Origin of the sequence: Bradyrhizobium tropiciagri (genome assembly GCF_018130545.1) — a bacterium.
In the GTDB taxonomy this organism is placed as follows: domain Bacteria; phylum Pseudomonadota; class Alphaproteobacteria; order Rhizobiales; family Xanthobacteraceae; genus Bradyrhizobium; species Bradyrhizobium tropiciagri_A.
In genome coordinates this window covers 534,966-648,889 of record NZ_JAFCKF010000004.1, presented here as the reverse complement: position 1 = coordinate 648,889, position 113,924 = coordinate 534,966, and the positions used below count along the sequence as shown (strand labels likewise).

At 65.0% G+C, this 113,924-nt stretch carries 108 protein-coding genes (2 of these 108 cut by a window edge); 60 read left to right on the top strand and 48 right to left on the bottom strand.

Translation table 11 applies throughout. The annotated features are described in order from the left end of the window. From JQ616_RS20740 to JQ616_RS20730, 3 genes are all read left to right on the top strand, one after another. On the top strand, positions 1 to 1,159 hold the 3' portion of the coding sequence (locus tag JQ616_RS20740) for an aldehyde dehydrogenase family protein (RefSeq protein ID WP_212017441.1). The gene continues 290 nt to the left of window position 1, outside the view; only the last 1,159 of its 1,449 coding nucleotides appear in the window; its start codon lies off the left edge, out of view; the stop codon is at positions 1,157 to 1,159. Positions 1,160 to 1,266: 107 nt separating this feature from the next. Then, positions 1,267 to 2,808, top strand: a complete 1,542-nt coding sequence (gene garD, locus JQ616_RS20735) for a galactarate dehydratase (RefSeq protein WP_212017439.1) — start codon at positions 1,267 to 1,269, stop codon at positions 2,806 to 2,808. 99 nt (positions 2,809 to 2,907) lie between these two features. Next, positions 2,908 to 3,081 (top strand): hypothetical protein, encoded by a 174-nt coding sequence (locus JQ616_RS20730; RefSeq protein ID WP_249137021.1) that lies wholly within the window; start codon positions 2,908 to 2,910, stop codon positions 3,079 to 3,081. Positions 3,082 to 3,151: 70 nt separating this feature from the next. Here the strand turns inward: JQ616_RS20730 and JQ616_RS20725 are convergent, their stop codons facing one another. Further along, positions 3,152 to 3,409, bottom strand: a complete 258-nt coding sequence (locus tag JQ616_RS20725; RefSeq protein WP_212017435.1) for a hypothetical protein — start codon at positions 3,407 to 3,409, stop codon at positions 3,152 to 3,154. 216 nt (positions 3,410 to 3,625) lie between these two features. Here JQ616_RS20725 and JQ616_RS20720 point away from each other — a divergent pair, with 216 nt between their 5' ends. Beyond that, the gene (locus tag JQ616_RS20720; protein WP_212017433.1) at positions 3,626 to 3,802 is read left to right on the top strand and encodes a hypothetical protein; all 177 of its coding nucleotides are present in this window, start codon (positions 3,626 to 3,628) and stop codon (positions 3,800 to 3,802) included. 39 nt (positions 3,803 to 3,841) lie between these two features. Here the strand turns inward: JQ616_RS20720 and JQ616_RS20715 are convergent, their stop codons facing one another. The 9 genes from JQ616_RS20715 to leuC form a co-directional block, all read right to left on the bottom strand. Further along, entirely contained in the window at positions 3,842 to 6,001 is a 2,160-nt protein-coding gene (locus JQ616_RS20715) for a xanthine dehydrogenase family protein molybdopterin-binding subunit (RefSeq protein ID WP_212017431.1), read from the bottom strand. Further along, positions 5,998 to 6,459, bottom strand: coding sequence for a (2Fe-2S)-binding protein (locus JQ616_RS20710; protein ID WP_212017429.1), 462 nt, complete (start codon positions 6,457 to 6,459; stop codon positions 5,998 to 6,000). Before JQ616_RS20710 ends, JQ616_RS20715 begins: the two co-directional genes overlap by 4 nt. 125 nt (positions 6,460 to 6,584) lie before the next feature. Continuing rightward, entirely contained in the window at positions 6,585 to 7,454 is an 870-nt protein-coding gene (locus JQ616_RS20705; RefSeq protein WP_212017427.1) for a helix-turn-helix domain-containing protein, read from the bottom strand. Between the two features lie 123 nt (positions 7,455 to 7,577). Continuing rightward, positions 7,578 to 8,435, bottom strand: a complete 858-nt coding sequence (locus tag JQ616_RS20700; protein ID WP_433995982.1) for an ABC transporter permease — start codon at positions 8,433 to 8,435, stop codon at positions 7,578 to 7,580. Between the two features lie 11 nt (positions 8,436 to 8,446). Beyond that, positions 8,447 to 9,253 (bottom strand): ABC transporter ATP-binding protein, encoded by an 807-nt coding sequence (locus JQ616_RS20695; RefSeq protein ID WP_433995981.1) that lies wholly within the window; start codon positions 9,251 to 9,253, stop codon positions 8,447 to 8,449. A 23-nt stretch (positions 9,254 to 9,276) separates the two neighbouring features. Further along, a complete protein-coding gene (locus tag JQ616_RS20690; RefSeq protein WP_249137018.1) occupies positions 9,277 to 10,341 on the bottom strand; it encodes an ABC transporter substrate-binding protein in 1,065 nt (354 codons plus the stop codon). Further along, on the bottom strand, positions 10,338 to 11,471 hold the full coding sequence (gene leuB / locus JQ616_RS20685; protein WP_212017421.1) for a 3-isopropylmalate dehydrogenase: 1,134 nt from the start codon (positions 11,469 to 11,471) through the stop codon (positions 10,338 to 10,340). The genes JQ616_RS20690 and leuB overlap by 4 nt, the downstream gene beginning before the upstream one ends. After that, positions 11,468 to 12,103: a 3-isopropylmalate dehydratase small subunit gene (gene leuD / locus JQ616_RS20680; RefSeq protein WP_212017418.1), complete on the bottom strand. Its 636-nt coding sequence runs from the start codon at positions 12,101 to 12,103 to the stop codon at positions 11,468 to 11,470. The genes leuB and leuD overlap by 4 nt, the downstream gene beginning before the upstream one ends. A gap of 1 nt (position 12,104) precedes the next feature. Further along, positions 12,105 to 13,508 carry a 3-isopropylmalate dehydratase large subunit gene (gene leuC, locus JQ616_RS20675; RefSeq protein ID WP_212017416.1) on the bottom strand — a complete coding sequence of 468 codons (1,404 nt, stop codon included), beginning with the start codon at positions 13,506 to 13,508 and terminating at the stop codon, positions 12,105 to 12,107. A 141-nt stretch (positions 13,509 to 13,649) separates the two neighbouring features. Here leuC and JQ616_RS20670 point away from each other — a divergent pair, with 141 nt between their 5' ends. Then, positions 13,650 to 14,423, top strand: a complete 774-nt coding sequence (locus tag JQ616_RS20670; RefSeq protein ID WP_212017414.1) for an IclR family transcriptional regulator — start codon at positions 13,650 to 13,652, stop codon at positions 14,421 to 14,423. A 192-nt stretch (positions 14,424 to 14,615) separates the two neighbouring features. On the opposite strand, the gene ald is transcribed toward JQ616_RS20670, so the two are convergent. Next, complete coding sequence (gene ald, locus JQ616_RS20665; protein WP_212017413.1) at positions 14,616 to 15,731, bottom strand: alanine dehydrogenase; 1,116 nt, start codon at positions 15,729 to 15,731, stop codon at positions 14,616 to 14,618. Between the two features lie 123 nt (positions 15,732 to 15,854). Here ald and JQ616_RS20660 point away from each other — a divergent pair, with 123 nt between their 5' ends. Further along, a complete protein-coding gene (locus JQ616_RS20660; protein WP_212017410.1) occupies positions 15,855 to 16,340 on the top strand; it encodes an Lrp/AsnC family transcriptional regulator in 486 nt (161 codons plus the stop codon). A gap of 4 nt (positions 16,341 to 16,344) precedes the next feature. On the opposite strand, the gene JQ616_RS20655 is transcribed toward JQ616_RS20660, so the two are convergent. Then, positions 16,345 to 16,905, bottom strand: coding sequence for a cytochrome b (locus JQ616_RS20655; protein WP_212017409.1), 561 nt, complete (start codon positions 16,903 to 16,905; stop codon positions 16,345 to 16,347). Between the two features lie 390 nt (positions 16,906 to 17,295). Here JQ616_RS20655 and JQ616_RS20650 point away from each other — a divergent pair, with 390 nt between their 5' ends. Further along, a complete protein-coding gene (locus JQ616_RS20650; RefSeq protein ID WP_249137100.1) occupies positions 17,296 to 18,270 on the top strand; it encodes a hypothetical protein in 975 nt (324 codons plus the stop codon). An 85-nt stretch (positions 18,271 to 18,355) separates the two neighbouring features. After that, the gene (locus JQ616_RS20645) at positions 18,356 to 19,066 is read left to right on the top strand and encodes a type 1 glutamine amidotransferase (RefSeq protein ID WP_212017407.1); all 711 of its coding nucleotides are present in this window, start codon (positions 18,356 to 18,358) and stop codon (positions 19,064 to 19,066) included. On the opposite strand, the gene JQ616_RS20640 is transcribed toward JQ616_RS20645, so the two are convergent. Next, positions 19,063 to 19,941 (bottom strand): NmrA/HSCARG family protein, encoded by an 879-nt coding sequence (locus tag JQ616_RS20640; protein WP_212017405.1) that lies wholly within the window; start codon positions 19,939 to 19,941, stop codon positions 19,063 to 19,065. The two genes, JQ616_RS20645 and JQ616_RS20640, sit on opposite strands and share 4 nt — an antisense overlap. A 117-nt stretch (positions 19,942 to 20,058) precedes the next feature. On the opposite strand from JQ616_RS20640, the gene JQ616_RS20635 reads away from it, so the two are divergent. Next, positions 20,059 to 20,955, top strand: coding sequence for a LysR family transcriptional regulator (locus tag JQ616_RS20635; RefSeq protein ID WP_212017403.1), 897 nt, complete (start codon positions 20,059 to 20,061; stop codon positions 20,953 to 20,955). Between the two features lie 22 nt (positions 20,956 to 20,977). On the opposite strand, the gene JQ616_RS20630 is transcribed toward JQ616_RS20635, so the two are convergent. Both JQ616_RS20630 and JQ616_RS20625 read right to left on the bottom strand, forming a co-directional pair. After that, the gene (locus tag JQ616_RS20630; protein ID WP_212017401.1) at positions 20,978 to 21,328 is read right to left on the bottom strand and encodes a hypothetical protein; all 351 of its coding nucleotides are present in this window, start codon (positions 21,326 to 21,328) and stop codon (positions 20,978 to 20,980) included. 223 nt (positions 21,329 to 21,551) lie between these two features. Then, the gene (locus JQ616_RS20625; RefSeq protein ID WP_212017399.1) at positions 21,552 to 22,487 is read right to left on the bottom strand and encodes a LysR substrate-binding domain-containing protein; all 936 of its coding nucleotides are present in this window, start codon (positions 22,485 to 22,487) and stop codon (positions 21,552 to 21,554) included. Between the two features lie 185 nt (positions 22,488 to 22,672). Here JQ616_RS20625 and JQ616_RS20620 point away from each other — a divergent pair, with 185 nt between their 5' ends. The 5 genes from JQ616_RS20620 to JQ616_RS20600 are packed head-to-tail and all read left to right on the top strand — an operon-like array spanning position 22,673 to position 28,164. Further along, entirely contained in the window at positions 22,673 to 23,659 is a 987-nt protein-coding gene (locus JQ616_RS20620; RefSeq protein WP_212017397.1) for a hydroxyacid dehydrogenase, read from the top strand. Positions 23,660 to 23,711: 52 nt separating this feature from the next. After that, on the top strand, positions 23,712 to 25,040 hold the full coding sequence (locus JQ616_RS20615) for an MFS transporter (protein WP_212017395.1): 1,329 nt from the start codon (positions 23,712 to 23,714) through the stop codon (positions 25,038 to 25,040). Between the two features lie 29 nt (positions 25,041 to 25,069). Further along, positions 25,070 to 26,398: an MFS transporter gene (locus JQ616_RS20610; RefSeq protein ID WP_212017393.1), complete on the top strand. Its 1,329-nt coding sequence runs from the start codon at positions 25,070 to 25,072 to the stop codon at positions 26,396 to 26,398. Between the two features lie 33 nt (positions 26,399 to 26,431). Continuing rightward, positions 26,432 to 27,457: an amidohydrolase family protein gene (locus JQ616_RS20605; RefSeq protein ID WP_212017391.1), complete on the top strand. Its 1,026-nt coding sequence runs from the start codon at positions 26,432 to 26,434 to the stop codon at positions 27,455 to 27,457. A 32-nt stretch (positions 27,458 to 27,489) separates the two neighbouring features. Continuing rightward, the gene (locus tag JQ616_RS20600; protein ID WP_212017389.1) at positions 27,490 to 28,164 is read left to right on the top strand and encodes an RraA family protein; all 675 of its coding nucleotides are present in this window, start codon (positions 27,490 to 27,492) and stop codon (positions 28,162 to 28,164) included. Positions 28,165 to 28,262: 98 nt separating this feature from the next. Here the strand turns inward: JQ616_RS20600 and JQ616_RS20595 are convergent, their stop codons facing one another. The 3 genes from JQ616_RS20595 to JQ616_RS20585 all read right to left on the bottom strand — a co-directional run bounded on the left by JQ616_RS20595 (position 28,263) and on the right by JQ616_RS20585 (position 32,016). After that, entirely contained in the window at positions 28,263 to 28,622 is a 360-nt protein-coding gene (locus JQ616_RS20595; protein ID WP_433995989.1) for an EF-hand domain-containing protein, read from the bottom strand. A gap of 248 nt (positions 28,623 to 28,870) precedes the next feature. Further along, positions 28,871 to 31,042 carry a PQQ-dependent dehydrogenase, methanol/ethanol family gene (locus tag JQ616_RS20590; protein WP_212017387.1) on the bottom strand — a complete coding sequence of 724 codons (2,172 nt, stop codon included), beginning with the start codon at positions 31,040 to 31,042 and terminating at the stop codon, positions 28,871 to 28,873. A gap of 350 nt (positions 31,043 to 31,392) precedes the next feature. Next, positions 31,393 to 32,016: a response regulator transcription factor gene (locus JQ616_RS20585; protein ID WP_212017890.1), complete on the bottom strand. Its 624-nt coding sequence runs from the start codon at positions 32,014 to 32,016 to the stop codon at positions 31,393 to 31,395. 488 nt (positions 32,017 to 32,504) lie between these two features. Between JQ616_RS20585 and JQ616_RS20580 the strand changes: the two genes are divergently transcribed. Both JQ616_RS20580 and JQ616_RS20575 read left to right on the top strand, forming a co-directional pair. Then, positions 32,505 to 34,985, top strand: a complete 2,481-nt coding sequence (locus JQ616_RS20580; RefSeq protein WP_349630026.1) for a TonB-dependent receptor — start codon at positions 32,505 to 32,507, stop codon at positions 34,983 to 34,985. A 310-nt stretch (positions 34,986 to 35,295) separates the two neighbouring features. Beyond that, entirely contained in the window at positions 35,296 to 37,860 is a 2,565-nt protein-coding gene (locus tag JQ616_RS20575) for a TonB-dependent receptor (protein WP_283812652.1), read from the top strand. A gap of 198 nt (positions 37,861 to 38,058) precedes the next feature. On the opposite strand, the gene JQ616_RS20570 is transcribed toward JQ616_RS20575, so the two are convergent. Then, positions 38,059 to 38,832 (bottom strand): SDR family NAD(P)-dependent oxidoreductase, encoded by a 774-nt coding sequence (locus JQ616_RS20570; RefSeq protein WP_212017386.1) that lies wholly within the window; start codon positions 38,830 to 38,832, stop codon positions 38,059 to 38,061. 196 nt (positions 38,833 to 39,028) lie between these two features. After that, positions 39,029 to 39,643 (bottom strand): hypothetical protein, encoded by a 615-nt coding sequence (locus JQ616_RS20565; RefSeq protein WP_212017384.1) that lies wholly within the window; start codon positions 39,641 to 39,643, stop codon positions 39,029 to 39,031. 360 nt (positions 39,644 to 40,003) lie between these two features. On the opposite strand from JQ616_RS20565, the gene tuf reads away from it, so the two are divergent. The 4 genes from tuf (at position 40,004) to JQ616_RS20545 (ending at position 44,654) form a co-directional block, all read left to right on the top strand. After that, positions 40,004 to 41,209 carry an elongation factor Tu gene (tuf, locus tag JQ616_RS20560; protein ID WP_212017382.1) on the top strand — a complete coding sequence of 402 codons (1,206 nt, stop codon included), beginning with the start codon at positions 40,004 to 40,006 and terminating at the stop codon, positions 41,207 to 41,209. Positions 41,210 to 41,408: 199 nt separating this feature from the next. Next, positions 41,409 to 41,771: a hypothetical protein gene (locus tag JQ616_RS20555; RefSeq protein WP_212017380.1), complete on the top strand. Its 363-nt coding sequence runs from the start codon at positions 41,409 to 41,411 to the stop codon at positions 41,769 to 41,771. A 146-nt stretch (positions 41,772 to 41,917) separates the two neighbouring features. Beyond that, on the top strand, positions 41,918 to 44,191 hold the full coding sequence (locus JQ616_RS20550) for a TonB-dependent receptor (RefSeq protein WP_212017378.1): 2,274 nt from the start codon (positions 41,918 to 41,920) through the stop codon (positions 44,189 to 44,191). 310 nt (positions 44,192 to 44,501) lie between these two features. Beyond that, positions 44,502 to 44,654: a hypothetical protein gene (locus JQ616_RS20545; RefSeq protein ID WP_212017376.1), complete on the top strand. Its 153-nt coding sequence runs from the start codon at positions 44,502 to 44,504 to the stop codon at positions 44,652 to 44,654. Positions 44,655 to 44,708: 54 nt separating this feature from the next. Here the strand turns inward: JQ616_RS20545 and JQ616_RS20540 are convergent, their stop codons facing one another. Next, positions 44,709 to 45,617: a LysR family transcriptional regulator gene (locus JQ616_RS20540; protein WP_212017374.1), complete on the bottom strand. Its 909-nt coding sequence runs from the start codon at positions 45,615 to 45,617 to the stop codon at positions 44,709 to 44,711. 137 nt (positions 45,618 to 45,754) lie between these two features. On the opposite strand from JQ616_RS20540, the gene JQ616_RS20535 reads away from it, so the two are divergent. Both JQ616_RS20535 and JQ616_RS20530 read left to right on the top strand, forming a co-directional pair. Continuing rightward, the gene (locus tag JQ616_RS20535; protein ID WP_212017373.1) at positions 45,755 to 46,528 is read left to right on the top strand and encodes an SDR family oxidoreductase; all 774 of its coding nucleotides are present in this window, start codon (positions 45,755 to 45,757) and stop codon (positions 46,526 to 46,528) included. A 135-nt stretch (positions 46,529 to 46,663) separates the two neighbouring features. After that, positions 46,664 to 47,599, top strand: a complete 936-nt coding sequence (locus JQ616_RS20530) for a helix-turn-helix domain-containing protein (protein ID WP_212017371.1) — start codon at positions 46,664 to 46,666, stop codon at positions 47,597 to 47,599. 30 nt (positions 47,600 to 47,629) lie between these two features. On the opposite strand, the gene JQ616_RS20525 is transcribed toward JQ616_RS20530, so the two are convergent. Further along, positions 47,630 to 48,307: an L-2-amino-thiazoline-4-carboxylic acid hydrolase gene (locus JQ616_RS20525; protein ID WP_212017369.1), complete on the bottom strand. Its 678-nt coding sequence runs from the start codon at positions 48,305 to 48,307 to the stop codon at positions 47,630 to 47,632. Between the two features lie 186 nt (positions 48,308 to 48,493). Beyond that, a complete protein-coding gene (locus tag JQ616_RS20520; protein WP_212017367.1) occupies positions 48,494 to 48,874 on the bottom strand; it encodes a carboxymuconolactone decarboxylase family protein in 381 nt (126 codons plus the stop codon). 384 nt (positions 48,875 to 49,258) lie between these two features. Between JQ616_RS20520 and JQ616_RS20515 the strand changes: the two genes are divergently transcribed. The 24 genes from JQ616_RS20515 (at position 49,259) to JQ616_RS20400 (ending at position 75,311) form a co-directional block, all read left to right on the top strand. Beyond that, positions 49,259 to 50,503 (top strand): acyl-CoA dehydrogenase family protein, encoded by a 1,245-nt coding sequence (locus JQ616_RS20515; RefSeq protein ID WP_249137017.1) that lies wholly within the window; start codon positions 49,259 to 49,261, stop codon positions 50,501 to 50,503. Between the two features lie 25 nt (positions 50,504 to 50,528). Continuing rightward, positions 50,529 to 51,248 (top strand): SDR family NAD(P)-dependent oxidoreductase, encoded by a 720-nt coding sequence (locus tag JQ616_RS20510; RefSeq protein WP_212017365.1) that lies wholly within the window; start codon positions 50,529 to 50,531, stop codon positions 51,246 to 51,248. Positions 51,249 to 51,309: 61 nt separating this feature from the next. Beyond that, positions 51,310 to 51,573, top strand: a complete 264-nt coding sequence (locus tag JQ616_RS20505; protein WP_212017363.1) for a DUF6894 family protein — start codon at positions 51,310 to 51,312, stop codon at positions 51,571 to 51,573. 153 nt (positions 51,574 to 51,726) lie between these two features. Continuing rightward, entirely contained in the window at positions 51,727 to 51,924 is a 198-nt protein-coding gene (locus JQ616_RS20500) for a hypothetical protein (protein ID WP_212017360.1), read from the top strand. Positions 51,925 to 53,307: 1,383 nt separating this feature from the next. Beyond that, positions 53,308 to 54,558: an ABC transporter substrate-binding protein gene (locus tag JQ616_RS20495; protein WP_212017358.1), complete on the top strand. Its 1,251-nt coding sequence runs from the start codon at positions 53,308 to 53,310 to the stop codon at positions 54,556 to 54,558. A gap of 136 nt (positions 54,559 to 54,694) precedes the next feature. Next, the gene (locus JQ616_RS20490) at positions 54,695 to 55,513 is read left to right on the top strand and encodes a helix-turn-helix transcriptional regulator (protein WP_212017356.1); all 819 of its coding nucleotides are present in this window, start codon (positions 54,695 to 54,697) and stop codon (positions 55,511 to 55,513) included. Between the two features lie 120 nt (positions 55,514 to 55,633). Further along, positions 55,634 to 56,644, top strand: coding sequence for a branched-chain amino acid ABC transporter permease (locus JQ616_RS20485; protein WP_212017354.1), 1,011 nt, complete (start codon positions 55,634 to 55,636; stop codon positions 56,642 to 56,644). 1 nt (position 56,645) lies between these two features. Next, the gene (locus tag JQ616_RS20480; RefSeq protein ID WP_212017352.1) at positions 56,646 to 57,731 is read left to right on the top strand and encodes a branched-chain amino acid ABC transporter permease; all 1,086 of its coding nucleotides are present in this window, start codon (positions 56,646 to 56,648) and stop codon (positions 57,729 to 57,731) included. Then, positions 57,724 to 58,506, top strand: coding sequence for an ABC transporter ATP-binding protein (locus tag JQ616_RS20475; protein ID WP_212017350.1), 783 nt, complete (start codon positions 57,724 to 57,726; stop codon positions 58,504 to 58,506). The genes JQ616_RS20480 and JQ616_RS20475 overlap by 8 nt, the downstream gene beginning before the upstream one ends. Beyond that, on the top strand, positions 58,499 to 60,706 hold the full coding sequence (locus JQ616_RS20470) for an ABC transporter permease (protein ID WP_212017348.1): 2,208 nt from the start codon (positions 58,499 to 58,501) through the stop codon (positions 60,704 to 60,706). Before JQ616_RS20475 ends, JQ616_RS20470 begins: the two co-directional genes overlap by 8 nt. 3 nt (positions 60,707 to 60,709) lie before the next feature. Next, entirely contained in the window at positions 60,710 to 61,543 is an 834-nt protein-coding gene (locus JQ616_RS20465) for a phosphoenolpyruvate hydrolase family protein (protein WP_212017347.1), read from the top strand. Between the two features lie 26 nt (positions 61,544 to 61,569). Further along, positions 61,570 to 64,464 (top strand): flotillin family protein, encoded by a 2,895-nt coding sequence (locus JQ616_RS20460; RefSeq protein WP_212017345.1) that lies wholly within the window; start codon positions 61,570 to 61,572, stop codon positions 64,462 to 64,464. 8 nt (positions 64,465 to 64,472) lie between these two features. Then, positions 64,473 to 64,910: an SRPBCC family protein gene (locus JQ616_RS20455; RefSeq protein WP_212017342.1), complete on the top strand. Its 438-nt coding sequence runs from the start codon at positions 64,473 to 64,475 to the stop codon at positions 64,908 to 64,910. 3 nt (positions 64,911 to 64,913) lie between these two features. Continuing rightward, complete coding sequence (locus JQ616_RS20450) at positions 64,914 to 65,357, top strand: SRPBCC family protein (RefSeq protein WP_212017340.1); 444 nt, start codon at positions 64,914 to 64,916, stop codon at positions 65,355 to 65,357. A gap of 14 nt (positions 65,358 to 65,371) precedes the next feature. Further along, positions 65,372 to 66,190 (top strand): FAD binding domain-containing protein, encoded by an 819-nt coding sequence (locus tag JQ616_RS20445; protein ID WP_212017339.1) that lies wholly within the window; start codon positions 65,372 to 65,374, stop codon positions 66,188 to 66,190. Positions 66,191 to 66,195: 5 nt separating this feature from the next. Further along, positions 66,196 to 66,675, top strand: a complete 480-nt coding sequence (locus tag JQ616_RS20440) for a (2Fe-2S)-binding protein (protein WP_212017337.1) — start codon at positions 66,196 to 66,198, stop codon at positions 66,673 to 66,675. Between the two features lie 12 nt (positions 66,676 to 66,687). Further along, positions 66,688 to 68,274 (top strand): xanthine dehydrogenase family protein molybdopterin-binding subunit, encoded by a 1,587-nt coding sequence (locus JQ616_RS20435; RefSeq protein ID WP_212017335.1) that lies wholly within the window; start codon positions 66,688 to 66,690, stop codon positions 68,272 to 68,274. A 2-nt stretch (positions 68,275 to 68,276) separates the two neighbouring features. Continuing rightward, positions 68,277 to 69,299, top strand: a complete 1,023-nt coding sequence (locus JQ616_RS20430) for a xanthine dehydrogenase family protein molybdopterin-binding subunit (RefSeq protein ID WP_212017333.1) — start codon at positions 68,277 to 68,279, stop codon at positions 69,297 to 69,299. Between the two features lie 8 nt (positions 69,300 to 69,307). Beyond that, positions 69,308 to 70,189 carry an AAA family ATPase gene (locus JQ616_RS20425; RefSeq protein ID WP_212017331.1) on the top strand — a complete coding sequence of 294 codons (882 nt, stop codon included), beginning with the start codon at positions 69,308 to 69,310 and terminating at the stop codon, positions 70,187 to 70,189. Then, a complete protein-coding gene (locus JQ616_RS20420; RefSeq protein ID WP_212017329.1) occupies positions 70,186 to 71,304 on the top strand; it encodes a vWA domain-containing protein in 1,119 nt (372 codons plus the stop codon). Before JQ616_RS20425 ends, JQ616_RS20420 begins: the two co-directional genes overlap by 4 nt. Beyond that, positions 71,301 to 72,191, top strand: coding sequence for an amidohydrolase family protein (locus JQ616_RS20415; protein WP_212017327.1), 891 nt, complete (start codon positions 71,301 to 71,303; stop codon positions 72,189 to 72,191). The genes JQ616_RS20420 and JQ616_RS20415 overlap by 4 nt, the downstream gene beginning before the upstream one ends. Before the next feature lie 49 nt (positions 72,192 to 72,240). Continuing rightward, the gene (locus JQ616_RS20410) at positions 72,241 to 73,089 is read left to right on the top strand and encodes an MBL fold metallo-hydrolase (protein ID WP_212017325.1); all 849 of its coding nucleotides are present in this window, start codon (positions 72,241 to 72,243) and stop codon (positions 73,087 to 73,089) included. Positions 73,090 to 73,106: 17 nt separating this feature from the next. Continuing rightward, positions 73,107 to 74,675: an isochorismatase family protein gene (locus tag JQ616_RS20405; RefSeq protein ID WP_212017323.1), complete on the top strand. Its 1,569-nt coding sequence runs from the start codon at positions 73,107 to 73,109 to the stop codon at positions 74,673 to 74,675. A 9-nt stretch (positions 74,676 to 74,684) separates the two neighbouring features. Beyond that, on the top strand, positions 74,685 to 75,311 hold the full coding sequence (locus JQ616_RS20400; protein ID WP_212017321.1) for an FMN-dependent NADH-azoreductase: 627 nt from the start codon (positions 74,685 to 74,687) through the stop codon (positions 75,309 to 75,311). A gap of 177 nt (positions 75,312 to 75,488) precedes the next feature. Here the strand turns inward: JQ616_RS20400 and JQ616_RS20395 are convergent, their stop codons facing one another. The 3 genes from JQ616_RS20395 to JQ616_RS20385 form a co-directional block, all read right to left on the bottom strand. Then, positions 75,489 to 76,508 carry a sensor histidine kinase gene (locus JQ616_RS20395; protein WP_433995988.1) on the bottom strand — a complete coding sequence of 340 codons (1,020 nt, stop codon included), beginning with the start codon at positions 76,506 to 76,508 and terminating at the stop codon, positions 75,489 to 75,491. Between the two features lie 340 nt (positions 76,509 to 76,848). Continuing rightward, a complete protein-coding gene (locus JQ616_RS20390) occupies positions 76,849 to 77,541 on the bottom strand; it encodes a response regulator transcription factor (RefSeq protein WP_212017317.1) in 693 nt (230 codons plus the stop codon). 153 nt (positions 77,542 to 77,694) lie between these two features. Then, the gene (locus tag JQ616_RS20385; protein WP_212017315.1) at positions 77,695 to 78,219 is read right to left on the bottom strand and encodes a hypothetical protein; all 525 of its coding nucleotides are present in this window, start codon (positions 78,217 to 78,219) and stop codon (positions 77,695 to 77,697) included. 453 nt (positions 78,220 to 78,672) lie between these two features. Here JQ616_RS20385 and JQ616_RS20380 point away from each other — a divergent pair, with 453 nt between their 5' ends. Further along, positions 78,673 to 79,077: a DUF1127 domain-containing protein gene (locus JQ616_RS20380; RefSeq protein ID WP_212017313.1), complete on the top strand. Its 405-nt coding sequence runs from the start codon at positions 78,673 to 78,675 to the stop codon at positions 79,075 to 79,077. Between the two features lie 120 nt (positions 79,078 to 79,197). Here JQ616_RS20380 and JQ616_RS20375 read toward each other — a convergent pair whose 3' ends face one another. The 3 genes from JQ616_RS20375 to JQ616_RS20365 form a co-directional block, all read right to left on the bottom strand. Then, on the bottom strand, positions 79,198 to 81,537 hold the full coding sequence (locus tag JQ616_RS20375) for a Tex family protein (RefSeq protein ID WP_212017310.1): 2,340 nt from the start codon (positions 81,535 to 81,537) through the stop codon (positions 79,198 to 79,200). A gap of 119 nt (positions 81,538 to 81,656) precedes the next feature. Beyond that, positions 81,657 to 82,511 carry an amidohydrolase family protein gene (locus JQ616_RS20370; protein ID WP_212017307.1) on the bottom strand — a complete coding sequence of 285 codons (855 nt, stop codon included), beginning with the start codon at positions 82,509 to 82,511 and terminating at the stop codon, positions 81,657 to 81,659. Continuing rightward, positions 82,508 to 83,554, bottom strand: coding sequence for an aldo/keto reductase (locus tag JQ616_RS20365; protein WP_212017305.1), 1,047 nt, complete (start codon positions 83,552 to 83,554; stop codon positions 82,508 to 82,510). Before JQ616_RS20365 ends, JQ616_RS20370 begins: the two co-directional genes overlap by 4 nt. Before the next feature lie 355 nt (positions 83,555 to 83,909). On the opposite strand from JQ616_RS20365, the gene JQ616_RS20360 reads away from it, so the two are divergent. Next, complete coding sequence (locus tag JQ616_RS20360; RefSeq protein WP_212017303.1) at positions 83,910 to 85,040, top strand: hypothetical protein; 1,131 nt, start codon at positions 83,910 to 83,912, stop codon at positions 85,038 to 85,040. A 5-nt stretch (positions 85,041 to 85,045) separates the two neighbouring features. On the opposite strand, the gene JQ616_RS20355 is transcribed toward JQ616_RS20360, so the two are convergent. Then, complete coding sequence (locus tag JQ616_RS20355; RefSeq protein WP_212017301.1) at positions 85,046 to 85,360, bottom strand: monooxygenase; 315 nt, start codon at positions 85,358 to 85,360, stop codon at positions 85,046 to 85,048. A gap of 83 nt (positions 85,361 to 85,443) precedes the next feature. Between JQ616_RS20355 and JQ616_RS20350 the strand changes: the two genes are divergently transcribed. Next, the gene (locus JQ616_RS20350; protein ID WP_212017299.1) at positions 85,444 to 86,022 is read left to right on the top strand and encodes a TetR/AcrR family transcriptional regulator; all 579 of its coding nucleotides are present in this window, start codon (positions 85,444 to 85,446) and stop codon (positions 86,020 to 86,022) included. Positions 86,023 to 86,025: 3 nt separating this feature from the next. Here JQ616_RS20350 and JQ616_RS20345 read toward each other — a convergent pair whose 3' ends face one another. The 6 genes from JQ616_RS20345 to JQ616_RS20320 all read right to left on the bottom strand — a co-directional run bounded on the left by JQ616_RS20345 (position 86,026) and on the right by JQ616_RS20320 (position 90,707). After that, positions 86,026 to 86,865, bottom strand: a complete 840-nt coding sequence (locus tag JQ616_RS20345) for a class I SAM-dependent methyltransferase (protein ID WP_212017297.1) — start codon at positions 86,863 to 86,865, stop codon at positions 86,026 to 86,028. 61 nt (positions 86,866 to 86,926) lie between these two features. Then, positions 86,927 to 87,676 carry an alpha/beta fold hydrolase gene (locus JQ616_RS20340; RefSeq protein ID WP_212017295.1) on the bottom strand — a complete coding sequence of 250 codons (750 nt, stop codon included), beginning with the start codon at positions 87,674 to 87,676 and terminating at the stop codon, positions 86,927 to 86,929. A gap of 161 nt (positions 87,677 to 87,837) precedes the next feature. Next, positions 87,838 to 88,128 carry a hypothetical protein gene (locus tag JQ616_RS20335; protein WP_212017294.1) on the bottom strand — a complete coding sequence of 97 codons (291 nt, stop codon included), beginning with the start codon at positions 88,126 to 88,128 and terminating at the stop codon, positions 87,838 to 87,840. Between the two features lie 14 nt (positions 88,129 to 88,142). Further along, the gene (locus JQ616_RS20330; protein WP_212017292.1) at positions 88,143 to 88,874 is read right to left on the bottom strand and encodes a hypothetical protein; all 732 of its coding nucleotides are present in this window, start codon (positions 88,872 to 88,874) and stop codon (positions 88,143 to 88,145) included. 192 nt (positions 88,875 to 89,066) lie between these two features. After that, positions 89,067 to 90,188 (bottom strand): branched-chain amino acid ABC transporter substrate-binding protein, encoded by a 1,122-nt coding sequence (locus tag JQ616_RS20325; protein WP_212017290.1) that lies wholly within the window; start codon positions 90,186 to 90,188, stop codon positions 89,067 to 89,069. Positions 90,189 to 90,422: 234 nt separating this feature from the next. After that, a complete protein-coding gene (locus tag JQ616_RS20320) occupies positions 90,423 to 90,707 on the bottom strand; it encodes a hypothetical protein (protein WP_212017288.1) in 285 nt (94 codons plus the stop codon). On the opposite strand from JQ616_RS20320, the gene JQ616_RS20315 reads away from it, so the two are divergent. Next, positions 90,681 to 91,073 carry a hypothetical protein gene (locus tag JQ616_RS20315; RefSeq protein ID WP_212017286.1) on the top strand — a complete coding sequence of 131 codons (393 nt, stop codon included), beginning with the start codon at positions 90,681 to 90,683 and terminating at the stop codon, positions 91,071 to 91,073. The two genes, JQ616_RS20320 and JQ616_RS20315, sit on opposite strands and share 27 nt — an antisense overlap. A gap of 42 nt (positions 91,074 to 91,115) precedes the next feature. Here the strand turns inward: JQ616_RS20315 and JQ616_RS20310 are convergent, their stop codons facing one another. Then, the gene (locus JQ616_RS20310; RefSeq protein WP_212017285.1) at positions 91,116 to 92,096 is read right to left on the bottom strand and encodes an AraC family transcriptional regulator; all 981 of its coding nucleotides are present in this window, start codon (positions 92,094 to 92,096) and stop codon (positions 91,116 to 91,118) included. Positions 92,097 to 92,484: 388 nt separating this feature from the next. Here JQ616_RS20310 and paaG point away from each other — a divergent pair, with 388 nt between their 5' ends. Next, positions 92,485 to 93,276 carry a 2-(1,2-epoxy-1,2-dihydrophenyl)acetyl-CoA isomerase PaaG gene (gene paaG / locus JQ616_RS20305; protein WP_212017283.1) on the top strand — a complete coding sequence of 264 codons (792 nt, stop codon included), beginning with the start codon at positions 92,485 to 92,487 and terminating at the stop codon, positions 93,274 to 93,276. Between the two features lie 99 nt (positions 93,277 to 93,375). Next, positions 93,376 to 95,403, top strand: coding sequence for a phenylacetic acid degradation bifunctional protein PaaZ (paaZ, locus tag JQ616_RS20300; RefSeq protein WP_212017281.1), 2,028 nt, complete (start codon positions 93,376 to 93,378; stop codon positions 95,401 to 95,403). Between the two features lie 94 nt (positions 95,404 to 95,497). Here paaZ and JQ616_RS20295 read toward each other — a convergent pair whose 3' ends face one another. The 4 genes from JQ616_RS20295 to JQ616_RS20280 all read right to left on the bottom strand — a co-directional run bounded on the left by JQ616_RS20295 (position 95,498) and on the right by JQ616_RS20280 (position 98,966). Beyond that, positions 95,498 to 96,151 carry a TetR/AcrR family transcriptional regulator gene (locus JQ616_RS20295; RefSeq protein WP_212017279.1) on the bottom strand — a complete coding sequence of 218 codons (654 nt, stop codon included), beginning with the start codon at positions 96,149 to 96,151 and terminating at the stop codon, positions 95,498 to 95,500. Between the two features lie 274 nt (positions 96,152 to 96,425). After that, the gene (locus JQ616_RS20290) at positions 96,426 to 97,223 is read right to left on the bottom strand and encodes a MetQ/NlpA family ABC transporter substrate-binding protein (protein ID WP_212017277.1); all 798 of its coding nucleotides are present in this window, start codon (positions 97,221 to 97,223) and stop codon (positions 96,426 to 96,428) included. Positions 97,224 to 97,256: 33 nt separating this feature from the next. After that, on the bottom strand, positions 97,257 to 98,582 hold the full coding sequence (locus JQ616_RS20285) for an O-acetylhomoserine aminocarboxypropyltransferase/cysteine synthase family protein (RefSeq protein ID WP_212017274.1): 1,326 nt from the start codon (positions 98,580 to 98,582) through the stop codon (positions 97,257 to 97,259). 231 nt (positions 98,583 to 98,813) lie between these two features. Then, the gene (locus JQ616_RS20280; RefSeq protein WP_212017272.1) at positions 98,814 to 98,966 is read right to left on the bottom strand and encodes a hypothetical protein; all 153 of its coding nucleotides are present in this window, start codon (positions 98,964 to 98,966) and stop codon (positions 98,814 to 98,816) included. A gap of 31 nt (positions 98,967 to 98,997) precedes the next feature. On the opposite strand from JQ616_RS20280, the gene JQ616_RS20275 reads away from it, so the two are divergent. Further along, positions 98,998 to 100,398, top strand: a complete 1,401-nt coding sequence (locus tag JQ616_RS20275; RefSeq protein ID WP_212017270.1) for an LLM class flavin-dependent oxidoreductase — start codon at positions 98,998 to 99,000, stop codon at positions 100,396 to 100,398. 41 nt (positions 100,399 to 100,439) lie between these two features. Here the strand turns inward: JQ616_RS20275 and JQ616_RS20270 are convergent, their stop codons facing one another. The 6 genes from JQ616_RS20270 to JQ616_RS20245 are packed head-to-tail and all read right to left on the bottom strand — an operon-like array spanning position 100,440 to position 105,838. Then, entirely contained in the window at positions 100,440 to 101,216 is a 777-nt protein-coding gene (locus tag JQ616_RS20270; RefSeq protein ID WP_212017268.1) for a MetQ/NlpA family ABC transporter substrate-binding protein, read from the bottom strand. Between the two features lie 29 nt (positions 101,217 to 101,245). Then, entirely contained in the window at positions 101,246 to 102,040 is a 795-nt protein-coding gene (locus JQ616_RS20265) for a MetQ/NlpA family ABC transporter substrate-binding protein (RefSeq protein WP_212017266.1), read from the bottom strand. Between the two features lie 22 nt (positions 102,041 to 102,062). Further along, the gene (locus tag JQ616_RS20260) at positions 102,063 to 102,728 is read right to left on the bottom strand and encodes a methionine ABC transporter permease (RefSeq protein ID WP_212017264.1); all 666 of its coding nucleotides are present in this window, start codon (positions 102,726 to 102,728) and stop codon (positions 102,063 to 102,065) included. Next, positions 102,718 to 103,842 (bottom strand): methionine ABC transporter ATP-binding protein, encoded by a 1,125-nt coding sequence (locus JQ616_RS20255; RefSeq protein WP_212017262.1) that lies wholly within the window; start codon positions 103,840 to 103,842, stop codon positions 102,718 to 102,720. The genes JQ616_RS20260 and JQ616_RS20255 overlap by 11 nt, the downstream gene beginning before the upstream one ends. A gap of 50 nt (positions 103,843 to 103,892) precedes the next feature. Continuing rightward, positions 103,893 to 104,213, bottom strand: coding sequence for a 4Fe-4S dicluster domain-containing protein (locus tag JQ616_RS20250; RefSeq protein ID WP_212017260.1), 321 nt, complete (start codon positions 104,211 to 104,213; stop codon positions 103,893 to 103,895). Beyond that, positions 104,210 to 105,838: an FAD-dependent oxidoreductase gene (locus tag JQ616_RS20245; RefSeq protein ID WP_212017258.1), complete on the bottom strand. Its 1,629-nt coding sequence runs from the start codon at positions 105,836 to 105,838 to the stop codon at positions 104,210 to 104,212. Before JQ616_RS20245 ends, JQ616_RS20250 begins: the two co-directional genes overlap by 4 nt. A 314-nt stretch (positions 105,839 to 106,152) precedes the next feature. Here JQ616_RS20245 and JQ616_RS20240 point away from each other — a divergent pair, with 314 nt between their 5' ends. Further along, positions 106,153 to 107,493, top strand: coding sequence for an LLM class flavin-dependent oxidoreductase (locus JQ616_RS20240; RefSeq protein ID WP_212017257.1), 1,341 nt, complete (start codon positions 106,153 to 106,155; stop codon positions 107,491 to 107,493). Between the two features lie 5 nt (positions 107,494 to 107,498). On the opposite strand, the gene JQ616_RS20235 is transcribed toward JQ616_RS20240, so the two are convergent. Continuing rightward, complete coding sequence (locus JQ616_RS20235) at positions 107,499 to 108,593, bottom strand: LLM class flavin-dependent oxidoreductase (RefSeq protein WP_212017255.1); 1,095 nt, start codon at positions 108,591 to 108,593, stop codon at positions 107,499 to 107,501. A 413-nt stretch (positions 108,594 to 109,006) separates the two neighbouring features. On the opposite strand from JQ616_RS20235, the gene JQ616_RS20230 reads away from it, so the two are divergent. From JQ616_RS20230 to epsC, 6 genes are all read left to right on the top strand, one after another. Continuing rightward, positions 109,007 to 109,762 carry an ABC transporter permease subunit gene (locus JQ616_RS20230; RefSeq protein WP_249137087.1) on the top strand — a complete coding sequence of 252 codons (756 nt, stop codon included), beginning with the start codon at positions 109,007 to 109,009 and terminating at the stop codon, positions 109,760 to 109,762. After that, positions 109,759 to 110,484, top strand: a complete 726-nt coding sequence (locus JQ616_RS20225; protein ID WP_212017251.1) for an ABC transporter ATP-binding protein — start codon at positions 109,759 to 109,761, stop codon at positions 110,482 to 110,484. Before JQ616_RS20230 ends, JQ616_RS20225 begins: the two co-directional genes overlap by 4 nt. 10 nt (positions 110,485 to 110,494) lie before the next feature. After that, on the top strand, positions 110,495 to 111,499 hold the full coding sequence (locus JQ616_RS20220; protein ID WP_212017249.1) for an NrtA/SsuA/CpmA family ABC transporter substrate-binding protein: 1,005 nt from the start codon (positions 110,495 to 110,497) through the stop codon (positions 111,497 to 111,499). Between the two features lie 42 nt (positions 111,500 to 111,541). Next, positions 111,542 to 112,771, top strand: a complete 1,230-nt coding sequence (locus JQ616_RS20215) for an acyl-CoA dehydrogenase family protein (RefSeq protein ID WP_212017247.1) — start codon at positions 111,542 to 111,544, stop codon at positions 112,769 to 112,771. A 138-nt stretch (positions 112,772 to 112,909) separates the two neighbouring features. Next, positions 112,910 to 113,482, top strand: coding sequence for a flavin reductase family protein (locus JQ616_RS20210; protein ID WP_212017245.1), 573 nt, complete (start codon positions 112,910 to 112,912; stop codon positions 113,480 to 113,482). Positions 113,483 to 113,500: 18 nt separating this feature from the next. Continuing rightward, positions 113,501 to 113,924: the beginning of a serine O-acetyltransferase EpsC gene (gene epsC / locus JQ616_RS20205; protein WP_212017243.1), read on the top strand. It continues 530 nt past the right edge of the window; the window shows 424 of its 954 coding nt (coding positions 1-424); the start codon lies at positions 113,501 to 113,503; its stop codon lies off the right edge, out of view.

Here is a 113,924-nt window from a genome sequence, read left to right as displayed (position 1 = left end):
GGGCATCGGCGAGGTGGCCCGCGCCGGACAGATTTTTGCGTTCTTCGCCGGCGAGGCGCTGCGGCTGATGGGCGAGAAGGGCGCATCGGTGCGCCCCGGCCTCGACGTCGAGATCACCCGCGAGCCGTTCGGCGTCGTCGGCATGATCACGCCGTGGAATTTCCCGATCGCGATCCCGGCCTGGAAGATCGCCCCGGCGCTTTGCTACGGCAACGCTGTGGTGTTCAAGCCGGCCGAGCTGGTGCCGGGCTCCGCGCATGCGCTGTCCGAGATCATCGCGCGCTCGGGCATTCCGGCCGGGGTGTTCAACCTCGTGGTCGGTTCGGGCTCGGTGGTCGGCCAGACACTGCTGGATCATCCCGACGTCGCCGCGATCTCCTTCACCGGCTCGGTGCAGACCGGCCGCAAGATCGCGCAGGCCTGCGTGCTCTCCAATCCGATGAAGAAGTTCCAGCTCGAGATGGGCGGCAAGAATCCGCTCGTCGTGCTCGACGACGCCGACGTCAAGGTCGCGGTCGAGGTCGCCGTCAACGGCGCCTATTTCTCGACCGGCCAGCGCTGCACCGCCTCCTCGCGCCTGATCGTCACCGCAGGGATTCACGACCGCTTCGTCGATGCGATGACCGAGCGGATGAAGGGGCTTTCGGTGGACGACGCCCTGAAGAGCGGCGTGCATGTCGGCCCCGTCGTTGACCAGAGCCAGCTCGACCAGGACCTCCGCTACATCAAGCTCGGCCAGGACGAAGGCGCCCGCCTGCATTGGGGCGGCGAGCTGTTGAACCGCGAGACGCCCGGCTTCTACCTGCAGCCTGCGCTGTTCACCGGGGCGACCAACCAGATGCGCATCGCCCGCGAGGAGATTTTTGGCCCGGTCGCCTGCGTGATCCGCGCCAAGGATTATGAAGAGGCGTTGGCGATCTCCAACGACACCGAATTCGGCCTTGCGTCTGGCATCTGCACCACAAGCCTGAAATACGCCTCGCATTACAAGCGCAACAGCGAGGCCGGCATGGTGATGGTCAACCTGCCGACCGCCGGTGTCGACTACCACGTGCCGTTCGGCGGCCGTAAGGGCTCGAGCTATGGCGCGCGCGAACAGGGCGCCTATGCCCGCGAGTTCTACACCACGGTGAAGACGGCCTACACCTTCCCGGGTTGAGATGCGTAGGGTGGGTTAGCGTCAGCGTAACCCACCACGGCCACGACATACCAAGCATTGGTGGGTTACGCCTTCGGCTAACCCACCCTACAGATCGAGGAAGCTTCATGGACCAGTCGATCGGCGCGCAGGAGCAGCCGCGCTACATCAAGCTCAACGAACGCGACAATGTCGCGATCGTCGTGAATGATTTCGGCCTGCCCAAAGGCTCCCGCTTCGCGTGCGGCCTGACACTGCGCGCATTCGTGCCGCAGGGCCACAAGACGGCGCTGGACAACATCGCCGAGGGCGCACCGATCATCCGCTATGGCGAGGTGATCGGCCATGCACTGTCGCCGATCCTGGCCGGCGAATGGGTCGACGAGGCGCGCATCCGTATGCCCGACGCGCCACCGCTCGATCAGCTCGAGATATCGACCGCGGTGCCGCCGGCGCTGCCACCGCTCGAAGGTTTTACCTTCGAGGGCTTTCGCAATCCCGACGGTTCAGTGGGAACGAAGAACATCCTCGGCATCTCCTCGTCCGTGCAATGCGTCAAGGGCACGATGGAATATGCGGTGAAGCGGATCCGCGCCGAGCTGCTGCCGAAATATCCCAATGTCGACGACGTCGTGCCGCTGACCCACGCCTATGGCTGCGGCGTCGCGATCACGGCGCCCGACGCCGTGGTGCCGATCCGCACCCTGCAAAACCTCGCGCTCAATCCGAATTTCGGCGGCGAGATCCTGGTCATCGGCCTTGGCTGCGAGAAGCTCGCGCCGGAACGGCTCGTCCCGGAAGGCGTCAGCGATGCCATCGTGCGGATGCAGGACGAGGCCTTCGACGGTTTTGGTGCGATCGTCGAGGCGATCATGACCCAGGCCGAGGCGCGGCTGAAGGTGCTCAACACCCGCACGCGCGAGACCTGCCCGGCCGCCGATCTCGTGATCGGCCTGCAATGCGGCGGCAGCGATGCGTTCTCGGGCGTCACCGCCAACCCCGCAGTCGGCTTCGCCGCGGACCTGTTGGTCCGCGCCGGTGCGACCGTCATGTTCTCGGAAGTCACCGAGGTGCGCGACGCGATCCAGCTTCTCACCCGCCGCGCCGTCAACGAGGATGTCGGCCGCGCGCTGATCCGCGAGATGGCGTGGTACGATGCGTATCTGGCCCGCGGCGGCGCCGACCGCAGCGCCAACACCACGCCAGGCAACAAGAAGGGCGGGCTCGCCAACATCGTCGAAAAATCCCTCGGCTCGATCGTGAAGTCGGGCTCCGGCCCGATCGCCGGCGTGTTGTCCCCCGGTGAAAAGGCACGGCAGAAGGGCATGCTGTTTGCGGCGACGCCCGCGAGCGACTTCATCTGCGGCACCTTGCAGCTCGCCTCCGGCATGACTTTGCAAGTCTTCACCACCGGTCGCGGCACGCCCTATGGCCTCGCCGCCGCCCCCGTCATCAAGGTCGCGACGCGCAGCGAACTGGCGCGGCGCTGGAAGGATCTGATCGATTTCGACGCGGGCTGCATCGCGACCGGCGAGAAGACGATCGAGGAAACCGGCTGGGACCTGTTCCGCCTGATCCTCGACGTCGCCAGCGGGCGCACCAAACCATGGTCGGACAAGTGGGGCATCCACAACGATCTGACGCTGTTCAACCCGGCCCCGGTGACCTAGGCACCGCTCCGGCCCACGGGTTAACCGCCCGTTAGCCACCGGCCCAAGGGCCGGGGAACGTCGCAATTCGATTCAAATTGTCTGGGCATGGAGGCACACATGACCCGGACATCCCACGATCTCAAGGATCAGGCCGACCGTGCCGAGCGACTGGCGCGCACCGGCATGGACTCGCTAACCGTCGAGCGCTTGCGCGCCTACGCCCAAGAGTGCCGCAACCGGATCGCGACGGAGTCTCCGGATGCTCCCGCACCGGGTTCACCGACGAGCTAGGTATCACCCAAATACAAAGTCCGCCGTGACGGCGTCAGCGGCGGACTTCGCAACATCGCTTCGATCGGCATCAGTCGTCGTCGTGATGGATCACGGTCTTGCTGCGATTGCCGAACTCGTCCTGCTTCTTGATCACGGTGGTCCGGTCACTGCGCGGCTCACGCTCCCTGATCACGGTGGTACGGTCACGATCGCGGTCGCGATACTCGGGCGCCCGACCGACGGTTACGCCGGCGCCGACGGGACCGGCACGAACACCGATTTCATCGGCAAACGCAGGCGACGCGATCGCGGTCACCATGGCCGCGGCGAACAGGTATTTCCTCATGACGTCTCTCCTCCTCCAGTTGCGACGCGAGGAGGAACGTCGGCTGCGACATAGCGTTCCTATGTCGATCATGATGCAGATGCTCACGCGCTGACGCGGAACATCGCGCGGGAACTCGGCTGAACAGGCATTCACGTGTGTGGCGAAATGCTCATGTTCCACGCGTTGAATAGCCTGATTTGATGTCCCACGTCCTCAGCAACAGGAGGACGTTCCATGAAACAATCGCAGCAATTCCTCGACAATGCGGAGAACTGCGCCCAGCTTGCCGAGCGGGCCGACGACGACCCGACCTACAACCGCTTCAAGCGCATGGAGGCGGCGTGGCGCGCGCTGGCAATTGAGCAGGATTGGCTCGACGGCGAGACCTCGCCGGCGGAAACCGCAGCGTGAACTCTCGTCAATGCATCGCGGCCTCATCGGCCGCGATGCTCAGACCTCCTCGATCGGCAGCTTTCTGATCCGCCGTCCCGTCGCAGCAAAAATCGCATTGGTCACCGCCGGGGCGACGATCGCAGTGGCAGCCTCACCAAGGCCACCTGGATTTTCAGTGCTCGGAACGATGTGGGTCTCGATGCGCGGCACCTCGTCGATCCGCATCGGCGGATAGCTGTCGAAATTGGACTGCTCGACCCGGCCGTCCTTGATCGTGATCGCGCCACGCAGCGCCGCAGTGAGCCCGAAGATCGTCCCGCTCTGCACCTGCGCCTCGATCATGCTCGGGGTCACGGCGATGCCGCAGTCCACCGCGCACACGATGCGCTCGACCCTGACCTTGCCCTTGGTATCGACCGCGACCTCGGCGACCTGCGACAAATAGCTGCCGAACGCGAATTGCAGCGAGATGCCGCGCGCCTTTCCGGCCGGCATCGGCTGCCCCCAGCCGGCCTTCTCCGCGGCGAGGTTGAGCACTGCGAGCGCGCGCGGATTCTTCGACAACAAGCGACGCCGGTAGGCGACCGGATCCTGCTTCGCCGCGAAGGCCAGTTCGTCGATGAAGCTCTCGACGATGAACACGTTGTGGACCGGGCCGACGCCGCGCCAGAAGCCGGTGGTGATGCTGGCCGGCTCGACGCGAACGTAGTCGACCAGGATATTGGGCAACGCGTAAGGCGGCTCGGCGGCGCCTTCCACCGCATCGAAATCCAGCCCGTTCTTGAACAGCGGCGGCGCAAAGCGCGCCACCACTGACGAGCCGCACACCCGATGATGCCACGCCACCGGATTGCCGGCTTCGTCGACCGCGGCCGATATCCGGTCGTAGTAATAGGGCCGGTAAATGTCGTGCTGGATATCTTCCTCGCGGCTCCAGATCACTTTGACCGGACCATCGACATGCCTGGCGATCTTGACCGCGAGCAGCGTGCCGTCGGGCTCGAGCCGCCGCCCAAAACCGCCACCGAGAAACTGGTTGTGCAGAATGACCGCGTCCTTTTGCAGCCCGGTCAACGCCGCCACCCTGGTCTGCGTCACCGTCGGCACCTGGGTGCCGACCCAAATCTCGCAGGCATCCTTGCGGAGGTGAACCGTGCAGTTCATCGGCTCCATCGCTGCATGCGCCAGGAACGGCAGCTCGAACACCGCATCGAACCGTCGTGCCGCCTTGGCGAAGGCTTGCTCGACATTGCCCTCGTTCCGCGCGATGACACCCGATGTTTCCGACCCCGCTTTGAGCTGTGCCACGATGCTCTGGCTGTTGACCTGCGCGTTCGGGCCGTCGTCCCACTGGATCGCGGCGGCCTCCAGTCCCTTCTTCGCCGCACCGGTGTGGTCGGCAATGATCGCAACGGCTTCGTCGATCACGACGACCTGACGGACGCCCTTGATCGCCAGCGCTGCGGCCTGGTTCACCTGCTTTGGCTTGCCGCCGCCGACCGGCGAGATCGCGATCGCGGCAAACTTCATCCCGGGCTCGATCGCATCGATGCCGAACCGGGTGCGGCCGCTGACCTTGCCGGCGGCCTCAAGCCGCTTCGGCGAGGTGCCGATCAGCGAGAATTGACCGGGCGCCTTCAGCTTGATCTGGTCGAGCGCCGGCGGCCTGATCTGCGCCGCCGCCTGCACCACCTCGCGATAGGGCAGCGAACGCTTGCCCGAGGGATCGGTAATCACGCCAGCCTTGGCGGTGCATTTGGCCGGATCGGCTTTCCAGCGCTGCGCCGCTGCGGTCACCAGCATGATGCGCGCGGCGGCGCCCGCCTGGCGCAGCGGCAGCCAGAAGCCGCGGGTCGATGCCGACAGACCAGTCGACTGCTCATGCAGGATCGGGTTGGCATAGAGCGCGTCGTTTGGCGGCGCATGCTCGGGCACGATGCTGTCGAGCTTCACCTCGAGCTCCTCGGCAAGCAGCATCGCGAGCGATGTGTAGGTGCCCTGCCCCATCTCCACCATCGGGATGGTAAGATGGACGCGGCCGTCCGGCTCGATGCGGACGAAACCGTTCAGCGCTCCGTTCTCCGCACCCGCGGCTTCGGATCGGCCCGGCACGACGAAGGCCAGCGCCAGGCCACCCGCTGCGGTCGCGCTTGCTTTCAGGAACGTGCGACGCGAGAGCGCTGCGGCGTCCGCGCGACTTACTATGGTCAGCGTCATGGCTTTGCTCCGGCCGCCAGCTTGATCGCGTCGCGAATGCGGTTGTAGGTGCCGCAACGGCAGACATTGCCGGACATCGCATCATTGATATCGCCATCGGTCGGATGCGCGTTGGACATTAACAGCGCGGTCGCCGACATGATCTGGCCGGACTGGCAATAGCCGCATTGCACGACGTCGAGGTCGAGCCAGGCCCGCTGCACCTTGCGGCCGGCCTCGCTCTGGCCGATCGCCTCGATCGTCGTGATCGCGGCATCGCCGACGCTGTCGATCGTGGTGATGCATGACCGTGTCGCTGCGCCGTCGAGATGCACGGTACAGGCACCGCATAGCGCCATGCCGCAGCCGAACTTGGTGCCGGTCATCTGCAGCACGTCGCGCAACACCCACAACAGCGGCGTGTCACCATCCGCGTCGATCGTATGCGACGCGCCATTGATCTTGAGAACGAAGGACATTCTGCACCCTGCGAGATTCCGTCCGGCGGAACCGGATATGGCAGCGCTGGGCGCACTCGTCTCTCGCAGGATTGCCCTTGCGCCCGCGGAATTGCCACGTGCGCTCACATTCCGCTGAAGGAGAGTTATTGCCGGTAGGCGGCCGGCGATACTCCGACGACGCGCCTGAACGCGGTGGCGAAATGCGACGGGTTGTCGTAGCCGCACTTGGCCGCGATCGCCGTCACCGGCTCGTCGCCATGCGTCAGCAGCCGCTTCGCCTCCTCCATCCGCAGCTCGGTGAGGCGCTTCAGCGGCGTCTGTCCAAATTGCTTCTTGTAGAGCCTCAGCAGATGGAAGCGACTGACACCGGCCTCCTGTGCCAGCATCTCGAGGTTGACCGATGCAGCAAGGTTGTCGCGCATGAACGCATCGACCCGGCGCAGCCTTCCGCTGTTGCCGGGAGTCTGCGGTTGGGTGTCGAACCGACCGTGGCGGATCAGCAGATGCGCGGCCAGCATTTCCGCGGCGGTCTCGGCATAGAGATCGGGCGCTCCCTCCCTGAACGCCCGGTCGAGGCTGAGCATGACCTGGCTGACCAGCGGATCGACGGTGCCGATGCCGCTCGGCAAGACGGGGCCCGTCTGCCGCCGCTGCGGCAGGTCCTGCGCGACGCGGTCGAGCGTGGCCGCGGGCAGATGAAGCTGCAACGTGCTGTGGGTGGTGTCGCCGCGCCAGCGCAGCATCGCGGCCTCGCCCGGCGCGGTCATGCCGATATGGCCGACCTCGGAGCGAAACCGCTGCCAGCCGCCGCGATAGCGCACCTCGACATCGCAGGCACCGCCGGTCACCAGCACGATCAGATGGTCGCGCGTCGCAGGAGTCACGAACTCGTTAGCCTCGGCGGGATCGTCATAGGCCCGCAGCAGCAGCGAGCGCCAGCCGGCGTTCCAGCTGCACGCGGTCATCGATGCGCGCAGATATTTGTGGGCATCGAGGCTCGAAATCAGGGCCAAGAGAGGGCTCTCCATGGATCGGCCGGGGCTTACGGCGCCGGCCACCACGGCCTTTTACACCGCCGTCCCCCGCCCAGCCACGCGATGGCCGGCGGCCCCACATGCCAAAACGCCGTGCCGTAGCTATTCGGCGCTGCGCTGCCGCTGCCAGCGCAGCAGATAGGCCTGCAGCCGCCAGATGATCGTCGACAGCACGACGCCGACAAGCATCAGAACCACGACGGCAACCATCATGCCGGAGGCCTCGCCGCGCGCCTCGGATTCGATGATCAGCCGCCCGATGCCGCGCTCGGCGCCGATGAACTCGCCGACGATCACGCCGATCAGGGCGAAGGAGATCGCGGGCGTCAGCGAGGCGAACACCCAGGCCATGGTCGAAGGGATCACGACGGTGCGGGTGATCTGCCACTCGCTGGCGCCGAGCAGCCGCGCGGCGTTGGTGAAGCCCTCGTCGATCGAGCGCGCGCCCTCGAAGGTGTTGAAGAACACCAGGAAGACCACGACGATCCAGGAGGTCACGATCTTCGACATGTCGCCGATCCCGAACGCCAGCACGATGATCGGCGCCAGCGCGATCCGCGGGATCGAATTCACCGCGGTGATGAAGGGCTGGAAGATCGCGCTGAGCCGATCGGATCGTCCGAGGATCAGCCCGGCGACGAAGCCAGAGACCACGCCGGTGACGAAGCCGAAGAAGGTGTTCTTCAGCGTGATTGCAGTTGCCGCCCAGAGATTGTTCTCGTTGCGCGCCAGGCACTTTCCGAAATCGCCGTTGAACCAGCTGTTGAAGGCGCCGAGCTTCGAGGTCAGGCAGCTCTGGAGCAGGAAGTTGTCGAAGATCATCGACGGCTTCGAGATGAAGTAGGGATCGAGCAGGTCGGGCACCAGCCACGGCAGCCTGGCGCGGAGATCATAGCCCCACTGCCAGACCGACAGCACGACGGCGCAGATCAGGACCTGCCAACCGATCGTATTCATCATGCTGTACCGCTTCATGGGCTGCGGCCCTTGACGAATTCCTCGCCGAGCGAGTGCCAGATGTGCTGGAACAACTCGGCATAATGTGGGGTCTCGCGCACCTTCACCGCGTCGCGCGGGCGGGCGAAGTCGACCTCGAACATGTCCTTGATCCGGCCCGGCCGTGCCGAGAACAGGATGATGCGGTCGGCCAGTGTCAGCGCCTCGCCGAGATCGTGGGTCACGAACAGCACGGTCTGCTGCTCGCGCTCCCAGATCCGCAGCAGCACCTCGTGCATGTCGATCTTGGTGTGGGTGTCGAGCGCGCCGAACGGCTCGTCCATCAGCAGGATCTGCGGCTCGACGATCAGGGTCCGCATCAGCGCCGCGCGCTGCCGCATGCCGCCCGACAGCGCCGACGGATAGGCGTTCTCGAATCCCTTGAGCCCGGCCTGGGCGACGCATTCGGCGATGCGCTCTTTCCGTTCGTGCGCCGGGACGCCCGACAGCTCCAACCCGTAGCCGATATTGTCGCCGACGGTTCGCCACGGGAACAGCGTGTCGCGCTGGAAGACGTAGCCGACATTGGGTGTCGCCTTGCCGGCGACCACGCGCTTGCCGTCGATCAGGATCTCGCCGCCGGTGGGGCGGATCAGAGAGGCGATCATGTTGAGCACGGTGCTCTTGCCGGAGCCGGACGGCCCGAGCAGCGCGACGAACTCGCCGCGGCGGACATCAAACGTCACGTCGCGCACCGCCTCGATCGTGGTCTTGGCAAGCTGGAACGACTTGCTCAGAGCTTTGACCTCGACGCGGCGCTCGGCCGCGGCGCGCGGCAACACGGTTGCGCTCGTCTCGAGCGCGCTCAACCCGGATAGGCCTTTCGCGCCGCTTCGATCAGGTTCGAGTTGATCACATCGGCGATCTTGAGCGGCTTGATGCCGGTCATCTCGCGGAACCAGACCTTCTCGCCGCGCGCGAAGCTCGCCGCGTCGACAATGCCCTCATAGTCCGCGACCTTCTGGATTGCCGTGATCTCCAGCAGATTGGCATCGCGTGAGGTGCTGCCGACATAGGGCTCGATCGCGTCGTAGACCTCGGTCGGCTTGTGTGCCTTGATCCACTGCGAGGCGCGCCACAGCGCGGTCACGTAGGCCTGCATCTTGGCCGGGTCCTTGTCGATGGTGGCCTGCAGCGTAAAATGCGCGGTCACCGGCACCTTGCCGCCGATATGCTTGTTCCAGATCGCCTCGTCGGTGCCGTCGAACAGCAATTCGCCCCAGCCCTGCTGCTGCGCCTCGTTCAACAACGACAGCGAGCTGACGAGGATATCGACCTGCTTCGACTTCAGCGACCCCAGCATGGTGTCGACATTGCCGGTGCCGATCCAGGTCACCTTGTCGTCGAGCCCCATGGTTTCCATGTAGTAGGACGCCCACACATGGTTGGTGCCGCCGAGCGAGGAGACCGAGACGATCGGCTTGCGGCCGTCGGGCCGCTTCCATTGCGTGAACGCCTCCAGCGAGTTGATGCCCTGGTCCTTCAGGTCCTTGCGCAGGATGAACATCACCGAATTCGACCGCGTGTCGACCGGCAGCAGCACGCGCGCGGCGCGGCCGTGATTGGTCAGCTGCATCGGATGGGTGACGTCGCCGATGCCGATGTCGCCCTGCGACGAGGCGATGATCTCGCGGGTCTTCACGCCGCTGCCGCCCTGCACCAGCTTGCAGTCGAGCCCGGCGTCCTTGAAGTAGCCGATACGGTCGGCGACGAATTGCGTCTGATAGACCGGCACCGCGACCGGATAGATCGCGCGGCCAGTGGCCGCCTGCGCCCACGCCCGTCCGGTCGCCAGCGCCGCACCGCTCGCGGCGATCACCGTCAGGGCTGACCGCCGCGAAATGTAGGGCATGGCGACATCAGGCATCATGCGTGCTCCCTGGCCGAGATCTTGTCGAGCGCGCTCAGCACCGCGTCGCCCATCTGGACGGTCGATAGCTTCTTCGCACCCGCTTCCGCAATGTCGGCGGTCCGCGCGCCGGAAGCAAGCGCGGTCTGCACTGCCTGCTCCAGCAGGTCCGCATCCTCGGGGCGATTTAGCGTCAGGCGCAGCAGCATCGCGACGCTGAGGATCGAGCCGAGCGGATTGGCGATGCCCTTGCCGGCGATGTCGGGCGCGCTGCCGTGCACCGGCTCGTAGAGCGCCTTGCGCCGGCCGAAGCGGTCGACCGGGCCGAGCGAGGCCGACGGCAGCATGCCGAGCGAGCCCGAGGCCATCGCCGCGCAGTCGGACAGGATGTCGCCGAAGATGTTGCCGGTCACCATCACGTCGAACTGCCGCGGATCGCGCACGATCTGCATCGCGGCGTTGTCGACATAGAGGTGATTGAGCTCGACGTCGGAGAACTCCTCCTTGTGCAGCCTGATCACCTCCTCGCGCCAGACCACGCTGGTCTCCAGCACATTGGCCTTGTCGACCGAGCAAACCTTGTTGCGCCGGGTCCGCGCCAGCTCGAACGCCGAGCGCGCCACGCGCCGGATCTGGTTCGTGGTGTATTGCTCGGTGTTGAAGCCGCGGCGCTGGCCGTCGGGCAAGGTCTCGATGCCGCGCGGCTCGCCGAAATAGATGCCGCTGGTCAGTTCGCGGATGATGACGAAGTCGACGCCGTCGAGCACTTCGGGCTTCAGCGGAGCCGACGCCGACAGCGCCGGGCTCGCCATGATCGGCCGCAGATTGGCGTAGAGATCATATTTGCTGCGCAACCCCAGCAGACTGCCGGCCTTGCGCGCGGCCGCCGGTACTTCGGTGGTCTCGGGCCCGCCGGTCGCGCCCCACAGGATGGCGTCGGCCTCGTCCATCGCCTCCGCGGTATCCTCGGGCAACACCTTGCCGGTCGCCAGATACGGGATCAGGCCGTATTGCGCCTCGCGCAAGGTCATCGGTACGTTGCGCTTCGCCGCGAACCAGTCGAGCACGCGGCGCGACTGCGCGGTGACCTCGGGGCCGATGCCCTCGCCACCGACGACGGCGACCTTGACCATGTTGGATTGCGTGCTCATGCGGATATCCTTGTCGAATGAATCCAGGGCCGCGCGGTGCGGTCGGAAGCCTGGAAGGCGTGGATCTCGTTGTCGCGCTGCAATGTCAGCGCCACCTCATCGAGCCCCTTCAACAGCCCTTCGCGCCGCCGCGGGTCGATCTCGAACGCATGCCGCGCGCCCGACGGCGAGACGATGGTTTGCGCCTCGAGGTCAATCGAGACCTTGCCCGCGCCCTGGGTCGCCTCGATGTCGGCGGCAAGCTGATCGACCACCGCCTTGTCGACGAGGACGGGCAGAATCCCGTTCTGGAAGCAATTGGCGAAGAAGATGTCGCCGAAGCCGGAGCCGATGATGGCGCGGATGCCGCGCTCCTGCAGCGACCACACCGCGCCCTCGCGCGACGAGCCGCAGCCGAAGTTCGGCCCGGTGACGAGGATCTCCGCCTCGCGATACGGTTCGCGGTTCAGGATGAACTCCGGATTCTCGGAACCGTCGGGCAGATAGCGCAGCGAGCCGAACGCCCATTTGCCGAGCGTGCCGCGGATTCCATTGCCGACCAGGCGCTCGATGCGGATGATCACGTCGGTGTCGATATTGCCGCGCATGATCGGCGCAGCGGTTGCGGTGAGCTTGTCGAACGGTTTCGGCATCTTAGCGCCCCATCATCCTGACATCGGCGATCGCGCCGGCAATCGCCGACGCCGCCGCGCTCGCGGGGCTCGCCAGATGGGTCCGCGCCCGCGGCCCCTGCCGGCCGACGAAATTGCGGTTCGAGGTCGAGACCGAGCGCTGGCCGGGCGCCACCACCTCGCCATTGGCGGCAAGGCACATCGAGCAGCCGGGCTCGCGCCATTCGAAGCCGGCGTCGATGAATATCTTGTCGAGCCCTTCGGCGACCGCCTCGCGCTTGACGTTTTCCGAGCCTGGCACCACCCAGGCGCGGACCCCGGCCGCGACCTTGCGGCCGCGCGCGACCTCGGCCGCGGCGCGAAGATCGCTAAGGCGACTGTTGGTGCAGGAGCCGATGAACACCCAATCGACCGGCGTGCCGGCGATCGGTGCGCCGCCCTGCAGGCCCATATATTCAAGCGCGGTCTCGATCGCCGCGCGCCGTGCGGGATCGTCGACCGCCTTCGGATCGGGAATGATGCCGTCGACGCCGACGACGTGCTCAGGGCTGATGCCCCAAGTCACTTGCGGGATGATCTTCTCGACGTCGATCACCACTTCGCGATCGAACACCGCATCGGGATCGCTCGGCAGTTCGCGCCACGCCTTGACGGCGAGATCCCACATCTCGCCTTGCGGCGCATAAGGACGTCCGCGCAGGAATTCGAAGGTCTTCTCGTCAGGCGCCACCATGCCCATCTTGGCGCCGAGCTCGATCGAGAGGTTGCAGATCGTCAGCCTTCCCTCGATCGGCAGCGCGCTGATCGCACTCCCGGCATATTCGACCGCATAACCGGTGCCGCCGGCGGCGCCGACATGCCCGATCAGCGCCAGGATCATGTCCTTGGCGGTGACGCCGAGCGGCAGCTTGCCCTCGAAGCGCGCGCGCATCGTCTTCGGACGCTTCTGGATCAGCGCCTGCGTCGCCAGCACATGGGTGAGCTCGCTCGATCCGATGCCGAAGGCGAGCGCGCCAAGACCGCCATGGGTGCAGGTGTGGCTGTCGCCGCAGACGATGGTCGCGCCCGGCAGGCTGAGGCCGAGTTCGGGCCCGATGACATGGACGATGCCCTGGCCGGGCTGATCGACATCGAACAGCGTGATGCCGCTCGCCGCCGTCTCGACCCGCAGCGCGGCCAGCAATTCCATGCCGATCTTGCTGGTCCCGGCGCGCCCAGGCGCCGTCGAGAGCGCATGATCCGGCGTCGCAAACGTCAGTTCGGGATTGTGAACCTTGAGGCCACGGCTCTTGAGGTCGAGCAGGCCGCGCGAGCCGCCGAGATCGTGCAGCAAATGGCGATCGATATGAAGGAGGTCAGTGTCCTCGCTCAAACGGGCAATGACATGCTGGTCCCAGATCTTCTGGAGCAAACTTCGGCCGGGCATCCGCCTTCCCCTGCTCTCTGCGTTTCCATGCGTCTTGATCTTGTTGGCGCCAATCTGTGCCAAAGTTGTCGTCAAGTGAAGCTGTTTCGGCCTAACATCACATATGTGATGGAGGCGGTATGACCCGCCGCGGAGACAGCCATGCCGAACGCGAATAAGACGGCGATTGTCAAATCGGCCATGCGGGTGTTTGCGGTGCTGGAGTTCTTTCGGGAAACCAAGCGGGCTGCGTCCGTGACTGAAATAGCTTCCGCGCTGGAGATGCCGCAATCGAGCACGTCAATGTTGCTCCGCAGCCTCGTCGAATTGAACTACCTCGAATATGAGCGAAAGACCCGGCGTTTCATCCCGAGCTACCGGGTCAATCTGCTAGGCGACTGGATCCGTCGTTCTCCGTTCCGCGATAAAAAGCTCACCGATCTGATGGAGGAACTCTGGACCGCGACGGGCGGCGAAACCGTCATGCTTGGGCAACAGGCCGGCGCCGCCGGGATGCAATATCTGCACGTTGTCCCCGGCGGCTCTCAGCTGCAGTACACCGCACATGCCGGTCAAATACGACCGATGGTTCGCACCGCGCTCGGACACGTGCTGCTGAGCCAAATGCCGAACACCAAGATTCGCGGCATTATCCGGCGCAACAACGCCGAGGAGCCCAATCAGCCGGCGCGGGTTCGCGAAGCGGCCTTTCTCGAGGAGGTCGAGCGCATTCGCCGGCGCGGCTTTTCCGAGTCAGGCGGCCGCACGACGCCGGGCGCAAGTACAATCGGCATGCTTGTTCCCCTGCCAAAGCGACGCGCTCCACTGGCGATCGGCATCGGCGGCCCGATCGAACGGATCGCGGCAAAGCGCGCGCAGATCATTGAAGTCATGCAGAGCCGGCTGAAAGAACTGACGAAGCCGGGTCAAGATTGATCGAGAGGTGACCTCTCGGACGCTTGACGCGTCGAGCGGATGACAAAACCGTAGCCCGGATGGAGCGAAGCGAAATCCGGGGTCAGTTCCTCTGCGCAGAGGCCTGTCCCCGATTTCGCTACCTGCATCCGGGCTACGGAGTTTCACCTCCGGGAGGCGAGGTGTATCCGAACCGCTTCGATCCGAACTATCTCACGACGCCAGCGCTTCCTCCGGCATCACGGCCGCGAGATGCTGGCTCTCGGCGACGGCGCGGTTGGTGACGCGGCCGCGATGGACATTGAGGCCCGCACGCAGATGCGGATCCTCGACCAGCGCGCGCAGCCCCTTCGACGCCAGCGCCAGGCCGAACGGCAAGGTGGCGTGGTTGAGCGCATGGCTCGAGGTGACGGGCACAGCGCCGGGCATGTTGGCGACGCAATAATGCACGACCTCGTCGACCAGATAGGTTGGCGCCTGATGCGTGGTCGCCTTCGAGGTCTCGAAGCAGCCGCCCTGGTCGATCGCGACGTCGACCAGCACCGCGCGGCGCTTCATGCCGGCGAGTTGTGCGCGCGACACCAGCTTTGGTGCGGAGGCACCGGGCACCAGCACCGCGCCGATCACGACGTCAGCCGCAAAGACTTCCTGCTCGATCGCCTCCAGCGTGGCGTAGCGGGTGCGGACGCGGCCGATGAAGAGATCGTCGAGCGCGCGCAGTCGCGGAAGTGAACGGTCAAGAATGGTGACGTCGCTGCCGAGGCCTGCGGCCATCCGCGCGGCATGGGTGCCGACCACGCCGCCGCCGATGATCGCGACGCGCGCCGGCGGAACGCCGGGCACGCCGCCGAGCAGCTTGCCCATGCCGTCGGCGGATTTACGCAGCGCAGCGCCCGCAGCCTCGATCGCCAGCCGACCGGCGACTTCGCTCATCGGTGCGAGTAGCGGTAACCCGCCATGCGTATCGGTGACGGTCTCGTAGGCGACCGCGGTGCAGCCGGAAGCGATCAGCCCCGCGGTCTGCGGCACGTCGGGCGCGAGATGCAGATAGGTGAACAGGATCTGTCCCTCGCGCAGCCTGATCCATTCGGACGGTTGCGGCTCCTTCACCTTCACGATCATTTCGGCGACGGAGAACACCTCCTCGGCGGTATCGGCGATCCGTGCGCCAGCCTGGGTGTAGGCATCGTCGCCGGCACCGATGCCATCGCCGGCGCCGCGCTGGACCACGACCTCGTGGCCGTGGGCCACATATTCCCGCACCGAGGCGGGCGTCAGCCCGACCCGATATTCCTCGACCTTGATTTCCTTGGGCACGCCGACGCGCATGGTCCGCTCCTTGAAGATTCGTTTCCCAGCTTCAAGGCTATGCCCCGTCACACGGCGTTTCTCAGCGAATTCCGGCTTGCTTACAGCCAAATACGCTCATATCCTTCGCCATCGGCTCAGCTCTTGAAGGAAAACTGCGTGGACGGTCTCGATCGTATCGATCTCAGAATCCTCGCCGAGCTGGTCGCCGATGCCCGCGCCAGCCAGATCGAGCTTGCCGAGAAGGTCGGGCTGTCGCCGACCGCCTGCGCGCGGCGCATCCGCCATCTCGAGGAGATCGGCGTGATCCGCGGCTACCGTGTCGACCTCGAACCCTCAGCGCTCGGCCTGGTGACGACCGTCGTCGTCACCATCACGCTGGAGAAGCAGAGCGAGGATTATCTCGCGGCGTTCGAGGCCGCGATCGCGCGCTGTCCCGACGTGGTGTCCTGCCATCTGATGTCGGGCAGCGATGATTATCATCTGCAGGTCATCGCCCGCGACATCGCCGACTTCGAGCGCATCCACAAGCAACATCTGTCGCGAATGCCGGGTGTCGCCCGCATCCATTCCAGCTTCGCGATGCGCGAGGTGGTTCGTCGCACCATTCCGGAGACAGCGCTGCGCTAAGCGGTCAAGACGGATTGCGGCTGGCGCGCGGCCACATCCGCGTCAGCGTCTCATCCTTCTTCACGAGGACATGCCAGAGCGTCGCGGCGATATGCAGCGCGACCACGGCATAGACGACATAGGCGAGCGTGCCATGCGCAAGCTCGCCGGCCCGCTCAACCGCTTGATTGTGGGCAAACAGCCGCGGCCAGCTGAAGGTCCAGAAATAGCGCAGCGAATAGCCGCCGGCGGACGAGAACATGTAGCCGGTCACCGGCATCACGAAGAGGATGGCGTAGAGCGCCCAGTGATTGAGCCGTGCCGCGATCCTGACCAGCGGCGAATATGATCCCGGCTCCGGCGGCGCCGTGGTTGCGGCCCGCACCATCAGCCGCAGGATCGCCAGGAAGAACAGGGTGACGCCGAGCGACTTGTGCACCTCGAGCAGCTCGCGCCGCGGCGAGGTCCCCGCCGGCTGCAGCCCGCAATAGAGCCCGATCAGCATCGCCGCGATGAACAGCACTGCGGTCGCCCAGTGAATTTTCCGCAGCAGCGGATCGTAGCTGGCCGTGGTTTCCGTGGTCACGAGGCGCCTTCGCTTGAAGCCAGCCCGTGCGGGTTCGGCCCGAAAAAGGAAGGCCGTTCAATAGAGGATCGCGCCGGGCCTGCCTACCGGCGCGGGTGTCACATTCGATCACGATCGCGAAGGGGTGGGGCAGCCCGCCTCCCTCCGCCGTCATTTCGGGATGCGTGCGCAGCACGCAGGCCCGGAATGACGAGATGAGACTTCGTCGGCTCGCCCGCTCACTGTCACAAACCCCGAGCTCGCGCTCGCTGTCACAAACGACGGGCCGCGGCTCGCTGTCACAATCGGAGCCCGCGCCACACGCATTTTTTAGTCGTGATTCGCCACCTTCTATGACAGAATTACTACAGTTCAATATCAATTCGGTTACACGCGGAGCGGTGAATGAGCATGGAGTGGCGGGCGCGGCCGGTTGCGCTGGCTTGGTCAAATCCAGTGGTCCGGTGGTGGGGTTTCCTGAGCCTCGTCAGCGCCGCCAACATCGCGATCTGGTTCGCGCTGTACCGCCAGTTCCACGAGCAGGCCAATGGCAGCTTCAGCAACACCTCGGGCATTGGCCTGATGATGCTGCTGTGCGCAGCCTATGTGTTCGGCTGCGCCTTCCGTTCGGTGCTGCCGCGTGCCGACGTGCAGCGCATCTGCCTGTTCGACCACTGGCTGTCGAGCGTGATGGTGGGCCGCAGCGTCGCCACTGTCGCCGAGGTCTGCTTCGCCGCGCAATGGGCGATCATCCTGCATCAGCTCGGCACCATGACCGGCGCCGAGACCACGGTGAATATCGCCTGGATCATCGTGCCGCTGATCGTGATCGCGGAATGCTTCTCCTGGTATGCGGTGCTGACCACGCATTATCTCTGCAACGCGATCGAGAATTCGATCTGGGCCGTGGTGTTCTTCCTGGTCGGCATTGCGCTGTGCCGGCTGCTGCCGGAGTTTCATGGCCCGGTGCGCTGGGCCTTCATCGTCGCGATCGTCGGCATCGCCGCCTTCCTCGCCTTCCTGATGACCGTCGACGTTCCGATGTACCTGAACCGCTGGCGCGCCAATCTCGCTGCGGGCGGCACACTGCTGCATCCGCTGGACGGCCTGCGCGACGTCAGCCGGCGCTGGATCGTGACCCACGACATTGCCGAGTGGCGCGAGGAAATCGCCTGGATGTCGCTGTATTTCAGCATGGCGGTGTGGTCGAGCCTCGCGCTCTGCGTCGGCTATTCGCTCGAGGACCAACTGCCGCGCTACCGCACCGAGCCTGCGATCGTCGCGACGACGCCCGCGACCGTCAGCACGACGCCGGCGATCGCAAACACGACGCCGGCAGCACAACACACCGCAACGATCGACGCGGCGGCGCCGTCGCAGAATTGATCGGCGGCCGCCGGCGCGCGGCTTGTGGGCCTCAGCGCTTTCGGAGTAAAGGCTGGGGCATCCCACACATCCGTCACCGCATCCCATGCCCCGCATCACCATCATCGAAACCGGGCTCGTCAGCCCGCAGTTCCGCGAGCGCCACGGCAGCTATCCGCAGATGTTTCAGCGGATGGTGGCTGCAGCCGATCCGTCCATGACCTGCGACGTCGTCAGTGTCGCCAGGGGTGAGCCACTTCCCGATCCAGCCACACTGGATGCGATCCTGATCACGGGATCGGCCGCCGGCGTCTATGACGATGTCGCCTGGATCGCGCCGCTCGAAGCCTTCGTGCGGTCAGCCCATGACAAGCGCGTTCCGATGGTCGGGGTCTGCTTCGGTCATCAGCTGATCGCGCAGGCGCTCGGCGGCACCGTGCGCAAATCGGAAAAGGGTTGGGGCATCGGCCGCCACGTCTATCGGATAACACCGCACAACGGGCTGCTCGACGGCGAAACGCTCGCAGTCGCCGCCTCGCATCAGGATCAGGTGATCATCCCGCCCGCCTCCGCGCGCACCATCATGTCGTCCGAATTCACACCGCATGCCGGGCTGCTCTATGCCAACGGCACCACGCTGTCGGTGCAGCCGCATCCGGAATTCACCGCCGACTACGCCGATGCACTGTGCGACCTGCGCCGCGGCCTGGCGCCGGATGCCGTGGTCGATACCGCCAAGGCGTCGCTCACCAAGCCGCTCGACCACGCCGCGCTCGGCGGCGTGGTCACGCGCTTTCTCACGAAGCCTCGCAGCTAGCCCTTGCGCCACTGCGCGGCAGCATCGCGAGCGAAATCGCGATAGGCACGCGGGGCGCGGCCGAGCAGGCGCGTCAGGCGCGCCAAATCATCGGCTGTCGCGACCGCGCCATCGCTCTGATAGCGGCCGAGCATCAGCCGCATGTCGAGCGCGAGCCATGCCGGCATCGCCGCCTTGAGACGCTGCTCCATGACAGCGAGATCGTCGCCGCCATAATTGACTGCACGGCCAAGCTCATCACGCCAGATCGCGGCCGCGCCTTCGCCGGTGATCGCATCGGGGCCGACCAGTTCATAGATCTCGCGGCCAAGCGGTGCGGGTGCCCGCTCGCGGCGCACCAGTTCGATCGCAGCCGCCTCGCCGATGTCGCGAATATCGACCATCGAGATGCCCTTCGCGCCGATCGGCATGCCATAGGCACCGAAATTGAGCAGCGGCTCCTTCAGCCGAAGATCGTTCTGGATGAAATAGGCCGGACGCAGGATGGTCGCGGGAAGATCGAGCGCCTCGATCATCCGCTCGACCGTATGCTTGCCGGCGAAATGCGGCACGTCGGCATAGGCCTCGCCCTTGAACACCGAGAGATAGACGATGCCCTTGACCCCGGCCTCGCGCGCCACAGTCAACGTCAGCATCGCCTGGGTCAGTTCGTCGGCTGCGTTCGGCACCAGCAGGAACAGCGTGCTGACGCCGTCGAGCGCCGCGCGGACCGAATCCACATCTGCAAGATCGCCGCGAACCGCCGTCACATGCTGCGGGAACTGAGCCTTGCCGGGCGAGCGGGTCAGGGCACGAACCTCGACGCCGTGACCGGCGAGATGGTTGAGAACCTGGGTACCGATGGTGCCTGTGCTGCCTGTCACCAGAATAGCCATGTCGAATACTCCTTCTTTCGGGCAGACCGTCTGCCGTTGGGAAGAAGCTAGCCGTTCCAATTTTCCTTTGAAGATGCCAATATTTGGACAACTCGTCTCAAATATGGAACAGGCGCGATGGACCTTCAGGCGCTCACCGATTTCAACCTGGTTGCCGCGCATGGCGGGTTCGGCCGTGCCAGCCGCATCTCCGGCCGGGCCAAGGCCACGCTGTCCCGTCGCGTAGCCGAGCTCGAACAGTCGCTCGGCGTCCGCTTGATCGAGCGCGGTTCGCAAAGTCTCCGATTGACCGACGAAGGCCGCGCGCTGCACCAGCGCACCAGCGGTCCGCTGTCCGACATCGCCGAAGCCGGCGAAGCCGTGGTGCTCGGTGCATCGACGCCGCGTGGCCGGTTGCGGGTCAGCGCGCCGGTGTTGCTCGCACATGTCGCTTTCGGCCGGATCGCTGCGCGCTTTGCGCACGCCTATCCCGACGTCCAGCTCGAGATCGTCGCCGAGGACCGCCTGGTCGATCCGGTCGAGGACGGCTATGACCTGGTCATCCGCATCAATCCGTCGCCGGACGAACGTCTCGTCGGCCGCCGCTTCCTCAACGATGAGCTATTGGTCGTGGCGCATCCCGATCTGCAACAGCCGACAATCTCAGCGCATGATTCAGACGGCATCTCCGTCAATGCCGTCCTGATGTCGCAGACGCCACCAGATACGGTCTGGCGCATCCGCAATGAACACGGTGAGAGCATACTCAGGCCGCGGACCGTGTTGCGCCTCTCATCGATGTTGATGATGCGCGATGCCGTGCTGGCAGGCGCCGGCGCGGCCCTGCTGCCCAAGCTGCTGGTCGACGACGACATTGCCGCAGGCCGGCTCGCCTATTGGGGAACGGATGCCAGGCCTCCGGTCGAGATCTGGGCGCTACAAAGCTCGCGACGGCTGGTCGGCGCAAAGGTTCGCGCATTTCTCGACGTCGTCGAGAAGGCGTTCCCGAACCGCGTCTTCGTTCCGCCGGCCTGAGCCGCGGGGCGGACGAGACGTCTCAGGTCATGCTGCCCGGCATGAAGCAGCGGATGCGCGGGTGGCCGTCGATATAGTGCTTCCACACCATGGTTCGCCCGATCTTGTTCGGCTCGGTGATCACGGCCTGATCAGGCACGACAACCCATTCGCTGTCGATCAGCACGCGGTAGTGTCCGTGATCCGACTCCCAGTCGGGATCGGCGACCACATATCCGTCGGCATCCGAGCAGCACTGTCCGTAGCCGCTGTGCAGGCTTTCAAACCAGGGTTTCAATGGTGAGTTGGCGTAGCGGCCGTCGTCGCGCGCCAGGGTCGGCGATGTCAAACACACCGCCCCAAGCAGGACTGCCGCACGTGTGAGAACGTGCATCTTTTCGTCTCCGCAGATGTCAAATAGCTGCGGGCGCGCATCACCAATTATTCGTTCGCGACATTGCCGTCGCAGGCGAGACCACGACGAATCGGCGCCCCAGCACCTGAGATTCAGCTATGCAAGAGCAGCGCCAGACTGCATTCCGGGAGACTACTGCCAACGAAAGTATGGGGTGCGCCGATGGCCACTTGCCAGCCGCCGTTAACCGCGCGCGGCACGATCAGCGGCTGACTGCGGCGACCTCGGGCACCAGCGGCGGTGCGCTGCGCGACGCCGCCTGCAGCGCGCATTCGACGAACCGGCGCGGCAGCAGCGAAGCGTTCGAGCGCATCGCCACCAGCATGCGGCTTTCGGCATCCGGCGTCTCCAGCGGCTTGGCCACGACGTTCATCACGCCGGCCTGCTGGTAGCAGGACGGCAGGATCGACAGCCCGATCCCGGCGGCGACGAGGCTGAGCACGGTGCGCAGCTCATGCGCCTCCTGCACCACGCGCGGCGCAAAGCCCGCGCGCCGGCACAGCATCGCGGCCTGGTCGCCGACGCCGCAGCCGCTCTCGGCCATGCCGACGAATTCATGCTCGGCGAGGTCGGCCATCTCGAGCGCGCCTTTCGCGACGGCCAGCGGATGGTCCAGCGGCAGAAACACCATCAGCCGGTCGCGCCAGACCACATGCACCTGCAAGTCCGCCGCCGGCCTGAAATCGAGCGGCGGCCGCATGATCGCAACATCGAGCTCGGCGTCGGCGAGCGCGCGCAGCTGCGTCGCCGTCGACATGTGCCGGAGCTCGATCTTCACCCGCGGATAGCTGGCACGGAAGCTGCGAAACAGCTCGGCGAACATGTCGAGCATCGGCACCGAGCCGGTAAATCCGATGCGGATCATGCCGGCCTCGCCGCGCGCGGCACGGCGCACCGTCTCCGAGGCCAGGTCGAGCTCGCTGACGGCGCGCCGCGCATGTTCCAGCAGCAACTGCCCTGCCTGGGTGAGCTCCACCGCGCGCCGCGTCCGCGCCAGCAGGCGCGTGCCGAGCTCTTCCTCCATCGCCTTGATCTGCGTGCTCAGCGGCGGCTGGCTGACATGCAGGCGTTTGGCGGCGCGGCTGAAGCTGAGCTCTTCGGCCACCGCGATGAAGTAACGAAGCTGCCTGTAATCCATGGCTTATTCCGATTCCCTATAAGTGAGGGGTCAAAGCGGTATTTGACCTCAAGGGGTCGTTTCCCGATCTTCGCGCGAAATCACCTGTGATCCAAGGGAGAAGCGCGAGAAATGCGTCAGGTTCAGGCAATATCGCGCGGCGCACGCAGCGGGGCTGCCATGCAATATCGCAGCGGCGATAGATCATGACCGCTCCTTTCCGCATTCTGGTCACCGGCGACAACCTCGCCCCCGCCGCCGTCAAGATCCTCACCGAGATCGGCGCAGAGATCGTGCTGACGCGCGATGCCATCACGCCCGAGCGCCTCAGCTACGAGATGGCGATCGCACCGACGCAGGCGATCCTGATGCGCGGCAATCCGGTATTCTCCTCCGCTGTGATCGCCAGCAATCCGCATCTGCGCGTGATCGCCAAGCACGGCGCGGGCGTCGACAGCGTCGACATCGATGCGGCAACGGCGAGGCGCATACTGGTGATGGTGGCGGGCGATGCCAACGCGCCCGCGGTTGCCGAGCACACTATCGCGCTGACCCTCGCGCTCGGACGTGACGTCGTCAGCCTGAATGCACGCACCCATGCCGGCGCCTGGGACCGCGCCAGCTATCGCGGCCGCGAAGTCCGCGGCCGTACCATCGGCCTGGTCGGCTTCGGCCGCATCGCCCGGCACGTCGCACGCGCAGCCGCCGCGCTCGGCATGACCGTCGTCGCGCTCGGCCGGAGCAAGGGCCGCGTCGACCCGGCGCTGGCGCGTGAGGCCGCCGATCTCGCCGAGCTGCTCGCGGTCTCCGACATCGTCAGCCTGCACGCGCCGCTGACCGACGTGACGCGCGGCATGATCGATGCCGCACGTCTCGCCGCCATGAAGCCCGGCGCCATCCTGATCAACACCGCGCGTGGCGCGCTGGTCGACGAGGACGCGCTGCGCGCGGCGCTCGCAAGCGGCCATCTCGCCGGTGCCGGCCTCGACACGCTGGCGGAAGAGCCGCCGGCCAAGGACCGGCCGATCCTGCAGGCGCCGAACCTGATCGTGACACCGCATATCGCCGCGCAAACCGGCGCATCGATCACGCGGACCGGTATCGAGGCCGCGCGCAACATCGCGACGGTGCTGACCGGCGGCGAGATCGATCGCGGCAATGTGGTGAACCCGGCAGCGCTGGACCCTCCTTAGATCTCACGGAAACGGCCCGACAAGAGGCCGGACTCATCAAGAGGAAACGAACATGAATCTGGGGTGGCTGTCCAAACTGTCCGCCGTCGAACGCAAGACATTCTTCGCCGCCTTCGGCGGGCTCGCGCTCGACTCGATGGACACCACGATCTACGCGCTGGTCACGCCGGCGTTGATCGCGACGCTGAGCCTGTCGCGGCCCGACGCCGGCATCCTCGCCTCAAGCTCGCTGATCGGCACCGCAATCGGCGGTTGGGTCGCCGGCATTGCTGCCGACCGTTTCGGCCGGGTGCGCGTGCTGCAATTCACCATCCTGCTGGTCGCGGTCTCGACCTTTGCCGCCGCTTTTGCCCACGGCTTCTGGTACCTGCTGGTCGCACGCGCCATCCAGGGCATGGGCTATGGCGGCGAGGCGGCGGTCGGCGCCGTGCTGGTCGCCGAAGTGGTTTCGGCCGGCATGCGCGGCCGCGTTGCGGCTGCAATCCAGAGCGGATACGCCGTCGGCAACGCGCTGTCGGTGGCGGCATTTCCGGTCATCTTCGGCTGGCTGTCGCAGGACATCGCCTGGCGCGTGTTCTTCGCGATCGGAATCCTGCCCGCGCTGCTGGTGTTCTTCGTCCGCCGCTTCGTGCCGGAATCCGCGATCTTCGTCGAAGAGAAGGCGCAGCGCGCTGCCGCGACGCACAACTTCTGGACCATCTTCACCGACGAGCATCTGTTCAAGACGCTGGTCGCAACCTTCTTCACGACAGGCACGCTGGGCGCGGCCTATGTGATGATCACCTGGCTACCAACCTATCTGCAAACCGGCCTGCATCTGCCCGTCATGCACACCGCCGGCTATCTCGCGGTCAACATCTTCGGATCGTTCGTCGGGCCGATCGCGTTCGGCCTGATTGCCGACCGAATCGGCCGCCGCAAAGGCTTCATGCTGTTCCTGGTCTGCCAGGCGCTGAACGTCGTCGTCTACACCCAGGCGCCGATCGGCCAGGGCATCACCATCATCCTCGGCTTCTTCCTCGGTGCGCTGCAGGCCGGCCTCGCTTCTGGCCTGATGCCGACCTTTGCCGAGCTGTTTCCGACCAACATCCGCGCCAATGGCGCAGGCTTTGCGCTCAGCGCCGGGCGCGGCCTCGGCTCGATCGTACCTGCGACCGTCGGCATTCTCTCGGCGCAGATGCATCTCGGCGATGCCATGGCGATCTGCGCGATCTGTGGCTACACCGCCGCCTTCTGCGCAGCCTTGTTGCTGCCCGAGCAGCAAGGCATCGACCTCAGAACGATGGCAGCAGGCTCAGCTCCGGACGGCGTCGAGCGGCCACTCCCCGAACGAGAGACCACGCAGCCCAACAACATCCGAAATGGCGTCGCGACCCAATGAACGCCATCACAATGAACGGGAGGATTGTAATGCCTGGTGCGTCCGTCAGCGAGCTCGAACAGCAAACCATCCGCCGCGTCTATTGGCGGCTGATTCCGATCCTGTTCGCGATGATGTTCTTCAACTATCTCGACCGCATCAATCTCGGCTATGCCGGGCTGACAATGAACAAGGATCTCGGCCTCAGCCCCGCGATCTTCGGCTTCGCCGCCAGCATCTTCTTCCTCGGCTACATGGTGCTCGAGGTGCCGAGCAATCTGATGCTGCACTGGCTCGGCGCCCGGATCTGGCTGGCGCGCATCCTGATCACCTGGGGCCTGGTCGCCACGTTGACCGCCTTCGTCTGGAATCCGCTCAGCCTCTATGTGATGCGGTTCGGCCTCGGCGTCGCGGAAGCGGGCTTCATGCCCGGCGTGGTGCTGTATCTCACCTACTGGTTCCCGGCGCGCTATCGCGCCCGCGCAGTCGCCGGGTACATCATCGCCGGCTCGTTCTCGGCCGTACTAGGCGGGCCGATCTCGACCAGCATCATGACCTGGTACGACGGCACGGCCGGACTGCACGGCTGGCAATGGATGTTCATCGCCGAGGGCGTTCCGACCATTCTGCTCGGCCTGTTCACGCTCTATTATCTGACCGACCGCCCGGCCAAGGCGAGCTGGCTCACCAAGGAGCAGGCGGCCTGGCTGGAGAGCGAACTCGCCGCCGAGCGGGCCGCGATCGAACGACAGGGGCAGCACAGGTTGATCGAATGCGTGCTCGATATCAGGGTCTGGCTCTTGGCGGCGCTGTTCGGCTGCGCGCTGGTCGGCATCTATGGCCTGTTGCTGTGGCTGCCGCAGATCATCAAGGGCATGGGCAATCTCAGCAACATCCAGGTCGGTTTCCTCTCGGCAATCCCGCCGCTGCTCGGCGTCATCGGCACCATCGTGGTGAGCCGCAGCTCGGACAAGACGGGCGACCGCAAGTTTCATCTTGCGGCGGTCTATCTGATCGCCGCTGTCGCGATGCTGGGCAGCGCCTATGTTGCAAGCCCGGTGCTGGCCTTCGTGTTCCTGTGCGTGGTCGGCTTCAGCCTGAACGCCGGCAATCCGCTGTTCTGGAGCATCAACGCCTCGCTCTTGACCGGCGCGGCCGGCGCCGCCTCGATCGCGATGGTCAACACGCTGGCGCAGTTCGGCGGGTTGATCGGCCCGTGGTGCATCGGCCTGATCAAGGACGCCACCGGAAGCTTCTCCTGGGCATTGGTCGGCATCGCCGGCTTCCTGTTCGTCGCCTCCGCCATCGCCGCCACCATGCGCGTCAAGCCGCGCGAGACCGAATTGACGGGCGCGATCCCGTCGACCGTTACACACTGATAGCACTGCCAAGGGGACAATAAGGAAGCCACCATGATCATCGACTGTCACGGCCACTACACCACCGAGCCGGCCAAGCTGCAGATCTTCCGCGACAAGCAGCTCGCCGGCCTCGCCGACAAATCGCGCCGCCCGCTCACCACCAATCTCGGCATCACCGACGACGAGATCCGCAGCAGCGTCGAGGGCGCGCAGCTTCGCTTGCAGAAGGAGCGCGGCACCGACGTCACCATCTTCTCGCCGCGCGCCGCCGGCATGGCGCATCATGTCGGCAAGGAAGCCACCAGCCGTGAATGGACCACGATCTGCAACGACCTCGTGCACCGGGTCTGCACTTTGTTTCCGCAGAACTTCGTTCCGGTCTGCCAGCTGCCGCAGAGCCCGGGCGTGCAGCCCAAAAACTGCATCGAGGAGCTGGAGCGCTGCGTGACCCAGCTTGGCTTCGTCGGCTGCAACCTCAATCCCGATCCGGCCGGCGGCTATTGGTGCGATCCACCGCTGACCGACGAGTGGTGGTATCCGCTGTATGAGAAGATGGTCGAGCTCGACGTGCCGGCGATGGTCCATGTCTCCTCGTCCTGCAATCCCTGCTTCCACGGCACCGGCGCGCATTACCTCAACGGCGACACCACCGCCTTCATGCAGTTCCTCACCTCGGACCTGTTCAAGCGCTTCCCGACCCTGCGCTTCATCATCCCGCATGGCGGCGGCGCGGTGCCCTATCATTGGGGCCGCTACCGGGGCCTGGCGCAGGACATGAAGCTGCCGCCGCTGTCGGAGCATCTCTTGAAGAACGTGTTCTTCGACACCTGCGTCTATCACCTGCCCGGCATCGAGCTGTTGACCCGGGTGATCCCGGTCGAGAACATCCTGTTTGCCTCTGAGATGGTCGGCGCGGTGCGCGGCATCGATCCCGAAACCGGGCATCATTTCGACGACACCCGCCGCTACATCGACGCATTGCCGTTGAGTGCGGAAGACAAGGCCAAGATCTTTGAAGGCAACGCCCGCCGCGTCTATCCTCGCCTCAACGCCCATCTCGACCGCCGCGCGCACTGAACCCGCGCTCAAGCAGAACCCGGAGAAAACCGATGGCCATAGGATTTGCAATTCACAAGGCAAAGCGGAAAGTGTCGCCTGACCTCGTCGCGCGCTACCGCACGCTGCCGGTCGCCAATATCAGCGATTCGATGTCGCGGATCGCGGGCACCAACCGGCTGCGGCCGATGCATAAGGGCGGCTGGCTCGGCGGCCCGGCGCTGACCGTAAAGACCCGCCCCGGCGACAATCTGATGGTGCACAAGGCGATCGACCTGGCGCAGCCCGGCGACGTGATCGTGGTCGATGCCGGCGGCGTGCTGGTCAACGCCATCATCGGCGAGATCATGTCGACGCTGGCCGAGAAGAAGGGCGTCGCGGGTTTCGTGATCGACGGCTCGATCCGCGATGCCGGCGCGATCCGCGCCGGCTCATTCCCGGTGTTCGCCGCCGGCGTCGCCCATCGCGGGCCCTATAAGGACGGCCCGGGCGAGATCAATTGCGCGATCTCGATCGACGGCATGATCGTCGAGCCCGGCGACCTCATCGTGGCCGACGACGACGGCGTGCTCTGCGTGCCCCATGACGACGCCGAGGCCATCTGCAAGCTGACCGAGGCCAAGAAGGCGACCGAGGAAAAGGCCATCCAGCAGATCCTCGCCGGCACCAGCGACCGCCGCTGGGTCGATGAGGCGCTACAGCGCCTCGGCTGCGAGTTCAAGGACTGACCATAGAGCCCGTCCGAAGAGGCGAGCGCGGTCAAAAACAAAAGCCTCAGCGCGGGAAGCGCTGAGGCTTGATGGCGCAAAACCCGGCGCCGCGATCCTTATTTCATCAATCGAAGCAGAGAGCGCCCGGCGGGCGACTTCAATTCCTTCGCATCCAAGGTCCCGTCATTGTCGGGGTTGGCTGCGCCGAACCGCTTTTCGACGACGGCAAGATATTCGTCCTTGGTCAGGGTACCGTCGTGGTCGGGATCAGCTGCATTCAGCTCCTTCCTGGAGAGCCTGCCGCGCAGTTCGCGAGCATCGAGGGTGCCGTCCTTGTCAGGATCGAGCTTGTCGAACAATGCCGACGCGGCGTTCTTCACCTCGGACAGGTCGAGCGTACCGTCATTGTCGGGATCGAACATCTTGATGGTGCTGCCATTGCTCGCGGCCGCAAAGGCCGGTGCTGACAATGTCATGGCAGCGGCCAGCACCAAGCCAGCCAATGGACGCAGTATCATGCTCGATCTCCATCTAACGCCAGTTGTGAGTTCAGCTGACGAATTAGCTGGTTGCCGCACTGCATTCAAGCATTCTTCCCGATCAATCCGGGAAGAATTCCCGACGGGACTTTACCCCGGCAAGGGAAAGACAAGAGGAGATCGCGCACGGCCCGTGCTAGGCGGACTGTGCGCGATCCCTCGAGACATGACCCATTCAGGTCATGTCATTTGCTCTTCGGCCGGATCGCGTCTGCGGTTCCCTGGATGAACGCCTGGATTTTCACCACGTCCGCTTCGGTCAGCTTGCCGGTGAAATCCGGCATGCCCCGATCGCGGAACGGTCCGGCGAAGACGATGTCCTTCAGATTGGCGATCTCTTCAGCGGGGACGTAGCCGAGATTCCTGACGTTGCCACCGCGATCGACGCCGGGAACGCCATGACAGGTGGCGCAGGCCGCAACATAGATCGCGGTGCCTTCGGGCACGTCCTTCGGGTCGTACTTCACGCCCTGCAACAGGCCTTCGGTCTGATACTTCACGAACTCCGGCATCTTGGCCTTGCCGTTGAGCGCGAAGGTGTAGACCGTACCCGGATTCTGGTACTCGGTGGCGCGCGTGGCGATGCCGAACACGCCGCCCCATCCGACCGCGATCGAGACATATTGTTGGCCGTCGATCGTGTAGGTCGAGGCGGCTGCCACCACGCCGGTGCCGGTCGGCGTCTCCCACAGCGTCTTGCCGTTGGTGGCGTCATAAGCCACGAAACGTCCGTCGGCCGTACCCTGGAACACCAGATTGCCCGCGGTTGTCAGCGTGCCGCCATTCCATGGCGACACATAGTCGACCTTCCACGCTTCCTTCTGCTTGACCGGATCCCACGCGATGAGCTTGCCGAAGGCGGGCGCCTTCGGAGGCTCGCCATTGAGCACGAAGCCGACGTTCCAGCCGGTCGCGCCACCGAACTTGCCAGGAGTCGCGGCATTCTGCGCGAAGGATTTTTCCGGTGTCAGGTTGAGCGGCACATTCTGCGCCGGCAGATAGACGAGACCGGTCTGCGGATTGAATGACATCGGATGCCAGTTGTGCGCTCCATACGGGCCGGGCACGGCATCATAAGGCGCATCGCCGCGTGCGGCGGGGACTTCGATCGGGCGTCCATTGGCGTCGTAGCCCGTGGCCCAGTTCACATCGACGAAGTTCTTCGCCGAGATGAACTTGCCGTTGGTCCGGTCGATCACGAAGAAGAAGCCGTTCTTCGGCGCGTGCAGGATCACCTTGCGCGGCGCGCCGTCAATTGAGATGTCGGCGAGGATCATCGGCTGGGTCGACGTATAGTCCCAGTTATCGCCGGGGGTCTCTTGATAGTGCCAGATGTACTTGCCGGTGTCGGCATTCAGCGCGACCAGCGAAGCCAGGTACAGATTGTCGCCGCCGGACGGGCTGCGGATCTTGCGATTCCAAGGCGCGCCGTTGCCGGTGCCGACATAGACCATGTTCAGCTCGGGATCGTAGGTGATCGTATCCCATGGCGTGCCGCCGCCGCCGTTGAGCCAATATTTTCCCGCCGGGTCCCACGTCTTGGCCGCCGCTTCCATCGAGGCATCCTCGAAAGGCTTCGACGGATCGCCGGGGACAGTGAACCAGCGCCATAGCTGGTTGCCAGTCTCGGTGTCATAGGCGGTGATGTAACCGCGGGCACCGTATTCGGCGCCGCCTTGGCCGATCACCACCTTGCCGTTGAATGCGCGCGGTGCGCCGGTGATGGTGTAGGAATGATCGTGATCAATCAGCGTGTCCTTTTCCCAGACCTTCTGACCGGTGGCGGCATCGAGCGCGATCAACCGTCCATCATAAGCGGCAACGAACACCTTGCCCTTGTAGACGGCGACGCCGCGATTGACCACGTCGCAGCAGCCTTTGTAACCCTTCGAGCGGTCGACGCCCGGATCGAACGACCACAGCTTCTTGCCGGTGCGCGCATCGATCGCATGGACAACGCTCCACGATGCCGACTGATACATGATGCCGTCGACCACGACGGGCGTGGCTTCGACGCCGCGCGACGATTCAAGATTGTAGCTCCAGACCAGTCCAAGGTCCTTCACGTTCCCAGCGTTGATCTGATTGAGCTTGCTGAAGCGCGTCTCGGCGTAATCAAGTCCGATGGTCGGCCAATCCTTGGAAGTAGCGGCATTCGCCTTGATGAAATCGCTGTCAACTTTCGACGTGACGTCCTTGATGCGATCAGGCGTCACGGTCTGTGCGGAGGCAGCACCACAGAAAACCGCGACACCCAGGACTCCAGCGAGAGCTATCGTCGCAACGGCTCTTCGTGAAGAAGAGCCTCGTCTATCTGCAACGCAGTGCGCAATGTCAAACGACGGCAAACGCTTCATGTGTCTCCTCCAACGATCTCTAGCGGATCTTCAACGAACGTAGACGCGCGTGTTTGCGACATCAAGATCGATGCACGACGTAACGCGCAAAGCGAATGCTTTGCGAAAGTGCAAAGCCGCGCGCGTCGATTTTTTCCAAAACAACTCGGGAATAATTCCCGAAAATCGCGAGATACAATCTCATTGATCGAAACGACCGTGACGATACGATCCGAGTCGCTACTTCCCGCGCACAGCGCTGGATTTTATCCCAAAGAACCTAGTAACCCCGCCTCCTCGTGAGAGCGGGGTTATTTTTTGCCGACGCTCGCGACGACGTTGACGATCAACGGGGACAATTGCGCGCGCATTCAGCTCAGCAGCTTTGCGGAAATCTCGGCCGCCAGCCTGACTAATTCCCTGGTCGACCGAACGCCGAGCTTGTGTCGCATGATCGCGGTGTCGTTCGCGACCGTTCCGTAGGAAACGCCAATCAGTTTTGCGATCTCGGCCAAGGTGCGGCCAGTCGCGAGCAGACGAAGAATCTTCGTTTCACGAGAGCCGATCTGCGCAAGTCGGCTTTCCACAATCGGTGATTCAGCTGCCGTTGCATCGTTTCGGGTCGGCAGGAAGGTGCCGCCCCGTCCCACTTCGCGGATGGCAATGACAAGGTCGTTGGGATCGCCCGACTTTGACACGTAGCCTTTGACGCCGATATCGACGGCACGCGCGATGAAGACGGGATCGTCATTGATGCTGAAGATGACGATCCGCGCTTCGGCGTCTTTCCCGAGAATCTGCTGCGCGAGTTCAAGGCCGGACACTGACGGCAGATTGATGTCGAGGACGCAAACCTCCGGAGCATCTGCGGCGAACGACGCCAGGCCGCTTGCCGCGTCCACGGCAGCCGTCACGGTGATTTCGGCTTCGTCAGCCAGCAAAGCCTGGCAAGCAGCGATGACGATCGGATGATCGTCGACAAGCAGGACTCGCATCGGTGTTCTGGACAGCGGCTGGGGATTGAAATCGGGAGTGACATTACAGGCGCACGCCAAGTCGGGACAGGTGACACTTATGCGCATTGCAGCGTCGATACAATCGACGGAGGGAGACATGGCTTCTCCGAAGATGATCGCGCGGGTGCGGGCACTTGGCGGCAAATCCGGCTTGATCACGGCGCCGACGCCGCACATGCAAGATATTGATTTGGAGAGAGATTCCTTCTTGTCCGCGGCAAGTGTTGCTGCAATGCGCCGATCACCTAAAAACTGATCGGGAATATTTCCCGATTATATATGGAAAAGAATCCCGCCCTACCGGGATACATCTTGTTTGCCAAAGCCGCACTGCTCCAGCAGTCTCAAATGCGAATGGTTCGTTGGGGATAATGGCGAACCGCGACAATGGGGTGGGCGTCATGGCTGGTACGTTATTGCGTGCAGCGACACGGTTTTTGTGTTCTTCGTTCCATTCACGCGGCGCTGTGGCTTTGCTTACCGCCGTCGGAGCAGCAGCGCCGCTGACCGCGCTTCACGCCCAGACCCCCGCCCCGGCCGAGTTGCCACCCGTCACCGTGATTGCGCCCTCGCCGCTGTCGGGCACCCGCAGCATCAAGCCCGTGTCTCGGCCGGTGGCGCAGCCTTCGCGAACCGCGCGGAGGCGGGCCGCGCCTGCGCAAACCGCGGCGGCGCCGGAGGGGGGCACCGGGGTCCCTGGTCCATCCGAGCGTGATTCCAGCGTGATCGATCGCGACAAGATCCCGTCCAACACCGAAGTTCTGACATCGGCGGATTTCAGCCGCAACTACTCGACCAACTTCCTGGACTCGGTGAACCGCAAGCTGCCCGGCGTCACGCTCACCGACCAGACCGGCAATCCGTTCCAGCGCAATCTCGACTACCGCGGCTTCGTCGCCTCGCCGGTGCAGGGCACACCACAGGGCATCGCGGTCTATCAGAACGGCGTGCGCATCAACGAATCCTGGGGCGATGTGGTCAACTGGGACTTCATCCCGGAAAAGGCCATCGACCGGGTTTCGCTGGTGCCCAACAGCCCGATCTTTGGCCTGAACGCGATCGGCGGCGCGCTCAGCATACAGATGAAGAACGGCTTCACCTATCAGGGCTCCGAGGCCGAACTGTTCGGCGGCTCCTACGGGCGCGTGCAAGGCAGCGTGCAGGCCGGCGGCCAGAGGGACAACATCTCGGCCTATGCCGCGTTCGAATCCGCCTATGACCGCGGCTGGCGCGATTACGCCAACCAATCGCACATCAACCGGATGTATGTCGACGTCGGCGCGCGCAACGATGACACCGAATTCCACGTCAATTTCACCGGCGCCAGCAACCTGCTCGGCAACGTCGCGGCAACGCCGGTCGAGATGCTCAATCAGCGCTGGCAGAGTGTCTACACCTGGCCGCAGACGACGCTGCTTCAGCTCGCCTTCGTCAACGCCACGCTGAGCCACAATTTCTCGGACACCTGGTCGTTCCAGGGCAACGCCTACTTCCGCGGCTTCCGGCAGTCTCACATCGACGGCAACGGCACCGACGTCGCGCCGTGCGACGATCCAACGACCTTGTGCATCGGCAACGGGCTGCCGTTGTTCGGTCCAGCCGATGGCCCAGCCACTCCGAACACGCTCGGTAATTCTTTCCTTGGCGAAATCGACCGCAACCAGGCCGCGACCAACAGCTACGGCGGGACTGCGCAGTTGACCAATTCGGACCAGCTGTTCGGGCACGACAACCACGTCGTGATGGGTGTCAGCGTCGATCACGGCAACACGAAATTCACGGCGACCAGCGAACTCGGCACGATCGACCCCAACAACCTGTTCGTGACGGGCACTGGCGTCTTCATCAACCAGCCCGACGCAGGTCTTAGCCCGGTCGACCTGCGCGCCACCAACACCTACACCGGCGTCTACCTCACCGATACGTTCGACGTGACCAACAGGTTCTCGGTGACCGCGGGCGGGCGCTTCAATTACGCCCAGATCGATTTGCAGGACCAGACCGGAACGAATGACCTGCTCAACAGCAGCAACCGCTTCCAGCGTTTCAACCCGGTGATCGGCGGCACCTTCAAGATCACGCCGAACCTCACCGCCTATGCCGGCTATTCGGAGGCCAACCGCGCACCGACGCCGCTGGAGCTCGGCTGCTCCGATCCCAACCACCCCTGCATGATCGACACCTTCCTGGTGGCCGATCCGCCGCTCAAGCAGGTGGTGTCGCACACCATCGAGGCCGGCCTGCGCGGCAACTGGGGCCACGATGCCAGGACCGGCATGCTGACCTGGGGGCTCGGCGTGTTCCACACCCTGTCCGACGACGACATCATCGAGGTGGCGAGCCCACTCGGCGTCAACAATTTCGGCTTCTTCCAGAATGCCGGACAGACCTTGCGGCAGGGCATCGAGGCCAAGCTCGACTACCGCATCAATCGTTGGAACGCCTACGCGAACTACACCTATGTCGACGCGACTTACCGAAGCGCGATCACGCTGTCCTCGCCGAACAATCCGAACGCCCTGACCAACGACGCCGGCGCAGAATTTGTCAACGTCAGCCCAGGCGACCATATCCCCGGCATTCCCGCGCACCGATTCAAGGCCGGCGTCGACTACAACGTCACGGATGCTTGGAAGGTCGGCGCCGATCTCAACTTCGTGGGCAGCCAGTGGCTGATCCATGACGACACCAACCAGAGCCCGAAGGTGCCGGCCTATTCCGTCGTCAATCTGCACACCTCGTATCAGATCACGCCGAGCATCGAGGTGTTCGGGTTGATCAACAATGTGTTCAACCAGCACTACTATCTGAGCGGCGCGTTCTACCAGACCGGCGGCTTCACCAGTGCCGGAGGCGCACCCAACCTGATGGCGCAGCTGAGCGATCCCCGCGCCTTCGTGCCGGGCATGCCGCTCGCGGCTTACGCCGGCATCAGGGCGAAGTTCTAGGAGATCCCAGAACTCCAGGAACCAAAGAGTCAAATGACCGATGCACGATCTCTGTGAGAGGTGGTGCGTCGGTCCAGCTTTCGCTTGCGACGACGTGAGGCAACGTCGTCGTCTTCGTCGCTGCGAACGGCAGTGAATCACACCGCATACGCAATCCAATCGTGGTCGTAGTACGATTGTGATGTTTTGCCGCATGTCAGTCCGAACGCTCGGGACAGTTCTTGTTTGCCAAGCCTGCATCGCTCCAGCAGTCTGCAAGTGCAACGTTCGACGGAAACAACCGCGAACCGAACGATATGGGGTGGGCGCTATGGCTGGTACGTTGTTGCGTAAGGCAACACGATTTTTGTCTTCTTCGGTCTATACGCGCGGCGCTGCGGCCGTGCTCACCACCATCGGAGCCACGGCGCCGCTGACGATGGCGCACGGCCAGACTCCCGCCCCGGCCGAACTGCCGCCGGTCAGCGTCATCGCCCCGTCGCCGCTTTCCGGCACTCGCAGCATCAAGCCCGCCGCCCGGCCGGTCGCGCAGCCTTCGCAAACCGCCCGGAGGCGGGCCGCACCGGCGCAAACCGCGGCGGCGCCGGAGGGCGGTGTCGGTGTCCCCGGCCCGTCCGAGCGCGACGCCAGCCTGATCGATCGCGACAAGGTGCCGTCCAACACCGCGGTGCTGACCTCGGCGGATTTCAGCCGCGACTATTCGACCAACTTCCTGGACTCGGTGAACCGCAAGCTGCCGGGTGTTTCGCTCGGCGACCAGACCGGCAATCCGTTCCAGCGCGATCTCAACTATCGCGGCTTCACCGCCTCGCCGGTGCAGGGCACGCCGCAAGGGCTCGCGGTCTACCAGAACGGCGTGCGCATCAACGAATCCTGGGGCGACGTGGTGAACTGGGATTTCATCCCGGAAAAGGCCATCGACAGCGTTGCGATGTTTCCCAACAACCCGGTGTTCGGTCTCAACGCGATCGGCGGCGCGCTCAGCATCCAGATGAAGAACGGCTTCACCTATCAGGGCTCCGAGGCCGAACTTTTCGGCGGCTCCTACGGACGCGTGCAGGGCAGCGTGCAGTCCGGCGGCCAGAGGGACAACATCTCCGCCTATGCGGCGTTTGAATCCGCCTATGACAGCGGCTGGCGCGACTACGCCAACCAGTCGCACATCAACCGCATGTATGTGGATGTGGGCACACGCAACGACGACACCGAATTCCACGTGAACTTCACCGGCGCCAGCAATCTGCTCGGCAACGTCGCGGCAACGCCGGTGCAGATGCTCAATCAGCGCTGGTCGAGCGTCTACACCTGGCCGCAAACGACGCTGCTGCAGCTCGCCTTCGTTAACGCTACGCTGAACCACAATTTCTCGGACACGTGGTCGTTCCAGGGCAACGCCTATTTCCGCGGCTTCCGGCAGTCCCACATCGACGGCAACGGCACCGACGTCGAATCCTGCAACAGGGGACGCAATCTCTGCATCGACGGCAACAACGACAACGACCCGATCTACGGTCCGGTCGGCGGGCCGCCGGTGCCGAACACGCTTGGCACGGCGTTCCTTGGCGAGATCGACCGCAACAACGCCGCCACCAATTCGTACGGCGGCACCGCGCAGCTGACCAACACCGACCAGATCTTCGGCCACAACAACCATGTCGTGATGGGCGTCAGCGTTGACCATGGCAACACGAAGTTCAACGCCACCAGCGAGCTCGGCACCATCGATCCGAACAATCTGTTCGTGAACGGCACCGGAATCTACATCAACCAGCCCGACGCCGGTCTCGCCCCGGTCGACCTGCGCGCCACCAACACCTACGCCGGCGTCTATCTCACCGATACGTTCGACGTGACGAACCGGTTCTCGGTCACGGCCGGTGGGCGATTCAACTATGCCCAGATCAATCTGCAGGACCAGACCGGGACCAATGACCTGCTCAACAGCAGCAACAATTACCAACGCTTCAACCCGGTGATCGGCGGCACCTACAAGATCACGCCGAACCTCACTTTCTATGCCGGCTATTCAGAGGCCAACCGCGCGCCCACGCCGCTGGAGCTCGGCTGCTCCGATCCGGCACGCCCCTGCGTCATCGATGCCTTCCTGGTATCCGATCCGCCACTCAAGCAGGTGGTATCGCACACCGTCGAGGCCGGCTTCCGCGGCAGCTGGGGCCGCGATGCCAGGACCGGCATGTTGAGCTGGGGCCTCGGTGCGTTCCACACGCTGTCCGACGACGACATCATCCGGGTGACCAGCCCGCTCGGCACGGGTAATTTCGGCTATTTCCAGAATGCCGGGCAGACCCTGCGGCAAGGCATCGAGGCCAAGCTGGAATATCGCATCGAGCGCTGGAACGCCTACGCGAACTACACCTATGTCGACGCGACCTATCAAAGCGCGAATACGTTGCCGTCTCCCAACAATCCGAATGCCCTGACCGACCCGAACAACGACGACGTCCAGTTCGTCAACGTCAAGCCGGGCGACCACATCCCGGGCATTCCGGCACACCGCTTCAAGGCCGGCGTCGAGTACCTCGCCACCGATGCGTGGAAGGTCGGCGCCGATATCAACGTCGTCGGCAGCCAGTGGCTCGTCGGCGACGACACCAACCAGAGCCCGAAAGTGCCCGCCTATGCGGTGGTGAACCTGCACACGTCCTACAAGATCACGTCGAACATCGAGGTGTTCGGGCTGATCAACAATGTCTTCAACCAGCACTATTATCTGGGCGGTACCTTCTTCGAGACCGGCGGCTTTGCCAGCACGACGCGCGGCGTCACTAACCTGATGGCGCAGCTGACCGATCCGCGCACCTTCGTGCCCGGCATGCCGCTCTCCGCCTACGCCGGCATCAGGGCGAAGTTTTAGGACAGTTCCAACAGGTTCGTGATGTTTTCGACGCCGTCATTGCGAGGAGCGAAGCGACGAAGCAATCCATTTTATTCGCGGCGCGATGGATTGCTTCGCGGAGCCTGTCATCGGGCGCGCGTTCGCGCGACCCGTTGGCTCGCAATGACGTGGATGGAGCGGCCCCACATCGGCCTTCCACCTGACTGATGCCGCACCCTACGCCACCGTGCCGCCATCGACCGGCATCGCGATGCCGGTGACGAACGAAGCCTTGTCCGACAGCAGGAACACCGCGACCTCGGCAATCTCCTCCGGGCGCGCCGCGCGGCCCATCGGGTTGCGGGTCACCGCGGCCTTGATCAGCTCTTCGGGATCGGCCGCATTGTGGCCCGGCTGGTCGGGCCGGTTGACGAACACCCGCAGCATCGGCGTGTCGATCGCGCCGGGGCAGATCGCATTGACGCGCACGCCGTCCTTGGCGTGGCGCTTGGCCAGCGCTCGCGCCAGGCCGATCACACCGGCCTTCGCCGCCGAATAGGTCGGGCTCCAGGGCGAGCCGACCAGGCCCGACGTCGATGCGGTGAACAGGATGCTGCCCTTGCGCCGCGGCGTCATCTGAGCGAGCGCGGCATTCGTCGTGATCAGCTGCGAGCGCAGATTGAGATCGACGCTGAGATCCCAGCCCTCGAGATCGTCGATCACTGACGGGCCGGGAATGCCGAGATGGTTCCAGACGCAGTCGAGCGCACCAAATTCCTTCACGGTCGCTGCGACGATGTCGCGCGAAAACTTGTCGTCGCGGAGATCGCCGGCCAGCGCCAGCGCGCGGCCGCCGCTCTTCCTGATCTCGTCGACCACCGCCTTGGCGCCGGCCTCGTTCTGGTCGACGACCGCAACCGCCGCGCCCTCGCGCGCGAGAATGAGTGCGCCGGCGCGGCCGGCGCCCGACGCTGCGGCGGTAACGAGTGCGATCTTGCCCTGCATGTCCATGTTTCGATCCTGACTGTGCCCGTGATCTCGGGCCTTCTTGGTTCCAGCTGAAGCTCTGGTTGAATCAGGAGCGCAGCACTGTGGTCTTGCGCTGACGCGCTAGAGCCCCGTTCCGATTGAATCGGAACGGGGCTCTAGATTCTAGTTTGACGCGTTTTCTTCACGCGAACCGGAGCCCACTTCGCTGGAAAACGCTTTAGCGGCCGCCGAACAGGACCGACTGGCCGGGCAGCAGCTGCGAATGAATGTCGCTGTCCATCCGGTCCGCCCCTTGCTGGGTGAAGTTGGCCCCAAGCGACAGGGTGACATTCGAGGTCGGGCGGAACTCGACCCCCGCGCGCGCCGAATAGCCGGCGTTGACGCCGGGATTGCCGCTGAACGGTGCCACCGGCCCGCCGGCGCCGGGCGGATTGTATTTCAGGCTGTCGAAGCCGGCGAAGAAGGTCACGGGCGTATCGCCGACGCCCTTGAAATTGTAACCGAACTGCGCGCCCTGATATTCCAGCGAGCCGAACGCCGCGGATTGGCCGAGCGCGCTCCAGCCGGCGCGGCCACCTTCGCTGCCGACGAACCAGCCGTCCGGCCGGCCGTTCAGATACGCGGCACCGCCCTGCGCGCCGGCCGCATCAAAACCCGGGTAATTTCCGTAGGTGTCCGCCTTCTGGCCATCGGCCAGGCTGCCGCCGAAGCCGAACAGCGAGCCCGGCGTCCAATAGCGCACCGGACCGGCCTGGGCGTGGGCCTGCTGGCCGCCAAAGCACAACACTGCTGCGATGATTGCGAGAGCGGTTTTGCTTGCAGAGATCGACATTCGGGAGACCGTCACCTGTACCCGCGAACTATACGCTCCGGAGGCCGGTAGCGCCAGCGCGGCGCTTCGGCGCGACCGCCGCGCCTCTTGCCAATCGCGCGGTCACCCCTTATGTACACGCCTCCTTTTTGAGAGCGAGCGACCCAGGTTTCCAACATGCGGCAGTCACAGCGAGCAGCAGTGCTGATGACGGGAGGGCTAATGCCCTCGTCCGCCGCTATTCCGTTTTGGACCTGACCCAACGTCACACCTGACATGTGAGGCAGCCCGGAGCGGAAGCGGCTCCGGGCGCCGAACGAGCTCTCGCGGTGTCCCGAGTCGTGCAAACCAGCACGGGAGCTCGAACACCACAGGTGTCCCATGGCCAAAGAGAAGTTCATCCGCCTCAAGCCCAACTGCAATGTTGGCACGATCGGCCACGTGGATCATGGCAAGACGACGCTGACGGCAGCGATGACGAAGGTTTCAGCCGATCACGGCTGGGGCGCATTCGTCTCCTACCAGGACGTTGCCAAGGCGTCGGCAGCGCAAGGTACGCGTGACGATACGAAGATCCTGACGATCGCGACGAGCCACGTCGAATTCTCGACGGCGGCGCGCCACTACTCGCACGTCGACTGCCCGGGCCACGCCGATTATGTGAAGAACATGATCACCGGCGCGGCGCAGATGGACGGCGCGATCCTGGTCGTCTCCGCCGTCGACGGACCGATGCCGCAGACGCGCGAGCACATCTTGCTCGCGCGCCAGATTGGCGTGCCGCGCATCGTGGTGTTCCTGAACAAGTGCGATGTCGCTGACGATCCGGAGCTCGTCGATCTCGTCGAGATCGAGGTGCGTGATCTGTTGTCTAAGTACCAGTACGACGGCGACAACGCGCCGGTCGTGCGTGGTGCCGCGATGCAGGCGCTGCGCGGCGAGCACGGTCCGCTGGCGGATCAGGCGATCCTCAAACTGTTCGAGGCACTCGACAGCACGTTCGAGCTGCCCGAGCGGCCGAAGGATCGTCCGTTCCTGATGCCGATCGAGGGCGTGCAGTCGATCTCCGGACGCGGCACTGTCGTGACCGGGCTGGTCGAGCGTGGCGTGGTCAGGATCGGCGACGAGGTCGAGATCGTCGGCCTCGGCGACACCAGGAAGTCGGTCGTGACCAGCATCGAGAGCTACCGGAAGATCCTCGATCAGGGGCAGGCCGGCGACAATGTCGGCTGCCTGCTCCGCGGGATCGACAAGGCTGTCGTGCAGCGAGGTCAGGTGCTGTCGCATCCGGGTGGTGCGTCGCCGCACCGGACCTTCCGCGCGGAAGTGTATGTACTGACCAAGGACGAAGGCGGACGGCATACGCCGTTCTTCGCCAACTATCGTCCGCAGTTCTACTTCCGGACCGCTGACGTCACCGGCACCGTCCAGCTCGGCAATGGCGCCGAGATGGTGATGCCGGGCGACAGCGCCGAGTTCACGATCGAACTCAACAAGCCGATCGCGCTCGAGGAGCGGTCGCGCTTTGCGATCCGTGAAGGCAACCGCACCGTCGGTGCGGGCGTCGTCACCGCGATCGTGGAGTGACGGATGGGGGCCCGGTGCAAGCCGGGCCCCATTTGCCGAGGTTCACGATGTTGCAAATTCGTCCGATCGCCTGGAAATTGATCACCTCGCCCAGCAATGCGGATTGACAGCCCAGCACGTTTTCGAAACTGTGCGACACCGCGTCGCATGTGGCATCCATAGGTCCTGTGTGACCTCCCGACGCGGAAATGGCGTCGTCATGAAGTGGTTTCGTTCGAACATCAGGCATGGGGCTCGGCTGGCGCTGTTGGCGCTGTCGATCCAGTTCGTGCTGTCGTTCGGACATTTCCATGCCATTGCGCCGGCGCAGGCCACGACGTTGTTCGTGGCGCATGTCGAGCGCGACGCGCCGCGTTCAAATCCGGATTCCGACCAGGCCGCGGACCTTTGCGCCATCTGCGCCGTCGTCGCGATGGTCAACTCGGCGGTGCCGGCACCGGCATTGCCGCCGCTGCAATTGCCGGATGCCGCCAGTCTGCTCTGCTGGCAGGTCGACAATTATGCGGCGCCGCTCGAGATCGGCCGGCATCACTATCAGCCGCGCGCGCCTCCAATCGCCTGACATCCCCGCACAATTGAACGTCGAACGCGGCCACACATCGGCTGTCGTTTGATCAATCGGAATTGGGCCGTCGCGCAGCGACGGCGGGCTCGACCGCGTCCTGTTCGGACGGATCGGATCGCGGCCTCATGAGATCGGGAACCAATATGTCAGGCACTATCCGACGACACGCGGCCGCCGGCGCGGCTTCGCTGATCGCCTGCGGGATGCATGGCGCCGCACTCGCGCAGACGACGGCGCCGACCACCACCCTGCCGGACATCACCGTCACGGCGCCGCAGCACCACAACGCCCCAGCGGGGCCGAAAAAGCCGAACACCCGCATTGCGGCCGGCAGCGGCCACCGCGCGCGACGAACCGGCACGGTCTCGGCGACGCCGCAATCTCCCGAACAGACCCAGGCGCAGGCCATTGCCAGCCAGAACGAACGGCTCGACCAGGCTCGCGCCGCGCTGCTCGCGCCGACCGGCGCCGGCACCTACCAGATGAGCCAGCAATTCCTTCAGTCGCTGCCGCAGGGCACCAACACCACGCTCGACAAGGCGCTGCTGCAGGCCCCCGGCGTTTCGCAGGACTCGGCCGCCAGCGGCGAGCTGCATGTGCGCAACGAGCACGCCAACCTGCAATACCGCATCAACGGGATCATGCTGCCGGACGGCGTCGGCGCGTTCGGCCAGATCATCGACACCGGCATCGTCGGCAGCATGGCGCTGATCACCGGCGCGCTGCCCGCACAATACGGCCTGCGCACCGCCGGCGTGCTCGACATCCAGACCAAGACCGACGCCTTCAATAATTCCGGCAGTGTCAGCGTCTATGGCGGCAGCCACGGCAATTTCACCACCAGCATCGACTATGGCGGCACGGTCGGACAGACCCAATACTACGTCTCCGGACGCTATTTCGGCAGCGACGTCGGCATCGAGAACCCGACACCGGCGTATAACGCCATTCACGACCGCACCGATCAGGAGAAGGGCTTTGCCTATGTCTCGACCGCGATCGACCCGACCAGCCGGCTGACCTATATCGGCGGCGTCTCCAACGGCGCCTATCAGATCCCGAACAATCCGGGCCAGGCTCCCGCCTTCACCGCCTATGGCGTCTCGAACTTCGATTCCGCGCTGCTCAATGAGCGGCAGCAGGAGTTCAACCAGTTCAACGTCGTGGCCTATCAGAAATCCGGCGACGGATTCGACTACCAGGTCGCCTATTTCAACCGCTATAGCCAGCTGCACTTCATGCCCGACCCGGTCGGCGATCTCGTCTTCAACGGCGTCGCGTCCGATGTCTATCGCCAGAGCTTCGTCAACGGCATCCAGGAAGACACGTCGTACAGGCTAGGCTTCGCGCACACGCTGAAATTCGGCATGTCGTTCAGCGCCGAGCGTACGCTGGTCAACAACGGCTCGACCGTGCTGCCGCTCGACGATGCCGGCAACCCGATCGATGCGCCGACGTCGGTGTTCGATTCCAGCGTCAAGACCGGCTATCTGTTCTCCACCTACATCGCCGACGAGTGGAAGATCACCAACCAGCTGACGCTCAACGCCGGCCTGCGCTTCGACCAGATGTGGCAATATGTCGATGCCAATCAGCTCAGCCCGCGGATCAGCCTGACCTGGAAGCCCTACGAAGGCACCACCTTCCATGCTGGCTACGCGCGCAACTTCACGCCGCCCGAGCAGGTCCTGGCGGCACCGACCAACCTCGCGCTGGTGCAGAACACGACCGCGCAGCCTGGCGTCACCGCCAACGATCCCGTGCTGCCGGAGCGCTCGCACGTATTCGACGTCGGCGTCACACAGAAGGTCTACGCGATCCCCGGCCTCGAGGTCGGTATGGACGCCTATTACAAGATCGCGACCGACCTGCTCGACGACGGCCAGTTCGGTCAGGCCTATGTGCTGACCGCCTTCAACTATGCCAAAGGCACCAATGAAGGCGTCGAGCTGAAGGCGACCTACGACCACGACAATCTGCATCTCTACGGCAATGTCGCGATCGCACGGCAAGTCGCCACCCAGGTCGTGTCGAACCAGTATCTGTTCGATCCGGACGAACTCGCCTACATCGCCAACAATTACGTCAACACCGACCATGCCCAGACCCTGACCGCGTCGGTCGGCGGCTGGTATCAATGGCACGACACCAAGTTCAGCGCGTCGATGATCTACGGCTCGGGGCTGCGCGACGGCTTCGCCAATACCGGCACGGTCCCAGCCTACACGCAGGTCAATCTCGGCGTCTCACACGACTTCACCATCGTCGCGCCGAACAAGCCGACCACGGTGCGCTTCGACGTCGTCAATTTGTTCGACACCGTCTACCAGATCCGCGACGGCTCCGGCATTGGCGTGTTCGCTCCGCAATACGGCCCGCGCCGCGGCTTCTACGCGGGGATCACTCAGAGGTTCTAGAGCATGATCCGGACCCGGATGGCCGCGTTAGCGCAAAGTGCGAAGCGGTTTTCCGAAAAGATCATGCTCAAACAACGAGGCGAAGACTCGCAGCTCCATCTGGCACCGCCACGGCACGCGACGGGGCGCCCGCCGCGCGCTCCGGCGAGGCCAAATCGCCAGCTAGACGCGGAGCATTGAGAGCATTGCTCCGAGATCAATGTTTCTATTGTACCGAGCAGTGTCTCGCACCATATCTGGTTCATCGAACGCATTGCACCGGGCCAAATACCAAGCCGCGCCCCGTGCAGGCTGAACGGAGACAGCTGAAATGGAGTTCAATTATCTCGATACGTTCCTGGCATTCCTCGGAATGACCTTCGGACTGGTCTCGGTGGCGCCCCGCCTGTTCTTCCAGCCCAAGGTCGAGCCGGCTCGCGCAACGCGGACAGCCGCGACCCGCGCCACCAACATCCGGCGATAACGCGCTGCGGCCTCTAGCGCGGGCATCGCGGAGAGGCTCCGACGAGAAACCGGATCAACCCGCGACGCGCAGCTTCTCTTTCAACAGCGCCGTCAGCCAATCGGCAAACACCTGTAGCCGCCGCGACAGATGTTGGCGGTGCGGATAGAGCAAGGTGATCGGCATCGGCATGGCGCGGTGCTGCGGCATCACCTCGGAGAGTTCGCCGGCATCAAGATGCCGCTTCACGTCATAGGCCGGAATCTGGATCAGGCCGAGGCCGGCAAGGCAGCAGGCGATATAGGCTTCCGCACTGTTGACGGTGACGCGACCGCGCATCGCGATGCTGTGCGACGCGCCCTGCTCGGACCATTCCCATTGCTCGATCCGGCCGGTGGAGGGCGAGGCATAGTTCACCGCCCAGTGCGTAGCCAGATCCTCCGGCGTCCGCGGCGTGCCGTGGCGCGCGAGATAGCTCACGCTCGCGACATTGATCAGCACGAGATTGCCGAGCGGCCGCGCGATCAGGCCGGAATCGCCGAGCGGGCCGACACGCACAACGCAATCGGTGGAATCCTCGATCAGATTGACGGCGCGGTCGGTGACGCCGAGATCGATATCGATCTGCGGATAGCGATCGAGAAAGGCCGGCAGCTCCGGCGCGATGATCAGGCGGCCGATCCGCCCGGGCACGTCGACCCGGAGCCTGCCCGACGGCTCGGCAGCGGCATGACGAAACAGGGTCTCGGCCTCCTCGACATCGGCGATGACGCGCAAGGCACGTTCGTAGAATGCCGCGCCATCATGCGTCGGCGACACTTTTCGCGTCGTCCGGTGCAACAGCCGCGCGCCGATGCGCTGCTCCAGCTCGGCGACCGCTGAGGAGACCGACGAGCGCGGTAGACCCAGCGTGTCGGCCGCGCGCGTAAAACTCGCGCACTCGACGACGCGGGCGAATATCCGGAAGAGGTCGATACGGTCCACGATTAGGCCCCGATTGTTCGCCAAATGCGACAAGTGAGGTCAGAATGCACGGCTTTATCTGTGAATTCCAGACGATATCGTTTCCCTCCAGAAAGCGGCCGCACGGCGCGGCTGCCTGATCCGGAGAGGCGAACGCCATGACCGACCACAGCATCAAGGACAAGACCGTCATCATCGCCGGCGGCGCCAAGAATCTCGGCGGCCTGATCGCGCGCGATCTCGCGGCCCATGGCGCGAAGGCGATCGCGATCCACTACAACAGCGCCGCGACCAAGGCCGATGCCGACGCGACGGTGGCGGCGATCAAGGCGGCCGGCGCCAACGCTGTCGCCTTGCAGGCCAACCTCACGACAGCAGGCGCGATGGAGAAGCTGTTCACCGACGCGGTCGCCGCGATCGGCCGCCCCGATATCGCGATCAACACCGTCGGCAAGGTGCTAAAGAAGCCGATGGTCGAGATCTCGGAGGCCGAATATGACGCGATGAGCGCGGTCAACTCCAAGTCGGCGTTCTTCTTCCTCAAGGAGGCCGGCCGTCACGTCAACGATAACGGCAAGATCTGCACCCTGGTGACGTCGCTGCTCGGCGCCTACACGCCGTTCTACGCCGCCTACGCCGGCACCAAGGCGCCGGTCGAGCATTTCACCCGCGCGGCCTCGAAGGAGTTTGGCGCGCGCGGCATCTCGGTCACTGCGATCGGCCCCGGCCCGATGGACACGCCGTTCTTCTATCCGGCCGAAGGCGCCGACGCGGTCGCCTATCACAAGTCGGCCGCGGCGCTGTCCGGCTTCTCGAAGACCGGCCTTACCGACATCAAGGATATCGTCCCCTGGATTCGTCTGCTGGTCTCCGACGGCTGGTGGATGACCGGGCAAACCATCCTCGTCAATGGCGGCTACACCACCAAGTGAGGTCGCCGTTCTCGGCAAAACACGCGCCATTCGCTGCAGGGAAAACAGGCCGCCGGCGGAATTTGACCGCCGGTTTGGCCGGCGATATCTTTCACGCGCTGGGCCCTTCGCAGTGACGATCTATTCGAGGCGCACATGGAATGGTCGACCAGGCCGGCCCGTCCGGATCAACCCTTCGGCAGTTGGGCAGACGACCTCGCGGCCGCCTTCGTGCGACTGGAGCCGTGCAGGATTGCCGAGGCCCCGTTTGCCGGCGCGATCTGCAAGGTCGACGCCGCGCCGCTGCAGATATCCCGGGTCACGGCGAGTGGACACATCGTGCACCGGCTCGCCTCGCATATCGCTGCAAGCACCGACGACCTTTGCTTCGTCAACCTCCAGCTCGAAGGGCTGGGGCGCACCTCGCAGCGTGGCCACGAGCAGATCTCTGCCCCCGGCGATCTCGCGGTTGCCGATACGACGCAGCCGTTCGAGATCGCCCATCGGCACAACTTCAGGCTCATCTGCTTTGCCGTGCCGCGGCGTCTGTTGCCGGACGCCCTGTTCGATCGCCCCCAGCTCAGCCTGTCCGCGACCGAGACCGGCCGCGCGCTGTCCCGGACGCTCGCAAGCTATGCCGAGCTCTGCCTGGGTGGCCGCCAACTGTCCGGGACCTCGGCGATGCTCGGCACACACATCGCCGAGCTGATCGCGCACGCGCCCGATATCCTTGCCGACATCTCGGCCGAGCGCGTGCACACGCCGGTGCTGCTGTCCGTCATGCTGGACCATATCGCGCGCCACAGCGACGACCCTGAGCTCGGCGCGCCGGCGCTGGCGAAAAAATTCCGCTGCTCGGAGCGCTACGTGCATCGCCTGTTTGCAGCCACCGGCCGCTCCGTCGGCGAACACGTCAACGAGCAGCGGATCGCCGCGTGCACGCGTGCCCTGCTCGATCGCACATCCGCCCGCAAGACCATTGCCGAGATCGCCTTTGCCGCGGGCTTCCGCGACATCTCGCACTTCAACCGGCTGTTCAAACGCTGCAACGGCCTAGCCCCGCGCGAATTCCGCCGCAGCGCTGCGCATTGAAGCGCGACGGGACCGGAGCGACGATACCGGCTAGTCGGGCGCAAGCCGTGAGAACCGGAAATTGCAGTGGCTCGCACCGCCGGCCAGCGTCTGCGTCCTTTCCAGATGGATGCCTCGTGCCGCATAGGCGTCGAAATCAAGCCCGCAAATGTTCGGCAGGATCTCCTTGTCGCCGTGGCGGCTTGCGAATTTGCAGAAGCCGCAGGCCTTGTAATTGATGCCGAACTCGAAGCTGTCACCCGGGCCCGGCTCGACGAAATCGTAGACGAAGTCTTCCGGAAACTCCTTCTGTTGGCTCTTCGCAGCCTGCTCGCGCACAAGAGCCTGGTTCTCCGGCGACATGAACCGGCGTCCTGCGGCGAGACGTTCCGCTTCGGGCACGGTGAGCAATTGCGCCTTGTAGGTTTCCCGCTCGATCTCGCCGATCACGGATACCGGCACACCGTGCCGCCGCAATACACGGCTGATGGCCATGAAGCCCAAGAGCTGCATGAAGAAGTCGCTCATGCGGCTTGCAGCCCCGCCGACATAGGGCATCTGGGTGAGCACAATGTCGAATTCGTCCATCACCTCCCGCCTGATCCCGTTCAGATTGGCCAGATGCGCGCGCTCGCGCAACATCGCTTCGGCCGAATCGAGGCGATGACGCATGGTGGCTTCCATTGCGCCGCGATGCTGCTCGTAGAAGGGATGAATGATCTCAGCCATTGGACACCATGGATCCACGGATATTGCGAACCGATTGTAACCGCGCACGCCAGCTTTGCGCAAAGCAAGTCTGCGCAAAGCGCGTGCGACAAACGGGATCAACGCATCGTCGCAAGCACATCCGGAATTTTGATGCCAATCTCGCGATAAAGAGGGCTCGTAGCTTCAATCCCTGAAGCACCAAGGCTATTTCCGCGAAGACCACTCGCGGCCGCCGTCCGAGCCATTCAGCATTGTGCTGTTGAAACGGACGAGCGCAGCGGTTGCGATGGCTTCCTTTATTTGAGCGTCGGTCGCACCGGCGGCTTTTGCCGCTTTGGTGTGAGCGTAGACGCAATATTCGCACGGAATTTGTGCTGCCACACCGAGGCTAATGAGGTGCTTGGTCTTCCCGTCCAAAGCACCTGCGGGATTCATCACCGCCTGGTATTCGTCCCAGTGCGGCTTCAGTGCCTGGTCAGGAAGTGTCTGCTTCATCCATTCAGGTGCTTCCTGAGCGCTGGCACCTGATCCCGACGCCAAAGCCAACAACAGCGCCATACCAGCGCTCGCAAATAGAGCTCTCATGGCCAATCTCCCTAAAATAAAAGATGCGTTAGACCAAAAAAAGCGAGGCCTGCTGAAAAGCTGCCGATGCCTGCCGACGGCATGCGCGCTACCGGTTCGCCCGAACGGAGATTCGGCACTCTCGTCTCGGTAGCTCGGCACAAAACTATGCGAGATTTTTGACTAGGGAAAGGCGCCTGTTTCGACAAGCACGAGCCGACCCGTATTGCCTTGCAGCAGCCCGCCAAGAACTTTGCCGGGATCGGACCCGCTTCCAAGCTGCACCGCGCGTTGCCAAATCGCTCCCGGTTCACTCCGCGCCAAGAAATCTGGCACTGCCGTCCAAGATTTCCCGGCCACACCGCGATAGCCATTGCCCAAACGGCCGACACGGAGGGCATTGGCATGGCGATCGATTTCACGCTCACGGCGCAGCAGCGCGAGCTGCAGCTCACGTCCCGCAAGTTCGCGCGGGAGGTACTGGCCGAGGCCAGATCGGCCGAGTTGCTGGCGACGCCGGAGCAGCGCTTTCTCGCAACCAAGCCGACCTATCAGGCGATGGTCGCGGCCGGCTATTTGCGCAAATGCATTCCGGCGCCGGCCGGCGGCGACAATGCCGGCATGATCGACATGGCGATCCTGGCCGAGGAATTCTACAGCGTGAACCCGAGCGTGACGCTCACCATGCTCGGCAGCGTGCTCGGCCTGCTGCCGCTGCTGCTCGGCGGCACACCGGAGCAGTGCCAGCGGCTGCTCGCGCCGTTCCTGAAGACCAGCGGCGCACCGCTGGCCGCGTTCTGCTCCAGCGAGCCCGGCGGCAGCGCCAACGCCGCTTCGCCGCCGCCCGGCGAAGGCGTCCGCACCACGGCGCGGCGCGAGGGCGACCGTTGGGTGATCAACGGCCGCAAGAAATGGGTGTCCTCGGCCACCGGCTGGAATCGCGAGGGCACCGATCTGCTGACCATCGTGTGCCGCACCGATCCTGCGGCCCCGGCGGACGCCGCGATCTCGATCATTGCCGTGGAGGGACCGGTGAGCGGGCTGGTGTTCGAACGCGCGATCGACAGCATCGGGCATCGGGCGCATCTGGTCCCGCAGTTCGGCCTGCAGAATGTCACAGCCCCGCAACACAATCTGCTCGGACAGCAAGGCGCAGGTCTCGCGCTGACCGCGGCCGCGTTCACCGGCACCGCGGCGCTGGTCGGCATCTTCGGCGTCGCGCTGATGCGCGCGGCCTTTTCGTTTGCACTTGATTTCGCCCGCAGCGAAAAGCGCGGCGGCGTTCACCCGATCATCGAGCATCAGGCGGTCGGATATGCGCTCGCCGATGCCAAGACCACGATCGAAGCCGCGCGCTATCTCAGCTGGCGTGCCTGCCATGCCCTCGACACCCAGTCGCCGGCCGCCGAGGAGCTTTCGGTGCAGGCCAAGATCTTCGGGTCGGAAGCTGCCGTGCGCGTCATCACCGATCTGATGCGCGTGGTCGGCATCGACAGCTATGACCACGAAGCCCCGTTCGGCCGCCTGCTCCAGGACGCGCTCGCACTGCCGATCTTCGACGGCGGCAATCTCGGCATCCGGCGCCGGCAGCTGCACACGATGTTCAAGAACAACGACTACAGCCCGCTCGCGGCAAGCGGCGCGGCCTAGCCTGCATTTCAAGAGGAGTGCGGTCATGAGCACGGAGCGCAAAGTCGCGGTCATCACCGGTGCATCGCAGGGGATCGGCGCCGGCCTCGTTCGGGCCTTCAGGGATCGAGGCTGCCGGGTCGTTGCGACATCGCGCTCGATCAGGCCGGCTACCGACGCGGATCTGGTCACGGTACAGGGCGACGTCGGCGAAGCCGAGACGGCGGAGACCGTGTTCAAGGCGGCGCTGGATCGTTTCGGCCGCGTCGACACGCTGGTCAACAACGCCGGGATCTTCATGGCCAAGCCGTTCACGGCCTACTCGCAGCACGACTACGCCAGCTACATCTCGACCAACGTGACCGGGTTTTTCCACATGACCCAACACGCGCTCGACCTGATGAGCAAGCAGGGCCACGGCCATGTCGTCACGATCACGACAAGCCTGGTCGATCAGCCGATGAGCAGCGTGCCGGCCGCCCTCGCCTCGCTCACCAAGGGCGGTCTGAGCGCCGCAACCCGCGCGCTCGCCATCGAATATGCAAGGAGCGGAATTCGCGTCAACGCGGTGTCGCCCGGGATCATCAAGACCCCGATGCACCCGAGCGAGGCACATCAGGCGCTGGCCGCGCTGCACCCCGTGGGCCGGATGGGCGAGATATCCGACATCGCCGACGCAGTGCTGTACCTCGACGGCGCGGGATTCGTGACCGGCGAGGTGCTGCACGTCGACGGCGGACAGGCCGCCGGCCACCACATGCCGTAGCAGCAGCGATACCGGCTCGACGCCTCGGTATTGGACTGACTTCGATTGGAACGTACGCGGCATGACCGAATTGAGCTTCATGCCCCGGTATTATTTCGATTTTCGAGACGATGAGGCAGCCTCCCTGGACAAGGAAGGGATAGACCTGCGCAGCCTGGCCGAAGCGCAGGAGGAAGCCGCGCTTGCCCTCGCCGATTTTGCAAGAAGCACGCTAGCCGATCCCCTTGGTGCCAAGTCGGATCGCGAGTTGTCCGTGAGCGTCAGAGACGAGCGCGGCACGATCCTGGCGAAATGCGTCTTCGGGATCGATCGGCCCAGGGAATAACTCCCGCCAAAGAACCCTCACACTGTGTTCACTATTGCACATAACTTTCCATGTCGACCTGCCATGATGATCCATCACCGCACGACATTTGGCCTCTATCGGTGATGAGAACGCCGGTTGCGCTCCCGCCCAATTCCACAGGGAGTTCGGAATATGAAACGACGGCGGTTTACGCAGACAGAATCCCTTCAACAACGGCTTGCGTCGTTCGCCGAAGCCGCGCGCGCGGAAGCAGCCACGCTGTCGCCCGGCCCGGAACGTGACGCGCTTCTGAAGAAGGCGCGGCAGGCTGATACGGCCTCGCATCTGGACGACTGGGCGAGGTCGAAGGGCCTGCAAGCGCCGGAGTAAGGCGCGCCCTCTATCGTTGCCACGCTGCCGGAAGAGATCGCCGCCTGAGTTGACGCGAAGAAGCGCTTCGGCGCCGCCATGAAACGTCAGTGGCCGATCGCCGCCGGGTTTGCCGCCTCAGCCGGGGCCGAAAACTATGTAGAGCAGCGTCACGCCCACGGCGGCCGTCCAACCGATCGACGCCGCAACGGCCCATACCTGCAACGGCATCGACGATTCCTTCGCGATCGATGAAGCAGCACGAAGAGGCCGCTGGCGCTGGACAGCGGCCTCTTGAACCTGGCCTAAAATGAACGTCTCTGTGATAAAAATAGCTATCTCAGGTCCGCCATGATTAGACCGAGAATTTGCCACGCTGTGAAGCGCGAACAGGCCCACCGATCAACGGAACTCTCGTGACGTTGCGAGTGCGCCACACATTCGCAGAGCGAGCGTATCCGAGTTCGCAACTGGCCGACATCCAACGCAGACTGATCCGTTCTAGCTTGCGCGCGTGTGCCCGAACTCTCTTGAGGATCGGCTCCAAACCGCACGATGATGATTATTCGTTTTTTCCGAATTTACTCTTGACGTGGCACCCAACTCAGATGTTCAATACGTCCATCTCACCCGATCGAGGGGCGCTGCGCATCGTCAGGAGTGTTGCGGTGAGATGCGGTGGACGCCGAGATCACGACAGACGACGCGTGATTGAAGCGGACGGTGAAGTCGTGTGGTCCTGACGCCCTAGCGGCAGGTGTCTTCGTGCAAGACGCATTGCGTCATGCACGGGCGGTGACAAGCAAGCCCAGTCTCGCCGGGGAGAGCACGTATAAGCCGTAACCCATCGCGCAGGGAAAGCCGGAGTTCCCGGTTACACCTGTGGTCCGACCTCCGGTGCTTTTTTATTGCACCGGACCCATGGGTGCGATCGGCACCCGGCTTTCCCTGCGCCCTCTGATTTCAGGGCGGTGAAATGAAAAGCAAGACTCGGACAGATCATGCCGCGAGAATGCAGGTGTATGTCCCACCGGCTGTGCCGCAAGTTCAGTGTCGTCCCTGCGAAAGCAGGGACCCATAGCCACCGACGTCAATTGGTTTGCGACACTGCGGCCACAGCTCATTTCAATAACGCAACCCTGTGGTTATGGGTCCCTGCTTTCGCAGGGACGACATCGCAGTTTGGTCACTCCATTCTTCGCGACACCGAACACACCACCGCGACATTGCGCCGCGAACCGCGCTGCGGCGCAACAATCAAAATGAGACTGCCCGTTAAGCCACATGGCAGCGACGACATCCGCGTCGCGCCCGCCTTCGGTTAGCTTTGCTGCCAACAACCGGACGCCCATCGGCCTTCGCACGCCAGGTGGATTCCGGCGACAACACAGAGGGAGGAAAGCGATGTTGAAGGGCAGTTTGGGACTGATTGCGTTGAGCAGCCTGTTGCTTTCGGGCACGGCGTTCGCCCAGGAGAAGATCAAGGTCGGCGTCACTGCGACGCTCGAAGGCACCTACACGGTGCTCGGCGAGGACGGCATGCGCGGCTTCCAGACCGCGCTCAACGTGCTCGGCAAGAAGATCGGCGACAAGGAGCTCGAATTCGTCGTCGCTTCGACCGACGCGACGCCGGACTCCGCGGTGCGCGCGGTGCGCAAGCTGATCGAGCAGGACAAGGTGCAGATCCTGCTGTCGCCCCTGTCGGGCGACGAGGGCATTGCGGTGAAGAATTTCGCCAAGACCCATCCGGAGCTGACCTTCGTCAACGCCGCCTCCGGCGCGCAGGAGACGACCTATGTCGATCCGGCGCCGAACTTCTTCCGCTACAACATGGATGGTGCGCAGTGGCAGGTCGGCCTCGGCAAATACGCCTATGAGACCAAGGGCTATCGCAAGATCGCCACCGTCGGCGAGGACTACTCCTTCATCTACACCCAGGTGTTCGGCCTGGTGCTGGAATTCTGCGGCGCCGGCGGCCAGGTCACCAACCGGCAATGGGTGCCGCTCGGCACCAAGGATTTTGCCTCGGTGATCGCGGCACTTCCCGACGATGTCGATGCGATCTATCTCGGCCTCGGCGGCGCCGACGCGGTCAACTTCCTCAACCAGTATCAGCAGGCCGGCGGCAAGGCGCATCTGATGGGCGGCTCGATCATGATCGACCAGACCATCCTGTCGTCGAAGGGCAGCGCCAAGAACGCGCTGATCGGCACCATTGCCGCGAGCGGCCAGGCCGATACCTGGGAGGATCCGAATTGGCAGAAGTTCGTCAAGGCCTATCAGGACTCGTTCCCGGAGAGCAAACGCTTCCCGAGCCCGTCGTTGCTCGCCACCAACTACTATGGCTCGACCATGGCGCTGATCCTGGCGCTGCGGCAGGTCAATGGCGATCTCTCCAACAACCAGGCCAAGCTGAAGGACGCGCTGGCCAAGATCGAGATCGACGCGCCGAACGGCAAGATCAAGCTCGACGCCAACCGCCAGGCGATCGGCACCAATTTCGTCACCGAGGTGGTCGATGACGGCAAGGGCGCGCTGTTCAGCAAGGTCGTGAAGGTGATCCCGAACGTCAACCAGACGCTGGGCTACGATCCGGCCGTGTTCGCCAAGATCGGCCTGCCGAGCCGCACGGTTCCGGAGTGCAAGAAGTACTGACGTATTTGTTGCAGTGCATGCAAAGCGGCCGCGGCATGTCGCGCGGTTGCATCGAGAGCCCTGCTCGCCCTTGCTTTCCGCGGGCGGATGATGAACGCTTGTCCAAAAGACAAGAACATCCCGCGGGAGGGGAGGCATGAGCAGGGCGCTTGCCGTCTTCCACGGCCGGTTCGGTCGCGCGACGGTCTATCAGTTGAACCGTCCCTTCAACGTGCATGCGCACCGCGAAGGGCATTTGATCTTTCATGTCGGCGGCACGCCGGCGCAGATCGACGTCTCGGAGCAGCGCCTGCTGCTCAAGGACGACACCGTGGTCGCGGTCAACCCGTGGGAGCCGCACAATTTTCTGCCGACCGACATGGATCATGGCGCGATCTTCTTCGTGCTCTATGTCAACGCCGAATGGTTCGCGCCGCAGGGGGCCAATGCGCAGGCGATGCGGTTCGGCCGCACCTTCTTTCCGCGCACCGAGGCACTCGACCGGCTCATCCGCCGCACCGCAGCACTGGTGTGCGGCGCGCCGTCGCTGCGTAGCCTCGATTGCGAGCTCAGGCAATTGATCGACTCCTGCTACGAGGAGAGCTGGCAGGCCTCCGAGGGCACACCCGCGGCCGCCGCGGTGACCGACTTCCGGGTCCGCAAGTCGATCAGGCTGATGTCGGAAAGCCCCGGCGCCGAGATCGAGCTCGACGCGATCGCGCGCGAGGCAGGCCTGTCGCGGCCGCATTTCTACCGGCTGTTCCGGACCCAAACCGGCGTCACCCCTCACCTCTACATGAACACGCTGATCATGGAGCAGGCATTGGACGCGCTGGTCGCGACCGAAGCGCCGATCGCCGATATCGGCTTCGATCTCGGCTTCTCCTCGCAGAGCGGCTTCACCCGCTTCTTCGCTGCCAATGTCGGCATGGCCCCGACCGACTATCGCCGCGCCGCCAAGGTGTTGCGACCGTAATCGAGTTCCAGAGCGACGATAAAAGATACTGTCGATCAAATCCGACGCTTTCGCCCTCGTTAGGATGACGGGACACGCGGCCCGGCAGACGGTCGCGATACCTGAGGGAACGCGACGGAGATGGCCAGGTTCATCGAACGCCATCCGGCTTGGGCGCTGATCGTGATCATCGCGGTCGCGGTGCTCGCGTGGCTGGTGTTCGCGATCTGGCCGCCGGGGCTGGAAGCCGCGATCGGCCGCAAGCGCGTATTCCTCAACGCGGTCCTGAACGGCATCACACTCGGTGGGCTGTATTTCCTCGTCGCCAGCGGCTTCACGCTGATCTTCGGGCTGATGCGCAACGTCAACCTCGCGCACGGCTCGCTCTATCTGTTCGGCGGCTATATCGGCTACGCGATCAGCACCTGGACCGGGTCGTGGATCCTCTCCTTCATCGTCGCCTTCATCGCGGTGGCGCTGGTCGGCGTGATCCTGCAATTGGTCGTGTTCCGCCGTATGGAGGGGCAGGACCTCCGGCAGACCATGGTCACGATCGGGCTCTCGATCGTGTTCGCCGATCTGATGCTGTGGGTGTTCGGCGGCGACTTCTACCAGGTCCAGACCCCTGCCTGGCTGATCGGCCCAGTGCAGCTGCCGTTGCTCACCGCGATCAAATCATCGGGCGAGCCGGTCTATCTGCAATACCCGCTGGTGCGGCTGGTGATCTTCGCCGCCTCGGTCGTGATCGGCATCGCGATGTGGCTGGCGCTCAATCGCACGCGGATCGGCATGATCGTGCGCGCCGGGGTCGACGACCGCGACATCCTGGCCGCGACCGGGGTGCGGATCCAGCTGGTGTTCGTGCTGGTGTTCGCGCTCGGCGCAGGCCTTGCCGGTATCGCCGGCGTGGTCGGCGGCACCTTCCAGTCGCTATCGCCGGGCGAAGATACGCGCTTCCTGCTGGCATCGCTGGTGGTCGTGATCGTCGGCGGCATGGGCTCGATCCCAGGAGCGGCGCTCGGCGCCGTCATCATCGGCCTCGCCGAGCAGCTCGGCTCGGTCTACATCCCGACCTACGCCATCGTCGTCACCTTCCTGATCATGGTGCTGGTGCTGGCAGTACGGCCGCAGGGCCTGCTCGCGAGGCGATGAGATGTCGTTGCTCCAGAGCACCCAGTTGCGCCCTGATCCATCCGCCAACGCGCCCCGCCGCGCCCTGATCCCCGCCTGGCCGGAATTTCAGAACCCGGCGGCATGGCTGGTCGCGCTGATCCTGGTGATCATGCCGCTGATCGCCAACGGCTTCTTCCTGATCGAGATCTTCGCCACCACGCTGATCCTTGGTGTCATTGCGCTGAGCCTGATGTTCCTCGCCGGCTATGGCGGCATGGTCAGCTTGATGCAGCTCACCATCGCGGGCTTTGCCGGCTACATGGTCGCGGTGTTCGGCATCAGCGGCAACGCCAATATCAGCTTGGGTTGGCCGTGGTGGCTGGCAACGCCGATGGCGCTGGCGCTGGCGACGCTGTTCGGCACGCTCGGCGGCGCGCTCGCGGTGCGCACCGAGGGCATCTACACCATCATGATCACGCTGGCGATCGGCGCCGCGTTCTACTACTTCACCAACCAGAACTGGGCGATCTTCAACGGCCACACCGGCATCAACACTGTCGCAACACCGCATTTCTGGGGCGTCGACTGGCGCGGCGACATCGCGTTCTACTATGTGACGCTCGGCGTCGCCGCGATCTGCTACTTCGCGGTCCAATATATCTCGCGCGCGCCGTTCGGCCTTGCGCTGCAAGGCGTCCGCGACAATTCCCGCCGGATGGCCGCGCTCGGCTTCAATCCCAATGCGCACCGCATCGCGGCTTACGCCTTCGCCGCCTTCATCGCAGCGCTCGGCGGCGTGCTGCAGGTCTGGAACTACCGGCAGATCTCGCCCGGCTCGGTCAGCGTCGGCGCCTGCATCGACGTGCTGATCATCGCCGTGGTCGGCGGCATCACAAGGCCGATCGGTCCGTTCATCGGCGCGCTGATCTTCGTGCTGTTGCGTACCTTCGCGCTCGACGTGCTGATCAAGTTCGGCCTCGATGGCAACCGATTCCGGCTGCTGATCGGGCTCGGATTTCTCGCCATCGTGTTCTGGTCATCCGACGGCGTGATCGGGCTCTGGGAACGCTGGCGACAGCGCAATGCATCGTCGACGCTACGTTCAGGCGGAGGCCGCCATGGATAGCGTCGCACAGCGGCTGTCGGTGGTCGGCGCCGGTGCTGCGCTGGAGCTGCGCGGCGTGACGCGGCTGTTCGGCGCGCTGGCGGCGCTGACCGACGTCACCATCACCGTGCGCCCAGGCGAACGCCGCGCGGTGCTCGGCTCCAACGGCGCCGGCAAGACCACGCTATTCAACTGCATCACCGGCGACTTCCCGCCCTCCTCCGGCACGATCCGCTTCTTCGGCGAGGATATCACCCAGTTCCCGCCCTATGAACGCATCCGCCGCGGCTTGCGCCGCACCTACCAGATCTCGGCGCTGTTTCCCGGCCTCACCGTGCAGGACAACGTCTACCTCGCCTGCCGCGGCGTCTCGCGCGGCCGCTTCTCGTTCCTGCGCCCCGGGCAGAACGATGCGCTGATGCACGCGACCGAAACGCTGGTGCAGGCCGTGCACCTCGCAGGCGTCAAGGACCAGCGCGTCGCCGAGTTGGCGCATGGCCAGCAGCGCCAGCTCGAGATCGCGCTGGCGCTCGCCGGCGCGCCGCGCTTCATCCTGTTCGACGAGCCAGCGGCCGGTCTGTCGCCGACCGAACGGCGCGAGCTGATCGAGATCCTGACCTCGCTACCGGCCCATATCGGCTACATCATCATCGAGCACGACATGGACGTCGCGCTGCGCGTCGTCGAGAGCGTGACGATGATGCACAACGGCCGCATCTTCAAGGAAGGCCTGCCGCGCGAGATCGAATCCGATCCCGAGGTGCAGGAGCTTTATCTCGGAGGCGGCCATGAATGACCGCCGCGCCGCGCCTGCGCTCGAGGTCAAGGGTCTCGACGTCTATTACGGCCATTCGCACGCGCTGCAGGGCGTCGATCTGACGCTCGATAGCGGTGTGTTCTCGGTGGTCGGCCGCAACGGCATGGGCAAGACCACGCTGTGCAAGGCCATCATGGGCCTGGTGCGCGCCAGCGGCGGTTCGATCCGGATCCGCGGCGAGGAGGTCACGCGGCTCAATCCGGCGCGGATCGCCCGGCTCGGCGTCGGTTATGTGCCACAGGGCCGCCGCCTCTGGCGTTCACTGACGGTCGACGAGCACCTCGCGCTCGCCGGCGGCCTGCGCCGCGGCGCCTGGACCATCGAGCGCATCTACGACACCTTCCCGCGGCTTGCCGAGCGCAAGAACAACGGCGGCAACCAGCTCTCCGGCGGCGAGCAGCAGATGCTCGCAATCTCGCGCGCGCTGCTGACCAATCCGCAACTCCTGATCATGGACGAGCCGACCGAAGGCCTTGCGCCTGTGATCGTCGCGCAGGTCGAGGAAATGCTGCTGCGCCTCGGCGATGAAGGCGACATCTCCGTGCTGGTCATCGAGCAGAATATCGGCGTGGCGACGGCGGTGTCGCGCAACGTCGCCATCATGGTCAATGGCCGCATCAACCGCATCATCGACTCCGCGCGCCTCGCGACCGACCGCGAGTTGCAGCAGCGCTTGCTCGGTGTCGGCACCCACGGTGCTGATGAGACCGACGCCGAGGCCGCGCCGGCGAAGGCTGAAGCACCCGGCACGCCGCAGCCGGAGCGCAAGGGTCCAGTCCGAATCTACGTCTCCAATCCCGTGCTGCCGACGCGCTGGTCGCAGCCGGTGCCGATCGCCCGCATCGAGGCCGCCGCGCGGACGCAGTCCGCCGGAGTGACGCGGCTTGAAGAGGCAACTCGCACGCGGCGCGAGCCTGTAACGTCGAAGACATCGGGGCCACCGGTCGTGCTGGTCGTCGGCACGCTCGACACCAAGGGTGCAGAGCTGCGCTTCATCCGCGACATCATTGCCGGCAGCGGCCTGCGCACCCGGCTGGTCGACGTCTCGACCAGCGGCAAGGCGGCGAGCTGCGACGTCACCGCGCAGGAGATCGCGCTGAACCACGGCCGCGGTGGCTCCAGCGTATTCGGGGCCGATCGCGGCGCCTCTGTCACCGCGATGGCGGAAGCATTCGAGCGCTGGCTGCGTCGCCAGGGCAATGTCGCCGGGATCATCTCCGCCGGTGGCTCCGGCGGCGCGTCACTGGTCGCGCCGGGCATGCGCGCGCTGCCGGTCGGCGTGCCGAAACTCATCATCTCCTCGGTCGCATCGGGCGACGTCGGTCCCTATGTCGGCCCCGCTGATATCACCATGATGTATTCGGTGACCGATGTGCAGGGCCTGAACTCGATCTCGCGCACGGTGCTCGGCAACGGCGCCCATGCGCTGGTCGGCATGGTCAAGGCGCGGCTAGACGAGCATGCCGGCAAGCAGCGCGACACGGTAAATCTTCCGGCGATCGGCATCACCATGTTCGGCGTCACCACGCCGGCCGTGCAGAAGATCGCGGCCGACCTGCGCGAGGATTTCGAGTGCCTCGTCTTCCACGCCACCGGCGTCGGCGGCCGCTCGATGGAGAAGCTGGTCGAGTCCGGCCAGCTCGCCGGCGTGATCGATCTCACCACCACCGAGGTCTGCGATTTGCTGATGGGCGGCGTGTTCCCCGCGACCGAGGATCGCTTCGGCGCCATCATCCGCAGCCGCGTGCCCTATGTCGGCTCGGTCGGCGCGCTGGACATGGTGAACTTCGGCGCGCCGGACACGATTCCCGAGCGTTACCGGCAGCGCAAATTCCACGTTCACAATCCGCAGGTCACGTTGATGCGGACCACGCCGGAAGAGAACGAGGGCATCGGCAGATGGATCGGCGAACGCCTGAACCAGATGGATGGGCCGGTGCGCTTCTTCCTGGCCGAAGGCGGCGTCTCGGCGCTCGATGCGCCGGGCCAGCCGTTCTGGGACCCCGATGCGGACGCTGCGCTGTTCCGCGCGCTGGAACGCACCGTGCGCCAGACCGGCAACCGGCAGCTCATCCGCGTCAAGCGCAACATCAACGATCCCGAGTTCACCGCCGCCATCGTCAGCGCGTTCCGTCCGCTGCTTGGACGCGCCGGTGGTCGGCGGAGACTGGCGAGGTGACCCATGCCCAGGTTTGAACGCGCGGCACTATTGAAGAAATTTCACGCCATGATCGCACGCGGCGAGCCGATCGTCGGCGGGGGCGCCGGCACCGGGCTGTCGGCGAAATGCGAGGAGGCCGGCGGTGTCGACCTGATCGTGATCTACAATTCCGGCCGCTACCGCATGGCCGGCCGCGGCTCGCTCGCCGGGCTGATGCCCTATGGCGATGCCAACGCCATCGTCGTCGAGATGGCCGGCGAAGTATTGCCGGTCGTGACCAGCACGCCGGTGCTCGCCGGCGTCAACGGCACCGATCCATTCCGCGACATGGACGTGTTCCTCGACCAGCTCAAGGCGCTGGGCTTTGCCGGTGTGCAGAACTTCCCGACCGTCGGCCTGATCGACGGCGTCTTCCGCGCAAACCTTGAAGAAACAGGCATGTCCTACGCGCTCGAGATCGACATGATCGCGAAAGCGCATGACAAGAACATGCTGACCACGCCCTATGTGTTCAGCGAGCAGGAGGCGACAGCGATGGCGATCGCCGGCGCCGATATCATCGTCTGCCATATGGGCCTGACCACGGGCGGCACGATCGGCGCGCAGACCGCGCTCAGGCTTGAAGACTGCCCCGCACGCATCGAGGCCTGGGCGGAGGCTGCGCTCAGCGTCAACTCGAACATCATCGTGCTTGCGCATGGCGGTCCGATCGCGGACCCCGCGGATGCCGATTTCATCATGAAGAAGACCCGCAACTGCCATGGCTTCTACGGCGCCTCCTCGATGGAGCGCTTGCCGGTCGAGCGGGCGCTGACGGAACAGGTTCGCAAATTCAAGGCGATCGGCGCGCGCTAGAGCCGCCGCGACCAAGGGAGGAAGAGATGTCGGGGATGCTGGTCGGTGAATTGATCCTCTGGCTCATCGTCGCAATCGTCGCGATCGTCATCATCGTCTATGTCGTGAACTGGCTGTATCACCGCTCGTCGAAGGAGGTCTCCTTCGTCCGCACCGGATTCATGGGCGAGCGCGTAGTGATCAATGGCGGCGCCTTCGTGCTGCCGTTCATCCACGACTACACGCCGGTCAACATGAACGTGCTGCCGATGGGGATCGTGCGCTCGCGCCAGGACGCCGTGATCACCCGCGACCGCATGCGGGTCGACATCGAGGCCGATTTCTACGTCCGGGTGCAGCCGACCCGCGAGGCGGTCTCGATCGCCGCCGCCACGCTCGGCCGTCGCACCATGGAGCCTCAGCAACTGCACACCCTGCTGTCCGGCAAGTTCATCTCCGCGATCCGCTCGGTTGCCTCCGAAATGACGATGGAGCAGATGCATGAGCAGCGCGGCGACTATGTTGCGCGCGTCAAGGCCAATGCCGCGGAAGCGCTGGCGCAGAACGGTCTCGAGTTGGAATCGGTTGCGATCACCGATCTCGACCAGACTGACCTGGAATATTTCAATCCCTCGAACCGCTTCGATGCCGAGGGCCTGACCCGGCTGATGGAGGACATCGAAGCCAAGCGCAAGCTGCGCAACGACATCGAGCAGGACTCGATGATCAAGATCCGCTCTCGCAATCTCGAAGCCGAGCGGCAGGCGCTGGAGATCGAACGCGAGAGCGAGACCGCCCGTCTCGAGCAGGAGCGCGACATCGAGATGCGCCGCGCCCTGCAGCGCACCGAGGTCGCCCGCGAGCGCGCGCTGCGCGAGACCGAGTCCGAGCAGGCCCAGATCGCCGCGCGTGAAGCCATTGAGAAGGCACGCATCTCCAATGAGCAGGCGATCACCGAGGCGCGCATCGCTTCGGAACGCGAGACCAGGCACAAGGAGATCGAGCGGACCCGCGCGGTCGAGGAAAAAGAGCTGCTGGCCCGCGAGGAGATCGAGAAGGTCCGGATCGCCAACCAGCGCTCGGTCGATACCACCCGGATCGCGTCGGAGCGTGAGGTGCGGCAACGCGAGATCGAGCGGATGCGCACAGTCGAGGAAGCCGAGATCGCCGCGCGCGAGGCGATCGAGAAGGCCCGCATCCAGCAGGACCGCGTCGTCACCGATGCCCGCATCGCCAATGAGGAAGAGACCCGCCGCCGCGAGATCGAGCGCACCCGAGCGGTCGACGAGGCCGAGATTGCGGCCCGCGAAGCCACCGAGAAGGCGCGCATCGCCCAGACCATGACGGTCAATGTCGAGCGCATCTCCTCGGATGAGCGCACCCGGGCGCTGGAGATCCAGCAGGTCCGCACCATCCAGGAAGCCGAGATCGAGGCGCAGAAGGCGGTCGAGGCCGCCCGCATTATCAGAGAGAAGACGCTGGCCGCCGAGCGCATTGCCGCCGACCACACCACCCGCAAGCTCGAAATCGAGCGCAACCAGGCGGTCGAGATCGCCGGCATCAGCGCGCGCGAGGCCACTGAAGCGTCGCGGATCGCCCAGGAGGAGCACGTCCGCGCACTTGAAATCGCGCGCACCCGCGCGATCGAGGAAGCCGACATCGCCTCGCGCGAGGCGATCGAGGCGGCACGGATCTCGCAGGAGAAGTCGGTTGCCGCACAACGCATTCGTGCCGAGCGCGAGACCCGCGGGCTCGAAATCGCGCGCACCGAGGCGATCGAGGCCGCCGAGCTGAAGCGCCGCGACGCCATCGAGCGACAGCGGATCGACGTCGAGCTGGCGCTGGAAAGCGAGCGGATCGCCTCGTCCAGAACCCGCGAAGTGCTCAATATCGACCAGAGGAAGACGATCGAGCTCGCCGACGAGGAGCGCGTGATCGCGCTCGCCGCCAAGCGTTCCGAGCGGATCGATGCCGACCGCCAGGTCAGGCAGGCCGAGATTGTGGCGCGCAAGGAAGTCGACACCACCGACGTCTCGCGCGAGCAGGCGCTGGAAGCGGCCCGGATCGAACGGCGCCGCTCGATCGAGCAGCTCGAAGTCGCCCGCAACCAGTCGTTACAGGAGGCCGAGATTGCCGCGCGCGAGGAGGTCGAACGCGCCCGGATCGCGTCGGATCGTGGCCTCGATGAGGCCAGGGTCGGCCGCGAGCGCGAGCTGCGCAAGCTCGAGGTCAACCGCGAGAAGGATGTCGAGACCGCGCTGATGGAGAAGGCCATCGCGCTGCATCAGAAGTCGCTTGAGGAATCTGCGGCGCGCGCTGCCGCCGAGGACGCCCGGATCCGTGCGACCGAGGCCGCCGAGCGCGTCGTCACCGCGCGCGAAAGCGAGATCGCGAAGCGGCGCAAGACGGTCGAGGTGCTGCTTGCCGAAAAGCAGGCCGAGGAGACCAAGATCGCTGCCGACGCCGAACGTGTCCGCGCCGCGGTCGAGGCCGAGGCGCAGCGCCTGCTCAACGAGGCGGAGAACGTGCTGACGGACCAGGCACGCTACTCGCTGTTCCGCCGCAAGCTGCTCGACCGGATCGAGGGCATCGTGCGCGAGAGCGTCAAGCCGATGGAGAAGATCGAGGGCATCCGCATCCTCCAGGTCGACGGCCTCAACGGCAATGGAAATGGCGGCGGCTCTGGCCGCAGCGCCACCGACGAGGTGATCGATTCCGCGCTGCGCTACCGCGTGCAGGCGCCGTTGATCGACTCGATCCTGTCAGACATCGGCGTCGAGGGGGGCAGCCTGGCCAAGATGCCCGGCCTGATTCGTGAGGCCCGCGACATGCAGGGCATCAAGGACTCCGCACGCAAGGGCGGCGGCGATGCCAAACCGGCGGCCTCCGAGGGCGGCGGCGAGCCGGCGCGCCCCGAGCGCACGCCGCGCAAGAAGGACTGAGCTGACACATGGCACGGGTTTACGTCTCCACCGTCGTCAACGCCCGCAATGACCGGGTCTGGGCCCGCGTCCGCGACTTCAACGGCCTGCCGAACTGGCACCCGGCGATCGCCGAGAGCCGGATCGAGGGCGGCGAGCCCTCGGACAAGATCGGCTGCGTCAGGGATTTCCGGCTGCGCAACGGTGACCGGATCAGGGAGAAGCTGCTCGGGCTATCCGACTACGACATGTTCTGCACCTACTCGATCCTGGAATCGCCGATGGGCGTCGAGAATTACGTCGCGACCTTGCGGCTGACGCCGGTCACCGATGGCGACCAGACCTTCATGGAGTGGACCGCCGAGTTCGACTGCGCGCCGGAGCGCGAGATCGAGCTGGTCAACAATATCGGCGGCGGCGTGTTCCAGGCCGGCTTCGACGCCCTGAAGCGGGCGTTTGGGGGATAGGCCGTGCCGCATATCGTCAAAAGCACGATCGTGGATGCACCGACCGATGCGGTGTGGGCCGTGCTGCGCGATTTCAACGGTCATGACCGCTGGCACCCGGCGGTCGCGACAAGCGGCATCGAGCGCGCGCAGCCCTCCGACAAGATCGGCTGCGTCAGGCGCTTCAAACTGAAGGACGGCGCCGAGCTGCGCGAGCAGCTGCTGGCGCTCTCCGATCTCGAACAGTCGTTCAGCTATTGCCTGCTTGATACGCCGATCCCGATGTTCAACTACGTGGCGCATGTCCGCCTGCTGCCGGTCACCGACGGCGACCGTACCTTCTGGCACTGGGAATCGCGCTTCTCGACCCGGATCGAAGACCGGGACCGCATCACGCAGATGGTCTCAGAGGATATCTACCAGGCCGGCTTTGAGGCCATCCGCCGGCATCTGAAGGAGGCCGCGTAAGCGGGAAGGACATCATGCCAGTCACGGTGAAGACCTTCACCAATACCCACGACGCCGCGGCGGCGCTGTCGTCCGATCGTAGCGCCCGTTATCTCGGCGGCGGCACGCTGGTGATGCGGGCGCTGAACGAGGGCGACATCTCGATCTCGACCGTGGTGCGCGCCAGCGACCAGGCCATGACACGGATCGACGCGTCGGGCTCGCGCATCACGCTCGGCGCCGGCGTCACCTTTGCCCGCATCCTGGCCGAACGCGATCTCGCCTTCCTGCACGGCCCTGCCCGCTCGATCGGCGGCCCGGCGGTGCGCAACATGGGAACCGTCGGCGGCAATCTGTTCGCGCCGGTGCCATATGGCGACTTCACGGTCGCGATGCTCGCGCTCGATGCAATGGTGTCGGTACAAGGCGGGCTCGGCGGCCGTGAGATCCCGATCGACGAATTCCTGCAATCGCGCGACCGGCAGACCGGCGTGCTGGTGCTGGCGATCTCCTTTGCCAAGCCCGGCAGCGCCGATGCCTTCCGCTACCGCAAGATCGCACGGATCAAGCCCAAGGGCGGCGCGGTGATTACGCTCGCGGCGCATCTGCCGGTCAACGGCAGCCGCATCGTCGGCGCCCGCGTGGCGCTCGGCTCGATGGCGCCGACGCCGATCCGCGCCCGTGCCGCCGAGCGCGCGCTGGAAGGCCGCGCGCTCGACGCGTCGACGATCAGTGCGGCGGCGACAGCAGCCGTCGAGGGAACGTCGCCCGGCGACAATGCACTCGCCAGCGCCTGGTATCGCCGCGAGATCGTCGGCGTACATCTCCGCCGCCTGTTGTCCGGTCAGGAATAGAGCGCATGGCCAAGACCCCTCTCCAATTCAGCCATAACGGCCGCGACGTCGCGATCTTCGTCGACGGCGGCACCAATCTGCTGGTCGCACTGCGTGAGCTGATCGGCGACATGACGCCGAAATTCGGCTGCGGCCAGGGCGGCTGCGGGACCTGCAGCGTGCTGATCGACGGCGAATTGCATCTCTCCTGTCTGACACTGGCCGAGACGATCGCCGGCCGATCGGTCGAGACGCTCGACGGCATCAAGGACGGTCCCAATCTGCACCCGCTACAGCGCGCCTTCGCCGACAATTTCGCCGCGCAGTGTGGCTATTGCACGCCGGGCATGCTGATGGCCGCCAAGGCGCTGCTCGATCGTAATCCACAGCCGAGCCGCGCCGAGGTGGTTGAGGCGATCTCCGGCAATATCTGCCGCTGCACCGGCTATGAGCCGATCATCAACGCCGTGCTGGCTGCCGCCTCCGGCGGCCGCGCCCGCGCGTAAGGAAACAGTGCCATGCTGGAATTACGCAAGGACCTCTTCGCCGAGGAGCGCGACGATAACCTGAAAGAGATCGGCAAGGGCACGCAGCGCCAGGACATGCTCGGCCATGTCACCGGCACCTCGCCCTATTTCGACGACCATAAGCTGCAGGGCATGCTGCACCTGAAAGTGGTCCGCAGCGCGCATTCTCATGCACGGCTGCGGCGCATCGACACCTCCGAGGCCGAGCGCTCGCAGGGGGTGCGGCGGGTGATCCGCGCCTCCGACGTGCCGCGCAATCTGAACACGCTGCTCTCGCTGATCAATTTCGGCAAGGACGACGAGCCGTCGCTGGCGTTCGACAAGGTGCGCTACAAGGGTGAGCCGATCGTCGCCATCGTCGCCGACAGCCCGCGCGAGGCCTATGAGGCGATCGCCAAGGTCAAGATCGACTATGAGCCGCTGCCGGCGGTGTTCGACGTCGAGGACGCCCTGAAGCCGGGCGCACCCGTCGTCAACGACGTCTATCCCAAGAACACCTTCACCTATCACGAGACCTACGACCGCCAGCAGCTGCGGTTCGGCGACGCCGACCGCGCGCTGGCCGCGGCCGACCATGTGCTGGAGCAACGCTACCAGATGTCGCCGATCGAGCACGCCCCGACCGAGACCAACGGCTCGATCGCGGCGCCTGACACCAATGGCCGCTATATCGTCTACACCTCGACGCAGGCGCTGTTCTTCTCGGTCGATACCTGCGCAAAGATCCTCGACGTGCCGTCCAACACGTTCCACTTCATCGGCGGCACGGTCGGCGGCGGCTTTGGCGGCAAGGTCGATACGCTGACCGAGCCGCTCTGCATCCTCGGCGCGATGCTGACGGGGCGACCGGTGCGTTACGTGTTCGGGCGCGAGGAGGAGATGCAATATGGCCCGCCGCGCGGCGCCGAGCGCATCTACATCAAGGACGGCGTGATGCGCGACGGCCGTGTCGTCGCCCGCAAGGTGCGCGCCTATTTCGATAGCGGCGCCTATACGCGGCTGTCGAGCTATGCGGCGGTGAAATGCGCCGCGCATCTGCCCGGGCCCTACACGATCCCGAACGTCCATGGCGACGTCTATTGCGTCTTCACCAACCGGACGCCCGCCACCGCGATGCGCGGCTTCGGCGTCACCGCGATGGATTTCGCCATCGAGTGCCAGATGGACAAGCTCGCCCATCTGGTCGGCATGGACCCGATGGAATTCCGGATCCTCAATGCGTATCGCGACGGCGACATGAAGGCGCATCGTCGCGAGGCCAAGAACACCGCGCTGATCGAATGCGTGCAGGTCGCAGCCGAGAAGGCCAAATGGCCGCTTCGCGAGGAGTTCAAGCGGATGTCGTCGCGCAAGGACGGCGGCGGCATCCGTGCAGCCGTGACGCTGACGCCGCGTGAATCGCACCCGCCAGCGGCCGCACCGTCGCAGCAGCGCACCACGTATGACCGTGCGCCGGCCGCGAGCCGCGAACCGCCACCACCGCCTCCTCCCCCGACGCCACCCTCGCCGCCACGGCCGAGCGCGCCCTCGCATGGCGCTACCCGTTTCTCTTCCGTCTTCGGCACCAGGAGGCGCTGACCATGACCAGGCATCGCGGACGCGGCATCGCGTCGGTCAATTATCCCATCGGCATGAATCTCGGCGGCGATCCGAGCCAGGCGCTGGTGCATTCCAACCCCAGCGGCAAGTTCACCGTGGCGCTGTCCTCGATCGATCTCGGCCAGGGCATGAAGTCGGTGACCCGCCAGATCTGCGCCGAGACGCTCGGCGTGCCGGTCGAGGACGTCTATGTCGACACCGCCGACTCCGACACCGGGCCGCACTGCATGGGTTCGTTCGCATCGCGTGGCACGCATCGCGTCGGCAACGCCGTAATGGCGGCGGCGCGGGAGGCGCGCGGCGTGATGATGGAGGCGGCGGCCGAGGAACTCGAAGTGAATGCCGCCGATCTCGAGACCGACGGTCGCGGCAACATCCACGTCAAGGGCGCGCCGCATCGCTCGATCTCGACCAAGGATGTTGCGATCGCCGCGCAATTCAAACAGGGCAAGACGATCTCCGGCCGCGGCATCTTCCTGGTGCCACTGTCCGACGTCGATCCCGAGACCGGCGAGATGTCGCCGGCGACCTGCTACGCGCATGCCTGTCTCGTCGCCGAGGTCGAGGTCGACGACGAGACCGGCGAGGTCGACATGGTCAGAATGGATTCCGCCTATGAGCTCGGCCGCGCGCTCAATCCACGGCTGGTCGAGCAGCAGCTGGTCGGCGGCGCCTGGATGGGCGTCAGCCACGCGCTCTTCGAGACGCCGGAGCCTTACTATCCGGAGCCGGTCCACGGGCCGCGCGACTTCGTCGAATACCAGATGCCGGGTCCGGGAGACATCTGCCCGCACGACATCGCGGTACTGGAACGTCCCGCACCCGACGGTCCGTTCGGCGCCAAGGGACCGGGCGAGATGTGCGCCAATCCGGTGCTGCCTGCGGTCGCCAACGCGATCTTCAACGCGGTCGGCGTCCGGATCGACGACCTGCCGATCACGCCGGAAAAAGTACTGCGCGCGATCCGGGCGCAGGGCGGCGCACGGCCGCAGCCGCGGCGCTGAGGTTTTCCATGCCGGTCCGCAGCAACATCGTCGGCATCGACAGCCCCGAGGCGCTGGAGAAGGCGCTGCGCGCGGCCTATTACCTCGCCGACGACGGCATCGCGACCGCCTCCTATCTCTCGCTTGCGCTCGGCAAGCCGCTGCTGCTGGAGGGCGCGCCGGGGGTCGGCAAGACCGAGGCGGCAAAGGCGATCGCCGCCGTGCTCGGACGCCGGCTGATCCGGCTGCAATGCTACGAGGGCATCGACGCTTCGGCGGCACTCTATGAGTGGAACTATCCGCGCCAGATGCTGGCGATCCGGCAGGCCGGCGAAGAGAGCATCGACATCTACGGCGAGTCGTTCCTGATCGAACGCCCGATGCTCGCGGCACTGCGCGCGCCCGACGCGACGGTGCTGCTGATCGACGAAATCGACCGCGCCGACCAGGAGTTCGAGGCCTTCCTGCTCGAATTCCTCTCCGATTTCCAGATCTCGATCCCCGAGCGCGGCACCATCCGCGCCGCCGAGCATCCGGTCGTGGTGCTGACCTCGAACCGGACGCGCGACCTGCACGAAGCGCTGAGGCGGCGCTGTGTCTATCACTGGATCGACTATCCGAACGCCGAACGCGAAGCCCGCATCGTGATGATGCGCGCCTCCAGCGTCGCCGAGGCCACCGCCCGCGCCGTGGTCGCCGCGGTCGGCCGGCTGCGCCGCGAGCCGCTGAGCAAGGCGCCGGGCATCGCCGAAGCGGTCGACTGGGCCGAAGCCGCAACCCTGCTCAACAAGGGCGGCGCGCGCTGGCCCGATGCCTTCAGGCGCTCGATCGGCGTTGCGCTGAAGGACGAGGAGGATCTGCATTTCATCTCGCCGCGCCTCGATGCCATCATCGCGGAGGCGGCCGCGTGAGCGACGATCTCCAGCTGCCGCGCGCCGCACGGATCTTCGTGTCGTTTGTCGCGCTGCTGCGCGCCAACAGCTTCTCGGTCGCGCCGGAGCAGACCACGAGCTTCCTCGCCGCGATCGAATTGCTCGGACCGAGAAGCCTGGAGCATATCCGACAAGCCGGGCTCGCGACCTTGGCTCCGCCCCCGGAGCGCCGCGCGACTTATGACCGGCTGTTCGACCTCCATTTCCGCGGCACTGATGCGATCGAGCAGGCCGAAGGCGAGGACGAGGAGACCGTCCGCCTGCAGGAGGAGGGCCGCGGCGAGGACGAGCCGCCGCTTGCCGACGAAGCCAACGAATCCGGCCTCGCCGCGGCGCGCGCCGAGGCACTGGTCGAGCGCAGATTTGCGCAAGTCCCGACCAGCGATCCGCTACGCCGGCTGTCACGTGAGGCGGCCCAGCGGCTGCCGCGGCGGCGCGGCCACCGGCGCCGCCGCGCGCGCTCCGGCCCGTTCGCCGATCTGCGCCGCACACTGCGTGACAGCGTCCGCAATGATGGCGAAGTGCTGCGGCTCGGCCGGATGCGCCGCCGCCAGCGCCCGCGCAAGATGCTGTTGCTGATCGACGTCTCCGGCTCGATGAAGGCGCGCACCGAGGAGAACATGCGGTTAGCACACGTGCTGGTGCAGTCGGCCGGCAATGTCGAGGTCTTCACCTTCGGCACACGGCTGACTCGCGTCACCCCTGCGCTGCGGCTGAAACGCCGCGAGCAGGCCCTGAGCGCAGCCTCGTTCCTGGTCAGCGACTGGGACGGCGGCACTCGGATCGGCGATGCACTGCAGGCCTTCCTCGCGGTGCCGCGGTTCGCGGGCTATGCCCGCGGCGCCGCGGTCGTGATCGTCTCCGACGGCCTCGAGCGCGGAGATCCGGCCGCACTGCGCGATGCCGTGGCAAAACTGTCGCGCCGGGCCTGGCGCGTCAGCTGGCTGACGCCGCTCGCGACCTCGCCCGGCTTCAAGCCGCAGACCGAGGCGCTGATCGCGATCGAGCGCTTCGTCGATGATCTCGTGGACGGTGCATCGAGCGCGGCTGTCGTCGCGCATCTGCTATCGCTTGGAATGAGGAGAGCTGCGTGACCGGCATTGTCGACGGACATCATCATATCTGGCGCCAGGCCGATCTCGCCTGGCTGTCCGGCCCGATGCAGCCACGTATCTTCGGCCCCTACGAGCCGATCCGTCGCGACTATCCGATTGAGGAATATCTCGACGACCTCAAAGGCACCGGCGTCACCCGCTCGGTCTATGTCCAGACCAACTGGCCGAACGGCCAGTTCGAGGATGAAGCGGCCTGGGTGCAGCAGACCGCTGACCAGCATGGCTGGCCGCACGCGCTCGTCGCCTATGCAGACTTTTCCGTCCACGACGTCCGCCCTCAGCTTGATCGCCTGCAGCGCTATCCGCTGATGCGCGGGGTGCGCATGCAGCTGCACTGGCACGACAACCCGCTGTATCGCTTCGCGACACGTCCCGATCTCTGCACCGACCCGGTGACCCGGCGCAATGTCGGCCACCTCGCCGATTACGGTTGGAGTTTTGATCTGCAGGTGTTCGCGCCACAGATGGCCGATGCCGCAGGTCTCGCCGAGGCCTGCCCCGATGTGACCTTCATCCTGCAACATGCCGGCATGCTGGAAGACTTGTCGCCGCAAGGCCGCGCCGCCTGGCGCGCCGGCATGGCGCGGCTGGCACAATGCCCGAACGTGGTGTCGAAGTTGTCTGGGCTCGGCACCTTCATCCATCGCAACGATCCCGCGCACATCGCCGGCATCGTCATCGACACGGTCGCGATCTTCGGCGCGGATCGCTGCTTGTTCGGTTCCAACTTTCCGATCGAGAAACTGTGGACCAGCTACCGCGATCTCGTCGACGCCTTCAAGGCGGCCGCCGAACGGTTAAGTCCCGAGCAGCGCGAGGCGATCTTCAGCACAACGGCGGCGCGGGTCTATCGGCTGGGGCCGTAGACGCGACGTCGACACAAACACAAACGAATACGAATTTGGAGGGAGAGCGATGCCGTTGGAGATCAAGGTCCTGGACTATGGCGATATCGAGCTGGAATCGAGCTTCCTCGTGCTCGGGCACAATTGCGGCCGCACGCGCCGCGTGCTGACGCTCGGCTTTTTGATCCTCGGCGGCCCCTACCCTGTGCTGGTCGATACCGGCTATCGCTCCAACCAGATCATGGAGACGCTCGGCATGCGCGGGCTCCAGTTCCACGAGAACATGATCGAGAACCAGCTGGCGCGTCACGGCGTGCGGATGGGCGACGTGCGCTTCGTCTGCCACACCCATCTGCACATCGACCATGCCGGCAAGGACGATCTGTTTCCGATGAACACCACCGTCGTCCTCAACCGCAAGGAGCTGGAATATTCCGTCTCCGGCCTGATGCACCCGCAATATCCCGCGCCCGACATCAAGCATTTGATCGATCGGCTGCACACCAAGAGCGCGTTGCGCTTCCTCGACCTCGAAATCACCGGCCCGGTCGAGCTGATGCCCGGCGTCTATTGCGACGCGGCCAACGCCCATACCGAAGGCTCGATGAACATCCACGTCCACACCGCCGACGGGATCGCGACGATCTGCGGCGACGTGATCTACGATTTCAACGACCAGATCGTGAATCCATTCAACGAAATCCACGACGCCGAGCCGCGCACGACAGGCAATCATGGCACCAGCAAGCGCGCCGAGAAGGCCGCGATCAAGAAGCTGCTTTCCAGCTCCCGCTATCTATTGCCGGTGCATGATCGCCCGGCCAAGATCGAGGGCGGCGCGGTGGTCGGCCGCCTGCACGACCAGGTGCCCGGGCCCGTCGTGCAGAGCCTGCCGCAACGCAACTGGTTCCCGGCGTAACAGCGAGGACGAATGCGATGACGCATGTCACGCTGCGTAGCGAGTTCGAAGACCTGATCGACCCGTATGCGCCGGTCGGCCAGGTCGGCACCGGCTTCGATTTCACGGAAGGACCGATCTGGCATCCGCTGGAGCATTTCCTGCTATTCTCTGACATGCCGGGCGACGTGCGCCGGCGCTGGGATGCGCGGCGCGGCGTGGTCGAAGTCAAGCGGCCATCGAACAAATGCAACGGCATGACCTATGACGCGGACCTCAACCTGATCGTCTGCGAGCATGCGACGTCGTCACTGATCCGCGAGCGACCCGACGGACGACGGGAGGTGCTGGCCTCGCATTACGAGAACCAGGAGCTCAACAGTCCGAACGACGTCTGCGTGCATTCGAGTGGCGCAATCTATTTCTCCGACCCCTGGTATGGCCGCATGCCGGTCTATGGCGTCGAGCGGCCGCGCCAGCTCGGCTTCCAGGGCGTCTATCGCGTCCCGCCAGGCGGCGGCGCGCCGAAATTGCTGGTCGACCGCTATCTGTTCGAGCAGCCGAACGGGCTGTGCTTCTCGCCCGACGAGCGCATCCTCTATGTCAACGACACCGTGCAGGCGCTGATCCGCGCTTTCGATGTCGGCGCCGACGGCGCACTCGGCAATCCGCGCGTGTTCGCCTCCGGCATCCGCTCCGAGCTCGAGCCCGGCCTGCCCGACGGCATGAAGTGCGACCAGCGCGGCAATGTCTGGGTCACCGCGCCCGGCGGCGTCTGGGTCTATTCGCCTGATGGCAATCTGCTCGGCAAGGTCCGCCTGCCGGAGCTCGTCGCCAACCTCGCCTGGGGCGGCGCCGATTTCCGCACGCTGTATCTGACCGCGACCCATTCGGTCTATGCGATCCCGACCAGGGTCGGGCCGCGCCATGAGCCCTATATGAGCGGCAAGCGCGGCGCCGGTGCCGCGTCATCCGCGCCCGCGCCGAATCTCGCCGCCGGCGAGATGCAGATCGATCCGCAGCGCTGCGCGATGATCATCCAGGACATGCAGAACGACGTCATCATGGATGGCGGCGCGTTCGCCGAGTCCGGCGCGCCCGCACATGCAAGACAACAGCATGTCGTCGAGAATGTCCGCCGCGTCGCCGAGGCCGCGCGGGCGCGCGGCGTCGCCATCATTCACGTCTGGTTCGTGGTCGAGCCGGGGGCGCCCGGCGTGACCTTGAACGCTCCGCTGTTCGAGGGGCTGGTCGACAGCAAGGCGATGGTACGCGGCAGCTGGGGCGCGGCGCCGGTCTCGGGGCTCGAGCCGCGCCCGGGCGACTTCGTGGTCGAGAAGATGCGGATGAGCGCCTGGGAAGGCACACGGCTCGAGACCATCCTGAAGGCGACCGGCCGCGACATGATCATCAACACCGGGGCCTGGACCAACATGTCGGTCGAGCACACCGCGCGCACCGGCGCCGACAAGGGCTATTTCATGATCGTGCCGGAGGATTGCTGCTCGACCATGAATGCCGACTGGCACAACGCCGCGATCAACTTCGCGCTGCAGAACGTGTCCGTCGTGACCAACGCCGACACCGTCATCAAGGCGCTCGGCTGAGGAGGCGCGGTGCCGAAGCTGCTGCATCTTGCCTGCTCTCCCCGCGCCGATTCGGAATCGGCGGCCGGCGCGCGGGTCTTTCTCGATCGATTCCGCGAGGCGCGGCCGGACTGGGAGATCGACGCGATGAACCTGTGGCGCGAGCCGCTGCCGGAATTCGAGGGTTATCTGCTCGAAGCGAAATACGCCCGGATCGGCGGCAAGAGCTTCACCAATTCGCAGCACGACGCCTTCGCCGTCGCCGAGCGACTCGCACTGCGGCTGTCGCTGGCCGATCGCGTGCTGATCTCGACGCCGATGTGGAATTTCTCCATCCCCTACAAGCTCAAGCAGTGGCTCGACGTCATCATCCAGCCCGGCCTGACCTTCCGCTTCGACCCAGCGCAGGGCTATCTGCCGCTGCTCAAGGACCGCCCGACGGTTGTGATCCTGGCCAGCGGCAGCGACTTCGTCACCGGCATGAACCGCGGCCGCATCGACATGGCGACGCCGTACCTGCGCGAAGTGCTGCGCTTCATCGGCATCAGCGACGTACGCTTCGTGCCGATCGGCCCGACCACCGGGCCCACTGAGCCGATCCGCACGGCGCGGGAGGCGTCGCATCGGCGACTGGCGGAGATGGCGGCGAGGTTTTGAGCGGTCCCCATCCCACCGTCGTCCCGGGTCGCGCTTCGCTTGCCCGGGACGACGTCGGCAGAAATGCCGCTTCACATCCCAAGCAGCGCAGCTCGTAGGGCGGGTTAGCGAAGCGTAACCCGCCATCGTTGCCGGATGAGAATGGCGCTGGTGGGTTGCGCCTTCGGCTCACCCACCCTACGTCTCAGCCGCAGGAAACACGAGCCTGCACAACAGTCCCGGCGCGTTGTCGCGCAGTTCGATCCGCGCGCCGTGCAGGCTCGCGACCGCTGCGACCAGGCTGAGGCCGAGGCCGTTGCCCGGCGTGTAGCGGCTCTGCTCGAGCCGGTAGAAGCGCTTGAAAACGTGGTCGTACTGCTCGGCCGGGATACCGGGACCGTCATCGGCGACCGCAATTACCGCACCGTTCTCGTCGTTGTCGCAGGTCACGATCACCCGCCCGCCCGGGCGGCCATGCTTGATGGCGTTGTCGACGAGATTGGCAATGGCATCGAACAGCAGGTCGCGGTCGCCTGTGACCTGCACCGCGGGATCGCCGGCAAGCTCGAGATGGGTGGTGACCTCCTCGGCCGCAGCGTCGTAGAGCTCGACCACCTCGCCGGCGATCTCGACGAGATTGACGATGCGGAACGCGCCCTTGCGGGCCCGCGTCTCGATCTCGGAGATCCGCGTGATCGACGCGAACATCCCGAGCACCGCATCGAGATCGGCAATGGTGTCGCCGATCAGCGCCGCGTCGGCCTGCTGGTTGCGCGGGGCATGGTAGGCCTTCTCCAGCCGGCCGCGCATCCGGGTCAACGGCGTGCGCAAATCATGGGCAATGTTCTCGCCGACCTGCTTGACGTCCCCCATCAGGGTCTGGATGCGGTCCAGCATCAGGTTGAGATTCTCGGCGACGCGATCCCATTCGTCATGGCTGCCGCGGAGCGGGATGCGCTGGTCAAGGCCGGACAGCATGATGGCGCGGCTGATCGCATTGATCTGCTCGATCCGGCCGACGGTTCGCCGCGTGACCCCGATGCTGGCGGCGGCGGCAAGGCCGATGATCAGCAGCACGGCGGCGATGCCGGCGGCCCTGATTTGCGCCATGAAGCCGTCGAGGTCGCTGATGTCGCGGCCGACCAGCAGCCGATCACCGTTTGACAGGGTCTCCGTCACGCCGCGCATCAGCGCCGACCCCGAAGAGAGCGCCGGCAGCGAGGTGCGAAACTCGGCCCATCCCTGCCCGGAAGCGTCCGCCGGCCATTGCTTGAGATTTCCGGCGAGCGGCGCGGAGCCGGGACCGGCCAGCAGATAGACATGATCGGCAAAGTTCTTGTCGACGACGCGCTGGGCGATCAACGCGGTCAGGCCACCACGGCCGGACCGCGCATAGGCCTCATCGAGGCTCGCCTGCTCGATCATGATAGCGCGGTCGGACCTGTCGCGCACATAGGACAGCGTCGACCAATAGACATAGGCGAAGATCGCGGACACGATCAGGCCAAAGACGCCGATGGCGATCAAGGCCAGGCGGAATGTCGATGACCCGAGGGTCTTAGCCAGGAGCACGGAGGCAGTACCCGATGCCGCGAATGGTGTGGATCAGCGGATAGGCTTGCTGGTCGTCGACCTTGCGGCGCACCCGCCCGACATAGACATCGATGATGTTGGTCGAGGGATCGAAATGCAGATCCCAAACATGCTGCAACAGCATGGCGCGCGACACCACGCGGCCCTCGTTGCGCGCAAGATATTCGAGCAGCTGGAATTCCTTCGGCAGCAGCGGAATCTTGCGGCCGCGGCGGCTCGCCGTTCGCGCAATCAGATCGACAGCGAGATCGCCGACCCGCAGGATGGTCTCCTTGGCCACGGTCTCGCTGCGGCGGCCCAGCGCCTCCAGCCGCGCCAGCAACTCGACAAAGGAGAACGGCTTGACCAGATAGTCGTCGCCGCCGGCGCGCAGGCCGCGCACGCGATCGTCGACCTCGCCGAGCGCACTGATGATCAGGAACGGCACTGCGATGCCGTCGTCGCGCATCTGGCGCATCACCGTGATGCCATCGATGTCGGGCAGCATGCGATCGATCGTGATCACGGCATAGTCGCGCGCCGCGCCCTGGCTCAGCGCCTCGCGGCCGTTCGCGGCCAGATCGACCTCATAGCCGCTGGTGGTGAGCTCCTCGACGAGCTGGCCCGCGGTTTCAGGATCGTCCTCGACGACGAGAATGCGGCGGTGAGCTCCGGTCATTGTGCAAAACTCTCCGAGTTGTCTTGAACCCTGTCGAGTTCGCAAACTCTCCGAGTGCCCGTGCCCCGCGACAGCCGCCGCCAGACTATCCCAATCCGGGGCTGGATGGAACGCCTGGCGACGACCGCGACAACGGTGCGGTTGGTTGGGCGATCACCAATAGTCCCCGCACACATTGACCCATTGCAGCCCGTAAGCCGTCCATACCCTGCGGTAACAGCCTTCGTAGTAATCGGCATAGACGTAAGGCGCGCCGAAGAATGCGAAGCGATGGAAGCGATGATGATGGAAGAAGCCGCCGTGATGGAAGAAGCGTCCGCCGTGGAATCCGGCGCCGGCAAATCGCGGGCCGAATGCGGGAGCGCCGGCGAAGCGCGCGCCACCGAAATGGCCGCCGGCAAAATGGCCGCCGCCGCCCATCGCGGCAAACGCCATGCCTCCGCCACGCATACCGCCGCCGAAACCTCCGCCATGCATTCCGCCGCCAAAGCCGCCGCCATGCATGCCACCGCCCATGGCGCCGGCAAAGCCGCCGCCGTGGCCGCCGCCGAAACCACCGCCGCCGCCATGTCCGCCACCACCACCACCACCGCCGCCTCTGGCAAGAGCCGCGGGGGCAAGCGCAACGCTGACCGCGAGCGTCGCCGCCGTGAGACATTTGAGAAGCCTGTTCGTCATCGAGATATCCTCCCTGATTGGGACCGCGGCGAACTCTCATCGCCGCAAGCAGAGGATGCTCAGAAGACGCAAGCGTGAGGCCGACTTCAACTGACAAATGCGCCAGATTCTGACAGCGGATTTAGGATTGGCGCGAGGCTTTCCGCCTGCGGCACGCTTCGGGCTTCCGCTTCAAACTTTCAAACGATCCTCACGTCAGTCAGGACCGCTCGACTCCAGGATGCGCGTGGCGCAGGCGCAGCCCTTGATTTTGCGCGATCCCCGTGATAGCCAACCGACATGGTCACCGTCGTGCGCACCGCGAACCGTAAAAACATGACCCACTCTTGCTGGGCCGTGGAAGGAGTCGCGCGCTAGGAATTCGACGACGCGATCTTTCACCAGGCCCCGCCGGCATCGGACGGGGCCTTTTGTTTGGCCACACTCCTGCCGGCACAACAGCAGGAGCGTGCGATGCCACCTCAACAGACGAACTTCACAGCCGAGCCCGGGCGCGATGCCGCAGGGCTCAGCCGCGCCATCGCCTTGGCGAAAGACGCCCCGGGCGATGCGTTGGCCGAGACGTGCCCCGATGCCTCCATCGCGGCGCGGAGAGACGCTTTCTCGGAAAAGGAGGCGGCTGGACCACCGGTCGCATCGACGCGGAGCCTCCCAGGTTTGCTTCAGCGGTGCTGGCGTGCTTTCCGCAACTGGCAACAACGCAGGAGTTTACGCGTGAGCTTGCGCGACCTCAGCGACAGGGAGCTGATGGATATCGGCGTGACGCCCAGCGATATCGACTACATCGCCGCCCACCGAGCTCTCGAAAGGCTCCGGGACAGCAGGGCGCACCTATGGCTCTCGCGCGGACTGATGTAGCTCATGGGCGGTTCACCACCAACTCTGTGGCGTTCAGCGGCAGGCAACCGGGCGGACCCGCGAAACGTGATCCGCCCCTTGTCTGTATCGCCGTGAGATGGCCGATGACGCCAACGCGGCTCAGGTCGGCTTGCCGCGCCCGCTCTTCTCGGCCGCGCGACGCAGCGCGTCAGCGAGCGCGCCGCCGCCGGACTGCTCCTGCGGACGGCGCGGCGCGGACGATGTCATCCTGGCCGAGCCGCGCGAGAAATCGCGCGACGGTCCCGCATTGTCCTTCTTCGGCCCGACCTCGTCGTCAAGCCGCAAGGTCAACGCGATGCGCTTGCGCGCGACCTCGACGTCCAGAACCTTGACCTTGACGATGTCGCCCGGCTTCACCACTTCACGCGGGTCCTTGATGAAATTGCGCGACATCGCGGAGATGTGTACGAGCCCATCCTGATGCACGCCGATATCGACGAAGGCGCCGAACGCCGCAACGTTGGTCACGGTACCCTCGAGGATCATGCCCTGCTTGAGGTCCTTGACCTCCTCGACACCTTCCTTGAACACCGCCGCCTTGAACGCCGGACGCGGGTCGCGGCCGGGCTTTTCCAGCTCGCGCAGAATGTCGGTGACGGTCGGCAGACCGAAGGTGTCGTCGACGAAGGATTGCGGCCTCAGCCCGCGCACCACATCGGCGTTGCCGATCAGCGCCTTGATGTCGCTCTTGGTCGCTTCGAGGATGCGGCGCACCACCGGATAAGCTTCCGGATGCACGCCGGACGAATCCAGCGGGTCTTCGCCATTGCTGATGCGCAGGAAGCCGGCGCACTGCTCGAACGCCTTCGGCCCAAGCCGCGGCACGTCCTTCAGCGCCTTGCGCGACTTGAACGGGCCGTTGGCATCGCGGTGCTGCACGATGCTTTGCGCCAGTCCCGCGCCGATGCCAGACACCCGCGAGAGCAGCGGCACCGAAGCGGTGTTGGCATCGACGCCGACCGCGTTCACGCAATCTTCCACCACCGCATCGAGCGAGCGCGCCAGCTTGGCTTCGCCGAGATCGTGCTGGTACTGGCCGACACCGATCGCCTTCGGATCGATCTTGACCAGCTCGGCCAACGGATCCTGCAGGCGCCGCGCGATCGAGACCGCGCCGCGGATGGTGACGTCGAGGTCGGGCAATTCGTTCGAGGCAAAGGCGGAGGCCGAATAGACCGACGCGCCGGCTTCGGAGACCACGATCTTGGTCATCTTGCGCTCGGGCAGCCGCTTCACGAGCTCGGCGGCGAGCTTGTCGGTCTCGCGCGAGGCGGTGCCGTTGCCGATCGCGATCAGCTCGACGCCATGCTCGATCGCAAGCTTGCCGAGAATGGCGAGCGCCTCGTCCCAGCGCCGTTGCGGCTCGTGCGGGAAGATCGCAGTGTGTGCGACCACCTTGCCGGTCGCATCGATCACCGCGACCTTGACGCCGGTGCGATAGCCGGGATCGAGCCCCATGGTGGCGCGCGGGCCGGCCGGCGCCGCCAGCAGCAAATCGCGCAAATTGGAGGCGAACACCCGCACCGCCTCGGTCTCGGCCGCAGTCCACAGCCGCAGCCGCAAGTCGATATTGAGATGGATCTGGATCTTGGTGCGCCAGGCCCAGCGTACCGTCTCTGTCAGCCATTTGTCGCCCTTGCGGCCCTGGTTGGAGATCGCAAAGCGGTTCATGATCCTGAGCTCGTAGAGACCTGGCACGCCGACAGCCGGCGCCTCGGCCTCCGGCTTGATCGCGAGGTCGAGCATCTCCTCCTTCTCGCCGCGGAACAGCGCCAGGATGCGGTGCGACGGCAGCTTCGGCAGCGGCTCGGAGAAATCGAAATAGTCCTTGAACTTCTCGCCCTCGGTCTTCTTGCCGGTGCGCACGGTCGAGGCCATGATGCCGTTCGACCACATCTCCTCGCGCAGCGCGCCGATCAGGTCGGCATCCTCGGCGAAGCGCTCGACCAGGATGGCGCGCGCGCCGTCCAGCGCAGCGGCGACGTCGGCGACCTGTTTCTCGGCATTGACGAAGGGCGCGGCGGCCTCGTTCGGATCGTTTTGCGGCTGCGTCAGCAGCTGATCGGCGAGCGGTTCGAGGCCCGCTTCCTTGGCGATCTCGGCCTTGGTGCGGCGCTTCGGCTTGTACGGCAGATAGATGTCTTCGAGCCGGCCCTTGCTGTCGGCCGCCATGATCTGGGCTTCGAGCGCGGCATCAAGCTTGCCCTGCTCGCGGATCGAATTGAGCACCGCGGTGCGACGCTCCTCGAGCTCGCGCAGATAGGTCAGCCGCTCTTCCAGCGTGCGCAGCTGCGCATCATCGAGCGCGCCGGTCAGCTCCTTGCGGTAGCGCGCGATGAACGGCACCGTGGCGCCGCCGTCGAGCAGCGTCACCGCCGCCTCGACCTGCTCGTCGCGAACCCCAAGCTCCTGCGCAATCTGATGATGAATCTTTGCCACGCTTCTCTCTCTAACCCCGTTGCACCACCGGATCAGCGATGGTGCGGACGCCGCTTATGAACCATCCCGGATTGATTCATCAAGGCGCGCTGTGGATCAAATGAGGCGCGGGCGGCAATCTATTTCAGGGATGTCGGCCGCCCGCGGCTTGACAAATAGATGCGCGCCGCATTGCCGCCGAAAATCGCAGCCTTCGCGTCACTTGACAAATCAGCCAGCAAGGTCTCGGCCGCGGCGAACCATTGCGCATAGCCGCCGGCGAGATTGACGACGGGCCAGTCGCTGCCCCACAGCATCCGCTGCGGTCCGAAGCAGGCCAGTGCATGATCGACGGCCTCGCGCAAATCCCTGACCTGCCAGTTCGCCGCCGCCTCCGTTGCCAGTCCCGACAGCTTGCAGACGACGTTGGATCGGGTTGCCAGGTTTGCGATGTCGTCCTTCCAGCTCGCGATGTCGCCGGTGGCGAGATGCGGCTTGCCGAAATGATCGAGCACGAATTGCAGATCCGGATGCCGGTCGACCAGCTGGATGAGCCGCGGAAAATGGCGCGGCAGCACCAGCGCGTCGAACACCAGATCATGACGTACCATGGCCTCGAGCGGCGCCGCCAGCTCCGGCCGCAACAACCAGTCGTCATCGGCGATGTCCTGCACCATCGGACGCAGGCCGACCAGCAGCTCGCGCCCGGCGACGGCATCGACGCGCGCCGCGGCATCGGGCACATCGAAGTCGATCCAGCCGACCACGCCGCGCACCTGCTCGGCGCCCTTGGCGACGTCGAGCATGAATGCGGTCTCGGCTGCGGTCGGTGCGGCCTGCACCAGGATGGTGCCGTCGATCCCGGCGGCGGCAAGATGCGGTGCGAGATCGGCCAGGCCGAAGTCGCGGTAGATCGGCCCGCGCTCCGGCGTCAGCCAGCCATAGTCGGCGCGCGCCAAGGTCCAGATGTGCTGATGGGCGTCGATCCGCATCATGCCGGCACCGGCGCATGCTGGTCGAGCAGCCGCTCGGCTTTCAAATCGCTCCACAATGCCGCAGGCACCGGCGACGACAGGGCGGCGACGTTGCGCTCGACCTCCTGGGGGGTCTGCGCACCGAGCACGAGGCTCGCGACCGCCGGATGGCCGAGCGCGAAATGCAACGCGGCGGTCGGCAACGCCACGCCATGGGCGCGACAGACGCGCTCGAGCGCGGCGACCTTCTGCATCACGTCCGGCGGCGCATCCTTGTAATTGTACTTGGCGCCGGCCACCGCCCCGGTCGCCAGGATGCCGGAGTTGAACACGCCGCCGAGCATCATGCCGATGCCCTGCTTCTCTGCCAGCGGCAGGAATTCGGCCAGCGCCGGCTGCTCCAGCAGCGAGTAGCGGCCGGCGAGCAGCATGGTGTCGAACGTGCCTGCCTTGGCGAAGCGCACGCACATATCGGCCTCGTTGACGCCGATCCCGATGCCCTTGACCACGCGCTCGGTGCGGAGCTTGTCCAGCGCGACATAGGCGCCCTCCATGGCTTCGCGAAATCGCGCCTCGATGGCGTCGGCACCATGGGTCCAGACGTCGACGTCGTGGATCAGCAGCAGGTCGATACGATCGGTGCCGAGCCGCAGCAATGACTGCTCGACCGAGCGCATCGTGCCGTCATAGGAATAATCGACCACCGCGCGATGCGGCGCGCCGCCGACGAAATTCGAGCCATCGCCACGGCCGCGGAACGGGTCCATCCAGCGCCCAACCTTGGTGCAGACGACAATATCGTCGCGCGCGACGCGGCGCAGCGCGGTGCCGCTGCGATGCTCGGCGAGGCCGTGGCCATAGAGCGGCGAGGAATCCAGCAGATTGACCCCGAGCGCAAACGCCCGTTCCGCCGCCGCGATCGCCGCATTGTCGTCGAGCCGCGCGAACAGGTCGCCAAGCGGCGCGGTGCCGAAGCCGAGAATGGAGACATCGAGCCCGGTGCGGCCGAGCTTGCGGCGCGGTAGAATTGGGGAACCTGGATCGGAGAATTGCTGTTGGGTCATTGCGGTCTCGCACCCGTACGTTTCTTGTTAGCCCCGCTCACGAGACTAGCGTCGTTGACCGGGATCGTGAAGAGACTTGGTCGCCAACGGCGCGGTCAGACTCCTCATCGCACACACGCCACGTCGCCGAAGCGCGATGGACAACTTCACGTTGCCTATCGACCGGAAATGAGCTATGGGAGCGCTCCGCAACTTCAATGCAGGAGGCGACGAATGTTCAGGTCTGTGCGCTTCCCGGGTTCGCCGCGCGACATTTGACGCGCGTCCCGGGATTGGATCCCGGGTGAAATCCTGACACCCACACGTAATTGAACCGACCTCGGATCTCCGGCTCCGCGCTCGCGGAACTATTGTCATGACATCGACGCTTCTGGTGGCCTCTCGTCGGGAGGCCACACGCTCCGCGCTGCTCGAACGGCAGCTGCGGAGATATCATCCGCATGTTCAGGGAAAGGTTCGCGCGCTGGCCATGCGGCACACGCGTCTTGCGGACCTGGCCGCAAGCTTTCCTGGGCTTCTCGTTGCACTGGCCGTCCCGCAAGCGGGGCTCGAGCCTGCGCGCGCACGCGCATGCGTCATCCATGGCCAGTCCCTCGCTGAGGCGGCCGCTGCGGCGGGCGTACCGCTGTGGCTGCGCAAATTGCCGCCGGAAGCGTTCACGCGCCCGATCACGGGGCTACCCGATGACGAACTGTTTCGCCGACAGATCGCGAACCATCTGCCGCAATTGCCGAGGCTCGCGCCGATCTGGCTCAAATCCGTCGCTACCGTTGCTGAACTCGCACATGGGCCGGCGGCCGTCTGGATCGCGCGCGAGCTGGTCCGAGCGCCGCCACGGACCGATCCTGAGCGATTGCGGCTCCTCAGCCTGTGGGCGTGGTTCTCCACCCGACCGACCACGCTGGGGCATACGCTGATCGACCGGAGATGGACGCCGGGCATGAGGATGGAGGCGGCGCTCGTGGCCGCCGACGCGTGGCATACGATGATCGCCCTGCATGTCAGCCTCGGCTTGCAGGAGATCGCGGACATGTGGCTGCAGCCGGGCCGCGTTGACGGCTACGACTTCGTCCCGCTGAACTCGACCACGGATATCTCCGAGGAGGCGGAGGCCATGCAGAATTGCCTGCGCACCTACGGCCCCAACCTCGCACACAATCGCTCGCGGCTCTGGAGCGTCAAGCGATCCGGGCAACGCATCGCCACCCTCAGGGTAGCGGTCCGGTTTGACGACCCATTGCCCGGCATCGCCGAGCTCAGAGGTATCCGAAACACCCCCGTGCGACGCGAGGTTTGGTGGGCCGCGCGCCAATGGCTGCATGCGCACGACCTGTTGCGGATCGACATGGAGCCGCGCAAATGGGGCGACGCAGCCCTTGACCGCCCGACCTGGCGCGCGATCTGGCGGCCATATTGGCTCGCCAAGCGGCGGATTCCGCGGTGGCTGCCGCTCGCTCCGTCGCGCAGGGCACTCAATGCCCTGTGATGCCGCTAGGCGTCGGAAAGAGTTTGCTCGGCAACATTGTCGACCACTACCGGGCTCTCGAAATAGGTGACCGTCGGATCGGCGCCGTACTTATCGCGGGCGCGGGCGCGCCACGCATCGGTGTACAGCGCCTCCGCTCCCTCCCTCGAGCTCCAGAAATAAATCCCGCCGGCGGTCATGCCGTCCTCGGACAGCACATAGGTCTTGCGAAACAGTCCCGGCACGCCGCGATAGAGCGGCGCGGTGCTCCGGAAGATGCTGCGCGCTTCCTCGCGCGTGAGCGGCTTGGGCAATCTGAACGTGGTGACGGCGGTGATCATTCGAACCTCCTGAAAAGCTCCATTCTTGACATGATTGTCAATCTTGACGATAATGTCAAGAATGATGGGTGGAGCGAGCAGACATGGTCGGCGTACGTCAGTTTGACGAGGACGAGGTGGTCGCAACCGCGCTGGACGTGTTCTGGCGCAAGGGCCTGCACGACGCGACCATGCAGGATCTTGCGGCGGCCACCGGCGTGCAGCGCGGCAGCCTCTACAACGCCTATGGCGACAAGGAAGCGATCTTCCTGCGCGCCTTCGATCGCTATGCCGAGCAATTCCTGGAAGCGGCCGGCAACGCACTGGCGCAGGACGACGCGGCGACCGGGCTCAGGACCTTCTTCGACATGATCATCGTCAACATGACCGATGGTTCGCCGCCGCGCGGCTGCCTGACCACGCGCACCGCGCTCGATGCGGCGATCTCAAGCGCGGATGTGCGTCAGCGCGTGCAGGGCGTGCTCACACAGCTCGAACAGTTGATCAGCAAGGCCATCGGCACGGCGCCGGACAAGCGAAGCGCGGCCGATGCGACCCGGCTGGCGCGCGTCATCGTGACGTTCACGCGCGGACTGGCCGTGATGGAGCGCGCCGGCTACAGTCGCAAGCAGTTGCGGGATCTGGCCGCGACGTTCATCGAGGCGGTGGCCGGCCCTCGCTGAGCTTCAACCCGGCGGCTTGCGCGACCAAGCGCCGACAAAGGTCGGCAGCGCAAACACGCCATTCACGGCAACCACCTCGGTGCGCAGGCGGTCGGCAAAACTGTCCAGCGCCAGCTCGGCTTCGGTGGCGACGCCGAGCTCGACGATGTGCGGCATGTTGCTGCGCAGGCCGCTCGCCATGTAGTCGTAGCCATCGAAATCCGTCCCGCCTCCGGCCGGCGCGAACAGGCTCATGCGGGGCGCGGGAAGTCCGGCCGCCACCAAGGCGCCGTGCAACGACAATCCCATCCGGTCGTTCAGCCCCGCCCGGGTGAACATCTCTTTCACAGTGCCCCAGGCCTGCGACAGCAGCGGCGACGGCGGATTGGCAATCGGCCCCTCGCCCCAGTCGAGGTCCTGAAACGCCACGACGCCGCCAGGCTTGACGTGCCCGAGCAGCTGCCGAAGCAGCGCCGCGGGATCCCTGACATAGATCAGCACCAGCCGGCCGACGACCGCGTCGAAATCGTGCTCCAGTTCGATCGCGGCGATGTCGCCGACCCGGAACGAGACCTGGCTCAGGCCGAGTGCGCGCGCCGTGCTCGCGGCCTCCGCGACGATGGCGGGATTACTGTCAACGCCGACGACCGCCCCGCCCTTCCCGACCAGGCCTGCGGCAATGAAGGAGACGTTGCCGGCTCCGCTTCCGACATCGAGCACCTTCATGCCGTGCGTGATCCCGGCCTCTCTCAGGACCTGCCATGTCGACGCATCGTAGAGCTGCGACTGTCGCTTGAGCCGGTCGGTCTCCGCGGTCGAGCGTCCCATCACGTAGTTCGGATCGTAGCCCGACGTCTCTTGCATGGGTGTACCCGCCTTCGATTTATGATTGTCAGGTGCCGGATTGCGCCCCTGCTCGCCGCGACTACAGGCTCGACAAGAACGCTTGCAGATCCGCCGCGAAGCGCTGCTCGAACGCGATGGCGCGATGGGGTGAATGGCCGCAGCCGTCATAGCGAACGATGTCGGCACGCGGATTAGCTTGCGCGAGGCGCGCATCGTGGTCTTTGAGAAAGGCGGCCCCACATCCGGGATCGGCCTGAACAATCCTCACCGGGCACAGAAATTCCCGCTCGGTCGGAATCGCCGCAAGAACCGAGCCCGCAACGTTGCCGTCCGCCCAGCAGCGCCCGTCCTGCCGTTGCAGCGCCGAGGCGTGGCTTAGCAGATGACGGACACCGAAATGATCGCGGCCGATCCCACCCATCGGAGTCGGCGAGTCGGCAAGGAACGCAAGATAGGTGCCCAGCGGCGCGCCCGCCTGCTGCCACGCGGCCTGACGCGCGCTGACGATCGAAAACAGCTTTGGGAAAGCCGACTTCTCCCACTCGCCGGGTTGCCCGAGATACCACGGTGGATCCTCGAGCAAGGCGGCGCGCACATTGCCATCGCCCCGCTGCGCCAGCACACCGGCAACGCAGCCGCCGAGCGAGTGCCCGACGATCACCGCCGGGCGCCCGATTGCGGCCAACGCAGCCTGCGCGTCCGACACATAGTCGGCGAGCGCGTAACTTGCGGCCCGGTCCGAGTGGCCATGTCCCCGGAAATCCAGAGTCCATATCCGATATCGGTCCCTGAGCCGGTTGCTGATCTCCTGCCATGTGTCCCGGCTCAACGACAAATCCGTGCAGGAACAGGATCGGTTCACCGTCCACCGGGCCGTCAACCGAAGCGGCAAGCCTGACACCGGCATTGTCGAGCGTGATATCGGTCACCAGAAATCTCCGTTGCGAAATTCGATCAGCATCAGCTCGGCGCGCCCGCGCTCCGCCGACCTCAGCGTGCGATCTGCCGGAACTTGTCGGACAGCTTGTCGAGATAGCCGACCCAGGTCGAATTGATCGGCTGGCTCTCGATCAGCGCGTGGAAGCGGATCATCATGCAGATCAAGAACAGCGGCTGGATGAAGGCCGCACGCACCGTGACCGCCAGCAGGGCCGCGATGAACACGGTGACCACGGCGCCATATTCCCTGACCGCCTCCGGCAGCCAGACCGTCACCACGCCTGCGGGGACCAGCAGCAGCAGGCAGAGCAGGACGCTCAGGATCCGCTCGACGATGACCATCCAGACCGACGTCGTCAGGATCGGCTTGGCGTTCTGGCAATAATAGACCAGGCCATCCCTGATGTTGCGCCTGGATCGTCGCCGCCGCGCGCCAGATCGTAGGACAGCACCACCTTGTCCAGATAGCGGGTCGCGGCCAACAGGATGGTGTTGAGCAGGCCGACGATCGCCTTCATGCCGGGCGCCGGCAGCCATTCGCCAAGCGAATCAAGCGCATTGTGGAACGCGCGGAGCACGGCGCGGATCAGCGCACCAAGTCCGAACAACACCGCGACCTCGCCGAAGCGGTCCATCACGATCCGGCGGCCATAGGCAAACTGCCCCTCGCTGCCGTTGCCGATACGGCCATGCGTGATCAGCTCGGTCAGCACGGCGACATGGCCGCAGGCGATCATGTGCAGCGTGTAGCGCAGGACGGCGCCCCAGATCCATCCGCCGAGCAGCAGGATGCCAAGCAGCCAGCAATAGCCGAACACGCTGGCAACGTGGGTGCCGAGCCACACCGCGCCGCCCACGGCGACGAAGGCCCAGATCGCGCACGCCGCGGCAAAGCCGAGCAACACTCCCCATCGCGCCAGCGCATAGGGCAGGGTCTCGAGCAACAGCTTCAGCGCAGTGCCGAGACCGTGATCGCGCACCAGCAGCGGATAAGAATGCGACGGCCCTTGAGGCGATCCTTGAGATTGCCCAGCGGCGCGCCATTCGCCAGAACGACCGCCGCCATTGCTCAGACTCATGTCAGACACGTGTTGCTCTCTTCCGTTGCCTTCGAACGATGTCCGGCGATGGCCGTCGTTGGATAAATCAATCGGTAGTGGTCTCGCCTGGCGTCACAGCGCCAACACCTCCGGGACTGGCAGAGGGTTGGTCCGTTGGCGCTGTGAGCCGGCATAGCCGCGACATCGATCAGGGAGGTGAGCCGATGTCGCGGCCAGCGATCATTGGCCGGCGGCCGGCAGCTCGGCGTAGTTGCCGTCCTTGTCGCGGCGGTACACGACGTAGTCGATCAGCGTGATGTCACCCTTCGGCGTGTAGCTGATGTTGCCGAGCACAGTGTCCCAGCTTCCGGCCTTGATGGCAGCGGCGACCTTCTTGGCATCCGTGGTCTGGGCGCGGGTGGCGGCCTGGCTCCAGATCTGGAACGCGGCATAGCTGTAGAGCGTATAGCCGTCCGGATCGATGCCCTTGTCCTTGAACTTCTTCAAGGTCGCGGCCGCGGTCACCTTCTTGCGCGGATCGGGCGAGAAGGTGAACAGCGAGCCCTCGGCAAGGGGACCTGCGATCGCGGCGAACTGCTTGTCGACCAGGGCGTCGCCGCCCATCAGCACGGCATTGACGCCCTGCTCGCGCATCTGGCGCAGGATCAGCGCGGCTTCGGCGTAGTAGCCGCCGACATAGACGAAATCGATGCTTTCCTTCTTGAAGCGGGACACCAGCGCGGCAAAATCCTTGTCGCCCTTGGTGTAGGCCTCATAGAGCTTCTCTTTCACGCCCGCCGCGTTGATGGCGTTCTTGGTCTCGTCGGCCAGGCCTTTGCCATAGGTCGTCTTGTCGTGGATGATCGCGACGTTCTTGGTCTTGTAGTTCTTGATGATATAGGCGGCTGCGACCATTCCCTGCTGGTCGTCCCGGCCGCAGACGCGGAACGTGTTCCACAGCCCGCGCTCGGTGAACAGCGGATTGGTCGAGCCGGGCGTGATCTCCAGCACGTTGCCTTCGGCATACGCGTCCGAGGCGGGGATCGACGTCGACGAGCAGAAGTGCCCGACGACGAACGGAATCTTCGCGCCCGCCATCTTCTCGGCAACCGACACCGCCTGCTTCGGATCGCAGGCGTCGTCACCGACTTCCAGCTTCAGCTTCTTGCCGAGCACGCCGCCCGCAGCGTTGATGTCGGCAATGGCGAGATCGGCGCCGTTCTTGAACTGCTGGCCGAAGCTCGCCTCGGAGCCGGTCATCGGCCCAACCACGGCAACACTGATATCCTGTGCCATGGCTGCGCTGGACAAGGCCAGGCTCGCGCCGAGCGCAAGACAATATCCTCGAAGTGCAAACTTCATCTCATTCTCCTCGATGGTCTCAAGTCGCCTCAATGCATCGCAATCGACTCAGGTCGCCGGCTGCGACGATCACCGGGGGCTGCCTTTTATGCGCGCGATGGCAAGCAGGCTCGGACTGGGGCGACGGGGGATTGGACATATGCGACATTGGGCAACAATGTGAAACACGTTGCCGTGCATTGACACCTGCAATCATTCTGTGTGCGCGACAGCACGTAGCTGGTGGTTGTCCGATCACGGCCGCACCGGCGGCTCGGGCTCGGCCGGCTTAACGCCGGCGCCGACCGGCGCCGCCGCCTCGACCGCACCCTTCAGCTCGATCTCGTAGTAGCCGCCGACCTTGATCGCGCCCCATTGCGTCGAGACCGCCAGATTGATTCTCTGGCGCGCCGGCAGATCGGCATCGGTGTGCCGGTGAGCGACCGCGCCCTGAGACAGAACTTCGATGTGGGACAGCCGAACGCCATCCGCATTCCAGAAGTCGAAGTTGAGATGCTGCGGCAGCGGACGGCCGAACACGCCCATCTCCTTGAAGGCGAGCTCGACATCGACGTGGCCCGGCCCCGCCATGAAGGTGTAATAGTAGCCGCGGACATCGTTGGTGAATCATATCGGCGGATATCCCGATCACACCTGTTGATTGGAGCGGCACTGATCGCGACGGCCGCTGCGGCACCCGCGCCCGAAAGCGCGATCCGCTGGGATGCGAAAAACGCCTACCTCAAATGCGACGGCGCGATCGACGGCAGCATCGCCTGGCCTGCCGAACCGGAGGCCGCGTGCGTCGCGATGTTGATGTGCGCGAACGAGCCTGTGCTGTCCGCCGAGCGTCAGCGGCGGCTGATCGAACAGATCCGGCGAGTACCTGGTTGCGGCGAGCCGTAGGCCACGCACCGCGCGACTGCGGTCGAGAGGAGCGACGTTCGGTCAGGAGCGCCGCGGCACCGCGCGGATATCCGATGGCGTCGCGCCGTAATGCCGGCGGAAGGTGCGGTTGAAGTAGGAGAGATCACCGAACCCGACTTCAAACGCAATCGTGCCGATGGTGCTGCGGCTGTGGCGCGGATCGGTCAGCAAGTGATGCGCGCGCGCCAGACGCTGGCCGAGCACGAATTCCGAGAATGTCGAGCCCGCGCTCTCGAACAGCCGCTGGATATGGCGCGGCGTCAGCTTCAGCCGCGCCGCCACCGCCGGCAGCGTAAGGTCGCCGTAGCTGAGATTGTCATTAATGTCGGCCTTGACCGCGGCAAGCCGCGCCGCCGCCACCCCGCCATCTTCCGCGGCGACCGCCGCATCGCGATTGGCGCCGATGATCAGCGCACCGAGATCGGTCAGATGCTTGACGACCGCGTCCCGCAGCTCAGGCGTCGACAGCTGGTAGCTGTCGTCGAGCTCCCTGATGTAGAGCGCAAGCAGCCGAATCGCTTCGGTGTTCGCCGGCAGCAGGCGGATCAGCATGTCTTCGGGATCGTGAACCAGCGAGGCGAGCGCCTTGCGCGGCAGCCTGAGGCCGACGAAGCGGCTCGGCGCCAGCGGGACCACCATGTCGCCGGCTTCCGCGCTCGACTGCAGCACGGCCTGACCCGGGCTAAGCTCGATGTCGCGGCCACGCTGCGACGCCCGCACGTTGCCGCTCGTAATGATCGTCAGCACGAGGTCGTCATTGCCGTCGAGCAGTTCTCGCGGTCGCGCGATCTTGAGATTGCTGCACGCCCAGGATCCGATACCGAGCCCCTGCAGCTCGCGCACACTCGCTTCGGCATGGAACGCGCCGTCGTCGAGCGGCTCCGGATCGAGCTTCACGATCATCCGCCCGATCTGCTCGCGGAAGATCGGCAGGCGGTCTCGCGCGCCGAAGTGCGCGGTCGAAAACCGGAAGCCTGTCATATCGCCTGACTGCATTGTCATCGGCTCGCCCTCATGGCGGCGGAAATCGCCGGTCATATAAGGCCGATTTGTGGCAGCACTCACCGGTCATGGTGGCCATGCAGCGCGGTTGTAAACGTGAACCTTTCCCGGGTTCCGCCGATAGCTCGATCTGACAAGTGTCAAGCGTCGCGCATAAGGATCTCAAATACGCGGTCTGATGCTGCGAGCGAAATTGCTTCGATCTTGATGTGGGTTTGTCGCGCCCGAATTCGCGATCGGGACTAAAATTGCTCTCGCTCCGATAGGCCCGAAGACGCCGTCCACACCGCGGCACGGATAATTATAATTGACTGACCGGACGGTCAATAGTATTTCAGGCGCAGGTCGTGCGACCTGCGGTCATCAGAAGCCGCAACGGGAGGTAATCATGGCCAACGATCTGGTGTTGACCGATATCCACGCCGGATATCGCATCCTGACGCTCAACCGGCCCGACCGCCTGAATTCGTTCAGCGCAGATCTGCACACCGCGTTGATGGCCGCGTTGGTCGCGGCGGAACAGGACAAGTCGTGTCGCGCGCTGGTCCTGACCGGAGCGGGACGCGGATTCTGCGCCGGGCAGGATCTCTCGGACGGCGTGTTCACGCCGGGCGAGACGCCTGACCTCTCCGCGCCGATCGAAAAATTCTACAACCCGCTGGTGCGCAAGCTGCGCAGCCTTCCGATGCCGGTCGTGTGCGCCGTCAACGGCGTCGCTGCGGGTGCCGGTGCGAACGTGGCGCTTGCCTGCGATATCGTAATCGCCGCACGGTCGGCCAAGTTCATTCAGGCCTTCGCGAAGCTCGGCCTCGTCCCTGACTCCGGCGGCACCTGGTTCTTGCCGCGGCTCGTCGGCGGAGCGCGGGCCCGCGCCTTGACCATGCTGGCCGAACCGGTCTCCGCGGAACGCGCGGAATCCTGGGGCATGATCTGGAAGGTCGTCGAGGATGCCGACCTGATGACCGAGGCCAACGCCCTCGCCGCCTCGCTTGCAACGCAGCCGACCGACGGTCTCGCCTTGATCAAGCAGGCGCTCGATGCCTCCGAGACCAGCACGCTGGACGCGCAACTCGAGCTCGAGCGCGACCTGCAAGGACGTGCGGGCCGGTCGGCCGACTACGCCGAAGGCGTGACTGCCTTTCTTGAAAAGCGCGCGCCGCTGTTCACCGGACGCGTCTAGATTGAACGTTCCGCCGGCGAGGCGAGACGCATCATTGATCACAAGTCAGAGGGTTCAAGTTCGATGACACAGCCTCAATCCAGCGGCACGGACACCGTCATGAAACTCGACAGCTTCGTCCGTGGAAAGTGGAGCGGTGCCGGCGAACCGGCGGCCGAGATCCACAGTGCCGTGACCGGCGACGTGGTGGCGCTCACGACCAGGAGCGATCTCGACATGCGCGAGATCCTCGCCTATGGCCGCACGGTCGGCGGCAAGAATCTCCGCAAACTGTCGTTCCACCAGCGCGCGGGCTTGCTGAAGGCGCTGGCCGACACCCTGAGCCAACACAAGGACCGGCTCTACAAACTATCGCTGCATGCGGGCGCGACCCGCACCGACGCGATGATCGACGTCGACGGCGGCATCGGCACGCTGTTCGCCTATGCCAGCAAGGGCCGCCGCGAGCTTCCGAACACCAAATTCCTGATCGACGGCAATGTCGAAGGGCTCTCCAAGGGCGGAGCGTTCGCCGGCCAGCATATCGTGACGCCGCTGCACGGCGTCGCCGTGCACATCAACGCATTCAACTTCCCGTGCTGGGGCATGCTGGAGAAGCTGGCGCCGGCGCTGCTCGCTGGCGTTCCCGTCGTCACCAAGCCCGCGACCGTCACCTCCTATGTCACCTACGAGCTGGTCCGGATGATCACCGAATCCGGCGTGCTGCCCGAAGGCGTGCTGCAATTCATCGTCGGATCGACCGGCGACCTGTTCGACCACCTCACCTGCCAGGACGTGGTGTCGTTCACGGGCTCGGCCGATACCTCGCAGAAGCTGCAGCGCCATCCGGTGATCGCGCGCGAAGCCGTCCGGTTCATCGCCGAGCGGGATTCACTCAATGCCGCGATCCTCGCGCCGGACGCGGTGCCGGGAAGCCCGGAGTTTGACCTCTTCATCAAGGAGGTCGCGAAGGAGATGACAGTCAAGGCCGGGCAGAAATGCACTGCGATCCGCCGCGCACTGGCGCCGGCGGCGCAGATCGACGCCGTGATCACGGCTTTGCGCGAGCGACTGGCAAAGGTCACGATCGGCAATCCCGCAAACGACAAGGTCAGGATGGGACCGCTGGTCGGTCTCGCCCAGCGCAGCGATGTGCTTGCCCATGTGGCCCGGCTTCGCACCGAGGCCGAACTCGTGGCCGGCGATCCCGACAACTTCGAGCTGGTCGATGCCAACGCGAAGAGCGGTGCCTTCGTGCCGCCGCTGCTGCTGCACTGCGCCAAGCCGGCCACCGCGACCGCAGTGCACGAGATCGAGGCGTTCGGGCCGGTTAGCACCGTGATGGGCTATGACGATCTGGACCAGGCCATCGCGCTGACCAACCGCGGCGGCGGCAGCCTGGTCGCGTCAGTCTACACCCGCGACATCCCGGCCGCGACCGAACTGGCGTTCGGCATCAGCAGTTTCCACGGCCGCGTCGCGATCATCGACCGCGACTGCGCGACCGAGCACACCGGACACGGCTCGCCGATGCCGCAGATGGTTCACGGCGGCCCAGGCCGCGCCGGCGGCGGCGAGGAACTCGGCGGCATCCGCAGCCTGCAGCACTACATGCAGCGCACCGCGTTGCAGGGCTCGCCGCGCATGCTGAGCGGCGTCACCGGCCGCTGGTTCAAGGGCAGCCCGGTGCTCGAAGGCGACCTCCACCCGTTCCGCTATCACTACGATGATCTCGAGATCGGCCGCACGCTGGTCTCGAAGGCGCGGCAGATCACGCTCGACGACATCGAGCATTTCGCGCATTTCACCGGCGACACGTTCTACGCCCACATGGACGAGGAAGCGACCAAGGGGCACCCGTTCTTCCCGGGCCGCGTCGCGCATGGCTATCTGCTGCTGTCGTTCGCCGCGGGCCTGTTCGTCGATCCCGACTACGGCCCGGTGCTCGCGAATTACGGCCTCGACACCCTGCGTTTCGTGAAACCGGTCCAACCGGGCGAGCAGATCCAGGTGCGGCTAACCGCGAAAGAGAAGACGCCACGCAACAAGCAGTATGGCGAAGTGCGCTGGGACGTCGAGATCACGACCGGCACCGGCGAGACCGCGGCGACCTATGAACTGCTGACGATGAACGCGATGCGCGCTTAGAGCATGATCCGGAAAAGTGCGAAGCGGTTTTCCGAAAGATCATGCTTAGAAAATTGAGCTAAAGCGCGATGTCATCGCGCTTTAGGGGCTTGCTTCAGAGCAACGCAGCCTGACGGCTTCGGCCGGCGGGCTTCGCCTTGCCGCGCGGCCGGGTCGCGGCCGCTTCCTCCGCACCAGCCAGCACCAGCTGCGCGACGAAGTCGGCATATTCGGCGCGGGTCATCGGCCCGCCCTCGCGGAACCACATATAATGCCAGTTCAGCATGCCGAAGACGCTCATCGTCAGCGGCATGAGAACGCGCTTCTGCTTCGCAGCCGGCACCGCCGCGGCGAGCGCATCCGACATGATCCCGACCAGGATCCGCTCGCTCGCAAGCAGCGGCTGCTGCTTCTCCGTCGGCAGCAGCCTGAGGCTTGCGATCTGCACCTGATGCTCGGCGTCGGCATGTCGGTAGAGCTCGAGCAGGGTCGCAACGATCGTCCTGAAGCGCTCTGTCGGATCGCCGGCGGACGCGCTCGCCTTGCGGACCGCCGCCACCAGCTTCTCGAGATGCGACGACAGGAGATCGAACAGGATCGCCTCCTTGTCGGGATAATAGTGGTACAGCAGCGCCTTCGAGACCCCGCAGGCATCGGCGATTGTGTTCATCGAAGTACCGACATATCCCGAGGCGGCAAACAGCTCGGCTGAGCGGTGCAGCATCGAGAGGCGCTTGTCGTCGTAGTCCTTGGCGCGCGATCGGGCCATGTCGTTCCGTTTCCACCAGCCGGCCGTGAAAGTTCTGGAACCACGGTCCAGCTTGCACCGAACCGCATCCGAACCATCATTTATTGACCATCCGGTCGGAGAATTCCATGGCTGAGTTGGAATGGCGCCTCTGTCTCGCGGTCCCAAATTCTTGTTTGACGCGTTTTCTTTGCGCGAACCGGTATCCACTTCGCTTGAAAACGCTCCAGGACGAGCGAAGGCCCCCAATGCAGACGCATTGAGGGCCTGGCCGCGTCCCCCGCCCCACACGCCTCTAGCTGCTGAAGCCCGCCGGAATGAACGCCGGCAGCTTCTCCTCGATGAAGCGCTTGACCTCCGGCGAGTTGAAGACCTGGATGAAGGCCTTGAGGCGCGGATCATCCTTCTTGTCCGGCCGCGCGGTGAAGCGCAGCACGAGGCCGTCATCGACCGTGCGGTCGATCAACAGCGCCGACTTCGGATCGCCGCCGGCCGGGATCAGATAGGTGATGTTGACCAGCGCCAGCGTGACGTCGTCGAGCGACCGGTAGGTCTGCGCCGGATCGAGCTCGACGACCTTCAGGTTCTTGGGATTTTCGATGATGTCGAACCGGCTCACCGAAAAGCCCTTGCCCGGCGCCAGCTTAATCAGCCCGGCGCGCTCAAGCAGGATCAGGCCCCGCGCACCGTTGAGCGGCTCGTTCGGGATCGCGACGCTGTCGCCCGACTTGATCTCGTCGAGCGACTTGATCTTCTTCGAGAACAGCCCGACCGGCGCGATCACGCCGACCTTGTCGACCTGGATCAAATTGAAGCCGCGCTGCTTGTTCTGGATCGCGAGATAGGTGCCATGCTGGAACAGGTTGGCGTCGACATCGCCGCTGTTCACCACCTCGTTCAGCGCGACCCAGTCCGACAGCTCGACGATCTTGACGTCCTGGCCCTTGTCCTTGGCGAGCTTGGCGGCAAACGCCGCCAGCTGACCGACTGGCCCCGCGCTGGTCGCGATCTTGAGAGGTTCGTCGGCAACAGCGGCCGCAGTCATGGCAAGCAGCACGCCGGTCGCCTGCGCCAGGCGCAACAATGTCTTCATGGTCTCGGTTTCAACTCCGTTGTCAGGGATCGATCAGGCCGCCTTGCGGCTGCTGCCGCCGGCCTCGGCCTGCGCCAACGCCTGGGTGAGGTCGGCGAGGATGTCGTCGGGATGCTCGATGCCGACCGAAAGCCTGATGTAGCCGGGCGTCACGCCAGCCGCGAGCTGCTCCGCGGCGCTGAGCTGCTGATGGGTGGTCGACGCCGGATGAATCGCCAGCGACCGCGCATCGCCGATATTGGCGACGTGATAGAACAGTTTCAGCGCATCGATGAAGCGACGGCCGGCCTCGACGCCGCCCTTCAGCTCGAAGCCGACCAGCGCCCCATAGCCACCATTGAGATAGAGATCGGCGCGGCGCCGGTTCTCCCCGCTTTGCAGCCCGGGGAAGATCACATGCGAGATCGAGGGATGCCGTGCCAGGAAGTTCGCGACCTTGATCGCGTTCTCATTGTGCTGGCGCAGCCGCAGCGGCAGCGTCTCCAGCCCCTGGATGAACTGGAATGCGTTCTGGGGCGCGATCGCGGCACCGAGATCGCGCAGCAGCTTTACGCGCGCGCGGAGAATATAGGCGATCGGTCCAAGCGGCTTGGCCGCGTCGGTCCAGATCGCGCCGTGATAGGCATCGTCCGGCTGCGTCAGCAGCGGGAAGCGCTCGGCGTGGGCCGCCCAGTCGAAATTGCCGCCGTCGATGATCGCACCGCCGATCGAGGTGCCGTGGCCGCCGATATATTTCGTGGTGGAATAGACCACGATCGCCGCCCCGTGATCGAACGGGCGCGCGATCAGCGGCACGGCCGTGTTGTCGAGAATGAGCGGCACGCCGAGCGAACGCCCGATATCCGCAACCTCCCGGATCGGGAACACGTTGAGCTTGGGGTTTGGCAAGGTTTCGGCAAAGTAGGCGCGGGTCTTGGCATCGGTGGCGCGGCGGAAATTCTCCGGATCGGCCGGATCGACGAAACGTACCTCGATGCCGAACTGCTTCAGTGTCTGCGACAGCAGCGTCCAAGTTCCGCCATAGAGATCGGTCGACGAGACGATGTTGTCGCCAGCTTGGGCGATGTTGAAGATCGCATAAGCCGTCGCCGACTGGCCCGACGCCACGGCCAGCGCAGCCACGCCACCCTCCAGCGCAGCCAGCCGCTCCTCGAACGCGTCAGCCGTCGGGTTCTTGATCCTGGTGTAGATCTGGCCAAGCGCCTCCAGCGCGAATAGCCGTGATGCGTGGTCGGTGCTCTCGAACTGATAGGATGTCGTCTGATAGATCGGAACCGCCACGGCGCCCGTCGCCGGGTCCGACCGATATGAACCGCCATGCAAGGCGAGCGTTTCGACATTCTTGGTTTCGATCGGCATTTCCAAATCTCCCGAAATCCGTGGACCCAGCATCAAAGGCAACGAATGATGCGCAGTGACACCGCGGCTGTCGAGACGTCGGAGAAAATAGCGATGCGCGTGCTGGCGGCACGTCCGATGGCGTCGCGAATTTTTCGACCCGCGCCCCGCTCGCGTTGCATTTGTTTCGCAACGCCTGCGCGCCCGACGGATCAGCGACACGCTCATCCTCCGTCCGATCGCGTTCGCAAATCAGCGCGCGATGCCGGACATGCCGGTCATTCCGAACGATGCGGCGACGTCGAACGAACCAATCCCTGCTGCGCCGGACGAGAGACGGAGCACGATTTTGATCCCGCTTCGCCGAATAGAAAATAAAGCCGCGCCGGTGACGTGATAAATCACCTCTCTGTCCTCAATTGCCGGAAATTGCGCGATGACCAGACCGAAAGAGCTTCGCTTCAACGCGTTCAACATGATGGCGCCGAGCCACAACTGGGCCGGCCTGTGGTCGCATCCGCGCGACACCTCGCTGGACTACAACACGCTCGATTATTGGGTGGACTACGCACGAACGGCCGAACGCGGCCTGCTCGACGGCATCTTCCTGGCCGACGTGTTCGGCATCTATGACGTCTATGGCGACAGCCCCGAGACCGCGCTACGCCATGCCGTTCAGCTGCCGAACGCCGAGCCGACCCTGCTCGTCTCCGCCATGGCACACGCGACAAAGCATCTCGGCTTCGGCATCACGTCCAACCTCACCTACGAGCATCCCTACCAGCTCGCCCGCCGCTTCTCGACGCTCGATCATCTCTCGCGTGGCCGGATCGGCTGGAACATCGTGACCGGCTATCTCGACAGCGGTGCCCGCGGCATGGGCCTTGCGGCCAATCGCGCGCATGACGAACGCTATGAGGCGGCCGAAGAATTTCTCACGGCGAGCTACAAGCTGTGGGAGGGCAGCTGGGAGGACGGCGCCGTCCGCCGCGACCGCGCGGCGCGGATCTTCACCGATCCGGCCAAGATCCATCCTGTGCGGCATCAGGGGCGTCACTATCAGATCGACGGCATCCATCTCGCCGAACCGTCGCCTCAGCGCACGCCGCTGCTCTATCAGGCAGGAACCTCAAAGCGCGGGCGCGCCTTTGCGGCCAGGCACGCGGAGGCGATCTTCCTCAACGGCCAAACCAAGCCGATCCTCGCCCGCGCCGTGCGCGAGATCAGGGAGGCGGCCCGGGACTTCGGACGCGATCCCTATGACATCCGCATGTTCGCCGGCGCGACCGTGGTCGTCGCACCGACGCGCGCCGAGGCCAACGATCTGCTCGCGGACTACGCAGAGCATGTCGACCAGGCCGGGCAGCTCGCCTTGCTCTCGGGTTGGACCGGCATCGATTTCTCGAAATATCGGCCCGACCAGGCGGTGCAATATGTCGAGAGCAACGCGATCCAGTCGATGGTCGAGAATTTCACGGTGCGCAGCGACCGGCCGATCAAGGTCGGCGATCTCGCGACGCTAAGCCGGGTCGGCGCGCGGTCGCCGTTCGTGGTCGGCTCGCCGCAGGACGTGGCGGACGAGTTGATCGCCTGGGTCGATGAAACCGATGTCGACGGCTTCAACCTGTTCCGCCTGGTCGCGCCGGAATCGCTGACGACGTTCGTCGACCTGGTTGTGCCGGAACTGCAATCACGCGGGGTCTACAAGACGGCCTATCGCGACGGCACGCTGCGCGAGAAGCTGTTTCCCGGACGCGGACCCTATCTCGATGCCACCCATCCCGGCGCCGGCTTCCGCCGCGTCCCTTCGGCAACGCGCGCAGACGCCGCCGAATAGAATAGCTTGCAACCGTTTCGGTGATGGGCGCGTAACGCCCGTCACCAGGTTGCGATATAGGTGCCGTTGAAGCGCTTCTCGAGGAATGCCCTCACCTCGTCGGAGTGATAGGCATCGGTCAGTTGCTTGACCCAGGGCTTGTCCTTGTCCTCCTCACGCACGGCTAGGATGTTGACCCAGGGACCGTCAGCTGCCTCACGGGCAATCGCATCGGTCGCGGGATTGAGCCCGGCCTGAACCGCATAATTGTTGTTGATCGAGACCAGGTCGACGTCCTGCAACGCGCGCGGCAGCTGGGCAGCATCCAATTCGACGAAGCGCAGCCGCTTCGGATTGTCGGTGATATCGGCGATGGTCGAGGCGACGTTGTTCGGGTCCTTCAGCTTGATCACGCCGTGCAGCGCCAGGATCATCAACCCGCGCGCGCCGTTGGACGGATCGTTGGCGATCGCCACCCGTGCGCCGTCAGGCAGATCGGCCAGCTTCCGGTACTTCAGGGAGTAGACGCCCTGCGGCGAGGCGATCGTGTTGGCGACCTTGACGATCTTCCAGCCGGTCTTGGAGAGCTGGTTCTTCAGGTAAGGCTCGTGCTGGAACGAATTGGCCTCGAGATCTCCGAGCGCCAGCGCCTGGTTCGGGACCACATAGTCGGTGAATTCGACCACCTTGATGTCGAGCCCGCGGCCGGCGGCCACCTTCTTCACGACATCAAGGATCTCGGCGTGGGGCCCAGCCGTGACGCCGACCCGGATGGTGTCGGCCCTTGCCGCGCCGGTCAAAAGCGCCGCGACGGCAAGCGCGATCGTCAGGATACGCATCAATCTGTCCTCGATAGCTGGATCGGCGATTACCAGCTCGGCAACACCGCGCCCTTGAACTTGGTCAGGACGAATTCCTTGATCTCCGGCGAGCGGTAGCTATCGACCAGGATCTTGACCCACGGCTTGTCCTTGTCGGCGGAGCGAACCGCGATCAGATTGACGTATGGCCCCTTCGGATCCTCGCGCAGGATAGGATCCTTGACCGGATCGAGGCCGGCCTGCGTCGCGTAGTTCGTGTTGATGACGGCAGCATCGACATCGTCGAGGGCGCGGGGCGCCTGGGCGGCGTCGACCTCGATGAATTTCAGCTTCTTGGGATTGTCGGTGATGTCGATGACGGTCGGCTTGAACCCGACATCGCTCTTCAGCTTGATCGCGCCCTTGTCGCGCAGCAGGAGCAGCGCCCGGCCGCCATTGGTGGGATCGTTCGGAATCGAGACCTTGGCTCCCTCAGGCAGGTCGGCCCAGCTCTTGTGCTTGCGTGAATAGATGCCGATCGGAAAATTGACCGTCAGTCCGACCTGCTCGATCTTGTACCCACGATCGGCCTTCTGGTTGTCGAGATAAGGCTGGTTCTGAAACGAATTGGCCTGGATGTCGCCGGCGTCGAGCGCGGCGTTCGGCACGACATAGTCGGAGAATTCGATGAGCTGGAGGTCGAGCCCGCTCTTGGCCGCAATCGGCTTCACGGCCTCGAGGATCTGCGCGTGCGGTCCGGGCGTCACGCCGATCTTGATCGTTTCAGCCGCAGCCGCGGTCGACCAGACCGCAACGATGCTCGTGAGCGCGAGAAAGGATCGAAACAACATCTTGGTCTCCATGGAACAGGGAATGGCTTTGGGATCAGCGATTGCGCAGCCGGCGGTTGACCCGGCGCGCCAGATAGTCACCGGCGGTCTGCACGGTCTGCACCAATGCGATCAGGACGACGACGACAGCCAGCATCATTTCAGGCATGAAGCGCTGATAGCCGTAGCGAATACCGAGATCGCCGAGACCTCCGCCGCCGACCGCCCCGACCATCGCGGAGTAGCCGAGCAGGCTGACGACGGCGAGCGTCAAGGCCAGCACCAGCCCCGGCAACGCCTCCGGGATCAGGACCTTGAACACGATCTGCAACGGGCTTGCACCGAATGAGGATGCCGTCTCGATCAGGCCGCCATCGACCTCGCGGATCGCCGCCTCGACCAGGCGGGCGATGAAGGGCGTCGCCGCAATGGTCAGCGGCACGATGGCCGCACCCGAACCGATCGAGGTGCCGGCGATCAGGCGCGTGAACGGGATGATCGCGACCACCAGGATGATGAACGGCGTCGAGCGCGCGGCATTGACGATCACGCCGAGAATGCCGTTGGCCGGCGGCGCGGCGAACAACTCGCCTTTCCGGCTGGTGGCGAGGAAGATCCCAAGCGGCAGCCCCAATATGGTCGCAACCAGTGCTGCGACCGAGACCATGAACAGGCTCTCGCCGGTGGCCTGAACGATCAGGTTGATGAGTTCACGCGACATAGCCGAGACGCTCCACCAGAATGTCATGCTGAGACAGATAGGCCAGGGCTTGCTTCGCCGTGGCTTCACCACCGGGAATGCCGAGGATCAGGGAGCCGATATGCTGGCCGCCGATCTCGTCGATCCGGGCCGACAGCAGCGCCACATCATGGGACAGCTCGCGCGACAGACGCGCCACCACCGTGTCGCCCGCCTCAGTGCCACGCACCTGCACGCGAAGGACTGCCTTGCCGCTAACAATCGGCTGCGGCGACAGCCGGCTCGCCAGCGAGACCGGAACGCTGTCCCCGATCACCTCGGACAGAAACGCCTGCGTGACCGAATGCCGGGGATGCGTGAAGATATCGGCGACATGGCCGCGTTCGACGACATGGCCGCCGTCGATCACCGCGACCTCCTTGGCGAGTTGGCGAACAACCGACATCTCGTGCGTGATCAATACGATCGTGACACCGAGCTCGCGATTGATGTTGGCCAGAAGATCCAGGATTGCGCGCGTGGTCTGCGGATCGAGCGCCGAGGTCGCCTCATCGGACAGCAGCACGTTCGGCCGCGTCGCCAGCGCGCGCGCGATGCCGATGCGCTGCTTCTGGCCGCCGGACAGTTCGGAGGGATAGCGGCCGGACTTGTCGGCGATGCCGACCAGCGCGAGCAGTTCTTCCACCCGAACCGCAATGTCGGCCCTGGACCAGCCCGCGATTTCGAGCGGCAGTGCGATGTTGTCCGCCGCCGTTCGCGACGACAGCAGGTTGAAATGCTGGAAGATCATGCCGATCGAGCGCTGCGCCAGGCGCAGCTCGCGGCCGGCCAGTGCGGAAATCTCACGGCCATCGACGACGACGCGGCCGGTCGACGGCTTCTCAAGCCCGTTGATGAGGCGAACCAGGCTCGACTTGCCCGCACCGGAGCGGCCGATCACGCCGGTGATCGAGCCGCGCGCGATCGCGAAATCGATCGCCTGCAAGGCATGCACGCTCGGCTTGTCGCGATAGGCCGGATAGACCTTCGATACGCCCTCGAAGCGGATCATCGCATCGCTCGCATCCGATGCGCGCGATATCGACGGCAGCGGCGCGACAGGCTGCGCCGTCGTCATGGATTGATGTACATTCATTCAATCGGTCCAATTGGAAGATGGCTTCGGTCGCCGGGCAGGGCCCGGGCTCAATGACCAAAGAGCAGATAGCTGCGGTCGATGCCGCGAAGATCGCGCGTCTCGTCGGTCCAACCGACCGCGCGGCGGTAACTGCCAAATGCGGCGGTCTGCCGTAGCGCGACCACGTCGGTCGGGCAACGAGTATCCGCATAGGGCGCGACGTAAAGTGCGTCCTCGGGACAATAGAGTTCACAAAGGAAGCAGGTCTGGCAATCGCTCTGGCGGGCGATCACCGGAATTCCATCCGTCTTGTCGAAGACGTTGGTCGGGCAGACATTCACGCAGATGTCGCAGGACGTGCAGCGTTCGGCGTCGATCACCTCGATCATTCCGCTGCCTCTGCGTAGACGGCATCGGCATGCGACCGGACCGCGGTCCAGACGTCGTCCAGGCCGCCGCTGGTCACATAATGGCGTTGCCGGACGTCCTGATCGGGATAGTCGTCGCGGCGATGCATGCCGCGGCTTTCGGTGCGCGCCAGCGCGCTGCGATACATCCAGCGCGACGTCGCCAGCATGGCCGCGCTCTCGCGGGCGCGCAGCAGATCATCCTTGCTTGCCGCGTCGGCCGCCGACGCATCGGCCCACGCCGCATCGAGCCGCGCCAGCGCGCCCTCGAGACGCGATGCGTCCCGGAAGTAGTTCAGTTCATACGGATAGACTTCGTCCTGAACCACTTTCGCCAGTGCGGCCGGCTCAAACGGGCGGTTCGACCGGCTTCGGAACGCGACGCTGCCGGCGGAGGCCAGGCGTCGCTGCCGTGTTGGGCCAAGCTGCCGGGCATAGCCGGCAGCGCCCCATCCGGCCCAGGTCCCCGACGACATTGCCCAGGCGGCATTGTGGCTGCCGCCGCCGGTGAAGCCGCCGCAGATCAGTTCGCGCGTCGCCGCATCGCCGGCGGCATAGAGCCCCGGCACGCTGGTGGCGCAACTGTCGTCGACAATGCGAAGACCGCCGGTGCCGCGCACGGTGCCTTCGAGCCGCAACGTCACCGGAAAGCGCTCGCTGAAGGGATCGATGCCGGTGCGATCGAACGGCAGGAAGAAATTCGGCTGCGACGCCCGCATGTCGCGCTGCACGTCGTCATCGGCCATGTCGAGCCGGGCGTAGACCGGCCCTTGCAGCAATGCACGCGCGATCGCCGATCGGCCGCCCTTGGACGCCGCACCGGGAACGACGCTGCCGTCCTCATAGCTGAAGGTCGCCCAGCCATAGAACAGCGTCTTGGTCACCGAGCCGAACGCCGGAGAGATCGCGTAAGCGTTGGAGAACTCCATGCTGCTGAACTCGGCGCCGACCTCCGCAGCCATCAGATAGCCGTCTCCGGTCAGCACGTTCGAGCCCAGCGTCTTGCTCAGGAATGCGCAGCCGCCGGTCGCGATCACGACAGCCCTGGCGCGCACGGTCCAGCGATCGTGCTTCTGCCGGCGCAGGCCGCTGGCACCGGCAACCGCGCCGTCGTCGTCCACCAGCAGTTCGAGCGCGGGGCTGTGATCGAGAATGGTAACGCCGGCCTGCTTGGTGCGCTTGCGCATCAGGCGCATATATTCCGGTCCTTGCAGCGAGTTGCGCTGCGATTTGCCGCTGTCGTCGACCGGATAAGGATAACCCCAGGCCGCCAATCGATCGCTGTCCTGATAGGTCTGGTCGAGCACGCGCGCCATCCAGCGGCGATCCTGCAAGTACCCGCCCATCTTTTCGCGACTGGCCATCGCGGTCTCACGCAGCGCCGGATCGGGATCGACGAACCAGACGCCGGTGCCGGCCGCAGCGGTCGCGCCCGACGTGCCGCAAAACCCCTTGTCGGCGAGCACGACGCGTGCGCCGCGCTCCGCCGCGCTCACCGCAGCCCAGGTGCCCGCCGGTCCGCCGCCGATCACCAGGACGTCGGCGTCGAATTCGACCGAGCCGTCCGGTGCGGCCAGCCGTTCCGCGCGTCGATCGTTGGTTGTCATCGTCCAGCTTCTCCACGCGGCACCGATCGCTTGCGATGCGCCGCAGCAATATGCTTACGCGCATGTGCGCCTCTGGCAATTTCAGATATTTGCACGGACTTGGACGAAGCTTCCCTTGCCACAGCTCAGCGAAGAATAATCATGCACCGGCGCTGAGGACGTTTCGTTCAACGTCGAAGCGGAACAGGAGTTTTGTCGGCAAACCTCGCAACGGAGGCGGAAATTTCTTTTTGCATGCACGCACCAGCCGTTCGTTCCCTAGTCGCGCGACAGGCGATATTTCGGAAATCATCTCAATTCACTGCGTGGCAGCCATGTCCGATCGTCAGCTTCATCTCAACGTCAATCTGCTGCACTCCGGCGTCTATGCGTCGGCCTGGCGGCTTCCGGAAAGCGATCCGCGCGCCTGCTTCGACGTCGGCCATTACGTGCGCGTTGCGCAAATCGCCGAGCGCGGTAAGCTCGACGCGATCTTCCTGGCCGATACGCCGGCGATCACCGACCGCATCGACTATCGATCGTTCATGTCGATGGAGCCGACCATCGTGCTGGCGACGGTCGCCGCCGCGACCAGCCATGTCGGGCTGATCGCGACCGCCTCGACCACCTACAACGAGCCGTACAACATCGCGCGCCGCTTCGCGACGCTGGACCTCGCAAGCGGCGGTCGCGCCGGCTGGAATGCGGTGACCACCGCCGACGCGTCGGCCAGCCGCAATTTCGGCCTCAACAACGTGCTCGAGCACAAGGCCCGCTACGAGCGCGCCAAGGAATTCGCCGAAGTCGTTCATGCGCTGTGGGACAGCTGGGAGGACGACGCGTTCGTGGGCGACAAGGCGACCGCCCGGTTTGTCGACACGTCGAAGGTGCATCCGATCGCGCATCGCGGCACCCACTACACGGTGGCCGGCCCGCTCAACGTGCCGCGCTCGCCGCAGGGCCGCCCGGTGACTGTCCAGGCCGGCGGCTCGAGCGACGGCCGCGACCTGGCCGCCGCGCAGGCCGAAGCCGTGTTCACGCTGGCGCAGACCATCGAGGAAGGCGTCGCCTATACCCGCGACCTGCGTGCTCGCGCCGTGGCTTATGGCCGCGCCGGCGACTCCATCGTCATCCTGCCGGGCCTTGCCACCGTGATCGGCAGCACCGAAGCCGAGGCGAAGCGGCGACAGGATGAGCTGTGGGAGCTGGTCCCGATCGAATACAGCCTCGCCCGTCTCGCCGGCACATTGCAGGTCGATCCTGACATCCTCGAGCTCGACAAGCCGCTGCCCGACCCATTGCCGCTACCGGCCAACGCCAACCACACCATGTTCCAGGGCACCGTGAACATCGCGCGCCGCGGCAACCTCACGGTCCGCCAGCTGCTGCGCGCACTCGGCGGCGGCGTCGGACACCGCATCATCGTCGGCACGCCCGAGCAGATCGCCGACGACATCGAAGCCTGGTTCAGGGCCGGCGCCGCCGACGGCTTCAACCTGATGCCGGACGTGCTGCCGACGGGATTGGAAGTCTTCGTCGACAGCGTGGTACCGATCCTGCAGCGCCGCGGCCTGTTCCGAACCGATTATGCAGGCACCACCCTGCGTGAGCATTTCGGCTTGCCCCGGCCGAGCAGCCGCTTCGCGCGACGGATCGAGGCCGTGGCAACCGCGTGACGCGGTTACCGCGATCCGGTCAGCAGCGCTGGAGTGTCACTTGCGGCAACCGGTGATGCGGCGCGAACGCGGGGGATGATCTCCTTCGCAAAGCGCTCCATCTCGGCTTCGAAAGGCTGGAATTGCAGCATGAACAGCTCGATCCCGGCGGCATGGAACGCCCCGATCCGGGCCGCCACCTCGTCATAGCTGCCGACCAGCCCAGCCGCGGTGCCGCCGTTGCTACCGACCCGTTCCGACTTCTGCATGGTTTGCATCATCACGACCTTCGGATCGGTGTTCTGACGCTGGATCGCCTTCACCGGCGCGTCCTTCCGCGACAGCTCGAGCAGCCGCTGATAGGCAGTCTGCGCCTCGGCCTGCGTGTTGCGAGCGACGACGAACGCGGACAGCCCGAAACGGAGCGGCGCTGACGTTCGCGGTCGCACCGCAACGTCGGCGATCAGGCCGGCCACATCCTCGAGCGGTTGCCCGTTGATGAACCAGACGTCGCCATGATCGGCGACCAGCGCGCGCGCCGGCTCCGACTCGCCGCCGACATAGATCAACGGCCGCGGCCGATAGAGACTCGTCGGCCGCAACAGATAGTCGCGGACGTCGAAATGCTCTCCCTTGTAAGTCAATCGCTCGCCCTGCATCAGGCGTGAGACGATGGTGATCCACTCCCGTCCATAGGCGTAACGGGCATCGTGCTCGGCAAATCCGATGCCGGCCTTGTCGAGTTCGGGCCGGTTCCACGCATTGACCAGATTGATCGCAAAGCGTCCGTGGCTGATGTTCTCGATCCCGAGCGCAAGCTTGGCGAGAACCACCGGGTGATAGAGATACGGCTTGATGGCCGCGATGATCTCGATCCGGCTCGTCAGTGCCGCAACGGCCGCCGCCGCGCTCCAGGCCTCGAGCTGATCGAAATCCTCCTGATGCGGATTGATCGTGTGCTGCGCGATCAGCGCGGAATCATAGCCGAGCGACTCAGCCGCAAGCACGAGATCACGATTGCGCTCCCATGATGCGTCATATGGCTCCTCCGGATCCTGATACGCGCCGCGCGAACCATGGACCAGCGCCCATATGCCAAAGCGAAGCGGTCGTGCCGACATGCCGTCTCTCCGATATCTCACGTTACACCGCCGTGTTTTCGAAGAAGCACGCCGGCAGATCAAGCAGCGGCACATCAAAAGATTTTCCTTGCCGCGTCGCGCGCACCGGGAAACGAGAAAACTCCGAACGCAACGACAATTGGAAAACGGCTCTATTTCTGTCCGCGAAAAATCGTGGGACAGTTTGCGTCGCAAGAGCGGCGCTCTCCTTCGAACGACGGCAAGTCGTCGAGCGAGAGAACGATGAACCGTGCCGCGCGCGATCGATGGTGTTCGCGCGCGTTGACGAGGACGGAATAGACTTGAGCAACCTCGAACAGGCCGCGCGATCGATTGCCTTCGATTCCGCGCAGCGCAGCGATCGCACCGCGTCGACGGTGCGGAAGGCACGATTCGAGATCGGCCGGCGCGGCATGCTGCTGCTGTCGTGGCTTGCTCCGCTCGTGCTTCTCATCGTCTGGGAATTGCTGGCGCAGGCCGGCTGGCTCTCGCCGCAAGTGCTGCCGGCGCCAAGCAAGGTGGTCCGGACGGCATTCAAGCTCGCGACATCGAGGAGCCTGCTGAACGATCTCGGCGTCAGCCTGCTGCGCGCGATGTCCGGGTTTGCGATCGGCGGCAGCATCGGATTTTCGCTCGGCATCCTCGTTGGCTTCTCGCGGATCGCGGAAGCTGCGATCGACCGCAGCATTCAAATGATCCGCGCGATCCCGTTCCTCGCCGCGCTGCCACTGGTGATCGTCTGGTTCGGCGTCGGTGAAGCGCAGAAGATCTTCCTGGTCGCACTCGGCGTCGCCTTCCCGATCTATATCAACACCACGCTGGGAATCCGGCAGGTCGACCCGAAGTTGGTCGAGCTCGGCCGCGTCCAGGGCCTCGGGACAGTCGAGCTGATCCGCCGCGTCATCCTGCCCGGCGCCCTGCCCTCGATCCTCACCGGTGTCCGCTATGCGCTGGCGACCGCGTGGCTGGCGCTGGTGGTCGCGGAGACCATCGGCGCCCAGTCCGGCATCGGCTTCCTCGCGATGGATGCCCGCGAATTCCTGCGCACCGACGTGATCGTGCTGACCATCATGATCTATGCGCTGATCGGCGTCGCCGCCGACGGCATCGCGCGCGCCCTCGAGCGACGGCTGCTGGGCTGGCATCCGAACTATGGGGGCACGCGATGACCGTGCACGTCGCGCCCTCATTGAGCGCAGCTGCGCCGGCCGTCGTGGTGACGGGCCTGCATCGCGCCTATGGCAATCGTGTCGTGATCGAGAACCTCAATCTGCGCATCGAGCGCGGCGAGTTCGTCGTCCTGCTCGGCGAAAGCGGTTGCGGCAAGACCACCCTGCTGCGGGCGCTGGCCGGCCTCGATCCGATCGACGGCGGGCGCATCACGGCGCCGCGGCGGCCGGCCGTCGTGTTCCAGGAGCATCGGCTGCTGCCGTGGGACAGCCTGTGGCGCAATGTCTCGCTCGGCCTCGATGCAAACGACGCCCGGCAGCGTGCCGCGGCAGCGCTCACCGAGGTCGGGCTCGGCAACCGGCTCGATGACTGGCCGCGCAATCTCTCCGGTGGCCAGGCGCAGCGTGTGGCGCTGGCACGCGCACTGGTGCAGGAGCCCGAACTGCTTCTACTGGACGAACCCTTTGCCGCGCTCGACGCGCTGACCCGGATTCGCATGCACGATCTGGTGCGCGAACTGGTCGACGCGCATCGGCCCGGCGTTCTCCTGGTCACCCACGACGTCGACGAGGCGATCGCGCTTGCCGACCGCATCCTGGTGATGCGCGAGGGGAGGATCGCGTTCGAGCACCGCACGAAACGCAACGGCGCAGCGCCGATCGCACGCACCGACCTGCTCGCAGAGCTCGGCGTCGGCGCCGCTCACCCCATCCCTGTTTGAGGACCATTCGATGTCTCCATCCCAGCTCACCAAGCCCACCCGCCGCAGCTTCCTTGGCGGCGCAGCTTTCGGCATCGGCGCGCTCGCCGGCTTCGACATCTGCGGGCCCGCCCAGGCCGCGAGCGGCCGCGTCACCGACACGGTCCGGCTGACATGGGGCCTGAGCGGGCTCAATCTGATCGCCAAGGAACGTGGCGAGTTCGAGAAGCTGCTGGCCAAGGACGGCATCAAGGTCGAGTGGCTGGGACCGTTCCCGAATCATGCCCCGACGCTGCAAGCCGTGACCGGCGGCAGCGCCGATTTCAGCTTCGGCGGCAGCACGACGCCGGCGCTCGCCGCGATCATCGCCGGCTCGCCGCTGGTGTTCACCCAGTTCGTGGTCTACGAGCCGCGCACCACCGCAATCATCGCGCGGGATGACTCCGGCATCAGCAAAGTCGAGGATCTCGTCGGCAAGTCGGTGGCGCTGAACCGCTCCGGTCTCGGCGAATTTCTGCTGGTCGCAGCGCTCGAGAAGCACAATGTCGACCGCTCCAAGGTGAAATTCGTCTATCTCAACCCGCCGGATGCCGCACCGGCGCTGGCTTCCGGCAAGGTCGACGCATGGTCGATGTGGAGCCCCGGCGTCGATATCGCCCGGCTCGAATACAAGGCGCACGACATCTTCCTCGAAGGCCGCGATCTCGAGTTCCAGATCGACTACACGTCCTATCTGACGACAAGGAAATTCGCGACCGACAACCCTGCACTGGTCCGCGCCGTCAACGACGCCTTCCGCGCCGAAGGCAAATGGATCTCCGAGAACAGCAAGGACGCCGAATACATCGCGCAGAAAGCCGGCAAGTACAGCGACCAGGTCCGCGACCAGTTCATCGCGCTGAACCGGCAGTATCGCTACTTCGTCGCCAACGACGAGACCTTCCTTGCCGAGCTGCAACGCGCCGCCGACTGGCTGGTCGCACGCAAGGTGCTCCCGGAGCCGATCAAGGTCACCGACCACCTGGCCCAGGTCTGATCAACAACCGCCAACTCAATCACCGTCATTCGGAAGACATCCATGAACAAGCCCGTCACCGCTACCTCGCTGGAACCCTCTGACCGCCTCGGCAATCATACGCTCGATATCGACGCGCTGCTCGGTCATATCGCGGAAGGAGCCAGTGACCGCGAACGCGAACGCGTACTGCCGTTTGCGGAGATCGATCTCATTCGCAAGGCCCGCCTCGGCGCACTGCGGCTTCCGCTTGAGGCCGGCGGCCCCGGCCTGTCGATCCGCGCCTTGTTCGAAATCGTTATCCGCCTCGGCGAAGCCGACGCCAATGTCGCGCACATCCTGCGCAACCATTTCAGCGTCGTCGAACGGCTGGTGCGCCGGCCGAAGGACGAGCAACACAGGCAATGGCAAAAGGCGGTCGCCGACGGCGCCATCATCGGCCTTGCGGCAACCGAGCTCGATACGCCGAAGGTCGGCAATGTCACGCCGAACACGACACTCACCGCCGACGGTGACGATTACCTGCTCAACGGCACCAAATACTACAGCACCGGCACGCTGTATTCGGACTACGTGCTGGTCCGCACCGCCGATGCATCCGCGACCAACGCGGCCGTGCTGATTCCGGTCAAGCGCGACGGCATCGAGCTGGTCGACGACTGGGACGGCCTCGGGCAGCGGCTGACCGCGACCGGCACCACGCATTTCCGCAATGTGCGCGTCAAGCGGCAGGAAGTGGTGTTCGATGCGCCGGATGCCGGCTACGGCATTCCCTACTCCAACACGTTTGCCCAGCTGTTCCTCACTGCGATCAATGCCGGCATCGCGCGCGCCGTGCTGCGCGACGCCACCGACCTGGTGCGGACCCGCAAGCGGACGTTCTACTATGCGCCGAGCGAGGTTCCGGCGGACGATCCGCTGCTGCAACAAACCGTCGGCCAGATCGCGAGCGGCGCTTTCGCCGCCGAGACGGTCGTGCTGGCGGCTGCGGAGGCGCTCGATGCCGCCACCGACGCTTTCGATGCGGGCAAGGCGAATGCCGTCGATGCCGCGCACAGGGCCGCGCTGCTGTCGGCCAAGGCCAAGATCGTTGCGGATGAATTCGCGATCCGGAGCGGCAGCCTGCTCTTCGACGTCGGCGGCGCATCCGCCACCAAGAAGGCAACCAATTTCGACCGACACTGGCGCAACGCGCGCACGCTGGCGTCGCACAATCCGAACACCTTCAAGACACGCTCGATCGGACAATACGAGATCAGCGGCACGCCGCTGCCCGCCAAGGGCTTCTTCTAGAGCGCCGTCCCGATGGAATCGGAACGGCGCTCTAGATTTCCTGTTTTGACCCGTTTTCTTCAAGCGAACCGGTATCCACTTCGCTCGAAAACGCTCTGCGAAGCTCGGTCCGGCGAGGCAAGACAAGGGAAACACCCGATGAGCAAGCCGGATATCCATCTTGTCGACGCCGACCACGAGATCGAGCGTCAATTCCGCCTTGTCATGCGCCGCCTCCCCGGCGGCGTCTGTATCATCACCGCCGGACAGGGCGAGGACATCACCGGCATGACCGTGACCTCGCTGACCTCGCTCAGCGCCAGCTCGCCCCGGCTCCTGGTCAGCATCAACCGGCAGGCGTCATCGTTCGCACCGATCGCCCGCCATCGGCTGTTTGGCGTCAACATCCTTGGCTCGGACCAGCAGGACCTGGCCGAGCGCTTCAGCAATGGCCGGCTGAGAGGCCGGGAGCGCTTCGACGGCACCGACTGGACGCATGGAGCCTCCGGTGTGCCGTTGCTGCGGTGGTCGCTTGCCGTCATCGAATGCCAGGTCGAGGAGATCATCGAGCGGCATTCCCACGGCATCATCGTCGGCCGCCTCTCCAGCATGGAGCTGTCGCATCGGCTGTCCGGCCTCACCTACTGGAACGGACAGTATGTCCAGATCGATCACGAAGCCGATCTCGACCTGTTGGCCGAAGTCAGCATTCCCCTGGCGCATGTCCGTTAGGACAGGGAAAGGCACAGCATGAAACGCGAAACGCCGCCACCATCGCCGCCGTCGTCAGCCGGTTCAGTCAGCCGACAACCGGGCCGCTGGCAACTCGACCGCATCGTGGCCGAGTTGCGCACGTCCCGCGAGGAGACCCACAGCATCCGGCGCGACGGCGAGCCTCGCCGTGCGCCCTCACGCGATGCACTGGAGCTGATCCTCGACGGCCTCACCGAGGCGCTGTTTCCGCGCCACTACGGCCAATCGGATCTCGACGGCGAAAACATCGACTATTTCGTCGGCAACACGCTGAGCACGGCGCTGGATTCGCTCAGCGCGCAGATTCATCGCGGCGCCTTGTTCGTCGACGACGAGCTGGAGCCGGGCTTTGTGCATGAGGAGGCGATCGAGCTGACCCGCGGCTTCGCAGCCCAGCTGCCACAGGTCCGCGGGCTCCTGA

Bases quoted from the DNA above. Each gene is read 5' to 3' on its own strand.
- JQ616_RS20435 (WP_212017335.1), top strand. From the start codon at position 66,688: ATGCTGGAATTACGCAAGGACCTCTTCGCCGAGGAGCGCGACGATAAC.
- JQ616_RS20405 (WP_212017323.1), top strand. From the start codon at position 73,107: ATGACGCATGTCACGCTGCGTAGCGAGTTCGAAGACCTGATCGACCCG.
- JQ616_RS20530 (WP_212017371.1), top strand. From the start codon at position 46,664: ATGGAATGGTCGACCAGGCCGGCCCGTCCGGATCAACCCTTCGGCAGT.
- JQ616_RS20295 (WP_212017279.1), bottom strand. From the start codon at position 96,151: ATGGCCCGATCGCGCGCCAAGGACTACGACGACAAGCGCCTCTCGATG.
- JQ616_RS20520 (WP_212017367.1), bottom strand. From the start codon at position 48,874: ATGAGAGCTCTATTTGCGAGCGCTGGTATGGCGCTGTTGTTGGCTTTG.
- JQ616_RS20555 (WP_212017380.1), top strand. From the start codon at position 41,409: ATGAAGTGGTTTCGTTCGAACATCAGGCATGGGGCTCGGCTGGCGCTG.
- JQ616_RS20255 (WP_212017262.1), bottom strand. From the start codon at position 103,842: ATGAATGTACATCAATCCATGACGACGGCGCAGCCTGTCGCGCCGCTG.
- JQ616_RS20440 (WP_212017337.1), top strand. From the start codon at position 66,196: ATGGCCAAGACCCCTCTCCAATTCAGCCATAACGGCCGCGACGTCGCG.
- JQ616_RS20360 (WP_212017303.1), top strand. From the start codon at position 83,910: ATGACATCGACGCTTCTGGTGGCCTCTCGTCGGGAGGCCACACGCTCC.
- JQ616_RS20730 (WP_249137021.1), top strand. From the start codon at position 2,908: ATGACCCGGACATCCCACGATCTCAAGGATCAGGCCGACCGTGCCGAG.
- JQ616_RS20370 (WP_212017307.1), bottom strand. From the start codon at position 82,511: ATGATGCGGATCGACGCCCATCAGCACATCTGGACCTTGGCGCGCGCC.
- JQ616_RS20410 (WP_212017325.1), top strand. From the start codon at position 72,241: ATGCCGTTGGAGATCAAGGTCCTGGACTATGGCGATATCGAGCTGGAA.
- tuf (WP_212017382.1), top strand. From the start codon at position 40,004: ATGGCCAAAGAGAAGTTCATCCGCCTCAAGCCCAACTGCAATGTTGGC.
- JQ616_RS20585 (WP_212017890.1), bottom strand. From the start codon at position 32,016: ATGCGAGTCCTGCTTGTCGACGATCATCCGATCGTCATCGCTGCTTGC.
- JQ616_RS20240 (WP_212017257.1), top strand. From the start codon at position 106,153: ATGTCCGATCGTCAGCTTCATCTCAACGTCAATCTGCTGCACTCCGGC.
- JQ616_RS20700 (WP_433995982.1), bottom strand. From the start codon at position 8,435: ATGATGAATACGATCGGTTGGCAGGTCCTGATCTGCGCCGTCGTGCTG.
- JQ616_RS20630 (WP_212017401.1), bottom strand. From the start codon at position 21,328: ATGCACGTTCTCACACGTGCGGCAGTCCTGCTTGGGGCGGTGTGTTTG.
- JQ616_RS20310 (WP_212017285.1), bottom strand. From the start codon at position 92,096: ATGACAATGCAGTCAGGCGATATGACAGGCTTCCGGTTTTCGACCGCG.
- JQ616_RS20720 (WP_212017433.1), top strand. From the start codon at position 3,626: ATGAAACAATCGCAGCAATTCCTCGACAATGCGGAGAACTGCGCCCAG.
- JQ616_RS20480 (WP_212017352.1), top strand. From the start codon at position 56,646: ATGTCGTTGCTCCAGAGCACCCAGTTGCGCCCTGATCCATCCGCCAAC.
- JQ616_RS20595 (WP_433995989.1), bottom strand. From the start codon at position 28,622: ATGACATTGTCAGCACCGGCCTTTGCGGCCGCGAGCAATGGCAGCACC.
- JQ616_RS20620 (WP_212017397.1), top strand. From the start codon at position 22,673: ATGACCGCTCCTTTCCGCATTCTGGTCACCGGCGACAACCTCGCCCCC.
- JQ616_RS20215 (WP_212017247.1), top strand. From the start codon at position 111,542: ATGAACAAGCCCGTCACCGCTACCTCGCTGGAACCCTCTGACCGCCTC.
- JQ616_RS20275 (WP_212017270.1), top strand. From the start codon at position 98,998: ATGACCAGACCGAAAGAGCTTCGCTTCAACGCGTTCAACATGATGGCG.
- JQ616_RS20235 (WP_212017255.1), bottom strand. From the start codon at position 108,593: ATGTCGGCACGACCGCTTCGCTTTGGCATATGGGCGCTGGTCCATGGT.
- JQ616_RS20425 (WP_212017331.1), top strand. From the start codon at position 69,308: ATGCCGGTCCGCAGCAACATCGTCGGCATCGACAGCCCCGAGGCGCTG.
- JQ616_RS20245 (WP_212017258.1), bottom strand. From the start codon at position 105,838: ATGACAACCAACGATCGACGCGCGGAACGGCTGGCCGCACCGGACGGC.
- garD (WP_212017439.1), top strand. From the start codon at position 1,267: ATGGACCAGTCGATCGGCGCGCAGGAGCAGCCGCGCTACATCAAGCTC.
- JQ616_RS20270 (WP_212017268.1), bottom strand. From the start codon at position 101,216: ATGCGTATCCTGACGATCGCGCTTGCCGTCGCGGCGCTTTTGACCGGC.
- JQ616_RS20650 (WP_249137100.1), top strand. From the start codon at position 17,296: ATGGAGTGGCGGGCGCGGCCGGTTGCGCTGGCTTGGTCAAATCCAGTG.
- JQ616_RS20605 (WP_212017391.1), top strand. From the start codon at position 26,432: ATGATCATCGACTGTCACGGCCACTACACCACCGAGCCGGCCAAGCTG.
- JQ616_RS20670 (WP_212017414.1), top strand. From the start codon at position 13,650: ATGCCGAACGCGAATAAGACGGCGATTGTCAAATCGGCCATGCGGGTG.
- JQ616_RS20220 (WP_212017249.1), top strand. From the start codon at position 110,495: ATGTCTCCATCCCAGCTCACCAAGCCCACCCGCCGCAGCTTCCTTGGC.
- paaZ (WP_212017281.1), top strand. From the start codon at position 93,376: ATGAAACTCGACAGCTTCGTCCGTGGAAAGTGGAGCGGTGCCGGCGAA.
- JQ616_RS20715 (WP_212017431.1), bottom strand. From the start codon at position 6,001: ATGACGCTGACCATAGTAAGTCGCGCGGACGCCGCAGCGCTCTCGCGT.
- JQ616_RS20490 (WP_212017356.1), top strand. From the start codon at position 54,695: ATGAGCAGGGCGCTTGCCGTCTTCCACGGCCGGTTCGGTCGCGCGACG.
- JQ616_RS20335 (WP_212017294.1), bottom strand. From the start codon at position 88,128: ATGGTCATCGTCGAGCGGATCCTGAGCGTCCTGCTCTGCCTGCTGCTG.
- JQ616_RS20725 (WP_212017435.1), bottom strand. From the start codon at position 3,409: ATGAGGAAATACCTGTTCGCCGCGGCCATGGTGACCGCGATCGCGTCG.
- JQ616_RS20365 (WP_212017305.1), bottom strand. From the start codon at position 83,554: ATGACCCAACAGCAATTCTCCGATCCAGGTTCCCCAATTCTACCGCGC.
- JQ616_RS20230 (WP_249137087.1), top strand. From the start codon at position 109,007: ATGCTGCTGCTGTCGTGGCTTGCTCCGCTCGTGCTTCTCATCGTCTGG.
- JQ616_RS20315 (WP_212017286.1), top strand. From the start codon at position 90,681: ATGCTGCGGCAGCGGACGGCCGAACACGCCCATCTCCTTGAAGGCGAG.
- JQ616_RS20525 (WP_212017369.1), bottom strand. From the start codon at position 48,307: ATGGCTGAGATCATTCATCCCTTCTACGAGCAGCATCGCGGCGCAATG.
- JQ616_RS20430 (WP_212017333.1), top strand. From the start codon at position 68,277: ATGACCAGGCATCGCGGACGCGGCATCGCGTCGGTCAATTATCCCATC.
- JQ616_RS20210 (WP_212017245.1), top strand. From the start codon at position 112,910: ATGAGCAAGCCGGATATCCATCTTGTCGACGCCGACCACGAGATCGAG.
- JQ616_RS20495 (WP_212017358.1), top strand. From the start codon at position 53,308: ATGTTGAAGGGCAGTTTGGGACTGATTGCGTTGAGCAGCCTGTTGCTT.
- JQ616_RS20645 (WP_212017407.1), top strand. From the start codon at position 18,356: ATGCCCCGCATCACCATCATCGAAACCGGGCTCGTCAGCCCGCAGTTC.
- JQ616_RS20565 (WP_212017384.1), bottom strand. From the start codon at position 39,643: ATGTCGATCTCTGCAAGCAAAACCGCTCTCGCAATCATCGCAGCAGTG.
- leuD (WP_212017418.1), bottom strand. From the start codon at position 12,103: ATGCCGAAACCGTTCGACAAGCTCACCGCAACCGCTGCGCCGATCATG.
- JQ616_RS20445 (WP_212017339.1), top strand. From the start codon at position 65,372: ATGCCAGTCACGGTGAAGACCTTCACCAATACCCACGACGCCGCGGCG.
- JQ616_RS20380 (WP_212017313.1), top strand. From the start codon at position 78,673: ATGCCACCTCAACAGACGAACTTCACAGCCGAGCCCGGGCGCGATGCC.
- JQ616_RS20625 (WP_212017399.1), bottom strand. From the start codon at position 22,487: ATGGATTACAGGCAGCTTCGTTACTTCATCGCGGTGGCCGAAGAGCTC.
- JQ616_RS20550 (WP_212017378.1), top strand. From the start codon at position 41,918: ATGTCAGGCACTATCCGACGACACGCGGCCGCCGGCGCGGCTTCGCTG.
- JQ616_RS20225 (WP_212017251.1), top strand. From the start codon at position 109,759: ATGACCGTGCACGTCGCGCCCTCATTGAGCGCAGCTGCGCCGGCCGTC.
- JQ616_RS20355 (WP_212017301.1), bottom strand. From the start codon at position 85,360: ATGATCACCGCCGTCACCACGTTCAGATTGCCCAAGCCGCTCACGCGC.
- JQ616_RS20575 (WP_283812652.1), top strand. From the start codon at position 35,296: ATGGCTGGTACGTTGTTGCGTAAGGCAACACGATTTTTGTCTTCTTCG.
- leuB (WP_212017421.1), bottom strand. From the start codon at position 11,471: ATGAGCACGCAATCCAACATGGTCAAGGTCGCCGTCGTCGGTGGCGAG.
- JQ616_RS20250 (WP_212017260.1), bottom strand. From the start codon at position 104,213: ATGATCGAGGTGATCGACGCCGAACGCTGCACGTCCTGCGACATCTGC.
- JQ616_RS20285 (WP_212017274.1), bottom strand. From the start codon at position 98,582: ATGCCGATCGAAACCAAGAATGTCGAAACGCTCGCCTTGCATGGCGGT.
- JQ616_RS20260 (WP_212017264.1), bottom strand. From the start codon at position 102,728: ATGTCGCGTGAACTCATCAACCTGATCGTTCAGGCCACCGGCGAGAGC.
- JQ616_RS20350 (WP_212017299.1), top strand. From the start codon at position 85,444: ATGGTCGGCGTACGTCAGTTTGACGAGGACGAGGTGGTCGCAACCGCG.
- JQ616_RS20470 (WP_212017348.1), top strand. From the start codon at position 58,499: ATGAATGACCGCCGCGCCGCGCCTGCGCTCGAGGTCAAGGGTCTCGAC.
- JQ616_RS20590 (WP_212017387.1), bottom strand. From the start codon at position 31,042: ATGAAGCGTTTGCCGTCGTTTGACATTGCGCACTGCGTTGCAGATAGA.
- JQ616_RS20510 (WP_212017365.1), top strand. From the start codon at position 50,529: ATGAGCACGGAGCGCAAAGTCGCGGTCATCACCGGTGCATCGCAGGGG.
- JQ616_RS20475 (WP_212017350.1), top strand. From the start codon at position 57,724: ATGGATAGCGTCGCACAGCGGCTGTCGGTGGTCGGCGCCGGTGCTGCG.
- JQ616_RS20640 (WP_212017405.1), bottom strand. From the start codon at position 19,941: ATGGCTATTCTGGTGACAGGCAGCACAGGCACCATCGGTACCCAGGTT.
- JQ616_RS20505 (WP_212017363.1), top strand. From the start codon at position 51,310: ATGACCGAATTGAGCTTCATGCCCCGGTATTATTTCGATTTTCGAGAC.
- paaG (WP_212017283.1), top strand. From the start codon at position 92,485: ATGGCCAACGATCTGGTGTTGACCGATATCCACGCCGGATATCGCATC.
- JQ616_RS20345 (WP_212017297.1), bottom strand. From the start codon at position 86,865: ATGCAAGAGACGTCGGGCTACGATCCGAACTACGTGATGGGACGCTCG.
- JQ616_RS20265 (WP_212017266.1), bottom strand. From the start codon at position 102,040: ATGGAGACCAAGATGTTGTTTCGATCCTTTCTCGCGCTCACGAGCATC.
- JQ616_RS20690 (WP_249137018.1), bottom strand. From the start codon at position 10,341: ATGATGCCTGATGTCGCCATGCCCTACATTTCGCGGCGGTCAGCCCTG.
- JQ616_RS20390 (WP_212017317.1), bottom strand. From the start codon at position 77,541: ATGACCGGAGCTCACCGCCGCATTCTCGTCGTCGAGGACGATCCTGAA.
- JQ616_RS20635 (WP_212017403.1), top strand. From the start codon at position 20,059: ATGGACCTTCAGGCGCTCACCGATTTCAACCTGGTTGCCGCGCATGGC.
- JQ616_RS20545 (WP_212017376.1), top strand. From the start codon at position 44,502: ATGGAGTTCAATTATCTCGATACGTTCCTGGCATTCCTCGGAATGACC.
- JQ616_RS20570 (WP_212017386.1), bottom strand. From the start codon at position 38,832: ATGGACATGCAGGGCAAGATCGCACTCGTTACCGCCGCAGCGTCGGGC.
- JQ616_RS20615 (WP_212017395.1), top strand. From the start codon at position 23,712: ATGAATCTGGGGTGGCTGTCCAAACTGTCCGCCGTCGAACGCAAGACA.
- JQ616_RS20325 (WP_212017290.1), bottom strand. From the start codon at position 90,188: ATGAAGTTTGCACTTCGAGGATATTGTCTTGCGCTCGGCGCGAGCCTG.
- JQ616_RS20465 (WP_212017347.1), top strand. From the start codon at position 60,710: ATGCCCAGGTTTGAACGCGCGGCACTATTGAAGAAATTTCACGCCATG.
- JQ616_RS20290 (WP_212017277.1), bottom strand. From the start codon at position 97,223: ATGAAGACATTGTTGCGCCTGGCGCAGGCGACCGGCGTGCTGCTTGCC.
- JQ616_RS20385 (WP_212017315.1), bottom strand. From the start codon at position 78,219: ATGACGAACAGGCTTCTCAAATGTCTCACGGCGGCGACGCTCGCGGTC.
- JQ616_RS20600 (WP_212017389.1), top strand. From the start codon at position 27,490: ATGGCCATAGGATTTGCAATTCACAAGGCAAAGCGGAAAGTGTCGCCT.
- JQ616_RS20535 (WP_212017373.1), top strand. From the start codon at position 45,755: ATGACCGACCACAGCATCAAGGACAAGACCGTCATCATCGCCGGCGGC.
- ald (WP_212017413.1), bottom strand. From the start codon at position 15,731: ATGCGCGTCGGCGTGCCCAAGGAAATCAAGGTCGAGGAATATCGGGTC.
- JQ616_RS20455 (WP_212017342.1), top strand. From the start codon at position 64,473: ATGGCACGGGTTTACGTCTCCACCGTCGTCAACGCCCGCAATGACCGG.
- JQ616_RS20610 (WP_212017393.1), top strand. From the start codon at position 25,070: ATGCCTGGTGCGTCCGTCAGCGAGCTCGAACAGCAAACCATCCGCCGC.
- JQ616_RS20500 (WP_212017360.1), top strand. From the start codon at position 51,727: ATGAAACGACGGCGGTTTACGCAGACAGAATCCCTTCAACAACGGCTT.
- JQ616_RS20460 (WP_212017345.1), top strand. From the start codon at position 61,570: ATGTCGGGGATGCTGGTCGGTGAATTGATCCTCTGGCTCATCGTCGCA.
- JQ616_RS20485 (WP_212017354.1), top strand. From the start codon at position 55,634: ATGGCCAGGTTCATCGAACGCCATCCGGCTTGGGCGCTGATCGTGATC.
- leuC (WP_212017416.1), bottom strand. From the start codon at position 13,508: ATGCCCGGCCGAAGTTTGCTCCAGAAGATCTGGGACCAGCATGTCATT.
- JQ616_RS20515 (WP_249137017.1), top strand. From the start codon at position 49,259: ATGGCGATCGATTTCACGCTCACGGCGCAGCAGCGCGAGCTGCAGCTC.
- JQ616_RS20710 (WP_212017429.1), bottom strand. From the start codon at position 6,459: ATGTCCTTCGTTCTCAAGATCAATGGCGCGTCGCATACGATCGACGCG.